The organism is Microbacterium sp. STN6, assembly GCF_026410545.1.
In the GTDB taxonomy this organism is placed as follows: Bacteria; Actinomycetota; Actinomycetes; order Actinomycetales; family Microbacteriaceae; genus Root112D2.
The window spans coordinates 516532-628667 of record NZ_JAPMIT010000002.1 but is presented as its reverse complement, the minus strand read 5'-3'; the positions used below and the strand labels follow the sequence as shown (position 1 = coordinate 628667).

The 112136-nt window shown below is 68.5% G+C and carries 106 protein-coding genes and 3 tRNA genes (2 of these 109 only partly in view); 34 read left to right on the top strand and 75 right to left on the bottom strand.

The features are described from left to right. The 7 genes from leuS to OSC27_RS08335 all read right to left on the bottom strand — a co-directional run. Positions 1–1350, bottom strand: partial view of a leucine--tRNA ligase gene (gene leuS, locus OSC27_RS08365; protein ID WP_267180979.1) — the 5' portion only. Its footprint begins 1179 nt before the window's first position; the window shows 1350 of its 2529 coding nt (coding positions 1–1350); the start codon lies at positions 1348–1350; its stop codon lies beyond the left edge, outside the window. Positions 1351–1404: 54 nt separating this feature from the next. Further along, the gene (locus tag OSC27_RS08360) at positions 1405–2862 is read right to left on the bottom strand and encodes an anthranilate synthase component I family protein (protein ID WP_267180978.1); all 1458 of its coding nucleotides are present in this window, start codon (positions 2860–2862) and stop codon (positions 1405–1407) included. Beyond that, positions 2835–3767, bottom strand: coding sequence for an ABC transporter substrate-binding protein (locus OSC27_RS08355; protein ID WP_267180977.1), 933 nt, complete (start codon positions 3765–3767; stop codon positions 2835–2837). Before OSC27_RS08355 ends, OSC27_RS08360 begins: the two co-directional genes overlap by 28 nt. Positions 3768–3884: 117 nt before the next feature. Beyond that, complete coding sequence (locus OSC27_RS08350) at positions 3885–4613, bottom strand: ABC transporter permease (RefSeq protein WP_267180976.1); 729 nt, start codon at positions 4611–4613, stop codon at positions 3885–3887. Then, positions 4610–5296 carry an ABC transporter permease gene (locus OSC27_RS08345; protein ID WP_267180975.1) on the bottom strand — a complete coding sequence of 229 codons (687 nt, stop codon included), beginning with the start codon at positions 5294–5296 and terminating at the stop codon, positions 4610–4612. The genes OSC27_RS08350 and OSC27_RS08345 overlap by 4 nt, the downstream gene beginning before the upstream one ends. Next, positions 5293–6120, bottom strand: coding sequence for an ABC transporter ATP-binding protein (locus OSC27_RS08340; protein ID WP_267180974.1), 828 nt, complete (start codon positions 6118–6120; stop codon positions 5293–5295). Before OSC27_RS08340 ends, OSC27_RS08345 begins: the two co-directional genes overlap by 4 nt. A gap of 64 nt (positions 6121–6184) precedes the next feature. After that, the gene (locus tag OSC27_RS08335; RefSeq protein ID WP_267180973.1) at positions 6185–6841 is read right to left on the bottom strand and encodes a TetR/AcrR family transcriptional regulator; all 657 of its coding nucleotides are present in this window, start codon (positions 6839–6841) and stop codon (positions 6185–6187) included. Positions 6842–7061: 220 nt separating this feature from the next. Between OSC27_RS08335 and OSC27_RS08330 the strand changes: the two genes are divergently transcribed. After that, positions 7062–8126, top strand: a complete 1065-nt coding sequence (locus tag OSC27_RS08330) for an App1 family protein (RefSeq protein WP_267180972.1) — start codon at positions 7062–7064, stop codon at positions 8124–8126. A gap of 97 nt (positions 8127–8223) precedes the next feature. After that, positions 8224–9297 carry an FUSC family protein gene (locus OSC27_RS08325; RefSeq protein ID WP_267180971.1) on the top strand — a complete coding sequence of 358 codons (1074 nt, stop codon included), beginning with the start codon at positions 8224–8226 and terminating at the stop codon, positions 9295–9297. 34 nt (positions 9298–9331) lie between these two features. On the opposite strand, the gene OSC27_RS08320 is transcribed toward OSC27_RS08325, so the two are convergent. The 5 genes from OSC27_RS08320 to OSC27_RS08300 form a co-directional block, all read right to left on the bottom strand. Then, entirely contained in the window at positions 9332–10312 is a 981-nt protein-coding gene (locus OSC27_RS08320) for a carbohydrate ABC transporter permease (protein ID WP_267180970.1), read from the bottom strand. Next, positions 10309–11292 (bottom strand): carbohydrate ABC transporter permease, encoded by a 984-nt coding sequence (locus OSC27_RS08315; RefSeq protein ID WP_267180969.1) that lies wholly within the window; start codon positions 11290–11292, stop codon positions 10309–10311. The genes OSC27_RS08320 and OSC27_RS08315 overlap by 4 nt, the downstream gene beginning before the upstream one ends. A gap of 76 nt (positions 11293–11368) precedes the next feature. Beyond that, on the bottom strand, positions 11369–12772 hold the full coding sequence (locus tag OSC27_RS08310) for an ABC transporter substrate-binding protein (protein WP_267180968.1): 1404 nt from the start codon (positions 12770–12772) through the stop codon (positions 11369–11371). Positions 12773–12826: 54 nt separating this feature from the next. Then, on the bottom strand, positions 12827–14491 hold the full coding sequence (locus tag OSC27_RS08305; RefSeq protein WP_416348839.1) for an alpha-amylase family glycosyl hydrolase: 1665 nt from the start codon (positions 14489–14491) through the stop codon (positions 12827–12829). A 344-nt stretch (positions 14492–14835) separates the two neighbouring features. After that, on the bottom strand, positions 14836–15843 hold the full coding sequence (locus OSC27_RS08300; RefSeq protein ID WP_267180966.1) for a LacI family DNA-binding transcriptional regulator: 1008 nt from the start codon (positions 15841–15843) through the stop codon (positions 14836–14838). 360 nt (positions 15844–16203) lie between these two features. Between OSC27_RS08300 and OSC27_RS08295 the strand changes: the two genes are divergently transcribed. Further along, complete coding sequence (locus tag OSC27_RS08295) at positions 16204–17049, top strand: UbiA family prenyltransferase (protein ID WP_267180965.1); 846 nt, start codon at positions 16204–16206, stop codon at positions 17047–17049. Between the two features lie 47 nt (positions 17050–17096). Here the strand turns inward: OSC27_RS08295 and OSC27_RS08290 are convergent, their stop codons facing one another. Continuing rightward, complete coding sequence (locus OSC27_RS08290; RefSeq protein ID WP_267180964.1) at positions 17097–17984, bottom strand: SDR family NAD(P)-dependent oxidoreductase; 888 nt, start codon at positions 17982–17984, stop codon at positions 17097–17099. A 251-nt stretch (positions 17985–18235) separates the two neighbouring features. Between OSC27_RS08290 and OSC27_RS08285 the strand changes: the two genes are divergently transcribed. After that, positions 18236–19486: an MFS transporter gene (locus OSC27_RS08285; protein ID WP_267180963.1), complete on the top strand. Its 1251-nt coding sequence runs from the start codon at positions 18236–18238 to the stop codon at positions 19484–19486. A 299-nt stretch (positions 19487–19785) separates the two neighbouring features. Here the strand turns inward: OSC27_RS08285 and OSC27_RS08280 are convergent, their stop codons facing one another. The 5 genes from OSC27_RS08280 to OSC27_RS08260 all read right to left on the bottom strand — a co-directional run bounded on the left by OSC27_RS08280 (position 19786) and on the right by OSC27_RS08260 (position 25098). Next, positions 19786–20763 carry a fumarylacetoacetate hydrolase family protein gene (locus tag OSC27_RS08280; protein WP_267180962.1) on the bottom strand — a complete coding sequence of 326 codons (978 nt, stop codon included), beginning with the start codon at positions 20761–20763 and terminating at the stop codon, positions 19786–19788. Beyond that, entirely contained in the window at positions 20760–21821 is a 1062-nt protein-coding gene (locus OSC27_RS08275) for an amidohydrolase family protein (protein ID WP_267181170.1), read from the bottom strand. The genes OSC27_RS08280 and OSC27_RS08275 overlap by 4 nt, the downstream gene beginning before the upstream one ends. 74 nt (positions 21822–21895) lie before the next feature. After that, a complete protein-coding gene (locus OSC27_RS08270; protein ID WP_267180961.1) occupies positions 21896–23032 on the bottom strand; it encodes an FAD-dependent monooxygenase in 1137 nt (378 codons plus the stop codon). A 49-nt stretch (positions 23033–23081) separates the two neighbouring features. After that, on the bottom strand, positions 23082–24074 hold the full coding sequence (locus OSC27_RS08265; protein ID WP_267180960.1) for a cyclase family protein: 993 nt from the start codon (positions 24072–24074) through the stop codon (positions 23082–23084). 28 nt (positions 24075–24102) lie between these two features. Continuing rightward, positions 24103–25098 (bottom strand): fumarylacetoacetate hydrolase family protein, encoded by a 996-nt coding sequence (locus OSC27_RS08260; RefSeq protein ID WP_267180959.1) that lies wholly within the window; start codon positions 25096–25098, stop codon positions 24103–24105. Positions 25099–25235: 137 nt separating this feature from the next. Here OSC27_RS08260 and OSC27_RS08255 point away from each other — a divergent pair, with 137 nt between their 5' ends. Then, on the top strand, positions 25236–26156 hold the full coding sequence (locus tag OSC27_RS08255; protein WP_267180958.1) for a LysR family transcriptional regulator: 921 nt from the start codon (positions 25236–25238) through the stop codon (positions 26154–26156). A gap of 97 nt (positions 26157–26253) precedes the next feature. Then, positions 26254–27273 (top strand): VOC family protein, encoded by a 1020-nt coding sequence (locus OSC27_RS08250; protein ID WP_267180957.1) that lies wholly within the window; start codon positions 26254–26256, stop codon positions 27271–27273. A gap of 83 nt (positions 27274–27356) precedes the next feature. On the opposite strand, the gene OSC27_RS08245 is transcribed toward OSC27_RS08250, so the two are convergent. The 9 genes from OSC27_RS08245 to OSC27_RS08205 form a co-directional block, all read right to left on the bottom strand. Beyond that, positions 27357–28577, bottom strand: a complete 1221-nt coding sequence (locus OSC27_RS08245; RefSeq protein ID WP_267180956.1) for an acetyl-CoA C-acetyltransferase — start codon at positions 28575–28577, stop codon at positions 27357–27359. Beyond that, complete coding sequence (locus tag OSC27_RS08240) at positions 28574–29251, bottom strand: 3-oxoacid CoA-transferase subunit B (protein ID WP_267180955.1); 678 nt, start codon at positions 29249–29251, stop codon at positions 28574–28576. Before OSC27_RS08240 ends, OSC27_RS08245 begins: the two co-directional genes overlap by 4 nt. Position 29252: 1 nt before the next feature. Next, positions 29253–30047 carry a CoA transferase subunit A gene (locus tag OSC27_RS08235; protein WP_267180954.1) on the bottom strand — a complete coding sequence of 265 codons (795 nt, stop codon included), beginning with the start codon at positions 30045–30047 and terminating at the stop codon, positions 29253–29255. Between the two features lie 3 nt (positions 30048–30050). After that, complete coding sequence (gene pcaC / locus OSC27_RS08230; protein WP_267180953.1) at positions 30051–31244, bottom strand: 4-carboxymuconolactone decarboxylase; 1194 nt, start codon at positions 31242–31244, stop codon at positions 30051–30053. Beyond that, positions 31241–32665, bottom strand: coding sequence for a lyase family protein (locus OSC27_RS08225; protein ID WP_267180952.1), 1425 nt, complete (start codon positions 32663–32665; stop codon positions 31241–31243). Before OSC27_RS08225 ends, pcaC begins: the two co-directional genes overlap by 4 nt. Next, positions 32662–33222 (bottom strand): protocatechuate 3,4-dioxygenase subunit alpha, encoded by a 561-nt coding sequence (pcaG, locus tag OSC27_RS08220; protein ID WP_267180951.1) that lies wholly within the window; start codon positions 33220–33222, stop codon positions 32662–32664. The genes OSC27_RS08225 and pcaG overlap by 4 nt, the downstream gene beginning before the upstream one ends. Continuing rightward, positions 33215–34003, bottom strand: a complete 789-nt coding sequence (gene pcaH / locus OSC27_RS08215) for a protocatechuate 3,4-dioxygenase subunit beta (RefSeq protein WP_267180950.1) — start codon at positions 34001–34003, stop codon at positions 33215–33217. The genes pcaG and pcaH overlap by 8 nt, the downstream gene beginning before the upstream one ends. Next, the gene (locus OSC27_RS08210) at positions 34000–35214 is read right to left on the bottom strand and encodes a 4-hydroxybenzoate 3-monooxygenase (protein ID WP_267180949.1); all 1215 of its coding nucleotides are present in this window, start codon (positions 35212–35214) and stop codon (positions 34000–34002) included. The genes pcaH and OSC27_RS08210 overlap by 4 nt, the downstream gene beginning before the upstream one ends. Positions 35215–35307: 93 nt before the next feature. Next, positions 35308–36108 (bottom strand): IclR family transcriptional regulator, encoded by an 801-nt coding sequence (locus OSC27_RS08205; RefSeq protein WP_267180948.1) that lies wholly within the window; start codon positions 36106–36108, stop codon positions 35308–35310. 48 nt (positions 36109–36156) lie between these two features. Here OSC27_RS08205 and OSC27_RS08200 point away from each other — a divergent pair, with 48 nt between their 5' ends. Together OSC27_RS08200 and OSC27_RS08195 are read left to right on the top strand one after the other, a co-directional pair. Beyond that, the gene (locus OSC27_RS08200) at positions 36157–36798 is read left to right on the top strand and encodes a hypothetical protein (protein WP_267180947.1); all 642 of its coding nucleotides are present in this window, start codon (positions 36157–36159) and stop codon (positions 36796–36798) included. Further along, positions 36795–37001, top strand: coding sequence for a DUF6186 family protein (locus OSC27_RS08195; protein WP_267180946.1), 207 nt, complete (start codon positions 36795–36797; stop codon positions 36999–37001). The genes OSC27_RS08200 and OSC27_RS08195 overlap by 4 nt, the downstream gene beginning before the upstream one ends. A 5-nt stretch (positions 37002–37006) precedes the next feature. Here the strand turns inward: OSC27_RS08195 and OSC27_RS08190 are convergent, their stop codons facing one another. Both OSC27_RS08190 and OSC27_RS08185 read right to left on the bottom strand, forming a co-directional pair. Then, positions 37007–39202, bottom strand: a complete 2196-nt coding sequence (locus OSC27_RS08190; RefSeq protein ID WP_267180945.1) for a heavy metal translocating P-type ATPase — start codon at positions 39200–39202, stop codon at positions 37007–37009. Continuing rightward, positions 39202–39411, bottom strand: coding sequence for a heavy-metal-associated domain-containing protein (locus tag OSC27_RS08185; RefSeq protein ID WP_267180944.1), 210 nt, complete (start codon positions 39409–39411; stop codon positions 39202–39204). The genes OSC27_RS08190 and OSC27_RS08185 overlap by 1 nt, the downstream gene beginning before the upstream one ends. Positions 39412–39542: 131 nt before the next feature. Between OSC27_RS08185 and OSC27_RS08180 the strand changes: the two genes are divergently transcribed. Then, a complete protein-coding gene (locus OSC27_RS08180) occupies positions 39543–39989 on the top strand; it encodes a MaoC/PaaZ C-terminal domain-containing protein (RefSeq protein ID WP_267180943.1) in 447 nt (148 codons plus the stop codon). 14 nt (positions 39990–40003) lie between these two features. On the opposite strand, the gene OSC27_RS08175 is transcribed toward OSC27_RS08180, so the two are convergent. From OSC27_RS08175 to OSC27_RS08160, 4 genes are all read right to left on the bottom strand, one after another. Beyond that, the gene (locus OSC27_RS08175; RefSeq protein WP_267180942.1) at positions 40004–41764 is read right to left on the bottom strand and encodes a glycoside hydrolase family 35 protein; all 1761 of its coding nucleotides are present in this window, start codon (positions 41762–41764) and stop codon (positions 40004–40006) included. 129 nt (positions 41765–41893) lie between these two features. Continuing rightward, on the bottom strand, positions 41894–43255 hold the full coding sequence (locus OSC27_RS08170) for an ABC transporter substrate-binding protein (protein ID WP_267180941.1): 1362 nt from the start codon (positions 43253–43255) through the stop codon (positions 41894–41896). Positions 43256–43338: 83 nt separating this feature from the next. Further along, the gene (locus OSC27_RS08165) at positions 43339–44253 is read right to left on the bottom strand and encodes a carbohydrate ABC transporter permease (RefSeq protein WP_416348834.1); all 915 of its coding nucleotides are present in this window, start codon (positions 44251–44253) and stop codon (positions 43339–43341) included. Then, entirely contained in the window at positions 44253–45170 is a 918-nt protein-coding gene (locus OSC27_RS08160; protein ID WP_267180940.1) for a carbohydrate ABC transporter permease, read from the bottom strand. Before OSC27_RS08160 ends, OSC27_RS08165 begins: the two co-directional genes overlap by 1 nt. Before the next feature lie 105 nt (positions 45171–45275). Here OSC27_RS08160 and OSC27_RS08155 point away from each other — a divergent pair, with 105 nt between their 5' ends. Continuing rightward, the gene (locus OSC27_RS08155; RefSeq protein WP_267180939.1) at positions 45276–46313 is read left to right on the top strand and encodes a LacI family DNA-binding transcriptional regulator; all 1038 of its coding nucleotides are present in this window, start codon (positions 45276–45278) and stop codon (positions 46311–46313) included. 124 nt (positions 46314–46437) lie between these two features. On the opposite strand, the gene OSC27_RS08150 is transcribed toward OSC27_RS08155, so the two are convergent. From OSC27_RS08150 to rplU, 11 genes are all read right to left on the bottom strand, one after another. Continuing rightward, positions 46438–46833, bottom strand: coding sequence for an SRPBCC family protein (locus OSC27_RS08150; RefSeq protein WP_267180938.1), 396 nt, complete (start codon positions 46831–46833; stop codon positions 46438–46440). 53 nt (positions 46834–46886) lie between these two features. Beyond that, positions 46887–46962 (bottom strand) — tRNA-Ala (locus OSC27_RS08145). A 103-nt stretch (positions 46963–47065) separates the two neighbouring features. Then, entirely contained in the window at positions 47066–47443 is a 378-nt protein-coding gene (rsfS, locus tag OSC27_RS08140) for a ribosome silencing factor (protein ID WP_267180937.1), read from the bottom strand. A 4-nt stretch (positions 47444–47447) separates the two neighbouring features. Next, positions 47448–48716, bottom strand: coding sequence for a hypothetical protein (locus tag OSC27_RS08135; RefSeq protein WP_267180936.1), 1269 nt, complete (start codon positions 48714–48716; stop codon positions 47448–47450). Further along, positions 48713–49321, bottom strand: a complete 609-nt coding sequence (nadD, locus tag OSC27_RS08130) for a nicotinate-nucleotide adenylyltransferase (RefSeq protein WP_267180935.1) — start codon at positions 49319–49321, stop codon at positions 48713–48715. The genes OSC27_RS08135 and nadD overlap by 4 nt, the downstream gene beginning before the upstream one ends. A 14-nt stretch (positions 49322–49335) precedes the next feature. Continuing rightward, the gene (locus tag OSC27_RS08125; protein ID WP_267180934.1) at positions 49336–49566 is read right to left on the bottom strand and encodes a hypothetical protein; all 231 of its coding nucleotides are present in this window, start codon (positions 49564–49566) and stop codon (positions 49336–49338) included. A 60-nt stretch (positions 49567–49626) separates the two neighbouring features. Continuing rightward, positions 49627–50895, bottom strand: a complete 1269-nt coding sequence (locus OSC27_RS08120; protein ID WP_267180933.1) for a glutamate-5-semialdehyde dehydrogenase — start codon at positions 50893–50895, stop codon at positions 49627–49629. A gap of 9 nt (positions 50896–50904) precedes the next feature. Next, on the bottom strand, positions 50905–51687 hold the full coding sequence (gene proB / locus OSC27_RS08115; protein WP_267180932.1) for a glutamate 5-kinase: 783 nt from the start codon (positions 51685–51687) through the stop codon (positions 50905–50907). A gap of 9 nt (positions 51688–51696) precedes the next feature. Next, positions 51697–53217 carry a GTPase ObgE gene (gene obgE / locus OSC27_RS08110; RefSeq protein WP_267180931.1) on the bottom strand — a complete coding sequence of 507 codons (1521 nt, stop codon included), beginning with the start codon at positions 53215–53217 and terminating at the stop codon, positions 51697–51699. Positions 53218–53337: 120 nt separating this feature from the next. Beyond that, the gene (gene rpmA / locus OSC27_RS08105) at positions 53338–53592 is read right to left on the bottom strand and encodes a 50S ribosomal protein L27 (RefSeq protein WP_267180930.1); all 255 of its coding nucleotides are present in this window, start codon (positions 53590–53592) and stop codon (positions 53338–53340) included. 22 nt (positions 53593–53614) lie between these two features. Then, a complete protein-coding gene (rplU, locus tag OSC27_RS08100) occupies positions 53615–53923 on the bottom strand; it encodes a 50S ribosomal protein L21 (protein WP_267180929.1) in 309 nt (102 codons plus the stop codon). Positions 53924–54058: 135 nt separating this feature from the next. Here rplU and OSC27_RS08095 point away from each other — a divergent pair, with 135 nt between their 5' ends. Next, entirely contained in the window at positions 54059–54343 is a 285-nt protein-coding gene (locus OSC27_RS08095) for a DUF4031 domain-containing protein (protein ID WP_267180928.1), read from the top strand. Between the two features lie 68 nt (positions 54344–54411). On the opposite strand, the gene OSC27_RS08090 is transcribed toward OSC27_RS08095, so the two are convergent. Next, the gene (locus tag OSC27_RS08090; RefSeq protein ID WP_267180927.1) at positions 54412–56901 is read right to left on the bottom strand and encodes an Rne/Rng family ribonuclease; all 2490 of its coding nucleotides are present in this window, start codon (positions 56899–56901) and stop codon (positions 54412–54414) included. 296 nt (positions 56902–57197) lie between these two features. On the opposite strand from OSC27_RS08090, the gene OSC27_RS08085 reads away from it, so the two are divergent. After that, positions 57198–57797 (top strand): vitamin K epoxide reductase family protein, encoded by a 600-nt coding sequence (locus tag OSC27_RS08085; protein ID WP_267180926.1) that lies wholly within the window; start codon positions 57198–57200, stop codon positions 57795–57797. Between the two features lie 13 nt (positions 57798–57810). Here the strand turns inward: OSC27_RS08085 and ndk are convergent, their stop codons facing one another. From ndk to OSC27_RS08060, 5 genes are all read right to left on the bottom strand, one after another. Next, positions 57811–58230, bottom strand: a complete 420-nt coding sequence (ndk, locus tag OSC27_RS08080; RefSeq protein ID WP_267180925.1) for a nucleoside-diphosphate kinase — start codon at positions 58228–58230, stop codon at positions 57811–57813. Beyond that, entirely contained in the window at positions 58227–58583 is a 357-nt protein-coding gene (locus OSC27_RS08075) for a DUF4233 domain-containing protein (RefSeq protein ID WP_267180924.1), read from the bottom strand. Before OSC27_RS08075 ends, ndk begins: the two co-directional genes overlap by 4 nt. Beyond that, positions 58583–59974, bottom strand: coding sequence for a bifunctional folylpolyglutamate synthase/dihydrofolate synthase (locus OSC27_RS08070; protein WP_267180923.1), 1392 nt, complete (start codon positions 59972–59974; stop codon positions 58583–58585). Before OSC27_RS08070 ends, OSC27_RS08075 begins: the two co-directional genes overlap by 1 nt. Next, positions 59967–63293, bottom strand: coding sequence for an isoleucine--tRNA ligase (gene ileS, locus OSC27_RS08065; protein ID WP_267180922.1), 3327 nt, complete (start codon positions 63291–63293; stop codon positions 59967–59969). Before ileS ends, OSC27_RS08070 begins: the two co-directional genes overlap by 8 nt. Before the next feature lie 222 nt (positions 63294–63515). Then, positions 63516–64136 (bottom strand): TetR/AcrR family transcriptional regulator, encoded by a 621-nt coding sequence (locus tag OSC27_RS08060; RefSeq protein WP_267180921.1) that lies wholly within the window; start codon positions 64134–64136, stop codon positions 63516–63518. Positions 64137–64253: 117 nt separating this feature from the next. Between OSC27_RS08060 and OSC27_RS08055 the strand changes: the two genes are divergently transcribed. Genes OSC27_RS08055 through OSC27_RS08040 form a run of 4 tightly spaced genes read left to right on the top strand, consistent with a single transcriptional unit; the run spans position 64254 to position 69425 of the window. Beyond that, positions 64254–65912: an ABC transporter substrate-binding protein gene (locus OSC27_RS08055; RefSeq protein ID WP_267180920.1), complete on the top strand. Its 1659-nt coding sequence runs from the start codon at positions 64254–64256 to the stop codon at positions 65910–65912. Beyond that, positions 65909–66916, top strand: coding sequence for an ABC transporter permease (locus OSC27_RS08050; protein WP_416348833.1), 1008 nt, complete (start codon positions 65909–65911; stop codon positions 66914–66916). The genes OSC27_RS08055 and OSC27_RS08050 overlap by 4 nt, the downstream gene beginning before the upstream one ends. Positions 66917–66942: 26 nt before the next feature. Next, complete coding sequence (locus OSC27_RS08045) at positions 66943–67731, top strand: ABC transporter permease (RefSeq protein WP_416348832.1); 789 nt, start codon at positions 66943–66945, stop codon at positions 67729–67731. After that, a complete protein-coding gene (locus OSC27_RS08040) occupies positions 67728–69425 on the top strand; it encodes a dipeptide ABC transporter ATP-binding protein (RefSeq protein ID WP_267180918.1) in 1698 nt (565 codons plus the stop codon). The genes OSC27_RS08045 and OSC27_RS08040 overlap by 4 nt, the downstream gene beginning before the upstream one ends. A gap of 21 nt (positions 69426–69446) precedes the next feature. On the opposite strand, the gene OSC27_RS08035 is transcribed toward OSC27_RS08040, so the two are convergent. Continuing rightward, positions 69447–70070: a TetR/AcrR family transcriptional regulator gene (locus OSC27_RS08035; RefSeq protein ID WP_267180917.1), complete on the bottom strand. Its 624-nt coding sequence runs from the start codon at positions 70068–70070 to the stop codon at positions 69447–69449. Positions 70071–70182: 112 nt separating this feature from the next. On the opposite strand from OSC27_RS08035, the gene OSC27_RS08030 reads away from it, so the two are divergent. The 4 genes from OSC27_RS08030 to OSC27_RS08015 all read left to right on the top strand — a co-directional run bounded on the left by OSC27_RS08030 (position 70183) and on the right by OSC27_RS08015 (position 74996). Further along, positions 70183–71166, top strand: a complete 984-nt coding sequence (locus tag OSC27_RS08030; protein WP_267180916.1) for a TIGR03086 family metal-binding protein — start codon at positions 70183–70185, stop codon at positions 71164–71166. Between the two features lie 371 nt (positions 71167–71537). Beyond that, a complete protein-coding gene (valS, locus tag OSC27_RS08025; RefSeq protein ID WP_267180915.1) occupies positions 71538–74210 on the top strand; it encodes a valine--tRNA ligase in 2673 nt (890 codons plus the stop codon). Between the two features lie 62 nt (positions 74211–74272). After that, positions 74273–74719 (top strand): GNAT family N-acetyltransferase, encoded by a 447-nt coding sequence (locus OSC27_RS08020; RefSeq protein ID WP_267180914.1) that lies wholly within the window; start codon positions 74273–74275, stop codon positions 74717–74719. A gap of 4 nt (positions 74720–74723) precedes the next feature. After that, positions 74724–74996, top strand: a complete 273-nt coding sequence (locus OSC27_RS08015) for a hypothetical protein (RefSeq protein WP_267180913.1) — start codon at positions 74724–74726, stop codon at positions 74994–74996. A 47-nt stretch (positions 74997–75043) separates the two neighbouring features. On the opposite strand, the gene OSC27_RS08010 is transcribed toward OSC27_RS08015, so the two are convergent. After that, a complete protein-coding gene (locus tag OSC27_RS08010; RefSeq protein ID WP_267180912.1) occupies positions 75044–75268 on the bottom strand; it encodes a hypothetical protein in 225 nt (74 codons plus the stop codon). After that, on the bottom strand, positions 75268–75867 hold the full coding sequence (locus OSC27_RS08005; RefSeq protein WP_267180911.1) for an ArsR/SmtB family transcription factor: 600 nt from the start codon (positions 75865–75867) through the stop codon (positions 75268–75270). The genes OSC27_RS08010 and OSC27_RS08005 overlap by 1 nt, the downstream gene beginning before the upstream one ends. Before the next feature lie 106 nt (positions 75868–75973). Between OSC27_RS08005 and OSC27_RS08000 the strand changes: the two genes are divergently transcribed. Then, positions 75974–78019: a M3 family metallopeptidase gene (locus tag OSC27_RS08000; RefSeq protein WP_267180910.1), complete on the top strand. Its 2046-nt coding sequence runs from the start codon at positions 75974–75976 to the stop codon at positions 78017–78019. Between the two features lie 162 nt (positions 78020–78181). Here OSC27_RS08000 and clpX read toward each other — a convergent pair whose 3' ends face one another. From clpX to OSC27_RS07970, 6 genes are all read right to left on the bottom strand, one after another. Further along, the gene (gene clpX, locus OSC27_RS07995; protein ID WP_267180909.1) at positions 78182–79456 is read right to left on the bottom strand and encodes an ATP-dependent Clp protease ATP-binding subunit ClpX; all 1275 of its coding nucleotides are present in this window, start codon (positions 79454–79456) and stop codon (positions 78182–78184) included. 114 nt (positions 79457–79570) lie between these two features. After that, positions 79571–80317: an AAA family ATPase gene (locus OSC27_RS07990; protein ID WP_267180908.1), complete on the bottom strand. Its 747-nt coding sequence runs from the start codon at positions 80315–80317 to the stop codon at positions 79571–79573. Positions 80318–80327: 10 nt separating this feature from the next. Continuing rightward, on the bottom strand, positions 80328–80993 hold the full coding sequence (locus OSC27_RS07985; RefSeq protein WP_267180907.1) for an ATP-dependent Clp protease proteolytic subunit: 666 nt from the start codon (positions 80991–80993) through the stop codon (positions 80328–80330). A 26-nt stretch (positions 80994–81019) separates the two neighbouring features. Next, complete coding sequence (locus tag OSC27_RS07980; RefSeq protein WP_267180906.1) at positions 81020–81610, bottom strand: ATP-dependent Clp protease proteolytic subunit; 591 nt, start codon at positions 81608–81610, stop codon at positions 81020–81022. 264 nt (positions 81611–81874) lie between these two features. Next, positions 81875–83329 carry a trigger factor gene (tig, locus tag OSC27_RS07975; RefSeq protein ID WP_267180905.1) on the bottom strand — a complete coding sequence of 485 codons (1455 nt, stop codon included), beginning with the start codon at positions 83327–83329 and terminating at the stop codon, positions 81875–81877. 49 nt (positions 83330–83378) lie between these two features. Further along, positions 83379–83456 (bottom strand) — tRNA-Pro (locus tag OSC27_RS07970). 124 nt (positions 83457–83580) lie between these two features. Here OSC27_RS07970 and OSC27_RS07965 point away from each other — a divergent pair. Beyond that, a tRNA-Gly gene (locus OSC27_RS07965) sits at positions 83581–83651 on the top strand. Positions 83652–83782: 131 nt separating this feature from the next. Here the strand turns inward: OSC27_RS07965 and OSC27_RS07960 are convergent. Together OSC27_RS07960 and OSC27_RS07955 are read right to left on the bottom strand one after the other, a co-directional pair. Then, positions 83783–84340, bottom strand: a complete 558-nt coding sequence (locus OSC27_RS07960; protein WP_267180904.1) for a DUF421 domain-containing protein — start codon at positions 84338–84340, stop codon at positions 83783–83785. Further along, positions 84327–84728: a low affinity iron permease family protein gene (locus OSC27_RS07955; protein ID WP_267180903.1), complete on the bottom strand. Its 402-nt coding sequence runs from the start codon at positions 84726–84728 to the stop codon at positions 84327–84329. Before OSC27_RS07955 ends, OSC27_RS07960 begins: the two co-directional genes overlap by 14 nt. Positions 84729–84864: 136 nt before the next feature. On the opposite strand from OSC27_RS07955, the gene OSC27_RS07950 reads away from it, so the two are divergent. Further along, a complete protein-coding gene (locus OSC27_RS07950) occupies positions 84865–88083 on the top strand; it encodes an SCO7613 C-terminal domain-containing membrane protein (protein ID WP_267180902.1) in 3219 nt (1072 codons plus the stop codon). A 21-nt stretch (positions 88084–88104) separates the two neighbouring features. On the opposite strand, the gene OSC27_RS07945 is transcribed toward OSC27_RS07950, so the two are convergent. The 3 genes from OSC27_RS07945 to OSC27_RS07935 all read right to left on the bottom strand — a co-directional run bounded on the left by OSC27_RS07945 (position 88105) and on the right by OSC27_RS07935 (position 91874). Then, on the bottom strand, positions 88105–88773 hold the full coding sequence (locus OSC27_RS07945; protein WP_267180901.1) for a response regulator: 669 nt from the start codon (positions 88771–88773) through the stop codon (positions 88105–88107). Between the two features lie 127 nt (positions 88774–88900). Further along, positions 88901–90310: a sensor histidine kinase gene (locus OSC27_RS07940; RefSeq protein ID WP_267180900.1), complete on the bottom strand. Its 1410-nt coding sequence runs from the start codon at positions 90308–90310 to the stop codon at positions 88901–88903. Further along, positions 90300–91874 carry a multicopper oxidase family protein gene (locus OSC27_RS07935; RefSeq protein WP_267180899.1) on the bottom strand — a complete coding sequence of 525 codons (1575 nt, stop codon included), beginning with the start codon at positions 91872–91874 and terminating at the stop codon, positions 90300–90302. Before OSC27_RS07935 ends, OSC27_RS07940 begins: the two co-directional genes overlap by 11 nt. 210 nt (positions 91875–92084) lie before the next feature. Between OSC27_RS07935 and OSC27_RS07930 the strand changes: the two genes are divergently transcribed. Then, a complete protein-coding gene (locus tag OSC27_RS07930; RefSeq protein WP_267180898.1) occupies positions 92085–92570 on the top strand; it encodes a Dps family protein in 486 nt (161 codons plus the stop codon). 15 nt (positions 92571–92585) lie between these two features. Here OSC27_RS07930 and OSC27_RS07925 read toward each other — a convergent pair whose 3' ends face one another. The 3 genes from OSC27_RS07925 to OSC27_RS07915 form a co-directional block, all read right to left on the bottom strand. Continuing rightward, positions 92586–93563, bottom strand: a complete 978-nt coding sequence (locus OSC27_RS07925; RefSeq protein WP_267180897.1) for an Fpg/Nei family DNA glycosylase — start codon at positions 93561–93563, stop codon at positions 92586–92588. Positions 93564–93578: 15 nt separating this feature from the next. Beyond that, positions 93579–94067 carry a ribose-5-phosphate isomerase gene (locus tag OSC27_RS07920; protein ID WP_267180896.1) on the bottom strand — a complete coding sequence of 163 codons (489 nt, stop codon included), beginning with the start codon at positions 94065–94067 and terminating at the stop codon, positions 93579–93581. 78 nt (positions 94068–94145) lie between these two features. Continuing rightward, positions 94146–94772 carry a DsbA family protein gene (locus OSC27_RS07915; RefSeq protein ID WP_267180895.1) on the bottom strand — a complete coding sequence of 209 codons (627 nt, stop codon included), beginning with the start codon at positions 94770–94772 and terminating at the stop codon, positions 94146–94148. Between the two features lie 111 nt (positions 94773–94883). On the opposite strand from OSC27_RS07915, the gene pepN reads away from it, so the two are divergent. The 6 genes from pepN (at position 94884) to OSC27_RS07885 (ending at position 102772) form a co-directional block, all read left to right on the top strand. Then, the gene (gene pepN / locus OSC27_RS07910) at positions 94884–97427 is read left to right on the top strand and encodes an aminopeptidase N (RefSeq protein ID WP_267180894.1); all 2544 of its coding nucleotides are present in this window, start codon (positions 94884–94886) and stop codon (positions 97425–97427) included. Positions 97428–97515: 88 nt separating this feature from the next. Continuing rightward, the gene (locus OSC27_RS07905; RefSeq protein ID WP_267180893.1) at positions 97516–98427 is read left to right on the top strand and encodes an ATP-binding cassette domain-containing protein; all 912 of its coding nucleotides are present in this window, start codon (positions 97516–97518) and stop codon (positions 98425–98427) included. Further along, on the top strand, positions 98424–99281 hold the full coding sequence (locus OSC27_RS07900) for an ABC transporter permease (protein ID WP_267180892.1): 858 nt from the start codon (positions 98424–98426) through the stop codon (positions 99279–99281). The genes OSC27_RS07905 and OSC27_RS07900 overlap by 4 nt, the downstream gene beginning before the upstream one ends. A gap of 157 nt (positions 99282–99438) precedes the next feature. Next, positions 99439–100569, top strand: a complete 1131-nt coding sequence (locus tag OSC27_RS07895) for a mechanosensitive ion channel family protein (protein ID WP_267180891.1) — start codon at positions 99439–99441, stop codon at positions 100567–100569. 16 nt (positions 100570–100585) lie between these two features. Beyond that, the gene (locus OSC27_RS07890) at positions 100586–101047 is read left to right on the top strand and encodes a globin (RefSeq protein WP_416348838.1); all 462 of its coding nucleotides are present in this window, start codon (positions 100586–100588) and stop codon (positions 101045–101047) included. A 66-nt stretch (positions 101048–101113) separates the two neighbouring features. Then, on the top strand, positions 101114–102772 hold the full coding sequence (locus OSC27_RS07885; protein ID WP_267180890.1) for an FAD-binding dehydrogenase: 1659 nt from the start codon (positions 101114–101116) through the stop codon (positions 102770–102772). An 82-nt stretch (positions 102773–102854) separates the two neighbouring features. Here OSC27_RS07885 and OSC27_RS07880 read toward each other — a convergent pair whose 3' ends face one another. Further along, the gene (locus OSC27_RS07880) at positions 102855–103547 is read right to left on the bottom strand and encodes a hypothetical protein (protein WP_267180889.1); all 693 of its coding nucleotides are present in this window, start codon (positions 103545–103547) and stop codon (positions 102855–102857) included. A 46-nt stretch (positions 103548–103593) separates the two neighbouring features. Here OSC27_RS07880 and OSC27_RS07875 point away from each other — a divergent pair, with 46 nt between their 5' ends. Beyond that, complete coding sequence (locus OSC27_RS07875; protein ID WP_267180888.1) at positions 103594–104466, top strand: acyl-CoA thioesterase; 873 nt, start codon at positions 103594–103596, stop codon at positions 104464–104466. Between the two features lie 102 nt (positions 104467–104568). Here OSC27_RS07875 and OSC27_RS07870 read toward each other — a convergent pair whose 3' ends face one another. Next, positions 104569–105351 (bottom strand): anti-sigma factor family protein, encoded by a 783-nt coding sequence (locus OSC27_RS07870; protein ID WP_267180887.1) that lies wholly within the window; start codon positions 105349–105351, stop codon positions 104569–104571. Between the two features lie 107 nt (positions 105352–105458). Here OSC27_RS07870 and OSC27_RS07865 point away from each other — a divergent pair, with 107 nt between their 5' ends. Next, on the top strand, positions 105459–105932 hold the full coding sequence (locus OSC27_RS07865; protein WP_267180886.1) for a ubiquinol-cytochrome c reductase iron-sulfur subunit: 474 nt from the start codon (positions 105459–105461) through the stop codon (positions 105930–105932). Between the two features lie 9 nt (positions 105933–105941). Here OSC27_RS07865 and OSC27_RS07860 read toward each other — a convergent pair whose 3' ends face one another. From OSC27_RS07860 to msrA, 5 genes are all read right to left on the bottom strand, one after another. Then, positions 105942–106436 (bottom strand): acyl-CoA thioesterase, encoded by a 495-nt coding sequence (locus OSC27_RS07860; protein WP_267180885.1) that lies wholly within the window; start codon positions 106434–106436, stop codon positions 105942–105944. A 9-nt stretch (positions 106437–106445) separates the two neighbouring features. Further along, complete coding sequence (ettA, locus tag OSC27_RS07855) at positions 106446–108128, bottom strand: energy-dependent translational throttle protein EttA (RefSeq protein WP_267180884.1); 1683 nt, start codon at positions 108126–108128, stop codon at positions 106446–106448. 85 nt (positions 108129–108213) lie between these two features. Continuing rightward, positions 108214–108705, bottom strand: a complete 492-nt coding sequence (locus OSC27_RS07850) for a DUF6993 domain-containing protein (RefSeq protein ID WP_267180883.1) — start codon at positions 108703–108705, stop codon at positions 108214–108216. A gap of 50 nt (positions 108706–108755) precedes the next feature. After that, on the bottom strand, positions 108756–109289 hold the full coding sequence (locus OSC27_RS07845) for a single-stranded DNA-binding protein (RefSeq protein ID WP_267180882.1): 534 nt from the start codon (positions 109287–109289) through the stop codon (positions 108756–108758). Positions 109290–109511: 222 nt separating this feature from the next. Then, on the bottom strand, positions 109512–110036 hold the full coding sequence (gene msrA, locus OSC27_RS07840; protein ID WP_267180881.1) for a peptide-methionine (S)-S-oxide reductase MsrA: 525 nt from the start codon (positions 110034–110036) through the stop codon (positions 109512–109514). Positions 110037–110083: 47 nt separating this feature from the next. On the opposite strand from msrA, the gene mgrA reads away from it, so the two are divergent. Together mgrA and OSC27_RS07830 are read left to right on the top strand one after the other, a co-directional pair. Next, entirely contained in the window at positions 110084–111091 is a 1008-nt protein-coding gene (mgrA, locus tag OSC27_RS07835) for an L-glyceraldehyde 3-phosphate reductase (RefSeq protein ID WP_267180880.1), read from the top strand. A 98-nt stretch (positions 111092–111189) separates the two neighbouring features. Continuing rightward, positions 111190–111870 carry a hypothetical protein gene (locus tag OSC27_RS07830; RefSeq protein ID WP_267180879.1) on the top strand — a complete coding sequence of 227 codons (681 nt, stop codon included), beginning with the start codon at positions 111190–111192 and terminating at the stop codon, positions 111868–111870. A 78-nt stretch (positions 111871–111948) separates the two neighbouring features. On the opposite strand, the gene nadE is transcribed toward OSC27_RS07830, so the two are convergent. Continuing rightward, a protein-coding gene (nadE, locus tag OSC27_RS07825) for an ammonia-dependent NAD(+) synthetase (RefSeq protein WP_267180878.1) crosses the window boundary here: on the bottom strand, positions 111949–112136 show its end. Its footprint extends 646 nt past the window's final position; 188 of the gene's 834 nt are visible here — the last part of the coding sequence; the start codon falls outside the window, past its right edge; it ends in the stop codon at positions 111949–111951.

The following is a 112136-nucleotide window of genomic DNA, read 5'->3' as shown; positions in this document are numbered from 1 at the left end:
GCGCTGGCGTGAGATGAGCCAGTCACGCAGCCGGAAATTGGTGGCGGGCTCGCCCAGGCCCTGCTCACGCAGTCTGGCCGTGACGCTCTGGATCGCCTCGGCCTTGCTCAGCCCGTCGAACTCGCCCGAGTTGACCAGCACGCCGTCGCCGGCAAGCGCCTCGCCGGTCGCCTGCGGGTCGCGGGAGACGCCATCCGCATCCGCACCACTGCTCGTCTCGACCACAACGCGCACGGGCAGACCGAACGCACGCGCGAAGTCGAGGTCGCGCTGGTCGTGGGCGGGCACCGCCATGATGGCGCCGTGGCCGTAGTCGGCAAGCACGTAGTCTGCGGCCCAGATGGGCAGTCTCTCACCGTTGACGGGGTTGATGGCGTATCGCTCGAGGAAGACGCCCGTCTTCTCGCGCTCGGTGCTGAGGCGGTCCATCTCGGTCGTGCCGCGCACGCGTTCAAGGTACGCGTCGAAGCGCTCGCGCACCTCGGCGGAGGAGCCCTCGACCAGCTCGGCGGCAAGGTCGGCGTCGGGGGCGACCACCATGAACGTCGCGCCGTAGAGCGTGTCTGGCCGGGTCGTGTAGACGGAGACGGGCTGCTCGCGCCCCTCGATGCGGAAGTCGACGTCGGCGCCCGTCGAGCGGCCGATCCAGTTGCGCTGCATGCTGATGACCTTGGACGGCCACGTCGCCTCGAGCCCGGCGAGGTCATCGAGCAGGCGGTCGGCGTACTCCGTGATGCGGAAGTACCACTGCGTCAGCTTCTTCTTGGTGACGAGGTTGTCGCAGCGCTCGCAGCGACCGCCGACGACCTGCTCGTTCGCCAGCACCGTCTGATCGAACGGACACCAGTTGACCAGGCTCGCCTTACGGTAAGCGAGCCCCTTCTCATACAGCTTCAGGAACAGCCACTGGTTCCAGCGGTAGTACTCAGGGTCACAGGTCTGGATGACGCGATCCCAGTCGAAGCTCGGCGCGTAGCGGCGCATGCTCGCCTTCTGCTGGGCGATGTTGTCGTAGGTCCAGCCGCGGGGGTCGAGGCCGCGCTTGATCGCGGCGTTCTCTGCCGGCAGGCCGAATGCGTCCCAGCCGATCGGGTGCAGCACGGAGAAGCCCTGCTGGCGCCAGAAGCGCGCAATGACATCGCCGAGAGCGTAGGCCTCGGCGTGCCCCATGTGCAGGTCGCCCGATGGATACGGGAACATGTCGAGCACGTACTTGCGCGGGCGATCGGCCGGCACGTCGTTCGTGGCGAACGGCTTCAGCTGCTCCCACACCGGCAGCCACTTCTCCTGGATGGCGCGGAAGTCGTAGCGCGCCTCGTCAGACCGGCCGGTGTCGTGCTCGTTCGTCACGTGACTCTCATTCGTGAAGGAGGAAGAAGCGGGCGAAGCGCCCAAGAGACAAGATTACCCATTCGGCAGGTGGGAGGCGGATTCGAGCACGGCCAGCAGCGCCTCGGCCTTCAGCTGCATCTCCCGCACCTCCTCGTCGGGCACGGAGAGCGCCGTGATGCCGCCGCCCGTGCCGACGGACGCGCCGCCCTCCTCGAGCACGATGGTTCGAATGACGACGCCGAGCGCGGCGCTGCCGTCGAGGCCGAATCGGCCGAAGCATCCGGCGTATGCGCCGCGCGAGCCCCGCTCGAGCTCGTGCAGCAGGCGCATGGCGGCGAGCCGGGGCGCGCCAGTCATCGAGGCCGCGGGCAGGCACGCCGCGACTGCGTCGTATGCGTCTGCGCCAGCGGCGAGCTGCCCCTCGATCGTGCTGACGAGCTGGTGCACCTGGGCGTATGTCTCGACGTCGAGCGCCTGCGTGACCGTGACCGAGCCCGGCTCGCACACGCGGCTCAGGTCGTTGCGCATGAGATCGACGATCATGATGTTCTCGGCGCGCTCCTTGGCGCTGGCGAGCAGCTCGGAGCGAAGCTGGGCATCCCGCTCGGCGGTGCCGCCACGCGGGCGCGTTCCCTTGATCGGCCGCGTGCTCACGTGGCCGCTCGCCGATACGGTGAGGAACCGCTCGGGCGAGGCGCTGACGAGGCTGATTCCGTCGATTCTGATGAGAGCGCCGCTGCCGGTCGGGCTCGTGCGCCTGAGGGCGTTCCACACCTCAAGCGGGTCGAAGCGCCCGGCCACGTGCGCCTGGTTGGTGAGGCACAGTTGGTAAGCGTCGCCACGGCGGATGGCTTCCTGGCACTGGGCGATGAGCCCCACGTACGCGGCATCGTCGTGCCGCCAGCGCACGGACGAGACCGGCCGGGAGACGCCGGTGTTCTGAGCCGGGTGGATCGGCTCGGGAGCGGCCGAAGCGGCCGGCGCGGCCCGCCCGCCCCCTCCCCTCGAGGCCTCGACGGCGGCGGCCACCGCAGCGAACCACGCGTCCGGGCTCGCTCGCTCGCCGGCGACGGCCGTCACCACCCTCGTGTTGTGGTCGAACACGACGGCGCGGTCGACGAGCAGCAGCGCGGCATCCGGCCCCCGTGTCTCAGCCACGGGCGCACCGGTCAGGACCGCGCCGACCTCGTAACCCAGCCAGCCCGCCCAGCCGAGGTGCACGTCACCCGCCGCTGTCGACGGCGGCCCCGCGAGCCCACGAAGGGTTTCAAGGATGCCGCCCGGCCGCTCGAACGCAGCACCGCCGTCGGGGCGGCTCACTCGCACTTGGCGTTCGAGCGCCCGGGCGGTCACGGCCCACGACGACGCCGAGGCCGTGCCGAACCAGGTCTGCCCCGCGGCGTCGCCCACCCCGGCTTCGAGCCACACGGCGTTCTCGTCTGCGGGGAACAGCGCTGGGAAGAGCCGGGCCGGCTCCACCCAGTCGAATGCCGCCGAGAGTGTCAGTCGAGACCCTTGGCGCTCAGCCACTGCTTGGCGATGTCCGCCGACGATTCCTTCGCGTCGCCGCTGCTCTTCTCGTTGAACGAGATGAGGTCGTCGGTGGTGAGCTTCGCCTGCACCTTGTTCAGCACCGTGCGCACCTTCTCACTCGCCTTCTTCGAGTTGATGAGGGGCACGACATTCTGGGCGATGATCAGGTGCTCGGGGTCTTTCAGCGTGACGAACTGCTTGATCGACGGCGTCGTGGTGAAGATGTCGGCGAGCTGCACCGTTCCGTCTTCCAGGGCACCGACCGTGATGGGGCCACCGCTGTCGCTGATGGGCTTGAGCGTCGCGTCGACGCCGTAGACCTTCTTGAGCCCGGGGATGCCGTACGGCCTGGTCTTGAATTCGGCGTTGGCGCCGACGGTGAGCGGGATGTCGACCTTCTTCAGGTCGGCGAGGCTTGTGACGCCGTACTTCTCGGAGAACTCCTTGGTGACGTTGTACGAGTCGCGGTCCTGCGCCTTGGCCTGGTCGAGAACCTCGAAGCCCTTCGGCAGCGCGTCGTTGAGCGCGGCGTACACGTCGTCGCTGGTCTGGGCACTCGAGTCGGCGTCGTAGTACTGCATGAGGTTGCCCGAGTACTCGGGAATCAGGTCGATCGAGCCGTCTTTCAGCGCGGCGAGGTACACGTCTCGCTGCCCGATGCTCAGTTGCGTCTTGACCTTCACCCCCGCGGCCTGAAGGGCCTGCGCGTACACCTCGGCGATGATCTCGTTCTCGGGGAACGCCGCAGAGCCGACGATGACGGTGGACGAGCCGGACGAGCCGTTGGAGGCGCCCTTGCTCGAGCTGTCGAGCGGGTTGCCTGAGGAGCACGCGGTCAACGTCAGTGCCGCTGCGGCGACGACTCCGGCCGCCGCGAGCAGGCCTCTTCTTCGTGCGGTCATGTCTTCTCTCACTCTCCTGGTCGCTTACCGGTTGGGCAGTGCTGTTTCATGCTGCGTGGTCGTGCGTGATGGGATAACGGCGTTGCCTCGCACTTTATTCACATGTTTCTGAGTGTGTCAGTCGGCGAGCACCGCGCCTCGGCCACTGGCCGAACGCATCGTGTCATGCACCTCGGACACCCGCCCCTCGCTGACCCCGCGCGGCGTTACGAGGCGCTGAACGATGGCGAACAGTCCGTCGACGACGAGGGCGAGAGCGATCACGAGGATCGCGCCTGCCAGCATCTGCGGATAGTCGCGCAGGGGCAGCGCGTCGTAGAGGTACCGGCCGAGACCACCGAGGGGAATGTACGCGGCGACGGTCCAGGTCGCGATCGCCTGAAGCGCCGCCGAGCGCAGGCCGCCGACGATGAGCGGAAGGCCGATCGGCACCTCGACTTTCCACAGGATCTGCCACTCGGTCATGCCCACCGCGCGCGCAGCATCGACCGTCGCCCGATCCACGGACTCCACGCCGGCGTACGCGCCCGCCAGCAGCGGCGGTATCGCGATCACGACGAGCGCGATGAGCGGGCCGATCAGGCCGATGCCGAGCAGCAGGGCGAGCAGGATCACGAGGCCGAGAGTGGGCAGTGAGCGCAGGCCGCCCGAGATCTGCACGGCAAGTCCGCGCCCCCGCCCCGTGTGCCCGATCAGGAACCCGATCGGCACCGCGACGGCCGCGGCGATCACGAGTGTGAGCAGCGTGTACAGCATGTGCTCGCCGAGGCGCGCGGGGATTCCATCCGGCCCCACGTTGTGCGCGGGGTCGAAGATCCAGCCGAAGGCTGCGATGAACGAACTCATGCGCCGTGCGCCAATGCTGACACGGCCCGGCCCCGGCTCCACCGTGGCGTCGTGCGCGCGGTCCACGGCATCAGCAGGCGCCCGATGAGCACCAGAATCCCGTCGAACACGAGCGCGATAATCACGCTGCCAATGATGCCAACGAGAATCTCCTCGGGGAAGTACCGATTGAACCCGTCAAGAAACAGGTAACCCAGACTGTTCACGCCCACGACCGCGCCCACGCTCACGAGACTCACCGTGCTGACCGACACGACACGCAGGCCGGCCAGCAGCGGTCCGCCCGCGAGCGGCAGTTCCACGGCCCAGAAGCGCTGCCACGCCGAGTACCCGACGGCGGTCGAGGACTGCAGCACGTCGCGGTCGACGGAGGCGAGCGCATCCGCACTCGTTCTCACCATGAGCGCGAGCGCGTAGATCGTGAGCGCGATCACCACGTTGACGGGGTCAAGGATCTTGGTGCCGATGAGCGCCGGCATCAGCACGAACAGCGGAAGCGACGGTATGGCGTAGAGAATTCCACCGACCGAGAGGATGCCGCCGCGCGCGAGGCGGCGGCGGTTCGCGAGCCACCCGATCGGCAGTGACAGCGCGAACCCCAGCACGATGGGCGGCACGCTCAGCGCGATGTGATCGAGCGTGAGCTGCCAGATGAGGCCCAGGTTCGCGATGAACCAGCTCACGACGCCGCGTTCTCGTCCGCGAGCACCCCGGCGGCGTTGCCGTCGGAGTCGACCACGATGTCACCGCCGCGCGTGTGCTCGACGTGCAGCGCGCGCTTGCCGCGGTCGGCGCCCACGAAGCTCGCGACGAACTCGTCGGCGGGCGACGCCAGGATCTCGGCCGGCGTGCCCTTCTGAGCGACGACGCCCCCGCGGCGGAAGATCACGATCTGGTCGCCGAGCAGAAGCGCCTCGTCCACGTCGTGCGTGACGAACACCACCGTCTTGCCGAGCTCGCCCTGCAGCCGCAGCAGCTCGTGCTGCAGCTCCGCGCGCACGAGCGGGTCGACGGCGCCGAACGGTTCGTCCATGAGCAGAATGTTGGGGTCGACGGCGAGCCCGCGCGCCACGCCGACACGCTGCTGCTGGCCGCCGGAGAGCTGGCTCGGGTAGCGGTCGGCGAGCTCGGCATCGAGCCCGACCGTCTGCATGAGCTCGAGAGCCTGAGAGCGAGCGGATGCGCGGCGAACGCCCCGCAGCCGTGGCACCGTCGCGATGTTCTGCGCCACCGTGCGGTGCGGCAGCAGGCCCGAGTTCTGCATGACGTACCCGATGCTGCGCCGCAGCGCCACGGGGTTCAGGCCCGCGACGTCGCGGTCGTCGATGAGGATTGAGCCGTGCGTGGGGTCGATCATGCGGTTGATCATGCGCAGGATCGTGGTCTTGCCGCTGCCCGAGGAGCCGACGAGCACCGTCGTCTTATGCGACGGGATGATCAGACTGAAGTCGTCGACGGCCACGGTGCCGTCGGGGAACTGTTTGGTCACCGATCGGAACTCGATCATCTGCTCGGCTCATTCCGTGTGGGGCGGCGTGGAACACCAGCCAAGCAGAATTCGGTGCGAATCGCTACGCGGCGGCGGGGTACCGGGTCTCAAGGTACTCGCGTACGACCGTGCGGGCTTCGGCGATGAACCGCTCGTCTCCCGCCATGTCGATGAGGAACGCGCGGTTGATGAGCGCGTCCACGAGCTCGACGACGATCTCGAGGTGGAACGTCAGGGCCTCGTCGTCTGGCAGCGTGTATTCGGCGGCGAGGATATCCGCGAAGCGCAGTGCGAAGAAGCCGACCCGGGGCGGCTCGTCGCGGTTGACGGGGCCACGCTCCGCGTCGGCGAACCGGATGATGCGGAAGCCGGGCTCGGTGCGGAACATGCCGACGAACGCGTCGATGGCGCTGCCAACCGCCTCGACCCATGTCTCCGGCGTCTCGCCCGTCACTCGCTCCACGATCGCCTGCCGGTACCGCTCGATGGCGCGATCGCGCAGGGCTTGCAGCAGCACGATGCGGTCGGGGAAGTACCGGTAAACGGTACCGATCGACGCCTCGGCGCGGTCGGCGACCATGGCGGTCGTGAGCCGGTCGAAACCGATCTCATCGACGACGGCCGCAGCCGCGTCGAGAAGCGCGTCGATGCGCGCCGCACTGCGCTCCTGGATCGGTTCAGTCCTGACCAGGGGGGCCGCAGACGTCTGCTCGGCAGCGGCGGTCTTGTTCTTCGGCACGGGGCTACTCCTTTTGAAACGCTGTTCCACTCTACGTCCCGAATGGGGGACCCGAGGCCTGCGGACAGTCATCGGCCGCTGCTCGGATCATATTCGGAGGTTCCCTCATTACTGTCGGCAGCTTCGGCGTGGCGTTAAGTAATCCTCAGTATTAATTGACGAATCCTCCGCGCCGGCCACCCGGCACGCCCTGCTGCCGTGTCCGTGACAGACTGAGTCAATGGCCGAATCCACCGACCCGAGCGCGCGTTCGGCTCCCGTGGTGCATCGCGCGGCCCGCATCGAAGACGCAGTCCACGTCTTCCTGGCCCGACGGGCACGCAAGCGCGGCGACGTCACGACGGTCGTGCCGTACACCGGGTACGGCTCGACCACCTGGGTGCGCGTGCTCGGACGAGTACTGCTGGTCAAGCAGCCGAAGCCCGGCAGCAGAGCCGCGCGGCGCAAGGCGAAGCGTGGCGAGAGCGTGCGAGGCTGGCGCAGCTTCTTCAGCGTGCCCGTGAACGATGCGGATGTTCGGGTCGAGCTCGGCGGCACCGTGCACACCGTGCATCCGGACCGCGGCGGCGTCATCGACGCCGTGATCCCCGTGCAGCTCGAGCACGGCTGGCACACCGCCCGCCTGTCGAGCGGCGAGTCGTCCCGCTCGTGGCAGGCACCCGTCTTCGTGGTCGATCCTGAGGCGCGCTTCGGGCTCATCTCCGACGTCGACGACACCGTCATGGTCACGGCACTCCCCCGGCCCCTGCTCGCCGCGTGGAACACGTTCGTGCTCGACGAGCACGCGCGCGTGCCGACGCCCGGGATGGCGGTTCTGCTCGAGCGGCTCGCGGCCGAGCATCCGGGCACACCGGTCTTTTACGTCTCGACCGGCGCCTGGAACGTCGCACCCGCCCTCACCCGGTTCCTCTCGCGCAACCTGTACCCCGGCGGTCCGCTGCTGTTGACCGACTGGGGGCCGACGCACGACCGGCTCTTCCGCAGCGGCGTCGACCACAAGCGCACCGCGCTCGCCCGGCTCGCGAACGAGTTCCCCCACGTGAACTGGCTGCTCGTCGGCGACGACGGTCAGCACGACGAGCGGATCTACGGCGAGTTCGCGCGCGAACACCCGGACAACGTGGCGGCGGTCGCCATCCGCCAGCTCTCCGCAGGCGAAGCCGTGTTGGCCGGTGGCCGCTCGAAGCCCGAGGATCGCGAGGACACCGGCGCGGTTCCCTGGGTCTTCGCACCTGACGGCGCGGGGCTGAGCGACCAGCTCGTCGAGCTCGGGCTGCTCAGCTGAGCGGCGGCAGTAACAGCGGCAGCAGCAGCGGCGGCGGTAACGGCAGCAGCGGCGGCGGCCGCGGCGGCGGCGGCGGGCGAATCGTTACGCTGGAACAATGCGGCTGACGACCACCGTGCGCAGTGCGCGCAGAGTGCCGATCATCCAGGTCGTGAAGGTCGCCATCGCGACCGTTGCCGCCTGGCTCATCTGCCTCGTGCTGCTGCCGGGGCAGCTGCCCATCTTCGCCACCATCGCCGCGCTTCTCGTCGTGCAGCCGAGCGTGAACCAGTCGTTCGGCAAGGCCGTTGAGCGTTCCCTGGGCGTGATCGTGGGCGTTCTCGTGGCCTACGGCGTCGGCCTCGTGTTCGGTCAGCAGTCCTGGATCGTGCTGGCCGCCATCGTCGTCGCGATCTTCGTCGGCTGGGCGCTCAAACTCACTCCGGGCAGTGCCAACCAGGTGCCGATCAGCGCCATGCTAGTTCTCTCGATCGGCGCCGCCACGCCCAACTACGCGTTCGACCGCATCATCGAAACCGTCATCGGCGCCCTCATCGGGGTGATCGTCAACGTGGCGATCGTGCCGCCCGTGCTGCTCGCGCCCGCCCATCAGGCCGTCACGCGGCTGGCCGACGAGATCGCGGCGACCCTCGACCGTCTCGCCGAGACGCTCTCGACCCCTCGCACAAACGCCCAGCTCGAAGAGATGCTGCTCACGGCCCGGCTGCTTCGCCCCATGCAGGCCAAAGCGGATGCCGCGCTCACCCAGGGCGAGGAGAGCCTGCGACTGAATCCCCGGCGCTCGCGCGTGCGCGACCTGATCGAGGCCGACCGGGCGCTGTTTGTGCGGCTCGGGCCGCTCGTGACGCGCGCGCTCGGCATGACCAGGGCGCTGCACGACCACTACGACGTGTCGCTGCTGGACGAGCCGGCCGTAGGCGGGATCGCGAGCGAGCTGGGGCGCGCGGCGCACGACCTGCGGCTGCTCGCGAAAGAGACGGAACGGGCGGCCGGCCGCTCGGGCAGGCGCGGCGACGCACGGGAAGGCGACGAGCCGCCCGCGACCACCGCCGAGCTGCCCGCCCTGACCGCGCCGCTGAGCATCGGGCCGCCGCGCTCGACGCACTGGATCCTGATCGGCTCGCTCATGGAGGACCTGCGCCGGGTGCGCGAGGAGATCGTCGGCGACTAGCACGAGCCGCCGGCATCCGCTCTGCTGGCCGTGCCTACCCCTTCACGGCGCCGCCGAGGCCGCCGCCGCGCAGGAACGTGCGCTGGAAGATGAGGAAGATCACCACCGGAATGAGCGTGGCTATGGCCAGCGCTGCGAGATACACGCCGAGATCGGTCGACGACTGGATCTGCGGCAGCCGCACCGACAGCGGCTGCACGCGAATGTCGGCGAGCACGAGGTTCGGCCACAGGAAGTCCGCCCACGCGGCGTTGATGGCGAAGACCGACACGACACCGATGATGGGCTTCGACATGGGCAGCACGATGGAGAAGAACAGCCGGAAGGTACCTGCCCCATCGGTGCGCGCGGCCTCGAAGACCTCACGCGGCAGGTTGTCGAAGAAGCGCATGACGAGCACCACGTTGAACGCGCTCGCACCGGCAGGCAGCCACACCGCCCAGAACGTGTTGATCAGCGAGTGGCCGATGAGTGGCGGGTGCAGGATCGTGAGGTAGAGCGGCACGAGCAGCACCACGGCGGGCACGAACAGCGTCGCGAGCACGAGGCCGCTGACGATCCTGCCGTACTTGGGTCGCAGCACCGACAGGGCGAAGCCGCCTGTGGTCGCGACGATCAGCTGTACGGCCCACTCACCCGCCGCCATGGCGATGGTGTTGAAGAAAAAGTCGCCGATGTGAACGTCGTTCCACGCTTTGGCGAGGTTCGAGAAGGCGAAACCGTGCGGGAACAGCCCCATGGGGTTCGTCAGCGTGTCCTGCGTGGGCGTGATCGCCGACTTCATGAGCCACAGCAGGGGCAGCAGCCCCACCGCGAGCAGCACGACCAGCATCACGATGTGCAGGGTGCCGGCTGTGACGCGCACCCGTGGCCTGCGCCAGTCTGCGCCGGTCAGGATGCCGCGGTCGGCTTCCGCCGTGCCGCGGTCTCGGCGACGGCGCCGCCGGGAGGGTTCGACGGGCGCCGGCGGGGCCTCGGCGACCGGCGGTTCGTGCGTGGGCAGCGTGGTGGTCATTTGTCGCTCCAACGGGCGGTGAGGCGGAAATAGGCGAGCGACAGGATCGCAAGGAACACCGCGAGCATCAGGCTCAGCGCCGTCGCTTGCCCGTACGCGCCGCCCAGGCTGTTGGTGAACGCGTACTGGTAGATGAGAAGCAGAATGGTCGTCGTCGAGTTCACGGGCCCGCCCGAGGTGAAAAGGTAGGGCTGAAGGAACACCTGCGCGGTCGCGATCACCTGCAGAATGAGCGTGATGAAGAGGATGCCGCGCAGCTGCGGCATCGTGACGTGCCAGATCTTCTTCCAGATCCCCGCGCCGTCGACCTCGGCAGCGTCGTAGAGTTCGGGCGAGACGCCCGTGAGCGCCGCCAGGTAGATGATGATCGTGCTGCCCGCCCCCGCCCAGGTGGCCTGCAGTACGAGCGACGGCATCGCCGTCGCGGCATCCTGAATCCAGGGCTGAGGCGGGATGCCCACCCAGCCCAGGATCGTGTTGAAGACGCCGCCGCCGCTCGCGTCGTAGAAGATCTTCCAGAGCAGAACCGACACGACCGGCGGGATCACCACCGGCAGGTACGCGAGCACGCTGTACAGGCCCTTCATGCGCCGCACCTCGCTCATGATGACGGCGGCCACGAGGGGGATCGGGTAGCCGAAAAGCATGGCGAGCAGCGCGAAGTACCCGGTATTGCGGATGGCGGTGTAAAAGAGGGGGTCATGGAAGACAGCCGCGAAGTTGTCCCAGCCCACGAACGTGGGGGCCGTGACGAGGTTCGTCTTCTGGAAACTCATGATCACGGACTGCACGATCGGCGACCACGAGAACACGCCGAAGATGATGAGCATCGGCAGCATGAACAGCAGCGTGGTGAGGCCGCCGCGCTGCACCCACGTGATCGGGTTGTGACGGCGGCGTGCCCGCTGGTCGGGCGGCGCGGTGTGCGCGGGGGAAGGCGGGGACGCCGGTGCAGCGAGGCTGCTCGTCGAGGCGGACATGGAACGTCACCTTTCGTTGGAGCCGCAACCGTGGGCCGCCGGGAAACGCACCCCGGCGACCCATGGTCGCATGCGGCTACTTCTGGTCGGCGTCGATGAGTGCCTGGATCTTCGTGTTGACGCCCTTCAGCAGGCTGTCGACATCGGCGTTCCTATCTGTCAGCACCGCCTGCACCACGGAGTCGAGGGCACCGTACAGGTCCTGTGTATGCCGCGAGGGCTCAGGCACGATCTTCTGGTCCCAGATTCCATCGGTGAACGGCTTGATGTTGCCTGCGGGAATGTTGGCGTACGGCTTGACCCAGCCCTGGTTCTGCTCCCAGGTGGCCTTGTCGAAGACCGGCAGGGTCGGCGCGTTCACGGCCTGGTTTCCGGCCTTCAGCGTCTTCGCGTTCTTGATGGCCGCTGCCTTGTCCTCGGTCGGCTGGGTGCGATAGAAGTCGATCCACTTCACGGCCGCCGCGATCTGTTCCGGCGTGTCCTTGACGTTGACGACGTCGACGTTGCCGCCAGAAAGGATTCCGGCCTTCGCGTTCGAGGAGTCAACAGGGAAGGTGGTGACACCGTACTTCGACTGGTCGAACCCGTTGGCCTGCATGAGCGAGCCGATCACGTCGGAACCGCTCATGTACATGGCGATCTTGCCCGAGGCGAATCCCTGGTTGATGCCGCTCCAGTCCCACAGGAAGTTGCTGCCCATCACGTTGTCATCCCAGCGCAGCTTGTGCAGCCATTGCAGCGCCTGCTTGGTCTGCGCGTTGTCGGCGGTGACCGTCACCTTTCCATCAGAGGCGACCTTCTCCATGCGACCGCCGAGGGCGTACGTGTTCGTCGTCAGCTCCCAGCCGCCGTTGTTGCCGTTCGTCATCTGCATATACCCCGCCACACCGGGCAGCTTCTGCGAGATGGTCGTGGCCGCCGCTTCGATCTCGTCGAGCGTCGTCGGCGGCTTGTCCGGGTCGAGGCCGGCCTTGGTGAACAGCTCGCGGTTGTACGAGAGCGCCATGGCGTACGGCCCCCAGGGGATGCCGTAGATCTTGCCGTCGTCACCGGTGGCCACGTCGAGCACCGCCTTGTTCCACTTGTCAGCCGACGCTGTCTTCTTGAAGTCGGCCGTGATGTCGGCGAGCTGGCCCTTGTTGGCGAGCGTCTTCGAATCGGTGAACGGCACGTTGAAGACATCGGGAAGCGTGCCACCGGCCAGCTCGGCGGCGAACGTCGTGCCCGTCCACTGGTACTCGATGGCCTTCACGTTGATGTCGGGGTTCTGCTTCTCGAACTGCTTCACGCGGTCGGCCAGCGCCGTCAGGGCGTCTGCGGTCGCGCCGGGCAGCACGGGGGCGACCACGAGGTTGACCTTGCCATCCGCTGTGCCGGCGTCGCTCGATGAGCACCCGCTCAGCATGGCGGTGCCAGCCGCCACGGCGACGGCGAGAGCGACGGCCTTGCGCCGTGTGCTTCGGGAATTCAGGGACTTCATTGTCGTGTTCCTTTCGGTGTCTCTTTCGGAATGTGATGCAGTACTCGTGCCGCGTCAGTGTCGTGGCGCGTTCTCCGGAGGCTCATGCTGGGTGCGGAGCCAGACCGTGGAGTCGGGGGGAAGCATCCCGTCGTGCAGCGGGGCGCTGCTGAGCAGGATGCTCAGGTGTTCTGGCAGGGCGACGTCGCGCTCCGAGAGGTTGGTGACGTTGACGAACGCGGTGCCGCGGGCGAAGGCCAGCACGCCGTCTGGCCCGCTGATCCACGCGAGCGGCCCGTCGCCGAGACCCGGCTGCTGCCGGCGCACCCGAAGCGCCTCGCGGTACAGCCAGAGCATCGACGACGGGTCGCTCTGCTGCGCCTGCACGCTCAACGCGGCCCACTCGGCCGGCTGCGGCAGCCAGGGTGCGGCGCTCGCGCCCGCGGGGCTGAAGCCGAAGGGCGGCGTCGTGCCTCGCCACGGCAGCGGCACGCGGCATCCGTCTCTGCCGGGGTCAACGCCACCCGAGCGGAAGTGCATCGGGTCCTGCAGAAGCTCGGCGGGCAGGTTCTCGACCTCGGGGAGGCCGAGCTCGTCGCCCTGGTAGATGTAGAGGCTGCCGGGCAGCGCGGCCGTCAGAAGTGCGGCGGCCCGGGCGCGACGCCGGCCGGTCTCGAGGTTCGTCGGCGTGCCCGCACGCTTGGTGGCGAACGCGAACGAGCTGTCCGCGCGGCCGTACCGCGTGACGGGCCTGGTCACATCGTGGTTCGAGAGCACCCAGGTCGAAGGCGCCCCGACGGGCGCGTGCGCGGCGAGGGTTGCGTCGATCGACGCCCGCAGCTCTGCGGCATCCCACGGGCGCGCGAGAAAGTCGAAGTTGAAGGCGGTGTGCAGCTCGTCGGGCCGCAGGTACTTCGCGAACCTCTCGATGTCAGGCAGCCAGATCTCGCCGACGAGCATGCGTGTTCCCGGGTACGAGTCGGCCAGGCGCCGCCAGCTGCGATAGATGTCGTGCAGCTCGTCACGGTCGGTGTTCGGATGCTCGCCCGGCCCCGGGTTCTCGGGAACCTCTGGGAGCGCCGCATCCTTCACGAGAAGTGCGGCGGAGTCGATGCGCACGCCGGCCACGCCTCGGTCGAACCAGAACTTCAGGATCTCCTCGTGCTCGCGACGCACATCGGGGTGGTTCCAGTTGAGGTCGGGCTGCTCGGGGGCGAAGAGGTGCAGGTACCACTCCCCCGGGGTGCCGTCGGGGTTCGTCGTGCGCGTCCACGTGTCGCCCGAGAAGTTCGAGACCCAGTTGTTCGGCATCGACTCGCCATTCGCGCCGCCGCCCGGGCGGAACCAGAACCGCTCACGCTCGGGCGAGCCGGGTCCGGCGGCCAGTGCCTGCTGGAACCACGGGTGCCGGTCGGAGATGTGGTTCGGCACCACGTCGATGATGGTACGGATGCCGTATGCGAGCGCCTCGGAGATCAGCGCCTCTGCGTCGGCAAGCGTGCCGAACGCCGGGTGGATCTGGCGGTAGTCGCTCACGTCGTAGCCGCCGTCTGCCAGCGGAGAGGCGTACCACGGGGTGAACCAGAGCGCGTCGACGCCGAGGTCGCGCAGGTAGCCGAGCCTCGACCGCACACCGGCCAGGTCGCCCGTGCCGTCACCGTTCGCATCGGCGAAGCTGCGCGTGTACACCTGGTAGATCACGGCGCTGCGCCACCAGAGCGGGTCGTCGTTCGGCACCATGGAGCGAACTGCGGATGCCGCCGGCTGGGCCGTCGGCTGGGGAGTCGGCTCGGCCGTCGGCTGGGCAGTCGGCTCGGCAGCCGGCCCGGCAGTCGGCTGGGCAGTCGGCTGGGTGAGCTGCGGGGTCGCGGTCGAGGTCGAGGTCGCGAAGTGGTCCACGGGCGGGTCGCTTTTCTGTGTGGCGAGTACGACTCCTCATGAAGCGTGCTCGGTGGCTGGCGGGCAACGAACCGAAACCCTCAGGAAGGCGGCACCGGTGTCGTTGTCGAAAACGTAGCCAACTCGACAGAATGATGCAAGAACTAAACTTTTCGCAATCGGCTTGCGCAGAATTGCGACGACTTTCACTCCCTGGCCGGCCCCGTGGAGGCGCGCACCACCAGCTCGGGCTCGAAGAAGAGCTCGTCGGTGATCGCCGAATCGCTGGAGATCTGGCGCAGAAGCAACTCAATGACCATGCGGCCCATGGGCTCGATGGGCTGTCGCACGGTCGTGAGCGGTGGCTCGATGCAGTTCATGAGGGCCGAGTCGTCGTACCCCACGATCGACACGTCGCCCGGCACGCTCATGCCCTCGCGCCGCACGGCCCGGATCGCGCCGAGCGCCATGGGGTCACTTGCGCACACGATGGCCGTGACGCCCTCTTTGAGCAGGCGGGCGGCCGCGGACTGCCCGGCCTCGAGCGAGTAGAGCGAATGCACGATGCGGCGGTCATCGAGCGGCTCGCCCCAGCGCTCGCTGATCGCCCGTGCCGCAGCGAGCTTTCGGCGCGACGGCACATGGTCGCGGGGGCCGAGCAGAAGGCCGATCCGGGTGTGTCCCAGCTGCCGCAGATGGTTCATCGCCTGCTCGGTGGCGGCGGCGTCGTCGCAGGAGACCGTGGCGAACGTGAGCGAGGCGACGGGGGCATTGACGAGCACGGTGGGGAGGTTGACGTCGGTCAGGCGCGCGTAGTGGTCGTGCGCCGCATCCGCCTGGGCGTAGAGGCCGCCGACGAAGACGACGCCGGAGACCTGCTGTTGCAGCAGGAGGTCGACGTAGTCGGATTCCGAGATGCCGCCGGCCGTCTGCGTGCAGAGCACGGGCGTGTAGCCGTTCTGAGCGAGCGTGCCGCCGATGACCTCGGCGAACGCCGGGAAGATCGGGTTGTGCAGCTCGGGCAGAACGAGGCCGACGAGCCGGGCGCGTTCGCCGCGCAGCTTGGTGGGGCGCTCGTAACCGAGCACGTCCAGGGCCGTGAGAACCGCCTGCCTCGTCGCATCCGAGACGCCGGGCTTCTCGTTGAGTACGCGGCTCACGGTCGCCTCGCTCACACCCACCTTGCGGGCAACTTCGGCCAGTCGTCGTGACATGCCGCCCATTCTACGTAAAGAACGCGCAAGCGCGTGCAATTTATTTACAGGCGTCGAGGTGCGGCTCGCCGCGACGGTCGCTTTAGGCCGTCGGCCTCGTCGCTTCGAAACCTCGGCGGCGCTCTATCAGGAGAAATCGGGCGACGCGCCGTGACGGAGGCATGGGGTAACCGCGTGTCGGTCGATTCCTCCTGCAGAAGCGCACGTGTTGCAGAAGCGTGCGGCGCGAGTCGGAGGTTGAGGGTCGCGTACCGCGGTTGAGGGTCGCGTACCGCGGTTGAGGATCGCGTACCGCGGTTGAGGGCCGCGTAACGCGAGCCTCTGCCATGAGCCTCTGCCGCGAGCCTCTACCATGAGCGGATGGGCCTGAACCTCGCCGCGCTGCTCCGCGCGAGCCACCCCGGGCCCACCGTGGTCGTCACCGCCGTCGCCGCCGTGCTCGGGATCGGGCTCGGCTACGGGCCGGGCCGGCTGGTGATCCTCGCCGCCGTCGTGCTGGCGGGCCAGCTCTCGATCGGCTGGTCGAACGACTGGCTCGACGCGGCGCGTGACGCGGCGGTGCATCGCGCAGACAAGCCCGCTGCCACCGGCGCGATCGCGGTGAGCACGATCCGCGCCGCCGCATGGGTTGCGGCAGCGGCATCCGCTCTGCTGGCTCTGCTTCTCGGGCCGGCCGCGGCGGCGGTCAATCTGGTGTGCTTCGGCATGGGCTGGGTGTACAACCTGGGCGTCAAGAACACACTCGCCTCGATCGCGCCGTACCTGGTCTGCTTCGGCCTGTTGCCGGCGGTCGCGACGCTCGGGCTGCCTGCCGCCCGGCTGCCGACGTGGTGGGTCGTCGCGGCGGGGGCGCTGCTCGGCGCGGCAGCGCACCTGACGAACGTGCTGCCCGACCTCGACGACGACCGGTTGACGGGCGTGCGCGGGCTGCCGCACGCACTCGGGGCACGCGTGTCGGGGCTGGCGGCGTTCGTCGCGCTTGCCGGAGTCGCCGCGCTCATCACGGCGGGCACGAGCGCACAGCCCGATGACGGGTTCACCTGGGTACGTTGGGCGGGCCTCGCCGCTATCGCGGTGCTGACCGTGCTCGGGGTCGTTCTCACGTTCACGTCTCGGCCGACGCGTCTGCTCATGCGACTCATCATGACCTCGGCCCTCGTCGCCGTGGTCATGCTCGCGACGGCGGGCCACTCGATGCTCGCGTGAGCCGCATCCTCAGCGACGAGTGGCGTCTTCAGCGGTGAGCCGCGTCTTCAGCTGCGAGCCGTGTCTTCAGCCGTGGCCCGCCGGATCGCGTCCGACATGTACTTGACGCCCATCGACGACGTGAACCCGCCGTCCACCGGAATCTCGGCGCCCGTCACATACGAGGCCGCATCCGACAGCAGGAACGCCACGACGGCGGCGACCTCGTGCGCCTCGCCCGTGCGCTCCAGCGGGGTCAGCGCCCGCTGCGCCTGCGCCATCACGGCGGGCGCGCCGGCCATCATGGGCGTCTCGATGTAACCAGGGTGCACGAGGTTCACACGGATGCCGCGCCCGCCGAACTCCGTCGCGGCAGCTGAGCTCAGCCCGCGCAGCCCCCATTTGCTCGCGGTGTACGCCGCCGTGTGGTGTGGAGTCAGCGCTGCCGCGCTTCCGATGTTCACGATCGATGAGCCCTGGTGCATGAGCGGAACGAGCGCCTGCATGCCGAGCATGGGGCCGGTGAGATTGATGCCGATCACGCGATCCCAGTCCGCGCGTTCGATCTCGCCGAGCCGGGCGCGAAACGCGACGCCCGCGTTGTTGACGAGCCCGTGCACTCCCTGGGCCCGTGCGGCGAGCCGGTCGGCAAGGTCAGCCCAGTCGGCCGACGAGGTCACGTCGAGACGGCGATAGATCAGTTCGCCGGGAAGACCGGCGACCGCCTCGAGCAGGGCCGGCGGCGCCGCCGGCGCGAGATCGGCGGCGACGACAGACGCGCCGCTCGCCGCGAGCACAGCGCTCTCGGCGAGGCCCTGGCCGCGTCCGGCGCCCGTCACCACGATCGTCTTGCCGGCGAGCCCGGGCAGGGCGAGGGGCGGGCGGGCCGCGCCACGCGCATCCGCTGGCCTGTCGTGGGACGATCGGGTTGCGTCATTCGTGACGGCGTCGTTCATGGCAGCACCTGGCCCGTTCGTTGTCGGCGGTCGTGACGCACGAGCACCGACAGCCTGCGCCCGGCATCCGTCACGCGTCCTGCGTATTCCGCTGAGACGCGATCATCATTCACCGTGATATCGGTTATAAGCAACCCCGGCTTCCCTTATAGGCCGCGTGCCGCGAGAGTTGCAGCAATCGCGGCGTCGAGGCCGCTTGGCGACCTCGCAACGAACAGGACGCCGCGCCGTGATTTCAGGGAAGGTGTTCAATGACGAACGACACTCTCGGCGCACCGCAGGTGCTGAACGAGGCGACGATCAACCCGAAGACGGGCAGGCCCGCGGGAAAGCTTCAGGGCATTCTGCTCCTCATCGGCAGCTGTCTGCCCGTTCTCGGGGCGGTGCTGCTCGCGCCGATCCTGCCGATACTCAGCAAGCAGTTCGCCTCCGCCCCCGGCGCGGACGCCCTCGTTCCGCTGATCCTCACGATCCCGGCGCTCATGATCGCGATCCTCGCGCCGTTCGCCGGGGCCATCGTCGACCGCGTCGGCCGCAAGCGGGTGCTCATCTGGGCCCTCCTCGCGTACGCCGTTCTCGGCACAATGCCGCTGTGGCTCGAGACGCTCGGCATGATCGTGCTCAGCCGCGTGGGAGTCGGCATCACCGAGGCCTTCATCATGACGTGCTGCACGACGCTCATCGCCGACTACTTCTCGGGTAACCGCCGCAATCGGTACCTGGGCCTGCAGGCCATGGTGACGGCCCTGGCCGCCACCGTGTTCTTCGCGGTCGGTGGGGCCATGGGCTCGGCCGGCTGGCGCACGCCCTTCTGGCTCTACGCCGCCAGCCTGATCGTGGCCGTCGCCATGGTTTTCGCGATCTGGCCGGTTCAGCAGTCGGATGACGGCGGCGAGAAGGCCGCCGAGAAGCTCGAGCCGATCCGGTGGAGTTCGCTCTTCCTGCCCTCCGGCGTGACGATCTTCGGTGGCCTGGTGTTCTACACGCTCATCGTCGAGCTGCCGTACGTTCTCGACGGCCTCGGGGTGACCTCGACGGCCACCATCGGTGTCGCCACGGCGCTGGCGTCACTCGCGACGGCCATCGGGGCGTTCCTGTTCCGCTGGCTCGCGCGCCACGGCGTCCGCGTTCTGCTGCCACTGGCATTCGTGCTTGCCGGTATCGGGATGCTCGTGGTCGCCTTCACCGGGTCTGTCGCGGGCGCGATCGTGGGCGCCGTGATCGCGGGGTTCGGGACCGGCATCCTGCTGCCCACCATGCTCACCTGGGCGATCACCCGGCTGAGCTATGAGCAGCGCGGCCGAGGTACCGGGCTGTGGACCGCCGCACTGTTCTTCGGCGAGTTCATCACCCCGCTCATCGTGCTCGCTTTGACCTCCGCCACGGGAACGCTGCCGCTCGCGATCGCCGTAATCGGGGTGCTCAGCCTCGTGGCCACGGTTGTCATGTGGATCGTGCTCACCCGCAACCCGCAGCCCGCGCTGGCTGCCCCGGCCGCCTGAGCGGCGGCATCCGCGCCGCTCAGGGAGTGCCGCGCGCGCCCTACAGCGACGTGGCTTGGGAGCACCGCGCCCCGCAGCGAAGCTGCCCCTAGCTCCACGGCGGCCCGCCGAACGAAAACGACGGACATTCTCAGTCTCGTTCCCCGAATATGCCATTTTCGGCATGGAAGAGACAGAATGTCCGTCGTTTTCGTTCGCGTCGGCGCGGTGAGCGGGGTCGCGGGCGAGTCAACGGGCGGGTCAGCAGGTGCAGGCGCCGGTGGGCGAGTCAGCCGGCGGCCAGTCAGCCGACGGGCGGGTCAGCGGGCGCGGGCGCGAGTGCGCACTCGGGCGCGCGGCACGGGCGGCAGCGTGACGCCCTCGACGAGCCGGTTCTCGATCGCGCCGATGCCCTCGACCTCCATACGAACGACGTCGCCAGCCCGCAGTGGGCTGGGAGTCTGGGCGCCGTTTCTGCCCCACGCCTCGGCAAGGCAACCGCCCCCGGCGGTGCCGCATCCGAGCACATCGCCCGGCAGCACGCGCGAGTTGCGCGCCGCATACGCCACCAGCTCCGCGAACGGCCAGCCCATGTTCGACAGCAGGTCGCGCCCGAACTCCTCGCCGTTGATCGACACTGTCATGACGAGCGGCAGAAAGCCCTCGTCGTCGTGCAGGGCCTCGAACTCGTCGGCCGTGACGATCCACGGGCCGAGCGTGCTGGCAAAATCCTTGCCTTTGCACGGGCCGAGATTCACCTTCATCTCGCGCCGCTGCAGGTCACGCGCCGACCAGTCGTTCAGAATCGTGTAACCGAAGATGTGCTGCCGCGCCTCCGCCGGCGACAGATTCGCCCCGTCACTGCCCGAGACCCGGCCGATGACCGCCGCCACCTCGAGCTCGAAATCCATCGCCTGGCTGCCGCCCGGAATCGCGATCTCCTCCCCCGTCGCCCGCAACGTGTGCGGGTTCGTGAAGTAGAACGTGGGCGCCTCGTACCACTCGGCCGCGACGCCTCCCGCCTCGCCCGAGACGCTGCGCACCACGCCCTCGACGTGCTCCTCGAAGGCCACGAAGTCGCGCATGGCGGGCGGCGTCAGCGGAGGCAGAAGCCGAACCGCGTCGAGTGGCACGCCGTCGCCGGCGTCGATCGTCTCGCGGCCGCGCTGCAGAGCGGATGCCAGCCCCGCGTTCGCGAGGTCGAGCACCGTCACGCCCGCCTCAAGCGGGTATGCGCGATCCCCCTCGACGAAGCCCGACTGCCGCACGTCGCCGTGCAGCCAGGTTGCGATCTTCATGCGTTCCTCCGTTCGGATGCGGCGATACCGAGCCCGGCGCCGATGCCGAGCGCCGCCGCGGTACCGCTCGCGATGGCCGCGGTCTGCGCCTCGCCCAGCTCCGCGGCCCGCAGCCGCTCAAGCGGGTCGTCCACGCCCATGTCGAACGGGTAGTCGCTGCCGAGCAGCACCCGATCGGCGCCCGCGGCCGCCGCGAGCGCCCGCAGCGCGTGTGGCGTGTGCACGAGCGAGTCGAAGTACAGCCTGCGCAGGTAGCTCGACGGCGCCTCGGCGCACTCGCGCGCCTCGGGTCGCACCCGCCATGCGTGGTCGCTTCGGCCGAGGAAGGTGGGCAGGTATCCCCCGCCGTGCGCCGCGACCAGCGTGAGCGCCGGGTGCCGGTCGAGCACGCCCGAGAAGATCAGGTGCGAGAGCGCCACCGCGTTCTCGACGGGCTGGCCGACCGTGTTCGAGAGGTAGTAGCGGTCGAGCCGCTCGTCGAGCGAGCAGCCGAACGGGTGCAGGAACAGCACCGCTCCGAGTTGGGACGCGCGCGCCCAGAACGGTTCGAGCCGCTCGCCAGACAGCTCGACTCCCGGCGCGAACGACGAGATCTCCACGCCCCGCAGGCCGCACGTCACGACCGCGTCCTCCAGCAGCTCGACCATGAGCTGCGGATGCTGCAGCGGCACCAGTCCGAGACCGCCCAGCCGATCCGGGGCCCGGCTCACAAGCGACGCCACGGCGCGGTTCGCCGCGCGGGCCACCTCGGCCGCCAGCCGCGAGCCGAGGAACGGATAGTAGTGCGACGGTGACGGCGAGACGAGCTGCACGTCGATGCCCGCGGCATCCATGTCGGCCAGTCGCCGCTCGAGAACGGTCAGCTGCGGTATGCGCGCACCGACCATCGCCCCCGAGACCTCGAGCGAGGCGGCGCCGTTGCGCCGGGCCTCGAGCCGCTGGTGAGCCTCGAAACCTTCGGGATCGCCCGTCGCGACCAGCCGCTGCAGCTCCGGAAAGATCGCGTGCGCGTGCACATCGACGACCGGCGCTGCACTGCTCACGCCCGCACCCGTCATGCCCGCGCCGCCCGCGCCCACGCCCGCACCCGTCATGCCCGCGCCGCCCGCGCTCACGCCCGCGCCGGCCGCGCTCATGCCGGCTCCGTGACGAGCGCGCCGATGCGCCCCATCAACCCCGGCACGTCGGCGCTCTGATCGTGGTCGATCATCCACTGCCCGAGCTGCACGGATGCCTGAACAACTTCCCGTGCGCGCCCCAGGCGCCGCCCGGTGAACTGCTGCCACAGGCCGTCGTCGAGCTCGTCGGCGTTGAGCATAAGCTCGGCGAGCACCGCGGCATCCTCGAGCGACTGCGCCGCTCCCTGGGCAAGGGTCGGCGGGCACGAGTGCGCGGCGTCGCCGATGATGACCACCCGCCCCCGGTTCCACGGGCCGTCGACCACATGCGCTTCGAAGAACGTGTAGTTGACGCCTCGGTCGTCGGTGATGTAAGGCCGAATGTCGTCCCAGGGACCGTGATACGCCTCGCTGAGAGCGCGCATGCGAGCCACCCGCTCCGGCCCGCTCAACTCGAAGTTGGCAGGGTCGGCCGGCTCGACCAGGTACGCGTAGAGCGAATCCTCGCCGGTGGGGCAGTAGCCGGCGATATAGCAGGGGCCGCCATAGGTGAGGTCGGTGCGCGTGACGCTCGCCGGCCGTGGCGTGAACACGCGCCAGATCGCCATGCCGGTCGGCTGCGGCTTCACATCGATGCCGATGGCCTCGCGAACGCGCGAGTGCAGGCCGTCCGCGCCGATCACGAGGTCGTAGCGCGCCGTGCTGCCGTCGTCGAAGGTGGCCTGCACCGTCTCGCCCTGCTGCTCGAGCCCGTCGAGTCGAACGCCGAAACGCACGCGCGCGCCCACCTCCGCGGCGCGCTCGACAAGGATCCGCGCGAGTTCTGGCCGCGGCATTCCGACGGTGGCCGGCAGGTCCGGGCCACCCGTGCGGGCATCCGGCATCTCGACGATGAGCGACCCCGCGGCATCCGGTGCCCGCAGCCCCAGCGTTGTGAAGCTGTAGCCGTGCCGCTCGATCTCGGGCCAGACGCCCAGCTGGCGGAACACTCGCAGCGCGTTGCCCTGCAGGGTGATGCCGGAGCCGAGCGCCGTCACCTCGCTCTTCTGCTCGATGAGGTCGACGTCGACACCGCCTTCCGCCAGGAGGATGGCCGCGGCGGTTCCGGCGACTCCGGCGCCGACGATGAGGACTGAGCTGACTGCGGGCATCTGCACTCTCCTTCGAGTGGCGTGACACGACGGTGTCACAGGTTTGGACCTATTTGACGGCGATGGGGTTGACCGGGGCGCCGACCGCGTTCGTGAACGGGATCGGCGCGGCCGTGAGGAAGACGTCGTAGCGGCCGTCCGCAACGCAGTCGGCGGCGAGAGCGTCGAGATCCCACAGCTCACCGATGAAGAGACCCATGTTGGGAATCGCGATCTGGTGCAGCGGCTGGAACGCCACATCGAACTCGTTGGGGCGCACCTCGAACCCCCACGTGTCGGTGGCGACGGCGGCCACCTCGTGCTCGTGCAGCCAGCCCGCCGTCGTGAACGAGAGGCCAGCGGATGGGCCGCCCGCGTAGTCCTTCCAGCCTTCGCGCCTCGCCCGTGCGAGCCGCCCGGTGCGCACGAGCATGATGTCGCCGGTTCCCACACGCGCACTCTCGCCCTGTGAGCGGATGGTCTCATCGAGATGCTCCGGGGTGATCGCGAAACCGTCGGGCAGCTCGCCACCCTCACCGAAACGGGCACCGACGTCGAGCAGCACTCCCCTGCTGACGAACCGGTCGCGCGTCGTCTCGATGCCCGTCACGAGGTCGCCCTCACCGGTGACGACCTCACCGGCGTCGCGGCCGTTCCACGCGCGGCCGCGATCGAAGATGTGGCCGAGGCCGTCCCATTGGGTCGACGCCTGCAGCGGCATGAACACGACGTCGTCGGCTCCCCCGAGACCGTGCGGGAAACCCTGGTTTCCGCGCGCGGCATCCGTGCCCGTGTCGAGCATGGTGTGCACGGGGTTGACGCGCCGCCGCCAACCGTTCTGGGGTCCGTTGCCGTCGAAGAGCTGTGAGAGCGAGAATGCGGCGCCGCGGCGCACGAGGGCGGCGGCCTCGACGCGTTTGGCGTCGGTGATGAAGTTCAGCGTTCCCCAGACGTCGTCGTCCCCCCAGCGGCCCCAATTTCGATACGCCGCAGCGGCGGACTGCACGGCGGAATCCGGGTCCGCCGGGTTGAGCGGCGCCAGGTGGGCGGGCTTCTCGCTCATAGTGGGAGAGTCATTCATGGTGGGAGAGTCATTCATGACGCGCCTCGGCCTTCACGAGCGTGCGCTGGCGGCCGAGCCCGGTGATCGTACTGACCATGATGTCGCCGTCGCGCAGCAGTCTGCCCCAGTGCGCACCGTTGCCCGCGGGGCTTCCCGTGAGAATGAGGTCGCCGGGCAGCAGCGTGGTGGTCTGCGATGCCGCCGAGACGATCTCGGCGACGGTGAACAGCATGTCTGCGCTCGACTCGTTCTGCATGACGTCGCCGTTGAGCGTGAGTGTGAGGGTCAGCGCCTGTGGGTCGCTCACCGACTCAGCCGGCACGAGCCAGGGGCCGAGCGGCAGGAAGCCCGGCGCGTTCTTCGCTCGGAACCAGTCGCTGCCGATCTCGGGCATGTCGCGCCGGAAGACGAGATCGCGCGTCGTGAGATCGTTGGCGATCGTGTAGGCCGCGACGTGCTCGAGCGCGGTTTCCGGCGAGATGCGGTATGCCGTGGCGCCGATCACGGCCGCGAGCTCGAGCTCCCAGTCGTGCCGCTCGGAATACGCCGGCAGTGTCACCTCGTCGAGCGGCCCGGTAATGGCCGAGGGCAGGCCGATGAAGATGTACGGAACACCCTCGGCCTTCCGCTTGTCCATCATGGCGGTCGCGTCGGCACGCACCTCGGCCTCGGTGCGACCCGCCGCGATGTCGGTGTGGGCGACCGCGAGATCGACGACGTGCTTTCGGTAGTTGGCGCCGGCCTGCAGGATCTGCCGGGGCGCGAGCGGCGCGAGGGCGTCGAGCGAATCGAGGGGCAGCCAGCTACCGCCATCCGACTGCGCCGCGAGCGTCGCCAGGGTGGGACAATGCGTCGCCCAGCTCTCGAGAAGCACTCGGGTCGCCTCGGGCGAGGCGGCATCGATGCCGCCCAGCTCGGCCGCGTCGCCGGTCAGGTTGCGCACGCGGTCACCGACAACGATTCCCGCGAACGGCCCGTCAGCTGATGAGAAGTACCCGAGTGCCCATTCGGAAGGGTCGGTCATGGTTCGTGGCTCCTTTACCGACGCGAATGACGGATGCGTGCGGCCGAGGCCGCACTGCTCACTCTGCCTGCGCCGCCCGTATTCTTCAAGCCAATGTTTCTGATAGTGGATATCGGCCTGAGTGATAGCGTGTGCGCATGCAACTGCGGAGCGTGGACCTCAACCTGCTGATCCCGTTGCGGGCGCTCCTCGAGGAACGCAGCGTCAGCCGGGCCGCCGAGCGCATGCACATGAGCCAGCCTGCGCTGTCGGCCGCGCTCGCGAGGCTGCGCCGGCACTTCGGGGACGACCTGCTGGAGCGGCGGGGCAACAGCTACGAACTCACGCCGCTCGCCGCGCAGCTGCTCGAGCGATCGCGTTCCGCCGCACAGAGCCTTGACCGCGTGTTCTCGGCACAGGCCGAATTCGAACCCTCGGCTTGCACACGCGAGTTCGCCGTCTTCAGCTCGGACTACGGCATGGCCGTTCTGGGCGGAGCACTGACCGACGTGCTGCGCGAAGCCGCTCCCCTCGCCCGCGTGCGCTTTCACAACATGTCGACGAACGCCGTCGTTAACGCGCCGGACTCGCTGCGCGACGACGACGGGCTGTTCATGCCGCACGGCTACCTCGACATCCCCCATCAGGACATGTTCATGGACGGCTGGGTGTGCATCGTCGCCCCGGGCAATCCCCGGGTCGGCGAGAGCCTGCAGCTCGAACATCTCGCCGAGCTGCCCTGGGCGATCACCTACAGCGGGCAGAGCGAGTACACGCCGGCGGTGAAGCAGATGCAGTTGCTCGGCATAGAGCCGCGCGTCGAAGTCGTGACGCCGAGCTTTCTCGCGCTGCCCTCTCTCATCGCCGACAGCGAGCGCATTGCGCTCGTGCAACGCTCGCTCGCTCAGCAGATGCTGCGGGCCGGCTCCGTGCGCGTTCTCGAGTGCCCGTTCGACGTGGTCCCGCTTCGCGAGAGCTTCTGGTGGAACGCCGTACACGAGCGCGACCCGGAACACGTCTGGTTCCGCTCTCTGCTCCCGCGGGCGGTCGAACGCGCCGGCCTGACACCCGCAATATAGATGCGCGCTATGTGCAGTATCAGGAAATAAGCGTTCCCTATATCGCCTCCGCGAGCGACAGTAGTCGTACAGACCCACTTCCCTCGGAGGATCGACGATGATCAAACTGCTCAACCAACTCAGCTCGGTGCGCCTGACGACGCCGGATGTCGACGCATCCGTTCGCTTCTATGTGGAGCAGGTCGGCATGACGGTCACCGACCGCGCCGACGGCGCCGTGTACCTGCGCAACTGGGGCGACTACTACCGCTACAGCCTCGTGATCGCCCCTGGCGACGAGCCCGCGCTCGAGGTCATGACGTGGCGCACCGAGAGCGACGCCGCGCTCGACGAGGCGGTGCGACGCATCGAGGCCACCGGCATCTCCGGCGAGTGGATTACCGGTGGGCTTGCACACGGCCGCGCATTTCGCTTCACGGGGCCGTACGGGCACACCATGGAGCTCGTGTGGGAGCTCGACCGGTACCACGGCGAGGGCGAGGAGGCCTCGACCTACCCCGACCGGCCCGCGCGGCGCAGCCGCGACGGCGTCGCCCCGCGCACCCTCGACCACGTGACGATCGCGGCAAGCGACGTGCGCGGCTTCGCCGCGTGGTACAGCGAGACCCTCGGATTCCGCATCATGGCGCACACCACGCTCGAGCACGGCGGCATCAGCGTGTTCACGGTGCTCACCACGAACGAGAAGTCGCACGACCTGGGTGTCGTTCTCGACGGCTCGAGCCGCGCGGGCAGGGCCAACCATTTCGCGTACTGGGTGGACACCCGGGAAGACCTGTTGCGGGCGGCCGACATCCTGATGGAGAACGGGACGCCGATGGAATACGGCCCATCGATCCACGGCATCGGCGAGCAGAACTTCCTCTACTTCCGTGACCCCTCCACGTTCCGTGTCGAGGTGAACACGGGCGGCTACCGCAACTACGTACCCGACTGGGAGCCATACGAGTGGCACCCCGCCCAGGGCTCGAACAACTTCTATCGCAACGGTCAGATGCCGATGTCGATGACGGAGTCGTTCCCGCCCGCCGACGGCCCCAGTGCGACCGAGGAGGGCGTGCTGCCCGGCACGGAGGACCAGCTGGTCAACCCGTTCGCCCGCCACGGCCAGGGCTGAACCGACGCACGAACGCTGCCCGGGTCGCGATGCGCGGCCCGGGCAGCGGCGTTCAGTACGGTGCGCCGGCGCTATTCAGGCGCTCACACGCGCTCGAAGACCGCCGCCAGCCCCTGGCCACCACCGATACACATGGTCTCGAGAAGGTAGCGGCCACCGTCACGCTGAAGCTGACGTGCGCCGGTCGCCAGAATGCGCGCCCCGGTCGCGCCGACGGGATGACCAAGCGAGATGCCCGATCCGTTGACGTTCGTGCGCTCCCAGTCCTTCTCGGTGAACCCCCACTCGCGTGTGACGGCGATCGCCTGCGCGGCGAACGCCTCGTTCAGCTCGATGAGATCCATGTCGGCGAGCGTGAGGCCGGCACGCGCGAGCGCCTTCGCGGTCGCGGGCACCGGTCCGATGCCCATTCGGGCGGGGTCGACGCCGGCACGAGCCCACGAGAGAAGGCGCACGATGGGCGTGAGCCCGAGTTCGGCCGCTCGCTCGCTCGATGTCACGAGGCACGCGGCGGCGGCGTCGTTCTGTCCCGATGCGTTGCCTGCCGTCACAGTCGCCTCGGGGTCCTTCGCCAGAAGCACCGGACGCAGTTTCGCGAGCGCCTCGGCCGACGTGTCCGCCCGCGGCGTCTCGTCCTCCGTCACGACGAGGTCGCCCTTGCGAGACGGCACCGTCACCGGCACGATCTCGTCGGCGAACCGCCCGTCGGCCGCCGCCCGCACGGCGCGCTGCTGAGAGCGCAGCGCGAGCTCATCCTGTTCCTCGCGGCCGATCCCGTACTCACGGCGCAGGTTCTCGGCCGTCTCCAGCATGCCGTCCGGCACCGGGTGGTAGCGGCCGCCCGCCGTCTCCCTGGCCCGGCCAAGCGCGTCGCGCAGCTGCAGCCCGTTCGTGCCGCGAATTCCCCAGCGCGCCTCCACCGTGTACAGCGGTGCCTGGCTCATCGAGTCCGCGCCGCCGGCGATCGCCACGTCGCTCGCTCCCACCTGCACCTGCATGGCCGCGTCGAGCACCGCCTGCAGCCCCGAGCCGCACCGCCGGTCGAGCTGCACACCGCCCACGGTCACGGGCAGCCCGGCATCGAGCGCCGCCACGCGCGCGATGGGCGCCGCCTCCGCGCTCGGGTAGCCCTGCCCGAAGATCACGTCGTCGACGAGGCCGCCGTCGATCCCGGTGCGTTCGACGAGGGCACGGATGACGGTCGACGCGAGGTCGACCGCCGGCACCGCTGTGAACACGCCGCCGAAACGGCCGATGGGCGTGCGCAGCGGTTCACAGATGACGACATCGCGCAGCTCGGTCATTGCGCCGCGCCATCCAGCATCGTGTGGATCGTCGGCACGTCGCCTGTGACGATCAGCGTGGGCTCGGTCTTCGCCTGAACGTCCTCGACGCTCACTCCGGGCGCCACCTCGCGCAGCACGAGGCCCTCGCTCGTCACGTCGATGACGGCGAGGTCGGTGATGATGCGCGTGACGACACCCTTGCCGGTGAGCGGCAGCGAGCATCCGTTCACGATCTTGTACTCACCGCTCTTGGTGACGTGTTCCATGAGAACGATGACGTCGGCGGCGCCGTGCACGAGGTCCATGGCCCCGCCCATGCCCTTGATGAGTTTGCCGGGCACCGCCCAGTTGGCGATGTCGCCCGTGGCCGAGACCTGCATGCCGCCGAGAACGGCGACGTCGATCATGCCGCCGCGGATCATGCCGAAGCTCGTCGCCGAGTCGAAGAACGCGGCACCGGGGCCGACCGTGATGGTCTCCTTGCCCGCGTTGATGAGCTTCGGGTCCGCCTCGCCCTGCCACGGGTATGGCCCGACGCCGAGCACCCCGTTCTCCGAGTGCAGCACCACGTGCACGCCGGGCTCGATGTAGTTGGGGATGAGCGTCGGCAGACCGATGCCGAGGTTCACGTACTCGCCGTCCCTCAGCTCGGCCGCCGCTCTCGCGGCCATCTCGTTGCGTGTCAGCGCCATGTCATGCCTCCTCGCGGGCCTGTGCGGGCCGCGGTCGCTCGGTGACCTTCTCGATCGGTAGGTCTCTCTTCTGCTCGTTGGTCAGCTGGATCACTCGGTGAACGTAGATGCCGGGCAGGTGCACGTCGTCCGGGTCGATCTCGCCGGGCTCCACCAGCTCATCGACCTCGGCGATCGTGATGCGGCCGGCCATCGCCGCCACCGGGTTGAAGTTGCGTGTGGCCTTCTCGAACACGAGGTTGCCGTACCGGTCGCCGCGCGCCGCGCGCACGAGGGCGAAGTCGGTCACGATGGCCTCCTCGAGCACGTACTCGCGCTCATGGCCAAGCGAGCCGAAGACGCGGGTCTCCTTTGGCGGCGATTTCACGGCCACCTCGCCATCAGGGCCGTAGCGCCACGGCAGCCCGCCCTCGGCGACCGCCGTGCCCACCCCGCTTGCGGTGAAGAAGGCGGGGATGCCCGCGCCTCCGGCGCGGAGCCGTTCTGCCAGGCTTCCCTGCGGCGTCAGCTCAACCTCGAGCTCGCCGCCGAGGTAGCGCCTGGCGAAGTCCTTGTTCTCGCCGATGTACGAGGCGATCACGCGGCTGATGCGGCCCTCGGAGAGCAGCTCACCGAGACCCCAGCCATCCACGCCGCAGTTGTTCGATACCACACGCAGATCGCTCGTGCCCTGCGCGAGCAGCGCGCGGATCAGCACGATGGGCACGCCCACGAGCCCGAATCCCCCTACCGCGAGCGACGAGCCGTCGGCGATATCCGCCACCGCCTCCGCGGCCGATCGATACGTCTTGTCCATGCGTTACCCCTTCACTGGCTTGTCGTCGATGGCGGCGAAGACCTCACGGGCGATCGCGAACGCCGAGTTGGCCGCCGGAACGCCGGCGTAGATCCCCGTGTGCAGAATCGCCTCGCTGATCTCGGTTCTGGTGAGCCCGTTCGTCAGCGCCGCGCGCACGTGCATGCCCAGCTCGTTTTCGTGGCCGCCGGCGATGAGCGCCGCGAGCGTCAGCAGGCTGCGCGAGCGCCGGTCGAGCCCGGGCCTGCTCCACACCTCGCCCCACGCGTAGCGGGTGATGAAATCCTGAAAATCGGCCGTCTCCGGCGTGGTCTTCGCGATCGACGCGTCCACGTGCGCGTCTCCCAGCACCGAACGCCGCACGCTCATTCCCTGCTCGTGCGCGTCGGCGGGCCGGGCGGGCGGGCTCGCGTGCCCGCGGGCGCCCGTTCGCTCCAGAATGAGCGCGGCTGCCTTGCGCGGCCGCTCCAGCATCGGCAGATGGGCGACACCGGCGACCTGCTGGTAGCTCGCGTTCGGGATGCCGCGAGCAAGCTCGCGGAGCTTCTCTGACGGCGTCGCCTGGTCGTGCTCCCCCGCCACGCACAGGGTCGGTGCCGCGATCTCGCCGAGCCTGGCCGTCATGTCGTGCTCGGCGAGAGCCTCGCAGCAGAGGGCGTACGACTCGTCGTCGACGGTGAGCAGCGCATTCAGGGTCGCGCCACCGGCATCCGCCTCTGAATCCAGGAAGCCTGGGGCGAACCAGCGCGAGGCACTCTGGGCGACGAGCGAGGCGGTGCCGCTGGCGCGAACCTGGGCCGCGCGCTCGCGCCACGACTCGGCAGTGCCGATCGTCGCACCCGTGCAGAAGACGGTGAGGCTGAGCACGCGAGACGGATGCCGCGCCGCGACCTCGAGGCCGATCGCCCCGCCGAGCGAGACGCCCGCGTAGTGGAACGCGCCGCCGCCGACGGAATCGACCAGCTCGACTACGGCGTCGGCGAGTTCGCCAACCGTGAAGGGCTCGCGCGTTGCCGGGCTGAACCCGTGCCCCGGCAAGTCGAAGCGCAGCACGCGATAGTCGCCGGTGAGCTGCTCGAGTACCGCACTCCACAGCTCGCTCGTGGTGCCGAGTGACGGGCCCAACACGAGCAACTGCGCGCCGGGGGCCGAGGCCTGCACGGGTGCGATCGAGCATTTCAGGGACGGTACGGTCATGGTTTCGCCTGCCTCTCTGCGGCGTCGTCGCCGGTGTGCCTCGCGACCTCGCGGGCGACGATGGCGTTCGCCTGGCCGAGGTTTCGAGCGGGATCGAAGGCGTCCCACACCCGCTCGCGCAGCATGTCGTCGTGCCCGTCTGCACTCAGTCTGCCGGAAAGGACAACGCGAAGGGGCCGACGCGTCTCAGCCGCCTCCCTCGACGACTGCTCGACGAGGTCGAACGCCGCCCGCTTGCCGAGCGCCTCGGCCAGCACGGTCGTCGCCATCTCGCTGAAGATGAGCCCGTCTGTCAGCTCCAGATTCGCGCGCATGCGCTCGGCGTCGACATCGAGGCGCGTGGCGAGGGATGCGGCCGCACCGGCCGCGGTCAGCGCGAGCCGCTCCAGCTCACGCAGCGGCTCCCACTCCGCGTGCCAGGCGCCGCTTGGCCGTTGGTCTTCGGCGAGCATGCTGGCGTGCAGCGTCGCCACAAGGCCGGGCGTGCGCCGAGCTGCGGCCACGATGAGCACGGCCGTGACCGGGTTGCGCTTGTGCGGCATGGCCGACGACCCGCCCTCGCCCTTGCCCAGCCGCTCGCTGACCTCCGCGATCTCGGTTCGTGCGAGCACGGTGACCTCGAGGGCGATGCGACCCACCGCTTCCGTCGCCGCCGCGAACGCATCCCCGGCAGCAACGATCGGCAGCCGGTTCGTCTGCCACGCCTGGGCGGGGCACGCGAGGCCCAGCTCGGCGGCGTAGGCCCGCGTGACCGTGGCGACCACCTCATCTGCGGCGGCATCCGGCCGGCGCGAGCGGGCGAGCTCGGTGAGAACTGCCTGCGAGCCGATCGCACCGCCGAGCTGGGCTGGCAGCGAGTCGACCACGCCGGCGAGCCGCGCACGCGCGTCGGTCACGGCGCCGAGCCAGCCGGCGGCGACGAGGCCGAAGCTCGTGGGGGTCGCCTGCTGGCCGAGCGTGCGCCCGGCCATCGCCGTCGCCCGGTGTTCCTGCGCGAGTGCCGCCAGTGTGTCGCCGAGCCGGCCGAGCACCTCGACGACCTCCTTGCCGGAACGGGTGGCGACGAGCATGGCGGCGGTATCGAGAATGTCCTGGCTCGTTGTCCCCACATGCAGGTGATCGGATGCGCCCGACCGCACCGACTCGGCTTCGCGCGCGAGGTGCTTCACGAGCGGGATCACGGGGTTGCCGCCGCCGCGGGCCTCGCGTGTGATCGCAGCGAGATCGAGCGACGAGGCGTCGGCAATCGCCTCGCATACGCCGCTCATCCACTGCGGCGCGAGGCCCGCTGCCACGAGTGCGCGGGCGAGGGCGAGCTCCGCGTCCACGAGCGCTCTCAGCCACGCGTCGTCGCCGACGAGGTGCTCGGCGTCGCTCGTCACGCCGAGCGGATCGAGCAGGGATCCGCCGGGTGCGCTCATGCGTCGAAGTCGAAGAACACGGTCTCGTTCTCGCCCTGCAGGTGAATGTCGAAGCGGTACGAGCCGGGCCCGTCGAGGGCCGCGATGAGGGTGGATCGTCGCTCGGCCGGCACGGCGGCGAGCACAGCATCCGTCGCCTGCGCCTCGGAGTCTTCGGGGAAGTACGCGCGCGTGAACAGGTGGTGCAGAAGGCCGCGCGCGAAGACCGTGACGAAGCAGTACGGGGCAGACGAGCCGACGGCGCCCGGCTTCACGGTGGTGAAAGAGTAGTCACCGGCGAGGGTGGTGGCGGCACGGCCGAAACCGGTGAAGGTGTAGCCGTCGCGGCGGAAGCTGCCCTGGCGCTGCACGATCGACCCGTCGGCATCGGCCTGCCACAGCTCGATGAGGGCGTCTGGCACCGTCTGCCCGTTGCCGTCGAAGACCGTGCCGTGCAGCCGGATGGCGTCAGGCCGGTGCGCGGCGATGAGCTCGCCGCCGCCCTCGTATGGCAGGGCGTAGCCGAAGAACGGCCCGACCGTCTGGGAGGGCGTCTGCAGGTATTCACGCTCAGTCATGGTCTTCCTCGCTCTCCATCCGCGTCGACTTCGGGCCGGTCAGCACGATGTCCCACACGTAGCCGAGCGAGTACTCGGGAACGCTCTCGTCATGGTCGTACTGGCCGATCAGCCGCTCACGCGCGGCCGGGTCGGTGATCGACTGGTAGATCGGGTCGAGCGCGAAGAGCGGGTCGCCCGGAAAGTACATCTGCGTCACGAGCCGCTGGGTGAACGCCGAGCCGAACAGTGAGAAGTGGATGTGCGCGGGCCGCCAGGCGTTGAGGTGATTGCGCCACGGATACGGCCCCGGCTTGATCGTCTGGAATCGATACGAGCCGTCATCGCCCGTGACTGCCCGGCCGACGCCCGTGAAGTTCGGGTCGAGGGGGGCCGGGTGCTGGTCGCGTTTGTGCACGTAGCGACCGCCCGAATTCGCCTGCCAGATCTCGATGAGCTGATGCCGCACCGGCCGGCCCTCGCCGTCGAGCACGCGCCCGGAGACCGTGATGCGCTCGCCCAGCGGTTCGCCGGAGTGCTGGATCGTCAGGTCGGATTCGAGCACGTCGACGTCGGTGTGGCCGAAGGCGGGCGAGAAGCGCTCCACCTCCTCGGGATCCACACGGACGAGCTCGTGGGTGGGGTGGCGCAGTACCGAGCTGCGGTACGGCGCGTAGTCGCGGCGGGCGTGCCGTTCGGGGCGGCCCCCTGCGGCGGCGGCGCGGGCCGCATCCGCTTCGATGTCCCTGATCTCTTTCGTGATCTCGGGCTGAGTGGGCTGAGTGATGGGCTGCGTCGTCATGCCGCGTGCTCCTGTCGTGAAAGGGAATGTCGAGAAAGCGGCAGCCCCGTGTACTGCTCGGCGAGCGACCGCATCGCGTGCACCGAGCCCGTCGTGTAATCGAGCTCGCCGAGCTGGCTGAAGTAGTCGAAGCGGTGCTCGCCGGCGTCGCCCGGGTGGCGATGCAGCATGCGCGTCATCCACTGCGAGAATTGCTGGATTCGCCACTGGCGCGAGAGCACCGCGTCGCTGTACCCGGCCAGCGGCGCCTCGTCTCCCGCGTAGTAGCGCGCGAAGGCGTCAGCGAGCAGCGTGACGTCGGCGATGGCCGAATTGAGCCCCTTGGCTCCCGTCGGCGGAACGATGTGGCCTGCGTCGCCGGCGAGAAAGAGCCGGCCGTGGTTCATGCTCGAGACGACAAAGCTGCGCATGGGCGTAATGGACTTCTCGGTCACCGGGCCCTCGTTGAGTCGCCAGCCGTCGATGCCGAGGCGCGCGTGCAGGGCATCCCAGATGCGCTCGTCAGACCAGTCCTCGATCTTCTCGTCGGGGTTCACCTGCAGGTACAGGCGAGAGACGGTGGGCGAGCGCATGGAGTGCATCGCGAAGCCGTCTTCGTGCAGGCAGTAGATGAGTTCGTCGGTGGACGGCGCCACGTCGGCGAGTATGCCGAGCCAGGCGTACGGGTAGCCGCGTTCGTATGCCGTCAGTGCGTCGGCGGGGATCGCCGGGCGGCACACCCCGTGGAAGCCGTCGGCCCCGACAATGAAGTCCGCCTCGATCTCGTGCGGCTGCCCGTCGTGGGTGAAGGACACGCGCGGCGTCGTGGCGATGTCGTGCACCGCCACATCGTCGGCGGAGTAGAAGATGCGGGAACCCGCGCCCTCGTGCGCCGTGATGAGGTCGCGAACCACGGCCTGCTGCCCGTACACCGTGACCGTGCGGCCCACGAGATCGGCGAAGTCGACGTGGTGGCGTTCGCCCGCGAACTGCAGGTAGATGCCGCGGTGCACGAGACCCTCGGCCGCGAGCCTGCCACCGAGGCCCAGTTCGGTCAGCGTCTCAACGGAGCCCTGCTCGAGCACGCCGGCACGCACGCGGGCCAGAATGTAGTCGACCGGGCGCCGCTCGACGATCACCGAATCGATGCCGGATGCGCCAAGCGCCCAGCCGAGGAGCAGGCCTGCGGGCCCGGCGCCGACGATGGCGACGCGGGTCTTGAGTGAGGGCATGTTCCTCCCAGCGACGGTGACGGGCGTTTCGTCAAGTCTGGCGATTCGCGCCGCCGCTGTCCCCGGCGTTTCCACCCAGTGGAAGTTGCGTCGTCAGTCGGCTCGGCGGTAGCCGAGCGCGAGGCTCACCCCGCGCGCGGCCTGGCGAACGGCGTGCTCGTGCGCCGCATCCGCTCGGGGCGTCGTTCGGGTGACGATCGAGACGGCGGCGACCACCCTGCCCGCGCGGTCGCGAATGGGCGCGGCGATCGAACTGGAGCCCACGGTCATCTCCTCGCGCATGTGGGCCAGGCCGCCCGAGCGAACGGCCGCGAGCCGGCGGCGCAGCTGCTCGGGCGACGTCACGGTGCCGGGCAGGAATCTCTGCAGAGGCGAGGCCAGGTACTCGTCGATGGTCTCGGGCGCCGCGAAGGCGAGAAGAACGAGGCCGACGCCGGTCGTGTGCAGGGGCAGGCGGCCGCCGACGCGCGAGATGACGTGCACGGCCCGGTGCCCGGAGAGCTTCTCGAGGTAGAGCGCGTCGTGCCCGTCGAGCACTGCAAGGTGCACGTGCTCGCGCGTGGCCTCGTAGAGGTCTTCGAGGTAGGGCAGCGCGATGGTGCGCAGGTTGTGCGCGGTTGGCGTCTGCACGCCGAGCTCCCACAGCCGCATGCCGAGACGGTAACGGCCGTCCTCCTGCCGGTCGAGGCCGCCCCAGCGCACCCATTCGGCGACGAGCCGATGCGTCGTCGAGAGCGGCAGGCCCGCCCGGCGGGCGATGGCCGTGAGCGTGAGCGACGGGCCGGCTGCCGGGCCGCCGAACGCGTCGATGACCGCGAAGAGCCGCGCCGCGACGCTGCGGTCGTCTGCTGCCGGCGCGCCCTCGCCGTCGGCAGCTCTCGGTTTGCCTGACATCGATCACAAACGTAGCCGATCGCCGCGCGTAGCCTTGAAAGGAGGGCCATGTACAACCGTCAGCGATCGCTCAGCCGTGCCGCCATCGCCGCACGTGCACGCGCACTGCGCACGGGAGCACCGTGGACCGGCATTCTTCTTCTGACGGGTGGCTTCCACTTCTATCGCGGCGTGCCGGCCGACGGCGTCATCTTCGTGGCCGCAGGGCTCGCCGTTCTCGCGGATTCCGCCGGCCTGCTCGGCGCGCCCCGTAGCGGGGCCGTGCTCACCGGCCGCGTGGCGGCACCGGTCGCCGTGGTCGCGGGCCTCGTTCTCGTCTTCGCGCCGCGCTACAGCCCAGCGGATGCCGTGACCCTGGCCGCCCTCGGCGTCGCCTCCCTGGTGCTCGTGTGGCCCGAGCCCGCGGGGTTGCCCACCGACGACGGCACGGGAGTCGCGGAGCAGGCGCTCGATACTCGGCGCTCGGTTCGGCGCACGGGCGTGCTGTGGTCGATCGTCGGGGTCGCGGGCTGCCTGTGGGAGCTCTCCGCCTACTTCCTGGGTCTGCCCTCGGCCACCGCGGAGTTCGCGCACCCGCCGCTGTCGGACATCGTCGGGCCGCTGCTCGATTCGGTGGCTGGTCGGGCGCTGTGTGTGGCCGTCTGGTTCATCGGCGGCTTCGCGCTGCTGCGCCGGGGTCGATCATCATGATGCGCGTCGTCACCATCGCCGGCTTCGCGCTGTGCGCGCTCGCCATGCTTGTGCTCGTCATCGCCTCACGCCGCGACCGCAATCGGGTTGTGCCGTTCGGTCGCCTGCTCGATGACGTCATGCTCTCGCGCGCCGCCCGCATCACGCTCGTGCTGTTCTGGTGGTGGCTGGCCTGGCACTTCCTGGTGACGCCGCCGGCGTGAGGCGCTCAGCCCAGGGGCCGGAAGGTGCGGAGCCTGAGGCTGTTCCCCACGACAAGCACGCTCGAGAGGGCCATCGCCGCCCCCGCAAACATGGGATCGAGCAGGCCGGCGGCCGCAAGCGGGATCGCTGCGACGTTGTACGCGAACGCCCAGAACAGGTTCACCCTGATGGTGCTGAACGTGGAGCGCGCGAGCCGGATCGCATCGACGGCGGCGAGAAGGTCGCCGCGTACGAGAGCGATGTCCGCGGCCTCCATCGCCACGTCGGTCCCGTCGCCCATGGCCATGCCGAGATCCGCCTGCACGAGCGCCGCCGCGTCGTTGACGCCGTCGCCCGCCATGGCGACGACCCGGCCCGAGGCCTGCAGCTGCCGCACGGCATCCACCTTGCCTTCGGGCAGAACGCCTGCGATGACCTCGTCGATGCCCACCTCGTCGGCGATGCGCCGCGCCGCGCCGGCGTTGTCGCCGGTCAGCAGCACGGGTCGAAGACCCGCGCGCTTCAGCTGGAGCACCGCCTCGGCGCTCGTCGGTTTGGGCCGGTCGGCCACCACGAGGATGCCGCGCGTGCTGCCGTCGAGCATCACGGCGACGACGGTGCCGCCGCCGGCCTCTGCCCTCTCCCGGGCGTCAGCCAGTTCCTGCGTGAGCGGCTCTTCTGGCCGGCCGATGCGCACGGCGCGGCCCTGCACGACGCCGCTGACGCCGTGGCCGGCAGTGGCCACGAACGATTCGGCAGCGGGAAGGGGGCCGGCGCTGTGCGCCGCCGCATCCGCTATTGCCCGGGCGATCGGATGCTCGGAGCCGCTCTCAAGCGCGCCGGCAAGCCGCAGCAGCTCGTCCCGGTCGGCGCCGGGCGCGGCGACGACGTCGGTCAGTGTCATGCGGCCGGTGGTGACGGTTCCCGTCTTGTCGAGCACAATCGTGTCGACGCGGCGCGTGCTCTCGAGCACCTCGGGCCCCTTGATGAGGATGCCGAGTTGGGCGCCGCGGCCCGTTCCGGCCAGGAGCGCGGTGGGCATGGCGAGGCCGAGCGCACAGGGGCAGGCGATGATGAGCACGGCGACCGCCGCCGTGAACGCGTCGGCCGCGGGGGCGCCCGCGAGCAGCCAGCCCGCCAGCACCGCGAGGGCGAGTCCGATCACGATCGGCACGAACACGGCCGAGATACGGTCTGCCAGGCGCTGGACCTGCGCCTTGCCCGCCTGAGCGTTCTCCACGAGCGCCGCCATCTGCGCCAGCCGGGTCTCAGCGCCGACGCCCGTCGCGCGCACGAGAAGCCGGCCGCCGGCGTTCATGGTGGCGCCGGTGACCCGGTCGCCCATGCCAACGTCGACGGGCAGCGACTCCCCCGTGAGCATGCTGGCGTCGACCGCGCTGGCGCCCTCGACGACCACACCGTCAGCAGCGATCTTGTCACCCGGCCGCACCACGAATTCGTCGCCCACGGCGATCTCGTCGATCGGCACGCGGGTCTCGACGCCGTCTCGCATGACCGCCGCATCCTTCGCCCCGAGCTCGAGCAGCGCGGTCAGCGCGGCCCCCGCACGCCTGGTGGTGCGCCGCTCCATGTAGCGGCCCGCGAGGACGAACACCGTCACGCCCGCCGCCACTTCGAGGTACACGTGCAGGCCATCGCCTGGCGTGACGAGCGCGTACACCGACCAGACGAACGCCGCGAGGGTGCCCACCGAGATGAGCGTGTCCATGGTCGCGGCGCCGTGCCGCAGGTTGACCGCCGCGGCGCGATGGAACGGCCACGCGCACCACAGCACGACCGGCGTCGAGAGAAGGAGCGCGACCCACGCCCAGCCGGCGAACTGCAGCGCCGGGATCATCGACAGCGCCACTACCGGCACGGCCAGCACGATTCCCGCAATGAGGCGTAGACGCAGGCGACCCAGCTCGGTATCCCGATCAGCGGATGCCGCGGCCTCGGCCGCGGGCGCCGGCAGGGCCGCGGTATACCCGGTGCGCGCCACCTCGTCGATGAGCAGCTGCGGGTCGATCCCTGCGGGCGCCGTGACCCGCGCCTTCTCGGTCGCGAAGTTGACGCTCGCCTCGACGCCGTCGAGACGGTTGAGCTTCTTCTCAATGCGGCTGGCGCAGCTCGCGCACGTCATGCCGCCGATCGCGAGATCCAGCTGCGTCAGCGGCCCTTTTCCGGCAGCTGCTGGCGTCGCGGTCGTCGTGCCCGCCATCAGGACCTCACGGCGCTGTAGCCCGCCTCATCCACGGCGGCGAGCACCGCGCGGTCGTCGACGGCAACGTCGCTTGTGACCTGCAGCGTGCCGGTGGCAGCGCTCACCTCGACGCCCGTCACGCCCGGCACCGCCGTGACCTCGTCGCGGATCGCGCGTTCGCAGTGCCCGCAGCTCATGCCCGTCACGGTGAATTCGGTCGTCGTCATTTACGGTTCTCCTTCGTCAGACTTACACGTCACAGCCAGCAACAGCATACCCCTCCCGGGTATTCCGGCAAGCGGATGCGCGTGGAATCGGCTTCCGGCACGAACCGGCCCTGCCGTGGAATACTGGCCCCGTGCCGCTCTACCTCGAAGACCTCCACCCCGGCCAGAGAATCGTCACGCCCGGCCGCACCATCACGGAGGCCGACGTCGTGTCGTTTGCCGCGTGGACGGGCGACAACAACCAGGTGCACACCGATGTCGAGTTCGCCCGCGAGACGCGTTACGGGCAGCGCATCGTGCACGGCATGCTCGGCGCGTCGCTGTGCCTCGGGCTCATCGCCCGCACCGGGGTGTTCGAGGGCAGCGCGGTGGCGCTCCTCGGCATCGACGAGTGGCGATTCATTGCGCCGGTGTTCATCGGCGACACCGTCACGTGCACGGTCGAGATCCTGTCGACGCGGCCAACGAGCAACGGTCGCAACGGCATCATCGAGCGCCGGGTGAGCCTCGCCAATCAGCGCGGCGAGACGGTGCAGTCCGGCCGCATGGATCTCATGGTGCTCACCCGCCCCACCTGAGCGATCGAGCGTCTCTACGACTCGAGATGACCGAGGTCGGCAGACGCGGCGAAGGTGATCGCCGTGGAGCGCGCCGCCTCGAGCTCGAGCACGAGCACCGTGTTGGCACCCTCGCGCAGCACCGGCGCTGGAACGTAGAGCGTGCGCTGCGGGCCGCGTGACCAGTAGCGCCCGAGGGCGAAGCCGTTCACCCACACCGCGCCCTTGCCCCATGCTCCGGTGTCGAGAAAGAGATCGGCCGGCTCCTCGAGCACGAACTGGCCCCGTGCGAAAGAGGGGCCCACGAGCGTCGCCGTGGCGGGCGCGCCGGCGTCCAGCGCCGCATCGATGACGTCGAGCCGCGTGAGGTCGAGCGGCAGCACGCGCCACCGTCGGAGCGGCTCGCCGTCGAGCAGCGCCGGGCCGATGAGCCCCTTGGCCTCGCCGAGACGCGGCCCGTAGTCCACACGCCCGAGATCCTCGACCAGCACCGAAATGGAGGCACTGCCGGCCGGCACCGTCACGGCGCGCTCGTGGTGGTCGCGGGCGAGTGCGGCCACGCGGCATCCGTCACGAAAGACCTGGGCGCGGTCGCGAACCTCACCGAACTCGAGAACGGCATCAACCGCGGTGTCAATCGTCGTCGCGTACACCGCAAACGGCCCGTCATGCCCCAGCTCGTCGAAGGTGGCGGGGTCAACGTGCTCACTCCACTCCCCCAGTCGCTCCTGAACGTCGGCGAGCGGCACCGTGACATCCAGCCGGGACGAGGGGCGCGGCGCGTCCGCCGCCGCCCGCGGCACCTCAGCGGGCACCGGCGCGAACTCGGCGATCACCTCGCGGAACGCCCAATACTTTGCCGTCGGGTTCCCCGCCTCGTCGAGCGGCGCGTCGTAGTCGTAGCTCGTCACAATGGGCTTGTAGACGCCCTTGTCGTTGGCGCCGTTGGTGAAGCCGAAGTTCGTTCCGCCGTGGAACATATAGATGTTGACGGATGCGCCGGCGCCCAACACCGCGCGAAGCTCTGCCGCCGACTCGGCGACGTCGGCGGTGTGGTGGTGCTCGCCCCAGCTGTCGAACCAGCCGTCCCAGAACTCTGAGCACATGAGCGGGCCCTTCGGCTGGTGCGCACGAAGGGTGGCGAGGCGGCTCGTCGCGCGTGAGCCGAACGAGGCGGTCTTCAGCAGCTCGGGCAGGGAGCCGTTCTCGAGCATGCTCGCCCGTGGCTGGTCCACGGTGGTCAGCGGCACGGTGATGCCGCACGCGCGCGTGATGCGCACGAGTTCGCGCAGGTACTCCGCGTCGTCCCCGAACGCGCCGTACTCGTTCTCGATCTGCACGAGGAGGACCGGCCCGCCTGCGCCGACCTGGCGCGGCGCCACGATTTCGAGCACGTGCGTCAGGTACCGCTCGACCGCCGCCATGTATTGCGGCTCGTTGCGGCGCAGCCCCACGCCGGCGTCGGCGAACAGCCAGGCCGGCAGGCCGCCGTTGCTCCATTCGGCGCAGATGTACGGGCCGGGCCGAACGATCGCGTGCATGCCCTCGGCGGCCACGGCGTCGAGGAACGCGCCGAGATCGAGAGGGCCGTCGCTCACCCACTCCCCGACTCGCGGCTCGTGCAGGTTCCACGGAACGTACGTCTCAATGGTGTTGAGCCCCATGAGCCTGGCCTTGTGAATCCGGTCGGCCCACAGCCCTGGGTGCACTCGGAAATAGTGCAGGGCACCGGAGAGGATGCGGTGGGGCCGCCCGTCGAGAACGAAGTCGTCGCCGGCGATGGAGAAGGTGGTCACTGAGGGGGCTCCGGTGTGGGGTGGCTGCGGGAGGGGTGCGGAGCGCACGTGTGGCCGGCCGCCTGGGGCCGGCCACACGCATCCGCTGTTCGAAGCGCGTGAGGGATCACGCGTCGTTGCGCTCGATTCTCACTTGCCGGTCACGGTGAACCCCTGCTGGTTTCCGTAGTCGACGAGCTGCTTCTGCCATGACTTCAGGCCGGCGTTCAGGTCGCTGTTCGCGGCGTAGGACTTGCCGACCGTGTCGCCGAAGATGCTGTTCGCGTACAGCTGGTACGGCAGCAGGCTGAAACCGGGCAGCACGTTCTTGGCACCCTCGACCAGAACCTGGTTGATCTTCTGGCCGCCGAAGTACTCCGGGGCGGCGTCGAGGAACTCGGACGAGTTGAGAGCCTCGGTCGTCGACGGGAACCCGCCGCCGGCCTCGACAAAGATCGACACGCTCTGCTTGCTGTCGTTCAGCCACCGCAGGAACCCGGCAGCAAGCGCCTGGTTCTTGCTCTGCTTGATGACGGCCTCCGAGCTGCCGCCGTTCTCGGCGTTCACGGGCGTGCCGTCATACGTCGGCATCGGGGCAACGCGCCAGTCGCCCGAGGCGTCCTTCACCGACGACTCGAGCACGCCGGGCATCCACGCGCCGGTCAGCAGCGTGGCGATCGTGCCGTTGCCGAGCGCCTTGTACCAGTCGTCGCTCCAGCCGGGGATCGGGGCGACGAGCTTGCCCTCGACCAGCGGGTTCCACATCTCGGTGTACTTCTTGGTGCCGGAATCCTGCAGGTTGATGGTGATGTCGGTGCCCTTGACCGAGAACGGCGTGCCGCCGGCCTGCCAGATCATGCTCGTGGTCTGGCCGGGGTCGCCCGTGTCGCTGGTGATATAGGCGTTGGGGTTGGCGGCGTGCAGCTTCTTGGCTGCGGCGACGTACTCATCCCACGTCTTCGGCACCGTGATGCCGTACGTGTCGAACACCGTCTTGTTGTAGAACATGGCCATGGGCCCGGAATCCTGCGGGAGGCCCCACAGTCCGCCATCGACCGTCACGTCACCCCAGGGGCCCGACGCGTAGTCCTTCTTCAGCGAGTCGAAGCCGAACGTCTTCAGGTCAACGAGTGACTTGGCGAGCGCGAACTGGGGAATGACCCCGTATTCGATCTGCGCGACATCCGGTGCCCCTGACCCCGCCTTAATGGCGTTCTGCAGCTTCGTGTACTCGGTGGTGTTCGTGCCCGCGTTGACGAGCTTGACGTGCACCTTCGGGTACTTCTTCTCGAAGGCGGCGACCTGGGCCTTGGCGGCGGGCGTCCAGGTCCAGTAGGTGATGGTGCCGCCCTTCTTGAGAGCGGCGTCGACGGCGGCCATGCCCGTCTTCGCGTCGGAGCCGGATGTCGTGCCGCCCCCGCTCGAGCATCCCACGAGGGTCGCGCCGATCATGGCGCCCGCGGCGAGCGCCGTGACGAGCCGGCGAACGGCGGGTCGAGTGCTGCGTTTCATGTGTCAACCTTTCACTTCATTGGGGGTTGGTGGTGCAGGTCAGTCGGATGCGCGGGGCACGTCGGTCGCACGTGCGCTGCCACTCATTGCTTGACGCTTCCCGCGGCGAGACCGGACTGCCAGTAGCGCTGCAGGAACAGGAACGCGATCACGATCGGCACGATCGTCATGAGCGAGCCGGTGATGACGAGGTTGAAGATGGGCTGCGCGCCGACGCCGCTCGCCTGCGCGCTCCACTGGCCGAGGCCGACCGTCAGCGGGTACCACGTGGGGTCGCTCAGCATGATCAGGGGCAGGAAGTAGTTGTTCCAGGTGGCCACGATCGTGAGCAGCAATACGGTCACGATGCCGGGCCCGAGCAGCCGCAGCGAGATCGTGAAGAAGGTGCGGAACTCGCTCGCTCCATCCATGCGCGCCGCCTCGAGCAGCTCTGAGGGGACCGCATCCGTCGCGAAGACCCAGATGAGGTAGAGACCGAAGGGGCTGATCAGCGAGGGCAGAATGACCGCCCACGGGGTGTTCGTGAGCCCGATCGAGCTGAACATCAGGAACGTCGGCACGGCGAGCGCGGTTCCGGGGATCGCCACGGCGCCGAGCACGACCGCGAAGACGGCGCGCCTGCCGGGGAACCGGTACTTGGCGAGGCCGTAGCCCGCGACCGTTGCCAGCAGAGTCGCACCGCCCGCCCCGAAGACCACGTAGAGCAGCGTGTTGCCGAACCAGTGCAGGAAGATGCCGTTGTCGTAGCTGAACGTCTGAGCGATGTTGCTGAACAGGTCGAAGCCGTCGCCGAACCAGAGGCCGAACGACGAGAAGAGGCTGGCCTGGCTCTTCGTGGCGTTGATGATGAGCCACAGCAGCGGGAACACCGAGTAGACGGTGAACACGATCATCATGATCATGAGCACGACGGATCGGCGCCGACGCGGCCGCCGTGAGCGCTTCGTCGCGCCGGGCTTCACTACGACGGGCGCTGCGGACCGGGTGAGAGTCGTCATCAGAAGTCCTCCGTTCGCGAGCCGCGGGACTGAACGATGTAGGCGATCACCGCGGTGATCACGCCCATCACGATGGCGATGGTCGCCGCGTAGTTGAACTGCTGCCCGGCGAACGAGAGGTTGTATGCGTACATGTTCGGTGTGAAGTAGCTCGTGATCACGTTGGGCGCGAGCGACTTGAGCAGGTTGGGCTCATTGAACAGCTGGAAGCTGCCGATGATCGAGAAGATCGTCGTGATCACGAGCGCACCGCGCAGCGCGGGGATCTTGATACTGGCGATGATGCGCAGTTGGCCCGCCCCGTCGATTTCTGCCGCTTCGTACAGTTCGGTCGGGATCACCTTCAGCGCCGCGTAGAAGATGAGCATGTTGTAGCCCATGAATTCCCACGTGACGATGTTGCCGATCGAGGGCAGTATCCAGCTGCTGCTGAACGGCTTCACGATGTGTGAGCCGAGAAGGTCGTTGATGCTCGCGGTCAGGCCGAACTGGTCGCCGTACATGAAGCCCCAGATCAGCGCGGCGACGACTCCGGGCACGGCATACGGCAGAAAGATCGCGATGCGAAAGAAGCTCTTGCCGTTCAGGCGCGCGCTGTCGAGGGCGAGTGCGGCGACCAGGGCCAACGCCAGCATGATCGGCACCTGGACCACGAGGAACAGCGTGACCCGCCAGAGCGACTCCCAGAACTTGCTGTCCTTCAGCGCATCCGCGTAGTTCTCGAGACCGACGAAGGCGTTGCCGCCGATGAGCTGGTCACGGAAGAGGCTGAGCCAGAGCGCGTAGAGCACAGGAGCGATGATCATGGCGAGAAAGACGATCATGAACGGGGCGACGAACGCCCAGCCGCGCCAGTCGCGGCGTTCACGTCGCAGCGTGCGGCCTGTGCCGCTGTGGTTCAGGGACGTCGTCGTCATGACTGCTTTCACGATCGAGGGAATGTTTACGTCAACATCTGCTCGAGCACAATAACATGTTCACGTCACCATGCAACAGTGGCCCGGGCCAAAGGAGAGCCGATCATGACCGAAGTGTTACCTGCGCGCTCCGCCTCTCGCGGCCCGTCCATGGGAGACGTCGCGGCCCATGCGGGCGTCTCGACCCAAACCGTCTCGCGCGTGGCGAACGGCCTGCAGAACGTGGAACAGGGCACCCGCGAGCGTGTCCTGGCGTCGATGCGCACCCTCGGCTATCGCCCGAATAAGGCGGCGCGGGCCCTCCGACTGGGCCGCTTCCGCAACATCGGCGTCATCATGTTCACGCTCTCGTCGTTCGGCAACATGCGCACCCTCGACGCCATCGCGGTCGCCGCAGCACGGGCCGGTTACTCCATCACGCTCGTTCCCGTCGAGCACACGACGCAGAGCGATGTCAGTGTCGCCCTGGCCCGCCTCATCGAACAGGCCGTCGACGGGGTCGTCATCGTCATCGAAGCTCATATCGTCGACAAGGCAGACGTCGAGCTGCCCCCGGGGCTGCCGGTCGTCGTGATCGATTCGGCCGAGCGTGACGACTACCCCGTCATCGACACCGACCAGATGCAGGGGGCGCGTCTCGCCACGCAGCATCTGCTCGACCTCGGCCACGACACGGTCTGGCATGTCGCCGGTCCCGAGACGTCGTACTCGGCATCCCGCCGCGAGCAGGCCTGGCGCGACACGCTGGTGCAGGCAGGGCGCCAGGTACCGGATGCCGTTCGCGGCGACTGGTCAACGGCCTCGGGCTACGCGGCCGGGCTCGACCTCTCCCGCGTGGCGGGCGTCACCGCGGTCTTCGCCGGGAACGACCAGATGGCGCTCGGCGCGCTGCGCGCGTTCCACGAGCGCGGCATCGACGTGCCGGGCGACATCAGCGTGGTCGGCTTCGACGACATGGCCGAGGCCGACTCGTTCTGGCCGCCGCTCACCACGATCCACCAGGACTTCGACGTGGTCGGCCGCCGAAGCATCGAGATCCTGCTTGCCGAAATCGAGCGCGGCGAGACGACGCCGGGCATGGTCGTGGCACCGACCCGCCTTGTCGTGCGCAGCAGTACCGCCGCCCCGCGGCACGTGGGCTGAGGAGCGCTCCAGGCACGTTGAGGAGCGCCGCAGGCGGGTTGAGGAGCGCCGCAGGCGGGTTGAGGAGCGCCGCAGGCGGGTTGAGGAGCGCCGCAAGGCGCGTCTCGAAACCCAGAGCCGAGCCTCAGCGCTCGAGCAGCTCTCGAAGCCTCGCCAGATCCGTTCGTACCATCTCTGCGTCATGCTCGAAATCGGCCTCCGACATCCCCGGGCGCTGGAACAGCGTGAAGACGACCTCGCTGCCATCGCCGTTGCGCAGCACACGCAACGGGTTGTGCACGCGCGTGCCATCGGGCATGACGACGTCGTGATCGAGCACCCCGTGCTCCACCGGACCGACAAACGCGACCTCCACGACGCCCATGGGCGAATCGGTCAGCCATCGCTGCCCCTCGAGACGGATGCCGGCGCTCAGCCCCGCGGCCCAGAGCGGCAGATTACGGGGGTCCCCCGCGAAGGCGGCGACAGCCGCCGTATCCCGCTCGATCGGCTGGGAAACGTGTCGCGCGCGCCATGTCATGGAGCGACGGTAGCACCGAGAGCCGCTCGAAAGCCGCGGGAGGACGACAGGATTGGTGGAGCTGAGGGGATTCGAACCCCTGACCCCCTGCATGCCATGCAGGTGCGCTACCAACTGCGCCACAGCCCCGTCTCTTCCTCGCGGAAGCAACCTGAACAGAGTACTACATGACCGGCGGCTCCCTGAAACCGAGCGGCCCTCACGAGGAGGCCCCGTTCAGGGCGAGCCCGACTCAGCCGGCGCGGCGGTCTGCCTCCACCGCGAGCGGCACCACCGGGCAGTCCTTCCAGAGCCGCTCGAGCGAGTAGAACATGCGGTCCTGCTCGTGGAAGACGTGCACCACGAGGTCGCCGAAGTCGAGCAGCACCCAACGCGCCTCGGCCCGGCCCTCGCGTCGCAGCGGCTTCACGCCGGCCGCGATCAGGGCGTCTTCGACTCCGTCGGCAATCGCGGCCACGGCGCGTTCCGACGTGCCGGTGACGAGCAGGAAGATGTCGGCAAGCGGCAGAGGTCCGGAAACGTCAAGCGCAACCGCGTCCTCGCCACCGCGAGAATCCGCCGCCTTCGCGGCGATAGCGAGGAGCTCGCGGGCTCGTTCTGTTGCCGTCACTCGATCAGAAGACCTTGAAGACGACGCCTGCGATGACGAGGCCGATCACAGCCAGCGCAAGCACGGCGGCGGTGACCGGAAGGATGACAGGCAGGCGAGAGCTGCGCTTCTTCGGCGGGGCAATCATGCCGCGGGTGGAGGTGTGCGTGCTCACGGCACGACTCGCGCGCACGGGCGCCACGTCGGAGGTGCGTGGGTCGGCTTCCTGGTCGAAGAGCCGATCCATCTCGGACGAGTCGTAGCGGTCGGGGTGCTGCCCGGTCGCGCCGAGGCTGCGCGGCAGGTCGATGGTGCCGGTCACGAGAATCTCTCCCGTGCTCGTCAGCGGGCCGGTCGCGTCGGGCGCCGACGGCACCACGGGCAGGATCAGCGCGTTCGATGCCGTGGTCGATCCGCCGTTGTCGGTGTTCTGGGCCAACACATCGTCGAAGGAGGATTGCCGGGGTGCCGGTCTGGCCGCGACAGGAGCGGATGCGGCATCCGCTTCATCGCGCTGTGTCGAGCCGCCCTGCAGCGCCACGGTGGCGGGTGGGGCCACCGCAACCGCCGACGGGCCGTGGTCGCTCTCTGCGGCCTCAGCCGAGGCGCGAGGCGCGCCGTCGTGGTCGTCGCTGAGCGGATTATCGTCGCCGAGCGGCTTATCGTCGCCGAGCGGATGAGCCTCACCCTGCTCGGGGTGTTCCTCGTCGCCGCGTGCCTGCTCGTTCGCCTGCTGCGCCTGCAGCATGGCGCGCAGCTCGCGGCGGGTCAGGGTGCGCTCGGGCACCGCGTCGTCGTCCTGCGGCGGGTGCGTGTCGGACTCGTCGGCCGTCTCAGGCGGGTAGAGCCTGCCCGGCTGACGGCCGGGAACGAGGGCGACGGGCACCGTGACCGGCTCCGGCTCGGAATCGTCGCGGCCGGTTCGATAGAAGTCGGGGTTCTGCGGGCGGGCACGGTGGTTGGTGACGCCCGGCAGGGTCTTCTCGAGGTCGTCCTGACCGTCGTGCGAGGTGAGGTCGAACGGGCCGTCGTACCGGGGAAGGCGCGGACGCGTGGGCGGTGCGAACGAACTAGCGGGCACGGTCTCGCGCTCGCGCTCGACCTCTGACTCGTCGCCCTCACGTGTGGGGCGTACCTGGATGAACGGCGTGGAGAGCTGCGGGGCCTCGCCCGCCTGCGTCGGCTCAGTGGCAGTGGCACGGCGCGAACCGCCCGAGGAGTCGAGCGCTTCACGACGCTCGCGCTCTCGTGCCTCTCGCCGCGTCTGTGGCGGCCGATCTTGCCACACAGTCATGCCACACTCCGATACAGATGGTGTTTGGAGATGTACTGAACCACGCCATCCGGAACCAAGTACCAGACGGGGTATCCCCTTCTCACCCGGCTCCGACAGTCCGTCGACGAGATTGCCAGGGCCGGAACCTCCAACAAGCTTACGTCCCGGCTCGGCAATTCAGAAATAGTCAGGTCATGTCCCGGGCGACTCACAGCGACGAAATGTGCCAGCTCCCAGAGCTCCTCGACGTTGTGCCAGCTGAGAATCTGGGCGATCGCGTCGGCGCCGGTGATGAAGAACAGCTCGGCATCCGGCCTCTGGGCATGGATGTCACGCAACGTGTCGATCGTGTAGGTCGGCCCGCCGCGGTCGATGTCAACGCGGCTGGTCGTGAAGCGCGGGTTGGACGCGGTCGCCACCACCGTCATGAGGTAGCGATGCTCGCTGGGCGTGACATCGACCTCCGCCTTCTGCCAGGACTCTCCCGTCGGCACGAAGACGACCTCATCGAGGTCGAACGACTGGGCGACCTCACTCGCGGCCACGAGGTGGCCGTGGTGAATCGGATCGAAGGTGCCGCCCATCACGCCAACGCGTGGGCGACGCTTCTCGGTCTGCACCATCTGCGAGGCGCGGGTCAGTGGCCGTGCCCTGGGTGGCCGTCGCCGTGGCTCGTCGCGCCGGGCGAGCCTGCGTGGTCAGAGGCGGCGGCCTCGGCCTTGTGCACGTGGCGGTTGGCCACGTCGCGGTAGGTCCACAGCACGAATGCGAGCACCGCGAAGAGAACGAGCGGCACGACGCCGAAGACCCAGGTGGGAGCGGGCAGTGCGTGTTCGGCCTCGGCCAGTACGGCCGTCACGAGTGACATGTGGTTCTTCCTTTCGTCGGCGCAGGCGCCGGTTTACGATTCTATCGGCCGCTCAGCCTGTTACGAGCGAACCTGGCCGGTGCCGCGCACGATCCACTTCGTGCTCGTCAGTTCGGGCAGCCCCATCGGCCCGCGCGCGTGCAGCTTCTGCGTCGAGATTCCCACCTCGGCGCCGAAGCCGAACTCGCCGCCATCGGTGAACCGTGTCGACGCGTTCACCATGACGACCGCGGAATCGACCTCGGCGAGAAAGCGCTCGGCCCGCTGCAGGTCGTTCGTCACGATCGATTCGGTGTGCCCGGTCGAATAGCGGCGGATGTGCTCGATCGCCTCGTCGAGGGAGTCGACCACGCGCACGGAGACGTCGAGGCTCATGTACTCGCTCGACCAATCCTCCTCGGTCGCCGGCACCGCATCATGCCAAAGGGCGCGCGTGCGCTCGTCACCATGCACCGTGACACCGGATGCCGCGAGCCGCTGAAGTACGGAGGGAAGCAGCCGCTCGGCCGCGCCCTCGTGCACGAGCACGGTCTCGACGGCGTTGCACACGCTGGGCCGCTGCACCTTCGCGTTGTGCACGATCTCGACCGCCCAGTCGAGCGGCGCGCTCTCATCGAGCAGAATGTGCACCACCCCGGCCCCGGTCTCGATGACGGGCACGGTCGACTCGGTGACGACGGTCTGAATGAGCTCGGCGGAGCCGCGCGGAATCAGCACGTCAACGTACCCGCGGGCCCGCATGAGCTTCCTGGCTCCATCACGACCGAAGTCGTCGATCGTCTGCACGGCATCGCCGGAAAGCCCAACAGACTCGAGCGCCGCCTGGATGACGCCCACGAGAACCCGGTTCGAGTTGAGCGCGGCGCTGCCGCCGCGCAGCACGACGGCGTTTCCGCTCTTGATCGCCAGGGACGCGATGTCGATGGTCACGTTCGGCCGCGCCTCGTAGATGGCGCCGACAACGCCGAACGGTACGCGCACCTGGCTGATCTTCACGCCGTTCGGCAGCGAACTGCCGCGCACGACCTGGCCAACAGGGTCGGTCAGAGCGATGATCTCAAGCACAGCGTCGGCAAGGGCATCCAGGCGCGCCTCAGTGAGCGTAAGTCGGTCGAGGAGCCCGACAGTCAGGCCGTTCTCGCGGCCGTTGGCCAGGTCGAGCTCATTGGCCGTGACGATCTCGCCCGCGTGTGCGCGCACGCCGTCCGCAATGGCGGCGAGTGCCCGGTTCTTCACGTCGGTCGTGGCACCCGCGAGAGCGCGTGAGGCGGTTCGGGCGGCGGCAAGCCGCTCTGTCAGGCTCGTCTGAGCGACGGTAGGCAGCGACATGCCGCCAGTCTATCCGGCGGGTTCGAACCAGGTGCCCACTGTTTCACCCGCCAGTGCCGCCTCGACGAGCGCCGTCGACGTGAAGATCACGGCCGTGCCCTCCTCGACCGCGTGCCGGGCGGCAGAGACCTTCGTCACGGCGCCGCCTGTGCCGACGCGACTGCTGCCTGTTGCGCCGACCTCGACACCGTCGAGATCGTCGAAGGCGGGCACAACATCGATGCGTGTCGCCCCGGGCTGGTCGGGCGGGCGCGTGTAGAGCGCATCCACGTCGGAAAGGAGCACGAGCAGGTCTGCCCGCACCAGAATGGCGACGAGCGCCGCGAGTCGGTCGTTGTCGCCGAAGCGGATCTCGTGTGTCGCGACCGTGTCGTTCTCGTTGACGATGGGCAGGATGCGCAGCGCGAGCAGGCGCTCCATGGCCCTCTGCGCGTTGCTTCTCGCGGTCGTATTGTCGAGGTCACCCGCGGTCAGCAGCACCTGCCCCGCAACGATGCCATACCGGTCGAGGCTGTCCTGGTAACGGTAGATGAGCACGTTCTGTCCCACCGCCGCGGCGGCCTGCTGCGTCGCAAGGTCGGTCGGCCGCTCGTCGAGAGCCAGAAACGGCGCCCCCGTTGCGATGGCGCCGGAGGAGACGAGCACGATTTCGGTGCCCCGACCGTGGGCTTCGGCAAGCGCGTCGACCAGGCGAGGGATCTGGCCGGCGTTCTCGCCGCTGATCGACGACGAACCCACCTTCACGACGACGCGCTTAGCCGACGGCACCTGACTGCGATCGCGGATCGTCATCGTGCGTGCCTACTCCTCGTTCTCACTCGACTCGCCCGACCACAGGCCCGCCTCGCGCTCCCGCTCGAGCTCGGCGCGCGCCTCGGCCTTCGCGTCCATGCGCTCGAAGTACTCCTCACGCCGCTGATTCCGGGTGGGGCGGTGCGACTCGCCCAGCCGGGTGTCGGTGCCACGCGGGGCTGTGATCAGCTCGGCGGTCGAGGTGAGCGTGGGCTCCCAGTCGAAGACGACGCCGTCGCCGCGGCCGATCACGACGGTCGACCCCGCGACCGCGCCCGATTTGAACAGGTCGTCTTCGACGCCGAGCTTCGCCAGACGGTCCGCGAGGAATCCGATCGCCTCGTCGTTGGTGAAGTCGGTCTGCGCTACCCAGCGCTCCGGCTTTGCGCCGAGAATGCGGTAGACGGGGCCGTAGGTTCCCCCCTCCACGCGCACCGTGAATCCGCTGTCGTCGACGGATGCCGGCCTGATCACGATGCGTGGCCTGGCCGCGTCGGCCGCGGCCTGTTCCCGTCGCTGCCTCTCCACCACCTCGGCGAGGGCGAACGAGAGCGAACGCAGCCCCTCGTGGCTGACCGAGGAGATCTCGAACACGCGGTAGCCGCGCTGCTCGAGCTCGGGCCGCACCATGTCGGCGAGGTCGCGCCCTTCGGGCACATCGATCTTGTTGAGCGCCACGAGTTGCGGCCGCTCGAGCAACGGCAGCTGGCCGTCGGGCACCGGATACGCTTCGAGTTCGCCGAGAATCACGTCGAGGTCGGTGAGCGGGTCGCGCCCGGGCTCGAGCGTGGCGCAGTCGAGCACGTGCAGCAGGGCGCTGCAGCGCTCGACGTGCCGCAGGAACTCGAGGCCGAGTCCCTTGCCCTCGCTTGCGCCCTCGATCAGGCCGGGCACATCCGCGATCGTGTACCGGGACTCGCCCGCCTGAACGACGCCGAGGTTGGGGTGCAGGGTGGTGAACGGGTAGTCGGCGATCTTCGGTTTCGCGGCAGACAGCGCGGCCACGAGGCTCGACTTGCCTGCGGAGGGGTAGCCGACCAGCGCCACATCGGCGACAGTCTTCAGCTCCAGGACGACATCGCCCTCCCAGCCCGGCGTGCCGAGCAGGGCGAAACCGGGCGCCTTGCGCTTGGTGGAGGCGAGGGCGGCGTTGCCGAGGCCGCCCTGGCCGCCCGGCGCGACGACGATTCGCATGCCCGCCTCGTCGAGGTCAGCGAGTTCGGTGCCGTCGGCATCCTTCACGACCGTGCCGACGGGAACCGGCAGAACGAGGTCTTCACCCGTCGTCCCGCTGCGGTGGTCGCCCATTCCGAAGCCACCGTTGGGGCTTGAGCGGTGCGGGCTGCGATGGTAGCCGAGCAGCGTCGTCACCTGGGGGTCGGCGACGAGAACGATGTCGCCGCCGTTGCCGCCGTTTCCGCCGTCAGGGCCGGCGAGCGGCTTGAACTTCTCGCGTCGAATGGACACGCAGCCGTTGCCGCCGCTGCCTGCGCGCAGGTGCAGCGTGACGTTGTCGACGAATGTCGCCATGCTCGCGCTCCTGACGCTGTGCAGATGCCGGTGGGTTGCCGGCTCTGGTGCCGATGTGCTGATGAAACACGGATGGGCGAGCCGAAGCTCGCCCACGCCGATATTGTGCCGCGGAAGTTGCTAGGCGCTCGCGACGATGTTGACGACCTTGCGGCCGCCCTTCTGGCCGAACTCGACCGCACCCGCCTCAAGGGCGAACAGGGTGTCGTCGCCGCCACGACCGACGTTCACGCCGGGGTGGAAGTGCGTGCCGCGCTGGCGGACGATGATCTCGCCTGCACCGACGACCTGGCCGCCGAAGCGCTTGACGCCGAGACGCTGCGCGTTGGAGTCGCGACCGTTGCGAGTGGAACTCGCTCCCTTTTTGTGTGCCATGGGTTTCTCTCCTCGAAGCTGACTACTTGATGCCGGTGACCTTGACGCGCGTGAGCTCCTGGCGGTGGCCCTGGCGCTTCTTGTAGCCGGTCTTGTTCTTGAACTTCTGGATCACGATCTTCGGGCCGCGAAGGTCACCGAGAACCTCGGCCGTGACGGTCACCTTGGCGAGCGACGATGCGTCAGACGTGATCTTCTCGCCATCGACAAGCAGCACCGCAGGCAGCTCGACATTGCCGTTCTTGTCGGCCTTGATCCGGTCCATCGTCACAATGGTGCCGACCTCGACCTTTTCCTGCCGACCACCGGCGCGCACAACTGCGTAAACCACTTCACGTACCTATTCTCTGGGGGGAATCTTGTGGGAATTCGTGCGGCCGAAAGGGCCGACACACACCAACGGTCGAGTTTACTCGACGGCGAGGGCGCCGGTCAATTCGAGCCGAGACGGCAATAGGCTCGAGACATGACCGTGCTCATCGACTCGCCCGCGTGGCCGGCACATGGCACGTTCTTCTCGCACCTGGTCAGCGACCACTCGCTTGACGAGTTGCACGCCTTCGCCGAGGCAAACGGGGTTCCGCCGCGGGCGTTCGACCTCGACCACTACGACGTTCCCGCCGCGCGCTATGACAGCCTCGTCGTGGCCGGCGCTCTGCCGGTCACGGGACGGGAGCTGGTCGTGCGTCTTCGCGCCAGCGGGTTGCGGGTGCGCGGCCGCGATCGAGCGCCTCACGAAGGCAGACGCTGAGCGGATGCCGCATCCACTCGCTCGCCTCGGGAGCGCACTCGGCCGTGGCCACCGCCCGCTCGCGTCGCTCACGCCTGGTGCGTCTCGCCCGCGCTCTCGGGCGTGACCGCGACACCCGTGAGAGCAGCCGTCGTCACCCGACGGCTGCGGGAACGGCCGTGGCCGGGCTGTTTCGGCTGTGGGAGCGCCTCGAGCACCGAGTCGAGCAGGTGCTCGGTCTCGCTGCTCTTCGCGCGCTGACGGGCGCGGGGGGCCGGCTCAATGGGGATGTCGAGGATCGCGACGGTGCTCTGCTCCATGGCCTGTTCCGTGCGCTGCTCGGCATTCTGCTCAGCGGTCTGGCGACCGGTGTCACGCTTTCGGCCGCGGCTCGACTTGCCGGTGCGGCCCGATGCGTTCTCCTCGGTCTTCTCTTCGGCGATCACGTCGTCGATGCGAGCCTGGGTGATCTCCTGGCCGTGCTCGGTCGTGAGATCGGCCGCGTGGGCGGCCAGCGTGCTTGCGGCGATCTGGGCGAGCGCGTTCTTGGCGTCATCGGTGATGGCGTGCGGCGCGACGGCCGGCGCGTTGCTGCTGCCGCCACCGTTGCCACCGCCGTTCCCGCCTTTGCCGCGGCGGCGTTCTGACGAGTTCGACGATGAGCGGTGCTTGGCCACAGGGTCGTGGTGCACGACCACGCCGCGGCCCGCGCACACCTCGCACGGTTCGCTGAAGGTCTCGAGCAGGCCGAGGCCGAGCTTCTTGCGCGTCATCTGCACGAGGCCGAGCGAGGTGACCTCGGCGACCTGGTGCTTCGTTCGGTCACGGCTGAGGCACTCGACGAGGCGTCGAAGCACGAGGTCGCGGTTGGTCTCGAGCACCATGTCGATGAAGTCGACCACGATGATGCCGCCGATGTCGCGTAGGCGAAGCTGACGCACGATCTCTTCCGCGGCCTCGAGGTTGTTCTTCGTCACGGTCTCTTCGAGGTTGCCGCCGCTGCCGACGAACTTGCCGGTGTTGACGTCGACGACCGTCATGGCCTCCGTGCGGTCGATGACGAGCGAGCCGCCGGACGGCAACCACACCTTGCGCTCGAGCGCCTTTTCGATCTGCTCCGTGATGCGGAACTCGTCGAAGGAGTCCTTCGCGCCCTCGTAGCGCTCGACGCGCTCGAGCAGGTCGGGGGCCACCTGCGAGAGGTAGCGCTCGATGGTCTCCCTGGCCTCGTCGCCCTCGATGACGAGGCGGTGGAAGTCTTCGTTGAAGACGTCGCGCACGATCTTGATGAGCAGGTCGGGCTCGCTGTGCAGCATGGCGGGCGCCTGGCCGTTCTCGGCCTGCGCGCTGATCGCCTCCCACTGGGCGCGCAGCCTGTTGACGTCGAGCGTCAGCTGATCGTCGGTCGCCCCCTCGGCGGCCGTGCGCACGATGACGCCGGTGTTCTCGGGCAGAACCTCCTTGAGGATCTTCTTCAGGCGAGCGCGCTCGGTGTCGGGCAGCTTGCGGCTGATGCCGTTCATCGAGCCGTTCGGCACATAGACGAGGTACCGCCCCGGCAGGGAGACCTGGCTCGTGAGCCTCGCACCCTTGTGGCCGACCGGGTCCTTCGTGACCTGCACAAGAACCTTGTCGCCCGGCTTCAGCGCGAGCTCGATGCGGCGGGCCTGGTTGCCGCCCGCGTTCTCCGCGGCCGCCTCCCAGTCGACCTCGCCGGAGTACAGCACCGCGTTGCGGCCGCGTCCGATGTCGACGAACGCCGCCTCCATGCTCGGCAGCACGTTCTGCACCCGACCGAGGTAGACGTTGCCGATGAGTGACGCCTCCTGCGAGCGGGCGACGTAGTGCTCGACGAGCACGCTGTCTTCGAGCACGCCGATCTGGATGCGCCCGTTCTTCTCGCGAACGATCATGGTGCGGTCGACGGCTTCACGGCGGGCGAGGAACTCGGCCTCGGTGATGACGGGGCGACGACGGCCGGCGTCGCGGCCATCCCGGCGTCGCTGCTTCTTCGCCTCGAGCCGAGTAGAACCCTTGATGCGCTGCGGCTCCGTGATGGGCTCGGGCGCCTCGCGCTGGCGCGACCGTGACGACGACTCGTCACCTGAATCGCCCGAGCGGCGGCGCTGGCGCTTGCGCGTTCGGGTGCCCTCCTCGGGCTCGTCGCCGCGGTCGTCGCGCTCCTCGCGCTCGTTTCCGGGCAGGGGTGGCAGCGGAACGATGTCTGGCGCCTTGAAGAGTATCGATGTGGATGGCAGGCCGGTGCGCGCGGCCGACACCTCGGGTGCCGGCGCGGGCTCGGCGGCCGACTCTGCCGTGACCGTCTGTGCGGGCGCATCCGCCTGCGGGGGCTCGGCCGCGGGCTCGACGTGCTCGTGGGCGGGTCTCGATACGGCGCCGTTGGCGCCTACTCGACCAGCGGAGGGATCGGCGGGTGCGGTCGCCTCAGCGACGACCTCGACCTCGGCCTGCTCCGGCTTACGGCTCGCTCGCCGCGAACCGAAAAGCCTGCCGCGCTTCCTCGTCTCCCCCGTCGTATTGTCTGCTGCCTGATTGTTCGTGTTGTCGTCTTCCACCATCTCTGGTGCACTCCTCGACCGGATGGGGGCCGCGCCACCGTCCGGTTACTCTCTCGAGCGGGCCCGCCGGTGCGGGCTGCCGCCAATTCTCACGTGATGCGACCGGCCCTGTGGCTCTGATCACATCATCATCTGGTCGATGTTCTCCCGATCGTTTCTTCGATGCGGGCACTGGGCGAAGTTCGCCCGTAAAGCCTTCTTTGGCGTCTCACCGGCGCGGCCGGCGATGACTTGCCCCCCATTATCGCACGCCCGGCTGTGGGGAGCCGCTTACGACGCTGTGCCATAATCCGAGGGTGTCCCTGACTGCACCCGAGAAGCGACCGACCGTTCTGGCAGTGTTCCTCGTGATCGCCGGGGCAATCGGGTTCGCCGCCGCCTTCCTGCTCACGCTCGACAAGTTCACGCTGCTCGAGCATCCGAAGGCCCAGCTGAGCTGCAACTTCAGTGTTCTCATCGGCTGCAGCACCAACCTCTCCTCACCTCAGGGTGCGGTACTCGGGTTCCCGAACCCGCTCATCGGTATCGCCTGCTGGCCCGCCGTCATCGCCGTCGGCGTCAGCATCCTCGCCGAGGCGAAGTTCTCCCGCTGGTTCTGGATGCTCTTCAACCTCGGCGTGCTCGGTGCCATCGTGCTCGTGGGCTGGCTCATCTGGCAGAGCGTGTACGCACTGTTCGTGCTGTGCCCCTGGTGCATGGTCACCTGGTCGGTGACCATCCCCACATTCTTCGCGGTCACGCTGTACAACCTGAAGATGGGCAACATTCCCGTGCCGGCGGGGGTGCGCCGCGCATCCGCTGTTCTCTATGCCTGGGTGCCGCTGATCACGATCGTCTGTTACGCGTTCGTCGCCATCGTGGCGCAGGTGCAGCTGGACTGGCTGCACCGCATCTGAGTCTTCCGCCAGTTCAGAACCAGAGAGCGAGCTCGCGAGCGGCCGACTCCGGCGAGTCGCTGCCGTGCACCAGGTTCTGCTGCACCTTGAGGCCCCAGTCGCGCGCGAGGTCGCCGCGGATCGTGCCGGGCGCGGCAGTCGTGGGATCGGTGGTGCCGGCGAGAGAGCGGAAGCCCTCGATCACACGATCACCGGCGAGACGCACCGCGACGATCGGCCCGGACTCCATGAACTCCACGAGCGGCTCGTAGAACGGCTTGCCCTGGTGCTCCTCGTAGTGACGGGCCAGCAGCTCGCGGTCGGCCTGCAGCATGCGGATGTCGACGATCTGGTACCCCTTCGCCTCGATACGGCGCAGGATCTCGCCGGTCAAACTGCGGGCGACGCCGTCGGGCTTGACGAGAACGAGGGTCTCTTCGACAGTGGTGCTCATGCGGGTGTCTCCGTTTCGTTGGGTGGATGGGGGGTCTGCCGGTCGAGCCGGGCGCCGGTGATCATGCACCAGGTCCAGATGGCCGTGAAGATGACGCCGACGATGTAGAGCATCGGCACGAGAATTCCGCCGGCGATCACCGCGAGCTGCACGAGCCAGCCGATCACGTAGGCCCAGCGGTAGCGGAGCAGGCCGATCGTGGCGGCCATGACGACGATGAGGGCTGCTCCCCCGCCGAGAGCCCAGGCCGCCGGCGCCGCCTTCAGGCCGAACACGACGAGGGCGCCGAGGAACACGACGACGAGCTCGAAGCCGAGCACGATCTGCGCGAGGCTGCGTTGCGCGGAACGCATCAGCTCTGCTTCCAGCCGCGGTCGTCAGCGATGGCCATCGCCTCGCCGACGAGCAGGATCGAGCCCGTGACGACAACGGCGCGGCGCGGAGCGGACGCGGCCCAGGCGCGAGCCTCGTCGAGCGCGTCGAAGAGCTCGTCGTACTCGACGATCTCCTCGTCGGGCCGTGCCCACCGCGACACGTCGCGGGTGAGCTCGTCATGCGGCACCGACCTCGACGACTGGGACTGCGTCACATGGAAGCGCGAGACGACGGGGGCCAGCTGGTCGATGATGCCGTGGATGTCCTTGTCAGCGACGATCGCGAGCACCGCGACGATCTCGTCGAAGTCGAAGTACGACGTGAGGGCGGCGGCGAGCGAGGCGGCTCCGCTCGGGTTGTGCGCGGCATCCACGATGACGGTCGGCTCGGTGCCGATCAGCTGCAGGCGCCCCGGCGAGGTGGCCGTCGCGAAGCCCTCCTCCAGGATGTCGCGCGGGATCGTCTGGCTGCCGCGGCCGAGGAACGTCTCGACGGCGGCGACGGCGACGGCCGCGTTCTGCGCCTGGTGGTCGCCATAGAGCGGCAGGAACAGGTCGGAGTATGTGCCCGCGATGCCGCGGATGGTCACCAGCTGGCCGCCGACCGCGACGGCGGTGGAGGTCACGTCGAACGCGTCGGCCTGCACGGCGAGTGTCGACTCGGTCAGTTCGGCCGCCCGGCGCAGCTCGGCCAGCGCCTCGGGGGTCTGGGCGGCCGAGACGACGTCGGCGGCCGGCTTGATGATGCCGGACTTGGTGCGGGCGATCTCGGCCACCGTATTGCCGAGGCGCGCCATGTGGTCGAGCGAAATGGGCGTGAACACGGCGGCCTGGCCGTCGCCGACGTTAGTCGAATCCCATTCGCCGCCCATGCCGACCTCGATCACTGCGACGTCGACGGTGGCGTCGGCGAAGCTGGCGAAGGCGAGCACGGTCATGGTCTCGAAGAAGGTGAGCCGCGGCTCGCCCTCGGCGACGAGGGCGGCATCCGTCATCTCGATGTATGGCCTGATGTCGACCCAGTTGCGAACAAGGGCCTCGTCGCTGATGGGTGCGCCGTCGATCACGATGCGCTCGTTGAAGCGCACGAGATGCGGGCTCGTGAACAGTCCGACGCGAAGGCCATGGGCGCGAAGGATGCTCGCGGTGATGCGGCTCGTCGAGGTCTTGCCGTTCGTGCCCGTGATGTGAATGATCGGATACGCGCGGTGCGGGTCGCCGAGGGTCTCGACGGCCCTCCGGGTGGCGTGCAGGCGCGGCTGGGGCTCGGCCTCGCCGAGGCGCGAGAGGAGCTCGGCGTAGACCGCGTCACCCGCCTCACGGAAGGCGTCGTCTTCTGGAGTCTCTGAGTCGAGTGGGGTGTCAGGCATCGACGGCCTCCTGTACGGGCGAAAGCGTGACGACGAAGGAGCCGCGGTTGGCGAACTGCCCGGCGTCGAACGTCTGGCTGAAGGTGGCATCCGGGGCCCGTTCCGGGTCCCCGGGGCCGAGGATGATGAGCTCGACCGCGAGGGTTTCCGCGGCGAGGGCGACATCGGTCGTGCGGGCGAGGGCTGCGGCATCCGCTTCGTCCTCAAGCCGGATGCTGAGGCGGATGCGGTCGCTGACGTCGAGGCCGGCCGCCTTGCGCGTGTCCTGCACGGCGCGGATCACGTCGCGGGTCAGGCCCTCAGCCTCGAGCTCGGGCGTGGTGGCGGTGTCGAGCAGCACGAAACCGCCGCCGTCGAGCAGCGCGAGCGCGCCGTTCGCTCCCGCCGCGTCGAGTACGAGGTCGTATTCGGCGGGCTGAAGCTCGATGCCGCCGACCGTGACGCCACCGTCGGCCTGAATCCAGTCGCCCGCGCGTGCCGCCGTGATGACGGACTGCACCTGCTTGCCGAGGCGCGGACCGGCGGCCCTCGCGTTGACCGTGAGCCGGCGAGTGATGCCGTATTCTTCGGCGCTCGTGTCTCCCAGCTCGACGAGCACAACCTGCTTCACGTTCAGCTCGTCGCGCAGGATCTCCGTGAATGGCGCGAGACGATCGACGCCCGCAGCGACGACCGTGAGGGTCGCCAGCGGCAGGCGCACGCGCAGCCCGGCCTGTTTGCGCAGCGAGAGCGCGGTTGAGCTGGTCAGGCGCACCTGGTCCATGGCGGCGACCAGCGCGTCGTCGGCCGGGAAGGCCGACGCATCCGGCCAATCGGTCAGGTGCACGCTGCGCCCGCCGGTCAGGTCCTTCCAGATGCGCTCGGTGACGAGCGGCAGCAGGGGCGCGGCGACGCGCGTGACCGTCTCGAGCACGGTGTAGAGAGTGTCGAACGCCCCGCGGTTGGAGCCGTCGGGCCCGACGCCCACCCAGAACCGGTCGCGGGAGCGCCGCACGTACCAGTTCGTGAGAACGTCGGCGAAGTCGCGCAGCGTCGCGGCGGCCACCGTGCTGTCGAGCGCGTCGAGATCGGCGGTGACGGTGGCAACGAGATTGTGCGTCTTGGCGAGCAGGTAGCGGTCGAGCACGTCGGTCGAGTCGGTGCGCCACTCGGCCTCGTAGCCGCACGCATTGGCGTAGAGCGAGAAGAAGTACCACGTGCTCCACAGCGGCAGCATGACCTGGCGTACGCCCTCGCGGATGCCCTCCTCTGTGACGATGAGGTTGCCGCCGCGCAGCACCGGGCTCGCCATGAGGAACCAGCGCATCGCATCCGAGCCGTCGCGGTCGAAGACCTCGCTGACGTCGGGATAGTTGCGAAGCGACTTCGACATCTTCTGCCCGTCGTTGCCGAGCACGATGCCGTGGCTGATCACATTGCGGAACGCCGGCCGGTCGAAGAGTGCGGTCGAGAGCACGTGCAGCAGGTAGAACCAGCCGCGCGTCTGGCCGATGTACTCGACGATGAAGTCTGCCGGGTTATGCGTGTCGAACCACTCGCGGTTCTCGAACGGGTAGTGCACCTGCGCGAACGGCATCGAGCCGGAGTCGAACCACACGTCGAGCACGTCGGTGATGCGGCGCATGGTGGAGCGGCCGCTCGGATCGTCCGGATTCGGCCGCGTGAGAGCGTCGATGTACGGTCGGTGCAGGTCGGGCTCGCCGCTGTCGTTCACCGGCAGGGCGCCGAAGTCGTGCTCGAGCTCGGCGAGCGAACCGTACACGTCGATACGTGGGTAGGCAGGGTCGTCGCTCTTCCATACGGGGATCGGCGACCCCCAGTAGCGGTTGCGGCTGATCGACCAGTCGCGCGCGTTCGCGATCCACTTGCCGAACTGGCCGTCCTTGACGTTCTCGGGCACCCAGTCGATCTGCTGGTTCAGCTCGACCATGCGCTCGCGGAACTCAGGCACACGCACGAACCAGCTGGAGACGGCCTTGTAGATGAGCGGGTTGCGGCAGCGCCAGCAGTGCGGGTACGAGTGCTCGTAGCTCGCCTGGCGAAGCAGGCGGCCCTTCTCCCGCAGCAGGCGTGTGAGCGGCTTGTTCGCCTCGAACACCTGCAGCCCTGCCACGTCGGTGACAGCGGGCAGGAACCGCGCTCCCTCGTCGACCGAGATGATCACCGGGATGCCGTTCGCCTCGCACACCCTCTGGTCGTCCTCGCCGTACGCGGGGGCCTGATGTACGATGCCCGTGCCCTCGGTGGTCGTCACGTAGTCGTCGACGAGCACGCGCCACGCGTTGTGCGTTCCGTACGTCTCGGCGTCGGCGTAGTAGTCCCACAGCCTGTCGTACTGCACGCCCTCGAGCTCGGCACCGGCAATGGTGCGACGGATGGCGGCAACCGCCGCATCCCCGCTCTCGTACCCGAGGTCTTTCGCGTGCGCCGCAACCAGGTCGGCCGCCAGCAGGTATTCGCCAGAGAGATCTCGCTCGTCGTTGCCCTCGCGCTCCCCGTCGGCGGCGCCGAGCGGGCCGGCCGGCACAACCGCGTAGCTGATCTCGGGGCCGACCACGAGAGCCAGGTTGGTGGGCAGGGTCCACGGCGTCGTCGTCCAGGCCAGCGCGCGCACCGCGGTCAGTTGCATGGCCTCGGCCTTCTCGCCGACGAGCGGGAAAGTGACGGTGACCGTCTGGTCCTGCCGAATCTTGTAGACGTCGTCGTCCATGCGCAGTTCGTGGTTCGACAGCGGCGTCTGGTCTCGCCAGCAGTACGGCAGAACGCGGTAGCCCTCGTAGGCGAGGCCCTTGTCGTAGAGCTGCTTGAAGGCCCAGATCACACTTTCCATGTAGCTGGTGTCGAGGGTCTTGTAGTCGTTGTCGAAGTCGACCCAGCGCGCCTGCCGGGTGACGTACTGCTGCCACTCGGCGGTGTAACGCAGCACCGAGTCGCGGGCCGCCTGGTTGAAGGCGCCGATGCCCATGCTCTCGATCTGGCTCTTGTCAGTGATGCCCAGCTGCCGCTCGGCCTCAAGCTCAGCGGGCAATCCATGAGTATCCCAGCCGAATCGACGGTGCACGAGCTTGCCGCGCATGGTCTGGTAGCGCGGGAAGAGGTCCTTGGCGTACCCGGTCAGCAGGTGCCCGTAGTGCGGCAGTCCGTTCGCAAAGGGCGGGCCGTCGTAGAAGACCCACTCATCGCATCCCTCACGGTTCTCGATGGACGCCTGAAACGTGCCGTCCTTGTCCCAGAACGACAGCACCTCGTTCTCGACCGCGGGGAAGTTGGGCGACGGTGTGACACCGGCATCGCCGGAATTCGACTTCGGGTACGGCATGTCTCTCCTGGCAGCTTGCAGACTCTGCACGAGGACGTCACCCACATGAACTGCGGATGCCGCGGTACCACCCCGCTTGCCGTGAAACCACGGCCGCTCGTTCTTTGGCTGTGACGGGCCAGCCCCGTTCGGTTCTACTTGGCGCTGCTGCCGCGAACGGCAACCGCATCGTTCTTCCGAAGACTCCCCGGTGATGGCCGGATCAATGTCGCTTCCTCAATACTAACGGCTCGCTGAGCCCAGCACCTGCTCGAATCCGCTGCACACCGGCGTGATGGCCGCCGCAACGTAGTCGACGAGCGGATCTCTGCCGATGCCGGCGCGAGCCCATGCGCCTGCGGCCGACGCGGCGGCAGCGATCACGGCGAACGCCGCGGGCTGCGCCGGGACCCGGGCTGGACTCCCCAGCTGCGCCGCTGCAACGTGCCGCTCGAGAACGCTCGCGAGCCGCAGGAAGCGGGCGAGCCCGGAGGACTGCAGCTCCTCGGCGACCCCCATGGTCTCCCACTGGGTGATGGCGAGCGGGATGGCGCCGGGGGTGAGCTGCGTCGCGGTGGCGAGAAGGGCGTCGCGCACACCGAGCATCACATGGGCGCCTCGAGGCAGGTTCGACAGTTCTCGCGCAAGAGTCTCGACGCTGTCGTCGACACCCGACCAGAGAACGTCGCTCTTGGCCGCGAAGTAGTTGAAGAAGGTGTTCCGGCTCACGCCCGCACGCTGCGTGATCTGCTCGATGGTCGTTCCGGCGTACGTCTGCTCGAGGAACAGCTCGCATGCCGCCTCCTCCAGCATCGCCCGCGACGACGCGCGCCTGCGGCCGACGCGACCTTCATGTGCCGTCATCTGTATCCCATCGTGGCTATTATTGGTCTCAGTACAATAATGCACGCCCGCCCGAGCATGGACCACAGCCGCTTCCGCTCGTGCAGCTTTCGATTCGTCCCTAACCCTTGAGGACTCATGCCCGTACGCCCTGTGATCCGCAGCACCATCATCGCCTTTGCAACGGCCGGCGCGCTCGCGCTGTCTCTGGCCGCCTGCACGCCGCAATCGTCGACGGGCGCCGGCTCGAGCGACTCCCCCGTGCGCGGCGGCACGCTCACCTACGCGAGCGGAGACGCCGAGCCGACCTGCCTCGACCCGCACGTCGGCGGCAACTACCCGCAGGCCCTTGTCGCCACCCAGTACCTCGAGGAACTCGTCTCCAAGAACACCAAGGGGCAGATCATTCCCTGGCTCGCCACGAAGTGGACGGAGTCGAAGGACGGCCTCAGCTGGGACTTCACGCTGCGTGACGGCGTGAAGTTCACCGACGGCACGCCGCTGGATGCCGCCGCCGTCAAGGCCAACGTGGCACACATCCAGGACCCCGCGACGGGGTCTTCCACCGGCTACCTCGCGCTCGGCAAGGTGGCCTCGACCGAGATCGTGAGCCCCCGCGTCATCCGCTTCACGCTCAGCCAGCCCGACAGCGCACTGCTTGAGTCGCTGACGCAGCCGTGGCTCGCCATCGAGTCGCCCGCCGCGCTGAAGCGCAGTAAAGACGTCAACTGCGCCCACCCGGTCGGCACAGGTCCCTTCATCGTGAAGCAGTGGAAGAAGCAGGATTCCATCACCCTGGTACGCAACGCGGGCTACACGTCGCCGCCCGCTGACGCGGCGCACCACGGCCCCGCGTACCTGTCAAAGATCGTGTGGCGGTTCATCCCCGACTCGGCCACCCGCTATGCGGCGCTGAAGGCCGGCGAGGTCGACGTGATAGACAACGCCCAGCCCGACACCATCGTGGCCGCGCACAAGACCAAGTCGCTGACAGAACTGAATGCGCCGAGACCGGGCGCATCCAATCGTATCGAGCTCAACTCCGGCAAGGCGCCGTTCAACGACGAGAAGGTGCGCGAGGCGTTCATTCGTGCGGCCGACGTGAACGACGGCATCAAGACGCTGTTCTTCGGCACGGCGAAGCGCTCGTACTCGGCGCTGTCGAGCGTCGAGCCGCTCGGCTACTCCGAGCCGGGCCTGTTCGGCTACGAGCCGAAGAAGGCGAACGAGTTGCTGGATGCGGCGGGCTACACCACGCGCGACGCGGACGGCTACCGCACAAAGGACGGCACCCGCCTGACCGTCGTCTTCCCCGTCTCGACGAACCAGTCGATCCCCGCCGAGCAGTCCCTGTTCGAGCAGATCCAGGCCACGACGAAGAAGGTGGGCTTCGATGTGAAGCTCGAGCCCATGGACCTCTCCAGCTGGTACGCCGCCCTCGCCAAGAACGACTACGACGCGGTCAGTGCGCCGTACACGAAGGTGGGGCCTGACGTGCTGCGCATCCTCTACGACTCCGCCAGCATCACGCCGGCGCCGAGCGGCTACTTCGCCAACCTCGCCCAGGTCGACATTCCCTCGCTCGACGCGACGCTGGAGAAGGCGGCCCAGGTGTCGGATGTCGCAGAGCGCTCCGCGCTCTACGAGACCGCGCAGAAGACGATTCTCGAGGGCTACTACATCCTGCCGCTCTACGACCAGCAGAACCACTACCTGCTACGCAACGACGTGGTGGGCCTGCGCGCCCTGCCGAGCGTCTCCACGCCGCTGTTCTACGACACCTGGCTGGATCGGTGACGCTCGGCCCCGGCACCGAGGTCGAGGCGGCGCTGGAGAGCGCGGCCTCGACTCGGCGCTCGGGCCGTGGCGCGGTTCGCTGGCTCTCCACGCGCCTCGCGGGTCTCCTGTTCGTACTGTGGGCGGCCGCGACCCTCACCTTCTTCGCCATCCGGCTGATTCCGGGCGACCCGGCGCAGGCGATCCTCGGCGGGCCGGGATCGCAGGCGAGCGCGGCGGCCCTGGCGCAGGCGCGGGCCGAATACGGGCTGGACCAGCCGCTGATCCTGCAGTACCTGGGACAGCTCGGGCGCTATGTCACCGGCGACTTCGGCACGTCGTACTCGCTGCATGAGAGCGTCGTACAAGCGATCGGCCAGCAGTTGGGCGGCACGCTCGTTCTCGCTGTCGCGTCGCTGGCGGTCGCGTGGGTGCTCGCGCTGGCCGTCGCTGTCTTCTCGGTTCGGGCCGGTCGGGCGGCCTGGGCCGTGGGAAACGGGCTGGAGATCGTCTCTGCCGCCGTCCCGCACTTCTGGCTGGCGACCGTGCTCATCCTGCTCTTCAGTTCGACGCTCGGATGGCTGCCCGCCATCAACGTGCCCGGCCCCGTTGGCCTGGTTCTGCCCGTCGTGACTCTCGCCGTACCGCTCGCCGGATTCCTCGGCCAGGTCATGCGCGAGTCGCTGCTGAACGCCCTGCACTCCCCCTTCGTGCTCTCCGCACGGGCACGGGGCGAATCGGAGGTTGGCGTGCTCGTTCGGCACGCTCTTCGGCACGCCGCCCTGCCGGCCATCAGTCTCTCCGGCTGGGCATTCGGCTCGCTTGTCAGTGGCGCCGTCGTGGTCGAGACCATCTTCGCCCGGCCCGGCATCGGCCGCACCCTGCTGCGCGCGGTGCAGGAACGCGACGTTCCCCTGGTCTCCGGCATCGTGCTCGTCGTTGCCCTCGCTTACTGTCTGGTCACGGTGGCGAGCGAGGTGCTGGATCGGGTCGCCGATCCCCGGCTCGCGGAGTCGCCGCGATGAGGCGGGCGGCATCCGCTGGGCCTCGTGTGGCTCTCGTTGTCTGCGCCCTCGTGGTGCTCTGGCTTCTGGCATGCGCGGTGGCGCCCGGGCTCGTGGCGCCGGGAGACCCGCTGGCCATCCACCCGCTGCAGGGGTTCGAGCCGCCGTCGCTCGCGCACTGGTTCGGTACCGACGAGTCGGGGCGCGACGTGTTCACGCGGGTGGTGCACGGCGCGGGGCCGTCGCTGCTCATCGGCGTGGCCGCGACCGCGATCGGGATCGTGCTCGGCGTCGCGCTCGGCACGCTGGCGGGGCTCGGGCCCCGCTGGCTCGATTTCGGCACGAGCAGGCTGCTCGAGGTGCTCTTCGCGTTCCCCGGGCTGCTGCTCGCGCTGTTGTTCATCGTGATCTACGGGCCCGGCATCACGACGTCGACGGTGGCGGTCGGGCTCGCGACCGCGCCGGGATACGCGCGTATCGTGCGCAGCCAGATGCTCGCGGTGCGCGGCGCGCCGTATATCGAGGCGGAGGTCGTGCTCGGCAGGCCGCCGCTGTGGCGCTTTCGTCGCAGTATTCTGCCGAACGTCGCGGGGACGCTCTTCGTGCTCGTGACCCTCGGTGTCGGCCAGTCGATCGTGTGGGCGTCCTCACTCAGCTACCTGGGCCTCGGCGCGAAGCCGCCCACCGCCGAGTGGGGCGCCATGCTCTCGGCGGGCCGCACCTACATCGACTCTGCGTGGTGGCTCACCTTCTTCCCCGGTCTTGTGATCGTGGCCAGTGCGGCCGCCGCCACGGTGCTCGGCCGCACCATCCAGGGGCGGGTGCGCGGCTCATGAGCGAAACGACCTCCCACTCCGCGGCCGATCGCGCGTCCGCCGCGGCGCCCTCGCCTGCCCTGCTCACGGTCTCGGGCCTCAGCGTGCGCTTCGGGCGAACCGCGCCACCCGTCGTCGACGACGTCTCGTTCGAGATCCGTCCGGGCGAGTGCCTCGCGCTCGTCGGCGAATCGGGCTCAGGCAAGTCGGTGACCGCGCGCACCCTCGTGGGGCTGACCGGCGGCGATGCCCGCGTGAGCGCGGAGTCGCTCGTCTTCGACGGTGCGCCGCTCTTGTCGGCGAGTGCGGCGGCGTGGCGGCGCATCCGCGGGGCACGTATCGGGTTCGTGCTGCAGGATGCCCTCGTCTCGCTCGACCCGCTTCGCACAGTGGGCCGCGAGATCGACGACGCCCTTCGCCTGCACACCCGGCTCGGCGCGGCGGACCGACACCGCCGTGTGATCGACGCGCTGACGGATGCCGGCGTGCCGGACCCGGCGCTTCGCGCCGGCCAGCGCGCCGGGCAGCTCTCCGGCGGGCTGCGCCAGCGTGCGCTGATCGCCTCGGCCGTGGTGCTGAACCCGTCGCTGGTCATTGCGGATGAGCCGACTACCGCGCTCGACGTGGGCGTGCAGCAGCAGGTGCTCGGGCTGCTCGAGAAGCTGCGGGCGGGCGGAACCGGGCTGCTGCTCATCAGTCACGACCTCTCGCTTGTCGCGCGCGTCGCCGACCGCGTGGCGGTCATGCGGGATGGACGCATCGTGGAGACGGGTGCGACCGAAGCCGTGCTCGGCGACCCGCAGCAGGAATACACGAAGACGCTGCTTGCGGCCGTTCCGTGGTCGCAGGCGCGGGGAACCCGGCTGACCGTGGAGGCGCGAGCAGCAGCCGAGACGCGAGCGGTCACCGATCGGGACGACGCTCACGGGAGCGCCGCTCTCGAGATCACCGACGTCTCGAAGGCATTCCGAACCCCTGCAGGCACGCTGCAGGCAGTTCGCGACGTCTCGCTGAGGCTTGAGCCGGGAACCACTCTTGGGCTCGTCGGCGAGTCGGGGTCGGGGAAGTCGACCACCGCGCGCATCGCCCTCGGTCTCCTCGCGCCGGATGCCGGGCAGGTGCGCCTCCTCGACCAGGAGTGGGCGCCGCTCCCCGAGCGCGAACGGAGGCCGCGGCGCCATCTGCTCGGCGCGGTGTACCAGGACGCGCTCAGCTCGTTCGACCCGCGCTGGAGCGTCGGTGGCATCCTGACCGACGCTCTGACCGGCGGCGCCAGCAGGAGCATTCGCCGGTATGAAGACGAGGTAGCGGCGCTGCTGCGATCGGTCGGGTTGAACCCTGACCTCATGCGGCGGCGCACGCACGGGCTCTCAGGCGGTCAGCGCCAGCGCGTTTCGATCGCCCGCGCGATCGCGCCGGGCCCGCGCGTACTCATCTGCGACGAGCCCGTCTCCTCGCTCGACGTCTCGGTGCAGGCCCAGGTGCTCGACCTCCTCGACGAGCTGCAGGAGCAGCGGAACCTCAGCTACCTGTTCATCTCGCACGACCTGGGCGTGATCCGGCATATCAGCGACCGCGTCGCGGTGATGTCCGAGGGGCGAATCGTGGAGACGGGAGCGACCGAGACCGTGTTCAGCGACCCCCGGCATCCATACACCAGACGGCTACTCACCGCCGTCCCGCATCGTCGCGACCTCACGCCACGGCAATCCTGACAGCCGGAACGAGCAGGAACGTCACCTGATCCCGGCAGGCAGGATCTCTCGCACGGCTTGCTGCGCGACGTATTCCTGCCACTGAGCACGCCCCCACCCCCGGCGACGAACGAGCAGCCAGAAGACTTCGTGGCTCAGCGTGGCGTACAGGCGGTCGGCCGCCCGGTCGAGGTTCAGGTGCGCAGCCAGTTCGCCGTCGAGGAGACCTACGAGGCCACGAAGGCTTCGCCACCGCTGCTCCTCATGGCGGTCGAGCAGAAGGCGCACTTCCTCGTCAGCTGCGCCGCTTCGCACCAGTTCATACAGCGGTGCCAACCGCGCCGTGATATCGCACGTGACGGCGACAATGCGCTCGAGCCGCTCGGCCGCGTCGGGGACCCGCGCGATCTCGCCGATCTGTGGCCGCTCGAGCAGCGGGACAGCGAGCGAATCGCCCACGATCTCGCTATCCATGATCGCCGACAGCAGGGCCGCCTTCGATCCGAACGTGAAGTACACGGTCTGATGGGCGACATCTGCCGCCTTGGCGATGTCCATGATCGTTGTGGCCCTGTAGCCGCGATCGAGAAACAACTGCTGGGCTGCAGCGCTGATGCGTCCCCGCGTACGCTCAGCCTGCTCCCGTCGAGTCCCCGATGCCGCCATGTTGACTAGAGTATCAGCTAGAGCGTACTCTAGCGAGCGAGAGTTGCTGAACTGGAGCGCTCCGGTGATTGAAGCGTTCCCAAGAAGAAATCTGAAGGTGTAGGGAACCGTGATGAATGACTGGCCAAAGTTGCTTGCCGGCACATACGCCGTCGTGCGAGAGCCCATCGCGCGCATCAACGACGCCGTGTTGGGTCAGCCGACCCCGTGCTCGGAATGGACTGTCCGTGACGTGTTCGACCACGTCGTCGACACGATCGACATGTTCTCCAGAGCGGCCGGCGGGGGCACTCGGAGCGCGCCGGTTGCTGAAAGCGATCCCGACGCGGCGGTCGGCACCGCTCTCGAGCGCTTCGACGCGGCCGTCGAGCGAAATGTGGCGGCATGGGCCTCCCTCGCCGACCCGTCTGCCGTGCTTTCGCTGTCGTTTGGCGACTTCCCGGCAGAGGCCGCGGCGGCCATCAATCAGATGGATTCGCTGATCCATGGTTGGGATCTCGCCGTTTCGCTCGAGCTCGCTCCCGTGTGGCCTCGGGAGGTGGCCGAGACCGCGCTGCGGACCGCTGAGAAACGGTTTCGCACTCGACCGCGCGGCACCGCCTTCGGCCCGGAAGTGCCAGCACCCAGCGACAGCCTGCAGGACCGACTGATCGCGCTGAGCGGCAGAGACGTGCTTCCGTGGCGGAGTGCGGTCTCCACAGCTGGGGGGATACGGGACGTCTATGCCAAGCTCCCCGCGCAGGATCTCGAGCGGGCCCGGCGGTTCTATCAGGAGACGCTCGGGCTCGTGCCCTTCGCCGATATCCACAATCACCTCTACTTTGACGTCAACGGCGCCCACTTCATGATCTTCCCGAGCACGGGAAGCCCCTCGGGAACGCACGACCAGGTCGGACTTGTCGTTGACGATCTGCTGGCCGAGGTCACGCGGCTCAAGACCGCGGGTGTGTGCTTCAAGCGATATGACATTCGAGGCGTCACCGTGCGCGGGGAGATCATGGACACCGGCGCCATGAAAGCCGCATGGTTCATGGACTCGGAGGGCAACCTCCTCAGTCTCGCGGAGTTCGCCGGAACCTCTCCTTTCGAGAGGTGAGCGTGTCGGGCAACTGTCAGCCCATTCCTTCGGATACTGGGCTATGGTCAGGGCAAGCACGCAATCTGACAAGGGAGCGTAAGTGGATCATGGCCGGTAAATCACCTCGTGGAGACAAGACCAAAAAGGCACCGCAGTTGTCGCTGAAGGACAAGCGCGCACAGAAGCGCGAGAAGAGCGACACCGAGTTCATCAAGCCTCGCAAGGGGCACTGAGAACAGTTCGATTAATGGGAGCGCGGGCCTGGCCACATCGGCCGGGCCCGCGCTCGCTTTGGTGCATGCCCCGACGCGTCGCTTAAGATTGAGCGATCCCACACTCAGGCACCTTCACGGACGCGGTGCCGCATATATCGAACCGAGAGCAGAGCCATGACCAGCCCCGACATTCCCGACAAGCCCGCACTCGAGGGCCTCGAAGCAAAATGGGGCGGCACCTGGGATGCCGAGGGCACGTATCGCTTCGATCGCGGCCGGCTTGAGCGCGACGCGATCTACTCGATCGATACGCCGCCGCCGACGGCATCCGGCTCTCTGCACATCGGTCACGTCTTCAGCTACACGCACACGGATGTCGTGGCCCGCTACCAGCGCATGCGCGGCAAGAACGTGTTCTACCCGATGGGCTGGGACGACAACGGCCTGCCCACCGAGCGTCGCGTTCAGAACTACTACGGCGTGCGCTGCGACCCGAGCCTGCCGTATGAGACCGACTTCACGCCGCCGTTCGAGGGCGGCGACAACAAGAGCACCAAGGCCGCCGACCAGAAGCCCATTTCGCGGCGCAACTTCATTGAGCTGTGCGAGCGCCTCACGGTCGAGGATGAGAAGCAGTTCGAGGCCGTGTGGCGTGCCCTCGGCCTCTCGGTCGACTGGAGCCAGACCTACCGCACCATCGGCGACGAATCGCTGCGCACCTCGCAACTGGCGTTCCTGCGCAATATCGCGCGCGGCGAGGCATACCAGGCCATGGCGCCGACGCTGTGGGATGTCACGTTCCGCACCGCCGTCGCCCAGGCCGAGCTCGAGGACCGCGACGCCCCCGGCGCGTACCACCGGGTGTCGTTCCACGGCGAGACCGGCCCCGTCTTCATCGAGACGACCCGGCCGGAACTGCTGCCTGCCTGCGTGGCGCTGGTGGCGCATCCGGATGACGAGCGCTATCAGGCGCTCTTCGGAACGACCGTGACGACGCCGGTCTTCGGCGTCGAGGTGCCCGTCCTGGCGCACCACCTTGCCCAGCCGGACAAGGGCAGCGGCATTGCGATGATCTGCACGTTCGGCGACATCACCGACGTGGTGTGGTGGCGCGAGCTCGACCTGCCCAACCGGGCGATCCTCGGATTCGATGGCCGTCTCGTAAGTCAGACCCCCGAGTGGATCACGTCCGAGGCGGGCCGGGCGGCCTACGAGCAGCTCGCGGGCAAGACCGTGTTCTCGGCCAAGAAGGAGATGGTAGAGCTGCTGCGTGGCTCCGGCGACCTCGAGGGCGAGCCGAAGAACATCACGCACCCGGTTAAGTTCTTCGAGAAGGGTGACAAGCCCCTCGAGATTGTCTCGACCCGTCAGTGGTACGTCACCAACGGCGCCAGGGATGATGCGCTCAAGCAGCGCCTCACCGACCTCGGCCGCGAGCTCGACTGGCACCCCGACTTCATGCGCGTGCGCTACGAGAACTGGGTGGGCGGGCTCTCGGGCGACTGGCTGATCTCGCGACAGCGTTTCTTCGGTGTGCCCATCCCGGTCTGGTACCCGCTGGATTCCGACGGCAACCCGGTGTTCGAGGAGCCCATTCTGCCGAGCGAGGAGCAGCTGCCGGTCGACCCGTCTTCCGCCCCGGCTCCCGGCTACGACGAGAGTCGGCGCGGTGTGCCGGGCGGCTTCATCGGGGAGGTGGACGTCATGGACACCTGGATGACCTCATCGCTCACCCCGCAGCTGGCGGGCGGCTGGGAGCGCGACCCGCAGCTGTTCGACGCGGTCTTCCCCTTCGACCTGCGCCCGCAGGGCCAGGACATCATTCGCACCTGGCTGTTCTCCACCATGCTCCGCGCTCAGCTCGAGCATGGCCGGGCGCCGTGGGCGAACGCGGCACTCTCGGGCTTCATCGTCGACCCCGACCGCAAGAAGATGTCGAAGTCGAAGGGCAACGTCGTCACGCCCGCCGACATTCTTGAGCAGCACGGCTCCGACGCGGTGCGCTACTGGGCGGCCTCGAGCCGGCTCGGCACCGACGCCGCCTTCGACCCGCAGAATCCGACACAGATCAAGATCGGCCGACGGCTCGCCATCAAGATCCTGAACGCCGCGAAGTTCATCCTCGGCTTCGACGCCTCGGGCATCGATGCAGCCGGCGACGAGGCAGCGGGCGACGCAGCGGACGGCGTAGCCGGCGACGCAGCGGGCGACGCAGCGGATGCGCCCGGCTCCGCGGGCGCGAACGCCGCCGACAGCGGCCTGCGTCCCCTGGACGCGAGCATGCTCGCCGCGCTCGCGCGCGTCGTGCAGGAGGCCACGAAGGCGTTCGACGAGTACGACCACGCGCGTGCGCTCGAGACGACGGAGACGTTCTTCTGGACGTTCTGCGACGACTATCTCGAGCTCGTCAAGGAGCGCGCATACGGGCAGCACGGCGACGACGAGGGCCGCGCCTCCGCGGTGCGGGCCCTCCGCATCGCACTGGCGACACTGCTACGCCTGTTCGCCCCGTTCGTGCCGTTCGCGACAGAAGAGGCGTGGTCGTGGTCGCACGACGGGTCGGTGCACGCGGCACCGTGGCCGGAAGCGGCGGGGGTCGCGGCGGCGGAAGGACGCACGGCGGTGCTGCAGGCCGCGAGTGCGGCTCTCACCGGCATCCGTCGTGCGAAGACCGATGCGAAGGTGTCGCAGAAGACTCCGGTAGCCTCGGCGACGATCGCCGCACCGGCCGACCTGCGCGATGCGCTGGCCGACGCCGCGGACGATCTGAAGGCCGTCGGCCGCATTGACACGCTCGAGATCGTCGAGGGCGACGAGCTGAGCGTCTCCGTGACGTTCGAGTCGTGAGCGGCGCCCACCCATCGCCGGGCGCCGCGACGCCGGGTAGTGTCAGTGAACAGGAGGCCGCCATGTCGATCACCATCAGACCACTCGCCGAGGGCGACTTCTTCGCGTGGCTCAGCCTCTACGAGGGCTACGCCGAGACGTTCGACACCCCCCTGGATGACACCCGCGCCCTTCGCGTGTGGACGTGGCTCAGTGACGCATCGCATGAGGAGCAGGCCATCGTCGCTGCCGCTGACGACGGTCGCCTCGTGGGCCTCGCGCACTTCCGGGAATTCGCCCGGCCGCTCGCCAACGACCACGGCATGTTCATCGACGAGCTCTACGTCGCGCCCGACTCGCGCGAGCAGGGCGCGGGCACTGCACTGATTCAGGCGGTGCGTGGGCTGGCCGCCGAGAAGGGCTTCGGGGTGGTGCAGTGGGCCTCGAGCGGCGAGAACGACCCGGCGGCGTCGCTGTACGAGACGCTGGGCACGCGCTCACCCGCGGTCACTTACGAGATCAGGCTGTAGCGCCATGCAGCTCGGCACGAGATGGGCCGTCGGCGACGAGCCGCCCGCGAACCTCCCGGAGGTCGTGCGGCTTGCCGTGCACGCCGCCGAGGAGGAGCTCGCGGCCGTCGACGCGCAGACTGCGAACTGGCGCTGGACGCTGACGTGGCTGGAGAACAAGCCCGTCATCGAGCTCGACGATGGAACCGTGATCCGCTACAACCCGCACGAGGACAGCGCGACGATCACTCAGCCGGCCGACGGTGTGCCCGACCCTTTCGACGAGGACGACGAGTAGGGCCGCATCGATCGCTCGATAGCTCGATAGCTCGATAGCTCGCGCGCTTAGCGCGGCCCGAATCCGTAGGCGCGTAGCGACCTCTCACGCTGCATGTCTATCGCCGCGGAGCGCGCTGCCGCGCTGAGGCGCGGCCGGTTCGCGGCCTCGGCGCGGCGCTCCGCCCTGTGGCCGGCCCAGCGTACGAGGGCGAGGCCGACGCGGGCCACCGCGGCCTCGAAGGGGCTGGGGCGCCGGCGGCGGCCCGTCATCCGTATGGTCACTGTCGTCATCAGGGGGTCTCCTGGCCGTCGATGAGGGGAAAGGCGTTGAACTGGATCTGCACGGGCCGCGACCCGGTGGGGTTCTGCCCGCGATGCTTCTCGGCGAATGCATCAACATGGCGCTGCCATTGCTCGGTGAATTCGTGCAGCTGCTCGGCCGTCACCCGCACGTTCGAGGTCGAGATGACCGACGCATCCATCCATGCGCCAGGCAGCACATCGAGGCCCCGGTCGAGAAACGCGTTCAGCTGCTGCTCGCGTGTCTGCTGCCACTGCCGCACCACCATGGTGGCGGCAGCACGGGCCGCCTCGGTATCGGCGAGCGTGCGGGCATCGAGGTTGAGGCCGCCCGGCGTCCGTTCCCACCAGCGCTCGCGGGATGTGCCGCGGCCGACGATTTCGCGCACGAAGTCGTGCTTGGCCAGCTGGCGCAGGTGGTAGCTGGTGGCGCCGCTCGACTCCCCCAGTCGGGCCGCCAGACCACTGGCGGTGTGCGGCCCATACTGCGCGAGAACGTCGACGATCTGCACGCGAAGCGGATGCGCCAGCGCCTTGAGCGACTCAAGGTCGATGTTGCGATCCGCCTTGGGCGTGTACTCCTCTTCCATAACACCAATGTTACAGTTGCAAAGGATCCTTTGCAACTGGTTCTTTGCAACAGCTGGTTTGCAACGGGGTGTTTGCACCGCGCGCATGCCGCCCTAGGCTTGAGGCATGGCCGAAACGAACCCCTTCTTCACTCCGAGCCCGCTCCCGTACCAGCTGCCCCCGTTCGCCGAGATCGCCGACGAGCACTATGAGCCCGCCTTCGAGCGTGGCTTCGCCGAGCAGCTTGCCGAGATCGACGCAATCACTGCGAACTCCGAGCCGGCCTCGTTCGAGAACACGCTGTTGCCGCTGGAACGCAGCGGGCAGACGTTACTGCGCGTGGCGGAGGTGTTCTTCAACAAGAGCTCGGCCGATTCGACCGACTTCACCAATGCACTCGAAGAGAAGATCGCGCCGCGGCTGGCCGCGCACCAGGATGCCATCACGCTGAACCGCGACCTCTACGCGCGCATCGAAAGCGTGTACGACCAGCGCGACGCACTCGACCTCGACCCTGAATCGCGATATTTGCTCGAGAGGTACCACACGGAGTTCACCCTCGCTGGCGCCGGGCTAGACGACGAGGGTGCCCGACGACTGCGCGAGATCAACGAGGCGCTGTCGAGCCTGACGACCCGCTTCGACAAGAACCTGCTCGCCGACACCAACGATCTCGCGGTCGTCGTGGACGACGTTTCGCAGCTCGACGGCCTCGATGACGGGCAGGTCTCGGCGGCTGCCGAGGCCGCCCGCGGTCGAGGGCTCGACGGCAAGTACCTCATCACGCTGGTGCTGCCGACGGGGCATCCGCTTCTCGCTTCTCTCACGAACCGCGATCTCAGGCAGCGCGTAATGGCCGCCTCACGCTCACGCTCGGCTCGCGGCAATGAGCACGACAACCGGCAGGTGGTGCTCGAGATCACCCGGCTTCGCGCCGAACGGGCGCGGCTGCTCGGCTTCGCCACCCACGCCGAGTACGTGACGGCGGATGAGACCGCAAAGAATCCGCAGGCGGTCGCCGACATGCTCGGCCGTCTTGCTGTGCCCGCCGCGCGCAACGCCCGCGCCGAACAGCAGGAGCTGCAGCACCAGGCAGAGTCGGCCGGGCACGACTCCGAGGTGCAGGCATGGGACTGGGCCTACTACACCGAGGCTGCGCGAAAGGCGGCCTACGATGTCGACACCGCCGCCATGCGGCCGTACTTCGAGGCCGAGCGCGTGTTGCACGACGGGGTCTTCTTCGCCGCCAGCAAGCTCTATGGCCTGACCTTCGCCGAGCGACACGACCTGACGGCCTACCACCCCGACGTGCGGGTTTTCGAGGTCTTCAACGAAGACGGCAGCGCCCTCGGCCTGTTCCTGTACGACCTGTACACGCGCGACTCGAAGCGCGGTGGGGCATGGATGAACCCGCTGACCTCGCAGTCGACGCTGCTCGACTCCCCCACCGTCGTCGTGAACAACCACAACGTGCCCAAGCCGGCGGCGGGCGAGCCGACCCTGCTCACGTACGACGAGGTCAACACGCTCTTCCACGAGTTCGGCCACGCGCTGCACGGGCTCTTCGCCCACGTCACCTACCCGAAATTCGCGGGAACGAACGTGTTTCGCGACTTCGTGGAGTTCCCGAGCCAGGTGAATGAGATGTGGATGCTGTGGCCCGACGTTCTCGCGAACTACGCCCGTCACTACCGCACGAACGAGCCGATGCCGCAGGAACTGGTCGACAAGCTGCGTGCGTCGGAGGCGTTCAATGAGGGCTTCAAGACGAGCGAGTACCTGGGCGCGGCGCTGCTTGACCAGGCGTGGCACTCCATCACGGCCGACGACACCGTGACCGACGTCGACGCATTCGAGTCGAGCGCGCTCGCGGCGGTCGGACTCGACAACCCCGCCGTGCCGCCGCGGTACTCGAGCACGTACTTCCAGCACACCTTCGCCGGCGGCTACGACGCCGGCTACTACTCCTACATCTGGAGCGAGGTGCTGGATGCCGACACGGTCGAGTGGTTCCGCGAGAACGGCGGGCTCACGCGCGAGAACGGCGAGCGGTTCCGCACCCGCCTGCTCGGCGTCGGTGGCTCGAAAGACCCGCTGGAGGCGTACCGCGACTTCCGCGGCCGCGACGCGGTGATCGAGCCTCTGTTGAAGCGCCGCGGCCTCGCCGACTGATCCCCGTCGGCGCTGGGCACCGGCCCTCCGGTCCCGGGACCCCAAAGCGCCTCGCGGGACCCGAAACAACGGGCCCCGCCAGACACTATCGGGTCCCGCGAGGCGCGCGAACAGGATGAAGCTGCTGAGTAGGCGGCAGTGCCGCCGTATCGAGACCCCGGCCTACGCGGACTTCTCGGCGCGGCGGGGGCGGTGCGGCACGATGGTGGGGGCCGCGTTCTCGAGCACGGACTCACGCGTGACGACGACGCGCGCAACCTCGTCGCTCGAGGGCACCTCGAACATGATGGGCCCGAGCACTTCTTCCATGATGGCGCGCAGGCCGCGGGCGCCGGTCTTGCGCAGCACGGCGAGGTCGGCGATGGCCTCGAGCGCATTCGGCTCGAACTCGAGCTCGACGCCGTCGAGTTCGAACATGCGCTGGTACTGCCGCACGAGCGCATTCTTCGGCTCGGTGAGGATCTGCATGAGTGCCACCTGGTCGAGCTGCGCCACGGTGGTCACGACGGGAAGCCGCCCGATGAACTCGGGGATCAGGCCGAACTTGTGCAGGTCTTCAGGCAGAACCTCGCTGAACAGGTTGATGTCGTCGTTCTTCGCGTGCAGCGGGGCGCCGAAGCCGATGCCCTTCTTGCCCGCGCGCTGCGAGATGATGTCTTCGAGCCCCGCGAAGGCGCCGGCCACGATGAACAGAACGTTCGTCGTGTCGATCTGAATGAACTCCTGGTGCGGATGCTTGCGCCCACCCTGCGGAGGAACGGAGGCGACCGTGCCCTCGAGGATCTTGAGCAGCGCCTGCTGCACGCCCTCACCGGAGACATCCCGCGTGATCGACGGGTTCTCGGCCTTGCGGGCGATCTTGTCGACCTCGTCGATGTAGATGATGCCGGTCTCGGCCCGCTTGACGTCGTAGTCGGCGGCCTGGATCAGCTTCAGAAGAATGTTCTCCACGTCTTCGCCGACGTAGCCTGCCTCGGTGAGCGCCGTCGCATCCGCGACCGCGAACGGAACGTTGAGCTGCTTGGCAAGCGTCTGCGCCAGGTACGTCTTGCCGCAGCCCGTCGGCCCGATGAGCAGGATGTTCGACTTGGCGATCTCGACATCGTCGATGGCGTCGGCCGGCCCGATCGCAGCGCGTGCACGCACCCTCTTGTAGTGGTTGTACACGGCGACGGCGAGAGCACGCTTGGCGGGCTCCTGGCCGATCACGTACTCCTCGAGGAAGTCGAAGATCTCACGCGGCTTCGGCAGGTCGAACTCGTGGTTCGCCTCTTCGCCGGACTCGGCAAGGCGCTCCTCGATGATCTCGTTGCACAGCTCGACGCACTCGTCGCAGATATAGACGCCGGGCCCAGCGATGAGCTGTTGCACCTGCTTCTGGCTCTTTCCGCAGAAGGAACACTTGAGCAGGTCCGCGCTTTCTCCTATGCGAGCCACTCTCACACTCCTTCTGAACAGAACGCTTTCTACGAGCCTAGCTTGTGCTCCCGACATCATGTCGCAGGGCGCGGCGAATGACGCTGCGGCGTGCCGTGGGCCGGCGATTCACCCTCACAGCAGATGGCGCAGGAAGCGACCCGGCGCCTCCAGATACAACCGCCAGTTGCGCACCAGCTCCAGGTCTTCCCATTCCGAGCGACGGATACCCCACTCCCCCACCTCGAGAATCCGCGCGCCCGGCAGCGACGCGAGAACCGGGGAGTGCGTCGCGCAGATCACCTGCGTTCCCCGGTCCACCATGTGCTGCAACGATGCGAGCCACTTCAGCGTCGACGTGAACGAGAGCGCGGCCTCGGGCTCATCGAGGCAGGCGAGGCCTGCCACGAAGAGCGGATGGTCGAGCTTGTCGTCGAGGAGCGCATTGAACGACTCTCCGTGACTGAGCTCGTGCAGCATCCGATCGGGGCCACCCAACTGCTCTAACCATGTGTAGTAGCCGTGCATCGTCTCGGCACGCAGAAAGAACCCCCAGCGGGGCCCGGATGGGCTGCGCTCGACGCGCAGCCACTCGCCGAGCGGCGACTCGCTCGCGCGGGTCGCATGCGACCCCTGGTTGCTGCCGCCCTCTGCCGGCAGTCCAGCCGCGACGGCGATGCCCTCGACGAGCGTCGACTTGCCACTGCCGTTCTCCCCCACGATGAACGTCACACCGGCAGGGAACTCGAGACCCTCGTCGAGCACCTGACGCACGGCTGGGATGGACGCCGGCCACGCCGAGAAGTCCGGCTCGATGTCCCGAAAACGCGAAACGCGGCGGATGGGCCGGCTGTCGTACAGCCAGTCTTCCGCCGCGTCCACGCGATGCGCCCTACTTCGTGATGGCCGCCGGAATCGTCTTCCGGCTCGTGAGCACCTGGTCGATCAGCCCGTACTCCAGAGCCTCTTCTGCGCCAAGGATCTTGTCGCGGTCGATGTCCTTGTTCACCTGCTCGATGCTGCGGTTGGAGTGCTTCGACAGTGTCTCCTCGAGCCAGGTGCGCATGCGCATGATCTCGTTCGCCTGGATCTCGATGTCAGACGCCTGGCCCTGCCCTGCCTCGCCGACGGCGGGCTGGTGAATCAGGATGCGCGCGTTCGGCAGCGCGAGGCGCTTACCGGGCGTACCGGCTGCCGTGAGCACCGCCGCAGCGGAGGCCGCCTGGCCGAGCACGACCGTCTGAATGTGCGGACGAATGTACTGCATGGTGTCGTAGATGGCCGTCATCGCCGTGAACGAGCCGCCCGGCGAGTTGATGTACATCACGATGTCGCGGTCGGGATCCTGGCTCTCGAGCACGAGCAGCTGCGCCATCACGTCGTCGGCCGATGCGTCGTCGACCTGCACGCCGAGGAAGATGATGCGGTCCTCGAAGAGCTTCGCGTACGGGTCCTGCCGCTTGTAGCCGTAGGCCGTGCGCTCCTCGAAGCTCGGCAGAATGTAGCGGGCGCCGGGGGTCGCAAGGGCTCGCGCGGCGGTGAAGTTGGGGGTTTCCATGTCGTTCTTCCTTGTGTCCTTCGCGCCTATTTGCCGGCCTGGCCGGCGGTGACCTCGGCGACGTCGAGCGCCGTCTCGCGGATATGGTCGACGAACCCGTACTCGAGCGCCTCCTGGGCGTTGAACCACCGGTCGCGGTCGCCGTCGGCGTTGATCTGCTCGACGGTCTTGCCGGTCTGGGCCGCCGTGATCTCGGCAAGCCTGCGCTTCATGTCGAGAATCAGCTGCGCCTGCGTCTGAATGTCGCTGGCCGTTCCGCCGAATCCGCCGTGGGGCTGGTGCAGCAGCACACGCGCATTCGGCGTGATGAACCGCTTGCCCTTCGTGCCGGCCGTCAGCAGCAGCTGGCCCATGGAGGCCGCCATCCCGATGCCGACGGTGACGATGTCGTTCGGCACGAACTGCATGGTGTCGTAAATGGCCATGCCTGCCGTGATCGAGCCGCCGGGCGAGTTGATGTACAGGGAGATGTCGCGCTTCGGGTCCTCCGCGGCGAGCAGCAGCAGCTTGGCCGCGATCTCGTTGGCGTTGTCGTCGCGCACCTCGGAGCCCAGCCAGATGATGCGGTCTTTCAGCAGTCGGTCAAAAACACTGGGTTGCAGTGTCGCTTCGGCCATGTGTCGCTCCGTTTCGTTGTCGCTTGGTTTCGAATCTATCGGAGGCCGCGCACCTGGGCCGGTGATGTTCGCCGTGGGCAGATCGGCCCCGCCGTCGCTCCCGCCACGAGGCGGGCCAAATCTGCAGTCCGAGCGCACCCTACCCACGATCTGCCCCGACTCGGGTGTGCGGGAGGAATGTGGCGAGACGTTGAGACGGATGCATGAGGGGCCGAGCGCCTTCGCGCCCGGCCCCTCATGTGACGGAAGGTCACTCGCTACGCGTTACGAATCCTTCTTCGTCGCCTTCTTGGCGGCAGGCTTCTTTGCGGCAGGCTTCTTGGCCGGGGCCTTCTTCTTCGCGGGCTTGGCGGCAGCAGCATCCGCTTCTGCCTCGTCGTTCGCGTCGGCGCTCACGGCGTCGTCGCTTTCGGAACCGTCGCCTTCAGGCGCAGCGTTCTCGTCGGCGACCGCGATGAAGTCGGAGAGGTCGACGGGCTTGCCCGCCGTGTCGACGACCGAGACCTTGCCGAGCAGGATCGCCAGCGACTTGTTGCGCGCGACCTCGCCGACCATGGCCGGAATCTGGTTGCTCTCGCTGAGGATCTTGACGAACTCGTTCGGCTCCATGCCGTACTGCGAGGCGCCCTGAATGAGGTATTGGGTGAGCTCGTCCTGGCTGACCTGGACACCCTCGGCCTGCGCGACCTCGTCAAGCAGGATCTGAGTGCGGAACGTCTTCTCGCTCGACTCAGCCACCTCGGCCCGGTGCTCATCGTCTTCGAGGCGGTTCTCGCTCTCGAGGTGGCGGTGCACCTCGTCTTCGACGAGCTGCTCGGGCACGGGGATCTCGACGGCCTCGAGAAGGGCGTCAACGAGCTTGTTGCGTGCCTCGTTGGCCTGCTCGAGCGCCTTTGCCTGCTGCGCCTGGCCGCGCAGGCTGTCGCGCAGCTCGTCGATCGTGTCGAACTCACTGGCGATCTGGGCGAACTCGTCGTCGGCCTCGGGAAGCTCGCGCTCCTTGACGGCGCTGACGGTCACGGTGATCTCGGCGTCTTCACCCTCGTGGTCGCCGCCCATGAGCGGGGCCGTGAACGTGGTGGTCTCGCCCGCGCTGAGCGAGTCGAGGGCCTCGTCGATGCCGTCGATCAGGTCGCCGCTGCCCACCTCGTACGAGATGCTGTTCGCGGTGTCGACCTCGTTGCCGCCGATGGTGGCGACCAGGTCGATCTGGGCGAAGTCGCCCGTCTTGGCGGGCCGGTCGACCGTGACGAGCGTGCCGAAGCGGCTGCGCAGGCGGTCGAGTTCGTCGGTCACGTCGAGCGCGGTGACCTCGATGGGGTCGACCGTGACCTCGATGGCGGAGTAGTCGGGCAGCGTGACCTCGGGGCGCACGTCGACCTCGACGACGACCGTGAGGTCGCCCGAGAAGTCCTTCTCGTTCGGCCACTCGGTGATGTCGGCCTCGGGCCGGCCAAGCGGGCGCAGGTCGTGCTCGTCGACGGCCTGCCGGAAGAAGCCGTCGAGCCCCTCGTTGACCGCGTGCTCGAGCACGGCGGCCTTACCGACACGCTGGTCGATGATGGGCGGCGGAACCTTGCCCTTGCGGAAGCCCGGGATGTTCACCTGCTCGGCGATGTGCCCGTAGGCGTGGGTGATGCTCGGCTTCAGCTCCTCGGGCGTCACCAGAATGGTGAGCTTTGCGCGCGTGGGGCTGAGCTTCTCGACCGTGGTCTTCACGTTGTTGGGTTCTCCTGCTTGTTGGACTTTCCCGTATGCGGGATGGGCTTGGTCGGGGCGACAGGATTTGAACCTGCGACCTCCCGCTCCCAAAGCGGGCGCTCTAGCCAAGCTGAGCTACGCCCCGAATCGACTGCCACAACCCGCGTGGTCAGACACCAGGACGAACGCGTGACGCGTGCCCGGGGCGAAATGACCTTGGCAAGTCTAATGTATAGGATTGGTCAGCACGCCTCCGATGAGGCGCTTGCGGGGATGTAGCTCAATGGTAGAGCCTCAGTCTTCCAAACTGATTACGCGGGTTCGATTCCCGTCATCCCCTCCGCGGCGAAAGCGGGAGTTTGCGACGAGCGTGGGAGTTCCTCCTGCAGATCTCGTCGCGAACACGCACTTTCGGCGACCGGGAGGCGCGTTCCGTTTCGCAACCCGCGTCGGTTGATACCGCCGGCTCGGTCAGAAGGTGCGGCCGCGTTTGCGGCGTGCCTCGCCGCCCTTCTTGCGCTTGATGATGCTGATCTGGCCATCCGGCTCCATGAAGGCGCGCTCCACCTCACCGACTTCTTCGATGCCCTGCATGCGCAGCTGGCTCATCAACTCGTCGTCGGTCACGAACTCGCGAGCCATGTTCTTGTGCAGCATCTCACCGTCCCTGATGAGCGGGAGTGGCTTGGCGTGCAGGATGCGCCCCACGGCCGGGAAACGCCAGCCCAGCATCGCCATCACCGCCGCCCACACGATGATGACGGCGACGAGCAGCACACCGTCAGTGATCGACTTGTACTCGCCCGCCATGGCGTTCTGCGCAGCATCCGCTATGAGAACAATGACGAGCACGTCGGTGATCTCGACGCCGCTGGTCTGCCGCTTCAGCACGAAGCGCAGCAGCATGTAGATGACGAAGTAGGTGATCGTTCCGCGAACGAAGATCTCGAGAAGCGGCGTGTCGGGGATGAAGACGGTCTTCCAATCGACGCCCCAGAGCCAGTCGAGACTGCCGCTAGCCCTCAGCATTGTTGCTGGTGCTCTCGTGCTCCTCCAGACCGACCGCGCGGCGCAATTCGTTCGCGTCGTTGGGCTGGTCCTTCTGCTCCATGAGGTCGCTCAGCGCGTCCGCGATGGCGTTCAGCTTGTGCTGCACCGCCAGGTCGGAACGGGTCTGGCTGTTCTGCAGCAGGGCCACGAGCAGAAAGGTCACGATCGTCGTCAGCGTGTTGATGATGAGTTGCCACGTGTCAATCGTCTTGATGACGATGATCGACGGCGCCCACAGCACCACGAGCAGCACGCAGAAGCAGAAGAACCAGGCGCGGCTGGCGAGCTTTGAGGCGCCCTCCGCGAACTTGTCGAACGCGCCGACGTGCTCGGACACCTCACTCGGCATGGTGGGCTCATCAGCCATCTGACGTCACCTTTCTCTTGTGCTTTGCACGGTACCCCGGTCGATTCCGCTCCGCCCTGCCCTCTGCTCCTCCCGCTTCTCCACAGATCTCGCGTCGCCGATCCGACCACCACCCGCTCTCTGCCAGAGTCTCTGCATGACCGACTCCCGTGTGCCGCGGCACCAGCGTGTGTGGCCTGCCAGCCCTGCCGCCTTCGCCGACACGAACCGCTGCCCCTCCTGCTTCGCGAGCCTCGCCGAGCCCGCATGCACCGTCTGCGGTCTTGACCTGCGCACGCCCGCCGCAACCGAGCTCCTCGCGCTCGGAGTACAGCTGGTGCAGCTCGAAGAGCACCGTCAGCGCACCATCGAGCGGATGCGCGGCGAGCAGGCGCTCGCCGCGTGCCGCGGGCTCGACCCGGCGTCGGCAGCCGCCGACGCTCCCCCTGCCGCCGACGCTCCCCCTGCCGCCGCCGACGCTCCCCCTGCCGCCGACGCTCCCCCTGCCGCCGCAGACGCGCCCCGTCCTACCCTTGGCGCGACCGCTTCGGCGGCCACCGCGGTGCGGCGCCGGTCGGGCCTGCAGGTGCTCCTCCTCGTTCTCGGCGTGGTGCTCGTCTCAGTGGCGGCCGCGTTCTTCCTCTTCATCGCCATCGTGAGCGCGACCGCCGAGGCGCTCGCCGAGCTGACCGCTCTCGCCGCCGCACTCGTGCTCGCGCTGGCGATGCTGCTGCGCGGGCGCCGGCTGCCCGGCACGGCGGAGGCCCTCGCCGCGGTGGCCGTCATCCTGCTGCTGCTCGATGTGTGGCAGGTGCGGGGCAGCGGCGCCTTCGGCAGCGACCGCGTTGATGCGACGACGTTCACTGGTGGTGGCCTGCTCGTTATCGGGGCGGTGAGCGCCCTCGCGGCGACCAGTTCCAGAATCAGAGTGCTGGAGCTGGCGTGGTCTGCGCTGTGCCCGACGGGAGTCATGTTTCTCGTGTTCGGCGCGCTCTGGCCGTTGAACACCATGCTCGCCGCGTGGGCCGGTTTCGTCGCCGCGGGCGCGTTCTGTCTCATTGCACCTCTCGTTCGCGGGCGCCTCGCTCCGTCCCTTCTGCGAGCGATGGGGCTTGCCGCGCTCACGCTCGCGCTGCCGCTGGCCGCACTCGATTTCGACCTGAGCGGGTGGACGAGAGCGGCCCTGCTCCTCATCACGGCTGTCGTATGGGCAAGCCATGTTCTCGCCGCCGCGGGGCCGCCTGAGGGCCGGCGTGAAGCGACGGGGTGGCGTCGCGCCTCTTCGGTCGGAGCGGGGCTCGCTACGGCGCTCGCGGCCACAGTTGCGGCCACCGTTGCGGCCACCGGGCTCGCCGACACCGCCGCGGCGGCCTGGCTGCCCATCGCGGCCGCCGCCGCCCTGCTGATGGTGACCGCCGCGTGGTTGACGCGCCTGGCCGGTCGCCCCCGTCTTGAAGAAGCGGTCCGCGTGTCGCTGTGGCCGATCGCCGCCGTCGCCGCGCTCACGCTTCTCGCCTCGGTGTCCCGCGCGATCGCCTCCTATTTCCTCACGCTGGCAGCCCCCTCGGGCCCTCTCGAATTCTCGCCTTTCGAGGAATTCGTGAGCGACGCACTTGGCGAGCGCGGGCCGAACTGGGCCGGGATGCTGGCGATCCTGATCGGTGCGATCGGTGCGGGCGCCACGCTGACGCTGCTCGGGCGAGTGTCCGCCGCACGCATCGTGGGATCGGCGTTGATCGTGTGCGCCGTACTCGCCAGCGGCAGCGTTCTGCAGACCGGGCCGACAGCGGCGGTGTTCGGTGCAACGGCCCTCGTGAGCCTGCTCGCGGCATCGTCGAGGCGCCCACGTGCCGAGGCGTGGCGACGGATTGCTGCTGCGACTGCGCCACTCGCGCTCGTCGCCTTCTTCTCCCTGCTTGGCGGCGCGCTCCTGCACACTTCGCTCGCGCTCGCCGCTCTCGCGCCGCTCGCGTGCGTGCTCTCGGCAGCAGCTGCGCTCGCCATCACGGCGTTGCGCATCGATGCTCTCGCGCGCGCCGTGTGGTGGTCGTCGACGGCACTCGCCTCGTTCGCCGTGCTCGTGTTCGCCTGCGCCAGGGCCGGCGCCGAGCTGCCGGTGGCCCTCATGCTGCTCGCCCCGCTCCCGCTGCTCGCCACCGCCGCGCTCGGCCGAGCACGCCGGCTGAGGCGACTCGCCTGGCTCGGGGCGCCGCTCGCCATCGCCGCACTGGCGGCGGCTTTGGCTCAGGGGCATTCGAGCGCGCCGGAGCCGTTCACGCTGCCGGGGGCGCTGGGGATCGGCGTGATCGCGCTCACCGTCGGCGTTCGCTCGGGCGGTCATCGAGAGCGGCGGGCGGCTGCAACCGCCCTGGCGGCCACGGCGCTGGCGCTCATCGTCGGCCCTGGCCTCCTCTCCGTCGAGACGGGCGCCGCCATTCGGCCCGCCGTCCTGCTCGCCTGCGGTGCACTGGCGTTGATCGCTGCCCCGATGTCGCCGGCGGTTGTCGCGGGTATTCGACTGCCACCCGTACTCGCCATCACCGGCACAGCGGCTGCGCTCGGCGCGGGCGTGATCCGTGGGTTCTCTGGGCTGCAGGGCTCGTCGCCTGGCCCCCTCGCCGCCGAGGTATGGGCCATTCCCGCGGTGCTCGTCACCGTCGTCGCGGCGAGTCTGTGGTCAGCCCGCGACCAGCGCCCCGCCTGGGCTGCCGAGGCGCTGGTCGCCGTGGCCGTCACGAGCCTTGCGAGCGTCGAGACGGCCGCGGTCCTGGCCGCCCCGAACGCGTCACTGCGCGCTTTCGTCACCCTCGCGGTGCTCGGCGCGGTGTACGTGGGCGCGGCATCGGCCGGCACACTTCCGCTCACTCGGCGCATCGGGTGGCTCGCGCTGGGGTCGATGGTGATCGTCGGCGTGCTTGCGCTCGCGGGCGGCAACGCGCATCCGCTCGAACTCGTGACGGTGCCCGTCGGGATCGCACTCGGCGCTGCCGGGGCCTATCGACTCGCCGTTCGAGACAGCGCGCGAAGCTGGAGCCAGCTGGGGCCGGCCTGCGCCGTACTGCTGGTGCCGTCGCTCGCCGCAGACATCGGCGCGAACGAGTTGTGGCGCGTGGTCGGGCTGGGTGTCGTTGCGGTGCTCGCCGTGGTCGTCGGTGCCGCGCGTCGCCTGCAGGCGCCGCTCATTCTCGGTGCCGCGGTGCTGCTCGTGCACGCGGTAGCCCAGCTGTGGCCCTGGATCGCCGCGCTCTACGCCTCGGTCGACTGGTGGGTGTGGCTCGGCATCGGTGGGGTACTGCTCATCGCGCTCGCCGCCACGTACGAGCGGCGCATTCGAGACATGAAGACTCTCGCGATCGGCCTCGCGCAGCTGCGATGAGGGCGCCCGAGGGTGCTGTTCTCAGCGCTGCAGCCAGGCGAGCACCGCCAGAACGCGACGGTGGTCGGAGCCCGAGTCCTGCAGGCCGAGCTTCTGGAAGATGGAGGTCACGTTCTTCTCGACCGCACCCACCCCGATCACGAGCCGCTCGGCGATGCCCGCGTTGGTGCGGCCCTCAGCCATGAGCTCGAGCACCTCGCGTTCGCGCGGGGTGAGGGCCGCGAGCGGGTTGGACTGGCGCCCGAGCAGCTCGCGCACGACCTGTGGGTCGAGCACCGTGCCGCCGGCAGCGATGCGGGTGACCGCATCCGTGAGGTCGTCGAGCGACGCGACGCGGTCTTTCAGCAGGTAGCCCATGCCGCCCTGCCCCGCCGCCAGAAGCTCGTGCGCGTACGTTCCCTCGACATACAGGCTGAGGAGAAGGATTCCGAGCCGCGGCATTCGCCGTCGCAGGGCGAGCGCGGCCTGCACCCCCTCGTCGCGGTACGACGGAGGCATGCGCACGTCGAGCACGGCCAGATCCGGGGCGAGCTCGTCGATCTCGGCGAACAGGCTCTCGGCGTCGCCGAACGCACCCACCGTCTCGAAGCCCGCCTCGTCGAACAGCCGTACGAGCCCCTCGCGCAGCAGCACGGAGTCATCCGCGATCACGATGCGGAGCGGGCGGTCGGCAGGCGCAGTCTCGGGCATGCAGACAAGGCTACGGGAGACGGCGGCTGCGGGGTGAGGAGCCGCGAAGCGGCGTCTCGAAGCCCTGCCCTATAGCCGGATGGGTTTCGAGACGCCGCCTTCGGCTGCTCCTCAACCCGCGTTCACATCAGAGCGGGATGACGGCGCCGATGCTGGTCGGGCCACCTGCCGGGCTGTCGAGAACGAGTGTCCCACGCAGGCCGCGTACGCGCTCGTCGAGGCCGCTGAGTCCGTGGCCGCCGGTCACACGAGCGCCGCCGGCGCCGTTGTCGGTCACCCACACCTCCAGCACCCGACCGCCCGTCGTCGGCTCGGGTCGAACCCTCGCAACGAGCCGGGCGGCCGTCGCCCCCGAGTGCTTCGACACGTTCGTGAGCAGCTCGGCCGCCAGGTAGTAGACGCTGCGCTCGACTTCCCCAGGAAGCTGGGATGCGTCGCCCAGATCGATCTCGACCGTGACGGGCGCGGTGCTGAGAGCCGCGAGCGATTCCAGTGCGGCGACCAACCCACGATCCTGAAGGATCGGCGGGGCGAAGCCGCGGGAGAGCGCGCGCAGCTCCTCGAGCGTGTCGTGAGCCCGCGTGCGGGCCTCGACCGCGAGCGAGCGGGCGGCATCCGGGTCGGAATCGAGCTTGCGCTCAAGGGTGGCGAGATCCATCTGAAGGCGCACCAGCCGCTGCTGCGGGCCGTCGTGGATGTCACGCTCCAGGCGCCGCAGTGAGTAGTCCTCGGCGAGCACGGCCGCGCCGCGTGAGGCGCTCAGGTCGGCGACCTCGCGTTGCAGGGCCTCCGAGCGCCAGGCGCCGAGAACTCCGCGCGCGATGACCGCGTGCAGCAACGTCAGCCCGCGCGTGACGAACGGGAGCGTCGCCAGGAAGAGGAGCCCGACGACGAGTAGGAAGACTGCCTCGCCTGCGAGCGGGTCACCGCCGGTGCGGTAGCCGGGGAAGAAGAACCCCAGCACGACGCTGTGCAACCACACGTTCTGGTCGTCAGCTGGCAGGAACCGCCCCCAGAACCAGTACGTGACCCCGCCGAGCCCGCTTGCCAGCCAGACGACGGAGACGACCCACGTGACCGTGCCGACGATCGGATTGATGACGTAACTGTGCAGAAGGTACAGCCAGTAGTGGCCGTTCACGAACGGGCCGAAGGTGGCGCGCAGGAAACCGGCCGGCCTCCCCTCCGGCCGCCAGGCTGGTCGCACGATCGCTCCTCGGCCCGCCCAGCCCAGGCGCACGAGTTCGAGAGTGCCGAACCCGCGGGCGATGTACAGGGCGGCGACGAGCAGGAACAGCCCGACGTAGATCACGGCCGTACCGATCCCGCCCCAGAACACGGCGTTGAGCACGACGAAGCCGGTGATCGCGACAGGCAGCCCCAGGAGCAGGAAGCCCAGCTCGCGGGGCACGCCCGCCCAGAGCCGGCCGTAGCCGAATCGGCGGGATGCGGTACCGGCGCGGCCGGCCGCGGCGGCATCCGTGGGTTCGCTCACATGTTCAAGCGTGGCAGACGTGGCGTGGGATTCAGTGCTCATGGTTCGTCTCGTTCTCTCTCGGGCCGTAGCCGCTTCGGTCTTCGGTGCTGTCTTCGGGCGGGGTTCCGGCCTTCTGGCCGGCCTTCACGACGACGAACTGGCCCATCATGCCGCCGTCCTCGTGCCGCAGCAGGTGGCAGTGGTACATGTACGGGATGTTGCGGTCGGTGTAGTCGCTGAAGCGCAGCAGCAGAACGTACGCAGTCTCGGGCGCCAGGTAGACGGTGTCCTTCCACCCCGCGAGCTCGGGTGGCGGCGGGGCGCCACCGACGCTCGCGACCTGGAACTGCGTGTCGTGCACATGAAAGCTGTGCGGCTCGTTCTGGCTGTTGGTCACGACCCATTTCTCGAGCGTGTCGACCACGACCGTCTGATCGATGCGGTCCATCTGCATCCTCTGGTCGTTGATGCGGGTTCCGTGCATGTCGAAGGTGCAGGTCACGGATGCGTCTGCCGCGTCCCAGCGCGCCATCGGTACCAGCTCGGTGGGCATGGGGCCGAGACTGGTCAGGGAATCCGCGGCACGCAGTTGCATGATGTCGAGTGTGTCGCGGCCCGCGTTCATGGTGGCGACCGAATCCGGCACGCCGAGCTTCGGCGGTGTCGAGCGCAGGGTGACGCGCTCACCGGGCTCCATGCGCACCAGCACCTCGGCGCGCTCCCCCGGTGAGAGACGGATGCCGGTCATGGCGGCCGGCGCGGCAAGCAACCCGCCGTCGGTGCCGATGAGCTCGAACGAGCGGTGGTCGCTGAAGCCGAAGTCGTAGATGCGGGCGGCAGACGCGTTCAGGAGCCGCAGTCGCACCACGTCGGTCGTGACGGGCAGGTAGGCGCCGATCGCGCCGTTGACGAGAACGGTGTCGCCGATGGGGCCGATGAACCCGCTCGTGCTGTTCGTGAACTGGCCGCCGTCGTCGAAGCGGCGGTCCTGCACGATGACCGGGATGTCGTCGACGCCGTACTCGCGCGGCAGGTTCAGCGCCTCCTCGGCCTCGTCGTGCAGGATCACCATGCCGGCAAGACCCATGGTCACCTGGTGCAGCGTCTCGCCGTGCGGGTGCGGGTGGTACCAGAGTGTCGCGGCCGGCTGGTCGATTCTCCAGTGCGGCGACCACGTCTCACCCGGCGACACCATCTGGTGCGGGCCGCCATCCATCGCGGCGGGCAGGTGCATGCCGTGCCAATGCACGGTCGTGGGCACGGTGAGCCGGTTCGTCACGTCCACTCGCACCGCATCGCCCCGGTTCGCGACGATCGTCGGCCCCAGGTACGAGCCGTTGTACCCCCACGTGGTCGTGCGCTCGCCCGGGCGGAACTCGGTGCTGCCGGCCGAGGCGGCCAGGGTGAAGACGCGCTCGCCAGCGGCATCCGTCGTCGCCTTCGCCACCGGTGGAATCGGTAACGGAGTGTCGAAGTGAACCTTGCCGGCGGTGTTCATCGTGCCGCCGCCGAACACTGAACCGCAGCCCGCCAGGGCAAGGGCGATGGATGCGGTCGCCAGGACGGCGACCGAGGCCGCGGCGAGGGTGGCGCGTGGCCGCCGGGGCGCGTGTCGTTCGAGCATGGTTCAAGCCTCGCGGCGGCGGGAGCGCGGCCGTAGCCGGGGAGCATCCGAATCGGGGAGGGGGTTATCCCGAACGGGCGAGGTCTCGATACGCCCGCGCGGCGGGTTGCTCGACCAGCGGCGGCGGGCGGGTGAGCGCAGCCTCAGCTTGCTTGCGGAATAGCGGGCGACGCGTACGGTTGAGCTTCAAGAGAGCGAAGGGATCCTGTCATGACCAGCACCGTATCCACCCCGAAGAGCGTCTCGAACCCTGATGTGGCCGCCGGCGTCGCGCAGTTCCTCAGCCCGGTCGTCATCGACCTGACCGCTCTCGTCGTCAACGGCAAGCAGGCGCACTGGCATGTGCGCGGCGCCAACTTCATCGGCGTGCACGAGCTTCTCGACACCATCGTCGACCACGCCCAGGAGTGGGCCGACGTCGCCGCCGAGCGCATCATCGCCCTGGGCCTGCCCATCGACGCCCGCCTGCACACGGTTGCCGAGAAGACCACCACCCAGCCGCTGACAGCAGGCTTCCGGCCGTACCAGGACACGATCGTCGAGGTCATCGCCCAGCTGGATGCGGCGCTCGCGAGCGTCAACACCGCCGTCGCCGAGCTCGATGAGCTCGACCAGACGAGTCAGGACGTGGCGATCGAGATCGCGCGCGGACTCGACAAGGACCGGTGGTTCCTCGCGGCGCACATCAGCGAGTAGTAAGGGGCGCCGGCGTTAGGCCTGGCAGGTGGGGCACCAGTAGAGCTTGCGGGCGCCTATGGTCTCGAGCGCGATGTTCGTGCCGCACACGCGGCACGGCAGCCCCTCGCGCTTGTACACCCAGTGCCGGTCGGCGCGACTCGACATCGCTTTCGCGTAGGAGTCGTCGTCGAGGCCGTCCATTGTCATCATCTGGCCCGTGGCCACGCCGAGCCCCAGCAGATACGCCCAGTCCTCCCACAGCGCTGCGGCGGTCTCCGCCGGCACCTGCTTGCCGGGAGTGTGCGGGTTCAACCGTGAGCGGTAGAGCAGCTCGGCCCGATACACGTTGCCGATGCCGCTCACGACCGACTGGTCCATGAGCAGCAGGCCGATGGGGGTGGGCTTGCGCCGCACCGCGGCGACGAACCGCTCCCCCGCCTCGGGCGAATCGTCGTTCAGCGGGTCGGGGCCGAGCCTGTCGACCGTGGCCTGAACCTGCTCGGCGAGAATGACCTCGCACGCCGTCGGCCCGCGCAGGTCGGCCACGGCCGTGTCGGTCAGCAGCCGCACACGCACCTGCCCCACCGGCTCCGGCGGGAACACGAAGTCACTGTCGTCTTCCTTCTCCGACTCGGCCATGCGCAGGCGTGCCCTGCGCGGCGCACCGATGGAACGCACGGAGTCCTCGCCATCCGCATCATCGAGACTCGTGCCGCGCTGGTTCGTCTGCCCCATGCGCCCGCCTGCCGAGCGGATCGTGGCATCCGTCGTGATCTCGCCCGCGAAATCCCACGCGCCGTACAGGCCGAGATGCACGCGCAGCCACAGACCGCCCGTGAACTCGAGGAACATCTGCTTGCCGACCGCACGCGCATCCGTCATCTCGCGGCCGTCGAGCTGGGCCGCACCCTCGGCGAAGCGGCCCTGCGGCGACGAAACGGCAACCGTCTCGCCGACGAAGTTGCGGGCGAACTGGCGGGCGATTCGGTGAACCGAGTGGCCTTCAGGCATGCGCGTTGCCGCCGATCAGTGGTCGACGCCTTTGCCGGCAATGTCGCCGGTGGCCTCGTACTCGGCGAGCTGCGCGATGCGGCGGGCGTGCCTCTCCTCTTGTGAGAAGGGCTCGGCGATGAACGCGTCGATGAATCCCGTCGCCTCATCGACCGTGTGCTGGCGGGCGCCGATGGAGATGACATTCGCATCGTTGTGCTGGCGAGCGAGAAGGGCCGTGCTCAGGTTCCACACGAGGGCCGCGCGCACGCCCGTCACCTTGTTCGCCGCGATCTGCTCGCCGTTGCCCGAACCGCCGAAGACCACGCCGAGCGCCTGCACGCCCGCCTGCTGGTCGCGCACGACCGCCTGCGCCGCGTTGATGCAGAACGCCGGGTAGTCGTCTTGCGGGTCGTACTGCGCCGGCCCGTGGTCGACGACCTCATGTCCTGCCGCGCTCAGGTGGGCGATGAGGTGCCTGCTGAACTCCAGCCCGGCATGGTCGGTGGCAATGTGAATGCGCATGGTGTCGATTCTATTGAGAGCGCGCAGGCAGAGCGGATGCGCGGGCGGGCCGCTGCGGGGGCAGCGCCCGTGCGGTGCTCAATCGAAGATCGGCTCCCTTGTGCGGCTGCGCTTCAGCTCGAAGAAGCCGTCGTACGACGCCGCGGCGACGACGCCGTCCCAGAGCCGCAGCGCCTCCTCACCCTTCGGGGCGGGCGAGATGACGGGACCGAAGAACGCCACGCCGTTCACCGCGATGACCGGTGTGCCGACGTCCTGACCCACGCGCTCGATGCCATCGAAGTGGCTCGCGCGCATCTGGGCGTCGTACTCGTCGCTGTCCGCGAACCGGGCGAGGTCGGCGGGCAGGCCCACCTCGGCGAGCGCCGCGGGGATCACCTCGTCCGGGTTCTTGCTGCCTCCCGGGTGAATGCGCGTGCCGAGCGCGTCATACAGCGGCTTCACGTACTGCTGGCCGTGCCGCTCCGCGACCGCGGTGACGAGCCGCGTGTATCGAAGAGCCCGGGGAAAGAACGACCGGTAGTCGTCGGTGACGTCCTTGTCCTCGTTGAGCACGGCAAGGCTCATGACGTGCCATGTGACCTCGAGGTCGCGATGCTTCGCCACCTCACCCACCCAGCGGCTCGTCATCCACGCCCAGGGACAGGACGGGTCGAACCAGAAATCAACGACGGTGGATCCGGTGTTCGTTTCGTCAGTGCTCATGCCTCCATCTCACCACCGATCAGCACTGATTGAGCGTGTAAGTGCCGACTAAGGTTGAATGCGGCGATCACGAGTCGCCGTTCACAACCAACAGCGCCAAAGGAGTGCCCGTTGCCCGGAGACAACCTCACCAGAGTCGAAGCACAGGAGCGCAAGGCTCTCATCGAGACGCACAGCTACGAGGTCACACTCGACCTCACGCAGGGCGACGAGACGTTCCGCAGCGAGACGACCGTGCGCTTCGCAGCGAGGGCCGGCTCCTCCACGTTCATCGATGCGATCACGCGCCGCGTGCACTCGGTGACTCTGAACGGTGAGGCGCTCGACGTCGACGAGGTCTCTGACGGGGTGCGCATCCAGCTGCGCAATCTTGCCGCCGAGAACGAGCTGACGGTCGTCTCCGACGCCATGTACACCAACTCGGGCGAGGGCCTGCACCGTTTCGTCGACCCGGTCGACGGCGAGGTATACCTCTACAGCCAGTTCGAGGTGCCCGACTCGCGCCGCATGTACGCCGTGTTCGAGCAGCCTGACCTCAAGGCGAACTTCACGTTCACGGTGACGGCGCCGTCGCATTGGGTTCTCGTGAGCAACTCTCCGATTGCGTCGAAGGAGGCCGGTGATGCCGCCACGACGTGGGCATTCGAGCCGACCCCCCGCATCTCCTCCTACATCACGGCGCTCATCGCGGGCCCGTACGAGAGCGTGCACAGCGAGCTCACGAGCCGCGACGGCCGGGTGATCCCACTCGGCGTCTACGCGCGCAAGAGCCTCGCCCAGTATCTCGACGCCGACTATATCTTCGAGAAGACGCGGCAGGGCTTCGCGTTCTATGAGGAGAAGTTCGACTACCCGTATCCGTTCGCAAAGTACGACCAACTGTTCGTGCCCGAGTTCAACGCGGGCGCCATGGAGAACGCCGGGGCCATCACCTTCACGGAGACGTACGTGTTCCGGGCGAAGGTCACCGACGCGATCAAGGAGCGCCGGGTCGTCACGATCCTGCACGAGCTGGCGCACATGTGGTTCGGCGACCTCGTGACCATGAAGTGGTGGAACGACCTGTGGCTGAACGAGTCGTTCGCCGAGTACGCCTCCACTCTCGCCACCGCCGAGGCCACCGAGTGGAAAGAGGCGTGGACCACCTTCGCGGCCATGGAGAAGAGCTGGGCCTACCGCCAGGACCAGCTGCCCTCGACGCACCCCATCGTCGCGACCATCAACGACCTCGAAGACGTGCAGGTCAACTTCGACGGAATCACCTACGCCAAGGGCGGCTCGGTGCTCAAGCAGCTGGGCGCCTGGGTGGGGCAGGAGCAGTTCCTCGCCGGCGTCGCCAAATACTTCGCCAAGCACGAGTACTCCAACACCGAGCTGCGGGACCTGCTCGTCGAGCTTGAGGCTACGAGCGGCCGCGACCTGACCAGTTGGTCGAAGCTCTGGCTCGAGACCGCGGGCGTGAACACGCTTCGGCCTGACATTGAGACGGATGCCGGTGGCACCATCTCGTCGTTCGCTGTTCTGCAGTCCGCCCCCGCCGACTACCCCACGATCCGCCCGCACCGCCTGGCCATCGGCTTCTACAACCTGCGCGACGGCAAACTCGTGCGCGACGAGCGAGTGGAGCTCGATGTGGACGGCGAGCGCACCGAGGTCCCCGAGCTGGTGGGCAAGCCGCGACCTGACCTCGTGCTCCTCAACGACGACGACCTCGCCTACGCCAAGATCCGCCTCGATGAGGCCTCACTGACGGTCGCGATCGAGCACCTGTCGACCATCGAGAACCCGCTCGCGCGCTCGCTCGTGTGGGGCTCGGTGTGGGATTCGACCCGCGACGCCGAGACGAGCCCGAGCGACTACGTGCGGCTGGTGCTCGGCAATATCGCGAGCGAAACCGAGTCCACCACGCTGCGCACGACGCTCAACCAGCTGGTGCTCGCCGCGACGGCGTATGTCGCGCCCGAGAAGCAGCGGCAGACCGCCGTGGGGGCGGCATCCGCTCTGTGGCGTCTCGCGCAGCAGGCGGAGGCGGGAAGTGACGCCCAATTCCAGTTCGTGAAGTTCTTCGCGGCGCTCGCCTCGACCGACGAGCACCTGGACGCGATCCAGGCTCTTCGCGAGCGCACGACCACGCTCGACGGACTCGAGATCGACACCGACCTGTCGTGGGAGCTTCTCGTCGCCCTCGTGGCTGGCGGGCGCGCAGGCGAGGCCCAGATCGAGGAGGCGAAGGCCGCGGATAACACCGCGAACGGCGCCCAGTTCGCCGCCCAGGCGGCGGCTGCGGCCCCGAGTGTCGAGGGCAAGCGAGCCGCGTTCAGCCGCGTGTTCGACGACGACGGCCTGCCGAACACGATCGTGCGCTACACCGGGCTGGGGTTCCAGCGTGCCGCGGACACCGGCGTGTTCGAGGAATTCGTGCCGCGGTACTTCGACGCGCTGCAGGGCGTGTGGCAGTCCCGCTCGTACAAGATCGCGGAGTACCTTGTCGACGGCTTCTACCCGGCGCCGCTCGCGAACCAGGCGCTGGTCGACGCCACGCGTTCCTGGCTCGAGGCGAACCCGGAGCCAGCGGCGCTGAGACGGCTCGTGGTCGAGAACCTTGCAGGGATCGAGCGGGCTCTCGCGGCGCAGGAGCGCGACGCGCGCGGCTGAACGCGAGCCGGGACCCAGCACCGGGTTCCACAACGATATCCGTCGCAAGAGTGATTTACCGAGCCTGTCGGGTGCGTAGGGTGTTCTGGTGATCGAAATCCAGAACCTCAGCAAGAGATACGGTTCCAAGCTTGCAGTAGACGGGATCAGTGCCACCGTTCGACCGGGTATCGTAACGGGCTTTCTCGGGCCGAACGGCGCGGGCAAATCCACCACGATGCGCATGATCGTGGGGCTTGACAAGCCCACGACAGGCAGCGTGCTCGTGAACGGCAAGCCGTACGTGAAGCACGCCGACCCCCTGCACGAGGTCGGGGCGCTGCTCGAGGCCAAGGCGGTGCACACCGGCCGCAGCGCGTACAACCACCTGCTCGCGCTCGCCGCGACACACCACATTCCGAAGAGCCGCGTGCACGAGGTCATCGAGATGACCGGCCTCGCCGCAGTGGCGGGCAAGCGCGTCGGCGGCTTCTCACTCGGCATGGGGCAGCGTCTCGGCATCGCCGCGGCGTTGCTCGGTGACCCGCAGACGCTCATCCTCGACGAGCCGGTCAACGGCCTCGACCCCGAAGGCGTTCTGTGGGTGCGCCAGCTCACCCGTTACCTGGCCGGCCAGGGCCGCACGGTCTTCCTCTCCTCGCACCTCATGAGCGAGATGGCGCAGACGGCCGATCACGTGATCGTGCTGGGTCGCGGCCGCATCCTTGCCGACGCCCCCATCGCCGACATCATCGCCGGCGGAACCCGCAAGCTCGTGCGCGTGCGCACCCCGCAGGCGCAGCTTCTCGTCGACCGCATCAGCGGCCCCGACGTGAACGTGACGGGACTCGACGACGGCGCGCTCGAGATCACGGGCATCGGCGCGGAGCAGATCGGCGACGCGGCGGCCCAGGCAGGCATTGCGCTGCACGAGCTCACACCCGTGGGCGCCTCGCTCGAAGAGGCGTACCTCGAATTGACCCAGGACGACGTCGAATACCGCTCGGAGGCAGCCCGATGACCACCACAACCCCCGCGGCGCCGCGCGCCCTTGACGGTATCCGACTCGGCTTCTCCGGCCTGGTGCGTTCGGAATGGATCAAGTTGCGCTCGGTGCGCTCCACCATGTGGTGCTACGGGCTCATCATTCTGCTCACGATCGGCTTCGGCCTGCTCTACTCGGCGACCGTGAGCGAGTCCTCCGACATTTCAGTCGAGACGCAGAACAGCCTGGCGGTGCAGGGCATGACGCTCAGCGTCAACTTCACGCAGCTGATCGCGGCCGTGCTCGGCGTGCTGGTGATCAGCGGCGAATACGGAACGGGCATGATCCGCTCGACGTTCACCGCAGCACCCGGCCGCCTTTCGGCGTACTTCGCCAAGGCGCTCGTGCTCGCCGTGACGACCTTCGTGGTGAGTGTCGTGTCGATCGCGGTGACGGCGCTCGTCACGGCACCCATCCTCTCGGGGAAGGGCATCGACGCGCAGCTCGGCGAAAGCTCAGTACTGCTGCCGCTGCTCGGAGGCGCCGTCTACCTCACGCTGATCGCGGTACTCGCGTTCACGTTCGGCGCCATCGTGCGCAATAGCGCCGGCGGCATCGCGAGCGTTCTCGGTCTCGTGCTCGTCGTGCCGGTCGTGCTCCAGATCTTCGGCGCGCTCACACGGGCCGACTGGATCACCAACCTGGCAGCGTTCACGCCCTCGAATGCGGGCGGCAAGATCTTCGCCTATGTTCCGGATGCGGCGCAGCAGGCCCAGCCGCCCGCTGGCATCGTTTCCCTCAACGCCACCGAGGGCCTGCTCGTGCTGATCGCGTGGGTCGTTGTGTTCGGCATTGTCGGGGCGCTGCTCACCAAGCGACGAGACGTGTAGCCGGGCCGCGCTGACTGCGACTATTCAGGAGAAATCGGCCGGCGCGCCGCCCGCCCACACTGGGGCGACGGCATGTCGCCGGTTTCTTCCTGACGAACGACACCATCAGCGCCTCCGCAGAGGTCGTACAGCGGGCGCCGGATAAACTCGGCTGCATATGGTCACTTTGAGCATCGCCGTGAGCGCTAGCCAGCCATCGACCTTCTGGGGCGACATCGGCCGGGACGTTCTGCATTTCGTCATCTCTGCCGGCTGGCGTCTCATTGGAGTCGCGGCCGTCATTGCCGGCGCGATCCTGCTCAGCTGGCTGCTGCGCATCGTCATTCGCCGCGTCGTCGACCGCATCGTCAACGGTGTGAAGAGAAACCAGAACGTCGAGGACACCCAGGCCCTTCTCGCCTCGCCACTCGCTGCTGTGCGCGTCGTGCAGCGCACGAGAACCCTCGGCACGGTGCTCTCCAACATCATCAACGTGATCGTGGCGGTCGTGGCGGTACTGCTGTCCATCACCATCATCAACCCCAACGTTCTCGGCTCATTCGCGCTCCTGACGGCCGCACTCGGCGCCGGCCTCGGTTTCGGCGCGCAGAACATCGTCAAGGACGTGCTCAACGGGCTCTTCATGGTGGTGGAGGACCAGCTGGGCGTCGGCGACGTCGTCGACGTCGGCCCCGCCACGGGCGTCGTCGAACAGGTCGGCATCCGCATCACCCAGGTGCGCGACGTCAACGGCACCCTCTGGTTCGTGCGCAACGGCGAGATCCTGCGGGTCGGCAACATGTCGCACGGCTGGTCGCGCGTCATCATCGACCTCGCGATCCCCTACGACACCGACGTCGACGCGGTGCAGACGGCCGTGCTCGAGGCGGCGAACGGCCTCACCACCACCCCCAAGTGGCGCTCGCGCGTGCTCGACAAGGCGGAGCTGTGGGGTCTCGAGTCCATTTCAGACGATGCGCTGGTGATCCGGGTCGTGCTCAAGACGCGCGCGAACGCGAAGGACGACGTGGCGCGTGAGCTGCGCACCAGGCTGAAGAAGGCCACCGACGAGCTGGGCGTCACGCTGCCCTCACTCAACACCGTCGTGCTCACAGGGTTCGACGGGGCCATGAGCGTCGCCGGCGCGAGGCCGCCGCGCACGAAGCCCGTGACCGTCGTGGAGCCGGCGAAGAAGAACCGCCGTGGCCGCGAGCAGAAGGGCTCCCTGACCAACCCGAACGCCATCACGCTTCGCGACGCCGGCGCAAAGCCCGGGATGCGCGACGACAACCCCACACCAGGAGCCTGACGTGCAGGAAGCTGACATGGACCACACCACGAGCGCCGCAGCGAGCCCCGTCGGCCCGAGCCCCGTCGTCCTCCGCGGCAGCGAGACCGGAGAAGGGCTGGGCGACACCTTCTATGCGCAGGTCGGCGGGCACGAAACGTTCCAGCGCCTGGTAGACGAGTTCTACCGCGGCGTCGCGGCCGACCCCGTGCTGAAGCCGATGTATCCCGAAGAAGACCTGGGCCCGGCCGCCGAGCGGCTGCGCATGTTCCTCGAGCAGTTCTGGGGCGGGCCGTCGACCTACAGCGAGAAGCGCGGGCACCCGCGGCTGCGCATGCGACACGTGCCGTACAAGGTGAACCCCGACGCGCGCGACCGGTGGCTGGCACACATGCGTCACGCCATCGACACCCTCGAACTGCCGCCGCTGCAGGACGAGACGCTCTGGGGCTACCTCGAGCGGGCCGCGCACGCGCTCGTGAACACGTTCGACGACTGACCGTCACTGGCGCTGCGCCCTCGATACGCTTGGGGGCAGCAGCCGACGTGACGAAGGAGCCACACGATGCCGAAGAGCGCGCCCGAGACCGATGCGATCATCGTGGGGGCCGGCCTCGCCGGGCTTGTGGCCGCGAGCGAGCTGCTCGATGCCGGCAAACGGGTCACCCTCGTCGAGCAGGAACCACGCGCATCCCTCGGCGGGCAGGCGTGGTGGTCGTTCGGCGGCCTCTTCCTCGTTGATTCCCCCGAACAGCGACGCCTCGGCGTGCACGACAGCATCGAGCTGGCCCGGCAGGACTGGTTCGGCAGCGCCGGCTTCGACCGCGACGACGACGCGTGGGCGCGCCGCTGGGCAGAGGAATACCTCGCGTTCGCGGCGGGCGAGAAGCGCTCCTGGCTGAGGCAGAAGGGCGTGCGCTTCTTCCCCGTGGTCGGCTGGGCCGAGCGCGGTGGCTACACCGCGGGCGGCCACGGCAACTCCGTGCCACGCTTCCATATCACGTGGGGCACCGGCCCCGGGATTCTGGCACCCTTCGTGCGTCGCGTCATGGAGGGTGTGGATGCCGGGCAGGCGCGCATCCTGAACCGGCATCGCGTCGACGAGCTCATCGTTGAGTCCGGTGCCGTCGTCGGTGTCCGCGGGTCCGTGCTCGCCGACGACGACGCGCTGAGGGGCGAGGCGAGCAACCGGGAGGTCGTGCGCGACTTCGAACTGCGGGCCCCGGCCGTCGCCGTCACGAGCGGCGGCATCGGCGGCAATCACGACCTGGTGCGCCAGAGCTGGCCGGAACGCCTGGGGACACCGCCCGCGCACATGCTCTCTGGCGTGCCCGCCCACGTCGACGGGCTCATGCTCGGCGTGGCAGAGCGGGCCGGCGCCCGACTCGTCAACGGCGACCGCATGTGGCACTACGTGGAGGGCATCGAGAACTGGAATCCCGTGTGGGAGAGGCACGGCATTCGCATTCTGCCCGGGCCGTCCTCACTGTGGCTCGACGGGGCGGGCGAGCGGCTGCCCGCGCCGCTGTTCCCCGGCTTCGACACGCTCGGCACGCTTGAACACCTCATGAAGACCGGGTACGACCACAGCTGGTTCGTGCTGACGCAGAAGATCATCGAGAAGGAGTTCGCGCTCTCGGGCAGCGAACAGAACCCCGACCTCACCAATAAGGACTACCGGCTGCTGGCGAAACGCGTCACGCCCGGTGCACCTGGGCCGGTCGAGGCGTTCAAGCAGAAGGGCGCCGACTTCATCGTCGCCGACACGCTGGGCGAACTGCTGGCGGGCATGCGCGGGCTCGGCGCCGCGCAGCTCGACACCGAGCGGGTCGAGCGCCACATCCGCGAGCGAGATCGCGAGCTGGACAACGACTTCACGAAGGATGCCCAGATCACCGCCCTGCGCGGCGCGCGCGCCTACCTCGGCGACAAGCTCATCAGGGTGGCGAGCCCGCACAAGCTGCTCGATCCCGCGGCCGGCCCGCTCATCGCCGTGAAGCTGCACATTCTGACGCGCAAGTCGCTCGGCGGTATCCAGACCGACCTCTCTTCGCGCGCGCTCGGTGCCGGCGGAGAGCCGATTCCCGGGTTGTACGCCGCGGGCGAGGCCAGCGGCTTCGGCGGCGGCGGCATCCACGGTTACCGCTCGCTCGAGGGCACGTTCCTCGGCGGCTGCCTGTTCTCGGGGCGCACGGCGGGGCGGGCGATGGCGCAGGCGGTCTGAGTCTGTAAGTGGCGAGCGCCTGTCGGTGGCGAGCGCCTGTAGGTGGCGAGCGCCTGTCGGTGCCGGCCCGATTCGACCGCAGCTACGGCTTGAGCGTCCACGCCTGCCGGCGCACCAGAACGTGCCCGCGGCGCAGCGTGAGACGCGTCCACGGCCCGGTCTCGTACACCGCGACCTTCTCGTCTCCCGCGATGAATCCCAGGCCGGATGCGGCGAAGCCCGCCCCGGCCGGAACGTATTCGAGCCCGTCCATGGGTCTGCCCCACACCTCGGCCCGCACGCGCTGCACGATCTGCTCGCCGGTACCCTCCGGAATGTCGGCGGCGACCTCCCCGATGCCGGCGCGCGCGGCAGCCTCCAGCGTTTCCGAGGCGGTCTCCCCCACCGGGCGCCAGCCCTTGCGCGGCGGCGAGATGCCCGCCCAGGTCACGGTGCTGACCTCGAGCGGGAGTCTGATGCCGATGGGCTCGCCCCCGGCATCCGCTGCCTGGTCCTTGATCGTCGATTCGACGCGTGCGAGCCGGTCGAGCATGGAGCGCACGGGCACCACGGCGTCGAACGCGGCACCGGTATCGGTGGCGAAGGTGCGCAGGCCGAGCACCGTGGGCATGCGGTCGAGCAGCCCGTGCGGGTACAGGATGGCGGTGTAGGCCGCGAGCACTCCCGAGCCGGCGATGAGCCTGACCGAGCCGTCTTCGACCCGCGAGGCCCGCGATAGGTACACCTTCAGGTCGGATACCGCCAGCGGGTCGATGAGGGAGAAGGACTGATTCATGTCCGCTCTAAACTACCAAGGACGCCACCGACGATGGAGATGATGCATGGAGAACCCTGTCGCCTCACTGCTGAGGGCACTCGACCTGAGCGACACGGGCGCTCGCACCGACGAGGACATCTTCACGGGGCCGTCGCAGTGGATGCCGCAGGGGCGCGTCTTCGGCGGGCAGGTGCTCGCGCAGTCACTCGTGGCCGCCATGCGCACGACCGACGAGGATCGCGTCGTTCATTCGATGCATGGCTACTTTCTGCGGGCCGGAGACGTCGAGCAGCCCATCACATTCTCGGTCGAACGCATTCATGATGGCCGCTCGTTCTCGGCCAGACGGGTGCAGGCGTATCAGCAGGGGCTGCCGATCCTCTCGATGATCGCGTCGTTCCAGACCGAGGATGAGGGCCTTGAGCACCAGCTCGATATGCCTGCCGGCCTTACCCAGCCCGAAGATCTGCCGAGCGCGGCCGAGGCGCTGGGAAATGTGGAGCATCCGGTCGCCCGCTACTGGGCCGACGGGCGCGCCTTCGACATGCGCCACGTCGACTCCCCCATCTATCTGAAGGTCGAGGGCGAGCACGTGCCGCACCAGGCCGTGTGGATCAAGGCTATCGACCGGCTGCCTGACGACAAGAACCTGCACCGTGCGGCGCTGGCCTACGCGAGCGACTATTCCATTCTCGAGTCGATCTTTCGCCGCCACGGCATCGCCTGGTCGCAGCCGGGCCTCAAGGCCGCGAGCCTCGACCACGCCATGTGGTGGCACCGCTTCGGCAGGGTTGACGAATGGATGCTCTACGCCCAGGAGTCCCCGAGCTCGGGCGGCGGCCGCGGCCTCTCGCTGGGCCGGCTCTACAGCCGCGACGGCCTGCTGCTCGCCAGCGTCGCCCAGGAGGGCATGCTGCGCCTCGCCGCGCCGCGGTAGCGGAGCGCCGACTTTAGCCTTAGGGGCTTCAGCAACGGTTCAGCGCTTCAGCGGCAGCGCTCACCGGTCACCACTCACCGCTCACCGCTCACCGCTCACCGCTCAGGGCATCCGACCACGCAGCAGCACCGTTCCCCCGGTGGTGTCGATCTCGATCGACACGATCTCAGACCGCTTCAGACTCGTCGTCGCCGTCGGCGTCGCGGTGACGCCGGGACGCTCGCGCCACGTGGCCAGTTGCGTGCGCTTGCCCGCGCGATCCGTCACGGAGATGCGGTAATCCCCAACACTCTTTGCTGCGGCCTGGGCAGCGGATGCGCCGGCGCTCCCAGGCGGTGCGGTCGCGACGGCGGCAGCCGTCGGCGCCGGGGCGAGCGCGCTGCGGGCGAGGGAGCAGGTGGCCTCGATCCGGGTTCCCCAGGGTTCGGCAACCAGGCGCACCTCCGCGGTCAGCGGTGAGGCGTGCACGGTCTTCATCGCCACGAGTGTCGGTGCTGCGGTCGAGCCGGCCATGGTCGGCAGAATCAGCGCGATGGCCGCCACGAGCGCGGCCGCGGCGACACCGACCGTCAGGGCCCAGATGCGGCGGCGCACCCGTCGGCGGTGCGCGGTGGCGATGATTCGCGAGAGGGCCGCCTGGTCGGGGCCCGAGGCAGCCCGGGGCGCGGGCGGTTCGGCCGAGACGGCGGGCACGGCCGGCCGGCGGCCGTCGTCCTGCGGCACGCGGGCGAACATCCCCGGCATTCCCGCGAGCTCGGCGACGGCCGTGGCACAGCGCACGCAGCCCGAGAGATGCTCCTCGTAGTCCCGGCGCTCCGCAGGCGTGAGAGCACCGAGCACATACGCGGCATCCCACTCGGTGAACGGATCTCTTCTGCCCAGCACCCTGATGCCCCTTCCCCTTCCCACGCTACCCTCGCAGCGGATTCATCACTTCCCTCACATCAAGACGAGGAAGATGGGTTCAGACAGCACTTCGACGAGGAGCCCACATGCCCGAATCCCCCGCGCTCACGCGGCGCGCCGTTCTCGCCTCCACCGGGGCAGCAGCCCTCGGTGTCGGCGTTCTCACTCTCGCCGCGTGCACGCCGGACGGCGGCCAGAGCACAGCGGATGCCGGCGGCAGCGCCCCGACGCCGAATCCCACCACGACCGACGGCCGCAGTGTGCTGGCGAAGGTCTCCGACATTCCGGTGGGCGGCTCGATCAGCGCGAGCCTGAACGGCGCGCCGCTGCTTCTGGCGCAGCCGAAGAAGGGAACCGTGGTGGCGTTCAGCGCGATCTGCACGCATCAGGGCTGCGTGGTCGCGCCCGCCGGCAATGAGTTCGACTGCCCGTGCCACGGCTCCCGGTACCGGGCGGCCACGGGCGCGGTCATTCAGGGGCCGGCGCCGGCCCCGCTGCATCCGCTCACAATCTCGGTCGAGGGAGATCTTGTGACAACGGCCGTGACCGTCTCGAAATAGTGCGGCGAGTCAGCGCCGGGAGAACTGCACCGGCTCGCCCACGTGCGGCTGCCAGGCGGCCCGCTCGATCTCGGTGATGCGCCGCGGCCGCTGGCTCTGCGCGTCGACGAGCACGATTGTGGTGGACGCCTTCGCGTACAGCAGGTCGTCGTCCGAGCCGACCGGCGAGTGCACCTCGTAGCAGACCTCGAGGCTCGCCCCGCCCAGCCTGCCCAGCCACAGCTGCACGTCGATGGGCCTGGTCATGTACGGAATCGGCAGCAGGTACTCGATGGTCTGTTTGGCGATGAGGGTGAGCGTGTCGGCGCCGGGCCTGCCGTCGAGCACGCGCGTCGTCAGCGGGGTGCCGAGTGCGTCTGCGCCGGGGTCGCCGCCTTCCTCGTCTGCCCAGAAGGCATGGATGCGCGCCTCCTCGAACAGCCGAAGCATCTCGGCGTTGTTCACGTGCCCGTACGCGTCGAAGTCGCTCCAACGCAGCGGGATGGGCACGTGCAGTCGCGTCACCGTGAGCGCCTAACCCCTCGTGAGCTTGCGGTACGCGGAGCGGTGCGGCTTCGCGGCATCCGGACCGAGCCGCTCGACCTTGTTCTCCTCGTACGCCTCGAAGTTGCCTTCGAACCAGTACCAGTTCGCCGGGTTCTCCTCCGTGCCTTCGTAGGCGAGGATGTGCGTGGCGATGCGGTCGAGGAACCACCGGTCGTGGGTGATGACCACGGCGCAACCGGGGAACTCGAGCAGCGCGTTCTCGAGGCTCGAGAGTGTCTCGACGTCGAGGTCGTTCGTGGGCTCGTCAAGCAGCAGCAGGTTGCCGCCCTGCTTCAGGGTAAGCGCGAGGTTCAGGCGGTTGCGCTCACCGCCTGAGAGCACCCCTGCGGGCTTCTGCTGGTCGGGGCCCTTGAAGCCGAAGGTGGAGACGTAGGCGCGGCTCGGCACCTCGGTCTTGCCGACCTGAATGTAGTCGAGACCGTCGGAGACGACCTCCCACAGCGTCTTCTTCGGGTCGATGCCGCCACGCGACTGGTCGACGTACGAGATCTCGACGGTCTCGCCGATCTTCAGGTCGCCACCGTCGAGCGGTTCAAGGCCGACGATGGTCTTGAAGAGGGTGGTCTTGCCGACGCCGTTGGGGCCGATGATGCCGACGATGCCGTTGCGCGGCAGCGAGAACGACAGGCCATCGATCAGTTGGCGGCCGTCGAAGCCCTTCTGCAGGTTCTTGGCCTCGAGCACGACCTGACCGAGGCGCGGGCCCGGCGGAATCTGGATCTCTTCGAAGTCGAGCTTTCTCGTACGCTCGGCCTCGGCCGCCATCTCCTCGTAGCGGGCGAGGCGGGCCTTGGATTTTGCCTGCCTGCCCTTCGAGTTGCTGCGCACCCACTCGAGTTCATCGGCCAGCCGCTTGGAGAGCTTGGCGTCCTTCTTGCCCTGCACCTGAAGGCGTTCCTGCTTCTTCTCGAGGTAGGTCGAGTAGTTGCCCTCATACGGGTAGAGGTGACCGCGGTCGACCTCGGCGATCCACTCGGCGACGTGGTCGAGGAAGTACCGGTCGTGGGTGACCGCGAGAACAGCGCCGTGATACTGCGCGAGGTGCTGCTCGAGCCACAGAACGCTCTCTGCATCGAGGTGGTTGGTGGGCTCGTCGAGCAGCAGCAGGTCGGGCTTCTGCAGCAGCAGCTTGCACAGTGCGACGCGGCGCTTCTCTCCGCCCGAGAGCACGGAGACAATGGCATCGGAGGGCGGGCAGCGCAGCGCGTCCATGGCCTGCTCGAGCTGGGAATCGAGATCCCACGCATCTGCGGCGTCGATCGCCTCCTGCAGAGTGCCCATCTCGGCCAGCAGCGTGTCGAAGTCGGCGTCAGGCTCCGCCATCGCCGCCGAGATCTCGTTGAAGCGGTCGACCTTCTTCTTGATGTCGCCGAGACCCTCCTGCACGTTCTCCAGCACGGTCTTCGACTCGTCGAGCTCAGGCTCCTGCATGAGGATCCCCACCGAGTAACCCGGCGTCAGCTTGGCCTCGCCGTTGCTCGGGGTGTCGAGCCCTGCCATGATCTTCAGGATCGTCGACTTACCGGCACCGTTCGGGCCGACGACGCCGATCTTTGCACCGGGCAGGAACGACATGGTCACATCGTCGAGAATGAGCTTGTCGCCCACTGCCTTTCGGGCGCGGACCATCGAGTAAATGTATTCGGCCATGCGCCCCAGTCTACGTGGCGCAGGCGGCGGCCCTCATCGAGCGGCGATCGCGCCGTGCCGGGGCGTTAGGGGCGACCACGGAGTGTCACCAGTCGATGGTTCGCGTCTTGCCGATCAGGCAGTTGCCGGTGGAAAGCAGCGGCGTCACCATGCTGTGGTAACCGACCCCGTCGGCTCCGTACTGCCCGATGAGGCAATCGCCATTGAACCGCACCGAGAACTGAACGGAGCCCACCGCGAGGTCGATCGTCGTGCGATCGGGCGTCACCTGCATGTCTTCCTTGTCGAACCCCGCGGAGACGAGCGCATCGACGAAATCTCTGCCCCCCGGCGCGGAATCGGCGGCGATGACGCCTCTGTTCACCTGGTCGAAGAAGGCCAGGTTCTCCTCGGCGCTCAGCCGGGGCCGAAGCTGCGCCTCGGCTGCTGGTGTGGAGGTGGGCGCGGACGCACCCTCGCTCGCCGGCGCCGTGGCGGTGTGAGAGGCAGCCGGTTCGCCGGAACCCGTGCACGCAGAGAGGGCGAGCGTCGCGACGGCGGCCGCGGCGAGCGCCGCGACTACACGGACACGTGGCATCGCTCGATCCCTTTCCGCGCGCGGCGTCTGCCACACGGCGCGAGTCGAGTCTAGGACCCGGCCGCGACAGGCTCGGTGACCGCCCACCCCGACGCGTCGCCCTGCGGCAGGAAGGAGTCGCCGCCTGAGACGCCAGTGTCGGCCTCTGCCTCCTCAGTGTCGTCATCGAGCGCGCCGTCAGCGACTGGGCTGCCGTCGTCAGAGCCGCCGGCGTCGCTCTGGCCCTTTGGCTTCGACTTCGTCAGGCCCGTGGTGCCCCAATTGAGGTCGTGCCCGATGGCGTCGGCATCGATTTCGATCGCCGTTCCCTTCCTTCCTTCGGTCTCCCACTCGCGAACGCGCAGGCGGCCGGTCACGACCACACGCTCGCCCTTGACGAGCGACGTCGCCGAGTTGTCAGCGAGTCGGCGGAAGGCGCTGACGCCGTACCAGTTCGTCGGCCCGTCCTCCCATTCACCGCTCGATTTGTTGCGCCTGCGCTGCGTTGAGGCGAGCCGGAAGCGGGCGATGTGCAGCCCCTCACCCGCCACCGTCAGACTCACGTCGCTTGCAACCACGCCGGTCACCGTCACTGTGTCACTCATGCCTGTCTCCTCACTCTCGCCCGGGCGCTCTGCCTGGGGGCGGGGCCCGCTCGGCTCGTGTGCCAGTGCGTTGGGTGATTGCCGGCGGGCCCCGTGTCTCGAGTGTGTCCGAGCGCGCGGGGCCCGCCGACGGCATCCGCTGATCTGTGCATAACGCGCGCGGTCGATGGCGCTGGTGAGGAGAAGGCGCGCCGGCTGCAGCCGAGCGACGGCGACCGGGGCCTACGCTGCGAGGTACTTCGAGTACGCCTTACGGATCTTGTTGACCTTCGGCAGCGCCACGGCCATGCAGTAGCCCTGGCCGGGGTTCTTGGCGAAGAAGTCCTGGTGGTATTCCTCGGCGGCGTAGAAGTCGCCGAGCGGCTCGATCGAGGTGACGAGCTGCCCCTCCCACCACTCGGCGGCACGATCGCGCGCGGCCTCGAACAGCGCCTTCTGTGCCTCGTCCGTGTAGAACATGGCCGACCGGTACTGGGTTCCGATGTCGTTGCCCTGCCGGTTCAGCTGGGTCGGGTCGTGCAGCGTGAAGAACACGTCGAGAACGACTTCGGCCGGCACCTGCTCGGGGTCGAACGAGACGGCCACGGTCTCGGCGTGCCCCGTGCGGCCTGTGCACACGGTCTCGTAGTCGGGGTTCGCAACGGTTCCGCCTGTGTAGCCCGAGACAACGTCGTCGACGCCACGAAGTACGCGGTAGACGGCGTCGAGACACCAGAAGCATCCGCCGGCGAGATAGAAGGTCTGCATATGTTGCCCTTTCGCTCTATGACTCATCATGCTCCTACGATGTGGGAATGACATTTGTTCCCGCCGACGACCGCTACGAGACGATGACCTACCGCCGATCCGGAAGGAGCGGGCTGAAACTACCTGAGCTCTCACTCGGCCTGTGGCACAACTTCGGTCACGGCAGGCCCGTGGACACGCAACGAGCCATCGTGCGGCGCGCGTTCGACCTCGGAATCACCCACTTCGACCTCGCGAACAACTACGGCCCGCCTCCCGGGAGCGCTGAGACCAACTTCGGGCGCATCTTCAGTGAAGATCTGCGGCCATGGCGCGACGAGCTCATCATCTCGAGCAAGGCGGGCTACGACATGTGGCCGGGCCCGTACGGCGACTTCGGCTCACGCAAGTACCTGCTCGCCTCGCTCGACGCGAGCCTCGCGAGACTCGGCCTCGACTACGTCGACATCTTCTACTCGCACCGGCCCGACCCCGAGACGCCCATCGAAGAGACCATGGGCGCCCTCGCCAGTGCCGTGCAGCAGGGCAAAGCCCTGTACGTCGGCATTTCGAACTACAGCCCCGAGCAGACGAGGGCAGCCGCAGCCGCGCTCAAGCAGTTCAACGTGCCGCTGACGATCCACCAGCCCAGCTACTCCATGTTCAACCGCCACGTCGAGCACGGCCTGCTTCCTGTGCTCGACGAGGTCGGTGCGGGCGGCATCGTCTACTCGCCGCTCGCACAGGGCCTGCTCACCGACCGTTACCTGAGCGGATCCGTACCCGCCGACTCGCGCGCGGCCACAAGCCGGTTCCTGAACGAGTCACAGATCAGCGAGACGTACCTCGAGCGCGCGCGTGGCCTGAACGACATAGCGGATGCGCGTGGCCAGTCGCTCGCACAGCTCGCCCTGACATGGGTGCTGCGGCATCCGCAGATCACGAGTGCACTCATCGGCGCCTCGAGCGTGGCGCAGCTGGAGCAGAACGTCGCGGCGCTGGAGGCGCAGCCGCTCAGCGACGAGGAGATCGCGGCGATCGACCGGTTCGCGATCGACGGCACCGGCCGCAACTGACAGGGCGCCGCGCCGCGTTGCGAAACTCGTGAGACGGGTTTCGCAACGCGCGCACGACGCGCGGCACCGCAGGTGCTCGGCCGGGTTAGCATGCCGCCATGCAGTGGCTCAATGACTTCTTCGACTGGTTCACCTCAACCGACGCACAGCCCGTGGTCTTCAGCGCCGTGGTGCTGGCCGTCGCGATCATCGTCTCGGGGCTCCTTGCCGCCTGGATCTCCCGCGGCACGGTGCGCTCGATGCTCGCGCACACCGAACGGGCGCAGAAGGCGTCGGCCATCGCGACGCTGGTCGACGCGGCGACCGAGGCGTCCGTCTGGAACTCGCTGACACCACAGGAGCAGGTGCTCTCCGACCGCGCCGTGGGACAGGCGGACACGCTCGTGCGCCTGCTGCCCATCCGCGGCGCGGGCACGGCGGCGAACTGGGCGTCGCACCAGCTCGCCGAGATGAAGCGCAACTCCGCCACGTTCGGCTACCAGCTCGACCCGGCCATCGCCGAGTTCCGCGAGCGACTCATCGACTGGCAGATGCGCCCGGCCAAGGCCCGCCGCGTGTTCCAGGCCGACCTCGACCGGTGGCGCTACGACAACACCGACACCGAGCGCTCGCTGCTGGCCCAGCAGGACGCGTGGGTCGCCCAACAGCACCACCAGAAGTACGAGTCGGATGCGGCGCCCGCCGCGACCGACTACACCGCCGTCGCGCCGGTGCCCGAGCCCGTCTCCGCCGCATCCGCGAACCCGGGACTGCGGCCGACGGGCCCGTCGAACGACTAAGGCCGGTTGAGGAGGCCGCGTAACGGCCGTCTCGAAACCCCGTCGAGCATCTGGGTTTCGAGACGCGCTGCGCGCTCCTCAACCCGCAGCGGGGCGCCACCAGGTGTCCGACGGAGCCACCGGCGTCCGTCGCTTGTGCTGTGTCGCGAGGTAACGCGCCTCGATCGCGGCAGCGGCGGTCGTCTCGATCTCGCGCCCCTCGAGGAAGTCGTCGATGTCGTCGTACCGCATGCCCAGTTCGGTCTCATCTGTCTGCCCGGGCCGGG

What these genes read in the sequence shown, in the direction of transcription:
- OSC27_RS08280 (WP_267180962.1), bottom strand. Translation starts at nt 20,763, where the DNA reads ATGAAGATCGCAACCTGGCTGCACGGCGACGTGCGGCAGTCGGGCTTC.
- OSC27_RS08240 (WP_267180955.1), bottom strand. Translation starts at nt 29,251, where the DNA reads ATGGCGCTGACACGCAACGAGATGGCCGCGAGAGCGGCGGCCGAGCTG.
- OSC27_RS08205 (WP_267180948.1), bottom strand. Translation starts at nt 36,108, where the DNA reads ATGTCAGGCAAACCGAGAGCTGCCGACGGCGAGGGCGCGCCGGCAGCA.
- OSC27_RS07865 (WP_267180886.1), top strand. Translation starts at nt 105,459, where the DNA reads ATGCCCGAATCCCCCGCGCTCACGCGGCGCGCCGTTCTCGCCTCCACC.
- OSC27_RS07960 (WP_267180904.1), bottom strand. Translation starts at nt 84,340, where the DNA reads ATGCTGAGGGCTAGCGGCAGTCTCGACTGGCTCTGGGGCGTCGATTGG.
- valS (WP_267180915.1), top strand. Translation starts at nt 71,538, where the DNA reads ATGACCAGCCCCGACATTCCCGACAAGCCCGCACTCGAGGGCCTCGAA.
- ndk (WP_267180925.1), bottom strand. Translation starts at nt 58,230, where the DNA reads ATGAGCACCACTGTCGAAGAGACCCTCGTTCTCGTCAAGCCCGACGGC.
- OSC27_RS08245 (WP_267180956.1), bottom strand. Translation starts at nt 28,577, where the DNA reads ATGACCGAGCTGCGCGATGTCGTCATCTGTGAACCGCTGCGCACGCCC.
- ileS (WP_267180922.1), bottom strand. Translation starts at nt 63,293, where the DNA reads ATGCCGTACCCGAAGTCGAATTCCGGCGATGCCGGTGTCACACCGTCG.
- OSC27_RS08295 (WP_267180965.1), top strand. Translation starts at nt 16,204, where the DNA reads ATGGGCCTGAACCTCGCCGCGCTGCTCCGCGCGAGCCACCCCGGGCCC.
- pcaC (WP_267180953.1), bottom strand. Translation starts at nt 31,244, where the DNA reads ATGACCGTACCGTCCCTGAAATGCTCGATCGCACCCGTGCAGGCCTCG.
- OSC27_RS08325 (WP_267180971.1), top strand. Translation starts at nt 8,224, where the DNA reads ATGCGGCTGACGACCACCGTGCGCAGTGCGCGCAGAGTGCCGATCATC.
- OSC27_RS08235 (WP_267180954.1), bottom strand. Translation starts at nt 30,047, where the DNA reads ATGGACAAGACGTATCGATCGGCCGCGGAGGCGGTGGCGGATATCGCC.
- OSC27_RS08060 (WP_267180921.1), bottom strand. Translation starts at nt 64,136, where the DNA reads ATGACGGCACATGAAGGTCGCGTCGGCCGCAGGCGCGCGTCGTCGCGG.
- OSC27_RS08090 (WP_267180927.1), bottom strand. Translation starts at nt 56,901, where the DNA reads ATGGTGGAAGACGACAACACGAACAATCAGGCAGCAGACAATACGACG.
- OSC27_RS08015 (WP_267180913.1), top strand. Translation starts at nt 74,724, where the DNA reads ATGCAGCTCGGCACGAGATGGGCCGTCGGCGACGAGCCGCCCGCGAAC.
- mgrA (WP_267180880.1), top strand. Translation starts at nt 110,084, where the DNA reads ATGACATTTGTTCCCGCCGACGACCGCTACGAGACGATGACCTACCGC.
- OSC27_RS07890 (WP_416348838.1), top strand. Translation starts at nt 100,586, where the DNA reads ATGGACCACACCACGAGCGCCGCAGCGAGCCCCGTCGGCCCGAGCCCC.
- OSC27_RS08255 (WP_267180958.1), top strand. Translation starts at nt 25,236, where the DNA reads ATGCAACTGCGGAGCGTGGACCTCAACCTGCTGATCCCGTTGCGGGCG.
- OSC27_RS08055 (WP_267180920.1), top strand. Translation starts at nt 64,254, where the DNA reads ATGCCCGTACGCCCTGTGATCCGCAGCACCATCATCGCCTTTGCAACG.
- OSC27_RS08020 (WP_267180914.1), top strand. Translation starts at nt 74,273, where the DNA reads ATGTCGATCACCATCAGACCACTCGCCGAGGGCGACTTCTTCGCGTGG.
- OSC27_RS08290 (WP_267180964.1), bottom strand. Translation starts at nt 17,984, where the DNA reads ATGAACGACGCCGTCACGAATGACGCAACCCGATCGTCCCACGACAGG.
- ettA (WP_267180884.1), bottom strand. Translation starts at nt 108,128, where the DNA reads ATGGCCGAATACATTTACTCGATGGTCCGCGCCCGAAAGGCAGTGGGC.
- OSC27_RS07980 (WP_267180906.1), bottom strand. Translation starts at nt 81,610, where the DNA reads ATGGCCGAAGCGACACTGCAACCCAGTGTTTTTGACCGACTGCTGAAA.
- OSC27_RS08155 (WP_267180939.1), top strand. Translation starts at nt 45,276, where the DNA reads ATGACCGAAGTGTTACCTGCGCGCTCCGCCTCTCGCGGCCCGTCCATG.
- OSC27_RS08350 (WP_267180976.1), bottom strand. Translation starts at nt 4,613, where the DNA reads ATGAGTTCGTTCATCGCAGCCTTCGGCTGGATCTTCGACCCCGCGCAC.
- OSC27_RS08160 (WP_267180940.1), bottom strand. Translation starts at nt 45,170, where the DNA reads ATGACGACGACGTCCCTGAACCACAGCGGCACAGGCCGCACGCTGCGA.
- OSC27_RS08225 (WP_267180952.1), bottom strand. Translation starts at nt 32,665, where the DNA reads ATGAGCGCACCCGGCGGATCCCTGCTCGATCCGCTCGGCGTGACGAGC.
- OSC27_RS07935 (WP_267180899.1), bottom strand. Translation starts at nt 91,874, where the DNA reads ATGCTCGAACGACACGCGCCCCGGCGGCCACGCGCCACCCTCGCCGCG.
- OSC27_RS08195 (WP_267180946.1), top strand. Translation starts at nt 36,795, where the DNA reads ATGATGCGCGTCGTCACCATCGCCGGCTTCGCGCTGTGCGCGCTCGCC.
- rpmA (WP_267180930.1), bottom strand. Translation starts at nt 53,592, where the DNA reads ATGGCACACAAAAAGGGAGCGAGTTCCACTCGCAACGGTCGCGACTCC.
- OSC27_RS07895 (WP_267180891.1), top strand. Translation starts at nt 99,439, where the DNA reads ATGGTCACTTTGAGCATCGCCGTGAGCGCTAGCCAGCCATCGACCTTC.
- OSC27_RS08040 (WP_267180918.1), top strand. Translation starts at nt 67,728, where the DNA reads ATGAGCGAAACGACCTCCCACTCCGCGGCCGATCGCGCGTCCGCCGCG.
- msrA (WP_267180881.1), bottom strand. Translation starts at nt 110,036, where the DNA reads ATGCAGACCTTCTATCTCGCCGGCGGATGCTTCTGGTGTCTCGACGCC.
- OSC27_RS08330 (WP_267180972.1), top strand. Translation starts at nt 7,062, where the DNA reads ATGGCCGAATCCACCGACCCGAGCGCGCGTTCGGCTCCCGTGGTGCAT.
- OSC27_RS07915 (WP_267180895.1), bottom strand. Translation starts at nt 94,772, where the DNA reads ATGAGCACTGACGAAACGAACACCGGATCCACCGTCGTTGATTTCTGG.
- OSC27_RS08135 (WP_267180936.1), bottom strand. Translation starts at nt 48,716, where the DNA reads ATGACTGTGTGGCAAGATCGGCCGCCACAGACGCGGCGAGAGGCACGA.
- OSC27_RS07900 (WP_267180892.1), top strand. Translation starts at nt 98,424, where the DNA reads ATGACCACCACAACCCCCGCGGCGCCGCGCGCCCTTGACGGTATCCGA.
- pcaH (WP_267180950.1), bottom strand. Translation starts at nt 34,003, where the DNA reads ATGACGACGCAGCCCATCACTCAGCCCACTCAGCCCGAGATCACGAAA.
- OSC27_RS07950 (WP_267180902.1), top strand. Translation starts at nt 84,865, where the DNA reads ATGACCGACTCCCGTGTGCCGCGGCACCAGCGTGTGTGGCCTGCCAGC.
- OSC27_RS08250 (WP_267180957.1), top strand. Translation starts at nt 26,254, where the DNA reads ATGATCAAACTGCTCAACCAACTCAGCTCGGTGCGCCTGACGACGCCG.
- OSC27_RS08095 (WP_267180928.1), top strand. Translation starts at nt 54,059, where the DNA reads ATGACCGTGCTCATCGACTCGCCCGCGTGGCCGGCACATGGCACGTTC.
- OSC27_RS08035 (WP_267180917.1), bottom strand. Translation starts at nt 70,070, where the DNA reads ATGGCGGCATCGGGGACTCGACGGGAGCAGGCTGAGCGTACGCGGGGA.
- OSC27_RS07955 (WP_267180903.1), bottom strand. Translation starts at nt 84,728, where the DNA reads ATGGCTGATGAGCCCACCATGCCGAGTGAGGTGTCCGAGCACGTCGGC.
- OSC27_RS07845 (WP_267180882.1), bottom strand. Translation starts at nt 109,289, where the DNA reads ATGAGTGACACAGTGACGGTGACCGGCGTGGTTGCAAGCGACGTGAGT.
- nadD (WP_267180935.1), bottom strand. Translation starts at nt 49,321, where the DNA reads ATGGTGCAGACCGAGAAGCGTCGCCCACGCGTTGGCGTGATGGGCGGC.
- OSC27_RS07830 (WP_267180879.1), top strand. Translation starts at nt 111,190, where the DNA reads ATGCAGTGGCTCAATGACTTCTTCGACTGGTTCACCTCAACCGACGCA.
- OSC27_RS07925 (WP_267180897.1), bottom strand. Translation starts at nt 93,563, where the DNA reads ATGCCTGAAGGCCACTCGGTTCACCGAATCGCCCGCCAGTTCGCCCGC.
- OSC27_RS08260 (WP_267180959.1), bottom strand. Translation starts at nt 25,098, where the DNA reads ATGACCGACCCTTCCGAATGGGCACTCGGGTACTTCTCATCAGCTGAC.
- OSC27_RS08120 (WP_267180933.1), bottom strand. Translation starts at nt 50,895, where the DNA reads ATGTCGCTGCCTACCGTCGCTCAGACGAGCCTGACAGAGCGGCTTGCC.
- OSC27_RS08305 (WP_416348839.1), bottom strand. Translation starts at nt 14,491, where the DNA reads ATGGTGCCGAACGACGACCCGCTCTGGTGGCGCAGCGCCGTGATCTAC.
- OSC27_RS08310 (WP_267180968.1), bottom strand. Translation starts at nt 12,772, where the DNA reads ATGAAGTCCCTGAATTCCCGAAGCACACGGCGCAAGGCCGTCGCTCTC.
- OSC27_RS08265 (WP_267180960.1), bottom strand. Translation starts at nt 24,074, where the DNA reads ATGAGCGAGAAGCCCGCCCACCTGGCGCCGCTCAACCCGGCGGACCCG.
- OSC27_RS07945 (WP_267180901.1), bottom strand. Translation starts at nt 88,773, where the DNA reads ATGCCCGAGACTGCGCCTGCCGACCGCCCGCTCCGCATCGTGATCGCG.
- OSC27_RS08355 (WP_267180977.1), bottom strand. Translation starts at nt 3,767, where the DNA reads ATGACCGCACGAAGAAGAGGCCTGCTCGCGGCGGCCGGAGTCGTCGCC.
- OSC27_RS08010 (WP_267180912.1), bottom strand. Translation starts at nt 75,268, where the DNA reads ATGACGACAGTGACCATACGGATGACGGGCCGCCGCCGGCGCCCCAGC.
- OSC27_RS08000 (WP_267180910.1), top strand. Translation starts at nt 75,974, where the DNA reads ATGGCCGAAACGAACCCCTTCTTCACTCCGAGCCCGCTCCCGTACCAG.
- OSC27_RS08125 (WP_267180934.1), bottom strand. Translation starts at nt 49,566, where the DNA reads ATGTCACTCGTGACGGCCGTACTGGCCGAGGCCGAACACGCACTGCCC.
- OSC27_RS07930 (WP_267180898.1), top strand. Translation starts at nt 92,085, where the DNA reads ATGACCAGCACCGTATCCACCCCGAAGAGCGTCTCGAACCCTGATGTG.
- OSC27_RS07850 (WP_267180883.1), bottom strand. Translation starts at nt 108,705, where the DNA reads ATGCCACGTGTCCGTGTAGTCGCGGCGCTCGCCGCGGCCGCCGTCGCG.
- OSC27_RS08005 (WP_267180911.1), bottom strand. Translation starts at nt 75,867, where the DNA reads ATGGAAGAGGAGTACACGCCCAAGGCGGATCGCAACATCGACCTTGAG.
- OSC27_RS08030 (WP_267180916.1), top strand. Translation starts at nt 70,183, where the DNA reads ATGAATGACTGGCCAAAGTTGCTTGCCGGCACATACGCCGTCGTGCGA.
- OSC27_RS08070 (WP_267180923.1), bottom strand. Translation starts at nt 59,974, where the DNA reads ATGCCTGACACCCCACTCGACTCAGAGACTCCAGAAGACGACGCCTTC.
- OSC27_RS08150 (WP_267180938.1), bottom strand. Translation starts at nt 46,833, where the DNA reads ATGACATGGCGCGCGCGACACGTTTCCCAGCCGATCGAGCGGGATACG.
- OSC27_RS08300 (WP_267180966.1), bottom strand. Translation starts at nt 15,843, where the DNA reads ATGTCACGACGACTGGCCGAAGTTGCCCGCAAGGTGGGTGTGAGCGAG.
- OSC27_RS07885 (WP_267180890.1), top strand. Translation starts at nt 101,114, where the DNA reads ATGCCGAAGAGCGCGCCCGAGACCGATGCGATCATCGTGGGGGCCGGC.
- OSC27_RS08170 (WP_267180941.1), bottom strand. Translation starts at nt 43,255, where the DNA reads ATGAAACGCAGCACTCGACCCGCCGTTCGCCGGCTCGTCACGGCGCTC.
- OSC27_RS08315 (WP_267180969.1), bottom strand. Translation starts at nt 11,292, where the DNA reads ATGTCCGCCTCGACGAGCAGCCTCGCTGCACCGGCGTCCCCGCCTTCC.
- OSC27_RS07875 (WP_267180888.1), top strand. Translation starts at nt 103,594, where the DNA reads ATGGAGAACCCTGTCGCCTCACTGCTGAGGGCACTCGACCTGAGCGAC.
- OSC27_RS08075 (WP_267180924.1), bottom strand. Translation starts at nt 58,583, where the DNA reads ATGCGTTCCGCGCAACGCAGCCTCGCGCAGATCGTGCTCGGCTTCGAG.
- OSC27_RS07985 (WP_267180907.1), bottom strand. Translation starts at nt 80,993, where the DNA reads ATGGAAACCCCCAACTTCACCGCCGCGCGAGCCCTTGCGACCCCCGGC.
- OSC27_RS08270 (WP_267180961.1), bottom strand. Translation starts at nt 23,032, where the DNA reads ATGCCCGCAGTCAGCTCAGTCCTCATCGTCGGCGCCGGAGTCGCCGGA.
- OSC27_RS08285 (WP_267180963.1), top strand. Translation starts at nt 18,236, where the DNA reads ATGACGAACGACACTCTCGGCGCACCGCAGGTGCTGAACGAGGCGACG.
- OSC27_RS08165 (WP_416348834.1), bottom strand. Translation starts at nt 44,253, where the DNA reads ATGACGACTCTCACCCGGTCCGCAGCGCCCGTCGTAGTGAAGCCCGGC.
- OSC27_RS07880 (WP_267180889.1), bottom strand. Translation starts at nt 103,547, where the DNA reads ATGAATCAGTCCTTCTCCCTCATCGACCCGCTGGCGGTATCCGACCTG.
- pcaG (WP_267180951.1), bottom strand. Translation starts at nt 33,222, where the DNA reads ATGACTGAGCGTGAATACCTGCAGACGCCCTCCCAGACGGTCGGGCCG.
- OSC27_RS07920 (WP_267180896.1), bottom strand. Translation starts at nt 94,067, where the DNA reads ATGCGCATTCACATTGCCACCGACCATGCCGGGCTGGAGTTCAGCAGG.
- obgE (WP_267180931.1), bottom strand. Translation starts at nt 53,217, where the DNA reads ATGGCGACATTCGTCGACAACGTCACGCTGCACCTGCGCGCAGGCAGC.
- OSC27_RS08200 (WP_267180947.1), top strand. Translation starts at nt 36,157, where the DNA reads ATGTACAACCGTCAGCGATCGCTCAGCCGTGCCGCCATCGCCGCACGT.
- OSC27_RS08340 (WP_267180974.1), bottom strand. Translation starts at nt 6,120, where the DNA reads ATGATCGAGTTCCGATCGGTGACCAAACAGTTCCCCGACGGCACCGTG.
- proB (WP_267180932.1), bottom strand. Translation starts at nt 51,687, where the DNA reads ATGACGATCCGCGATCGCAGTCAGGTGCCGTCGGCTAAGCGCGTCGTC.
- OSC27_RS08320 (WP_267180970.1), bottom strand. Translation starts at nt 10,312, where the DNA reads ATGACCACCACGCTGCCCACGCACGAACCGCCGGTCGCCGAGGCCCCG.
- OSC27_RS08210 (WP_267180949.1), bottom strand. Translation starts at nt 35,214, where the DNA reads ATGCCCTCACTCAAGACCCGCGTCGCCATCGTCGGCGCCGGGCCCGCA.
- OSC27_RS08275 (WP_267181170.1), bottom strand. Translation starts at nt 21,821, where the DNA reads ATGACGGGTGCGGGCGTGAGCAGTGCAGCGCCGGTCGTCGATGTGCAC.
- OSC27_RS08190 (WP_267180945.1), bottom strand. Translation starts at nt 39,202, where the DNA reads ATGGCGGGCACGACGACCGCGACGCCAGCAGCTGCCGGAAAAGGGCCG.
- OSC27_RS07940 (WP_267180900.1), bottom strand. Translation starts at nt 90,310, where the DNA reads ATGAGCACTGAATCCCACGCCACGTCTGCCACGCTTGAACATGTGAGC.
- OSC27_RS08185 (WP_267180944.1), bottom strand. Translation starts at nt 39,411, where the DNA reads ATGACGACGACCGAATTCACCGTGACGGGCATGAGCTGCGGGCACTGC.